The 113,526-nt window shown below is 70.6% G+C and carries 96 protein-coding genes, 2 tRNA genes and 1 pseudogene (1 of these 99 running past the window's edge); 56 read left to right on the forward strand and 43 right to left on the reverse strand.

Annotated features, from left to right (window positions below; all coding sequences use genetic code 11):
- From helR to ACFV9M_RS09955, 8 genes are all read right to left on the reverse strand, one after another.
- A protein-coding gene (gene helR / locus ACFV9M_RS09920; RefSeq protein ID WP_385065537.1) for an RNA polymerase recycling motor ATPase HelR crosses the window boundary here: on the reverse strand, nt 1-1,306 show its 5' portion. It extends 878 nt beyond the left edge of the window; only the first 1,306 of its 2,184 coding nucleotides appear in the window; its start codon is at nt 1,304-1,306; its stop codon lies beyond the left edge, outside the window.
- 645 nt (nt 1,307-1,951) lie between these two features.
- Complete coding sequence (locus ACFV9M_RS09925; protein WP_385065534.1) at nt 1,952-3,388, reverse strand: hypothetical protein; 1,437 nt, start codon at nt 3,386-3,388, stop codon at nt 1,952-1,954.
- The gene (locus ACFV9M_RS09930) at nt 3,385-4,443 is read right to left on the reverse strand and encodes an SIS domain-containing protein (protein ID WP_385065532.1); all 1,059 of its coding nucleotides are present in this window, start codon (nt 4,441-4,443) and stop codon (nt 3,385-3,387) included. The genes ACFV9M_RS09925 and ACFV9M_RS09930 overlap by 4 nt, the downstream gene beginning before the upstream one ends.
- Complete coding sequence (locus tag ACFV9M_RS09935; protein ID WP_385065529.1) at nt 4,440-5,015, reverse strand: GNAT family N-acetyltransferase; 576 nt, start codon at nt 5,013-5,015, stop codon at nt 4,440-4,442. The genes ACFV9M_RS09930 and ACFV9M_RS09935 overlap by 4 nt, the downstream gene beginning before the upstream one ends.
- Entirely contained in the window at nt 5,012-5,980 is a 969-nt protein-coding gene (locus ACFV9M_RS09940) for an O-methyltransferase (RefSeq protein ID WP_385065526.1), read from the reverse strand. Before ACFV9M_RS09940 ends, ACFV9M_RS09935 begins: the two co-directional genes overlap by 4 nt.
- A gap of 65 nt (nt 5,981-6,045) precedes the next feature.
- Nucleotides 6,046-7,143 (reverse strand): GNAT family N-acetyltransferase, encoded by a 1,098-nt coding sequence (locus ACFV9M_RS09945; protein WP_385065524.1) that lies wholly within the window; start codon nt 7,141-7,143, stop codon nt 6,046-6,048.
- Complete coding sequence (locus ACFV9M_RS09950) at nt 7,140-8,534, reverse strand: MFS transporter (RefSeq protein ID WP_385102371.1); 1,395 nt, start codon at nt 8,532-8,534, stop codon at nt 7,140-7,142. The genes ACFV9M_RS09945 and ACFV9M_RS09950 overlap by 4 nt, the downstream gene beginning before the upstream one ends.
- Nucleotides 8,531-9,652 (reverse strand): GNAT family N-acetyltransferase, encoded by a 1,122-nt coding sequence (locus ACFV9M_RS09955; RefSeq protein WP_385065518.1) that lies wholly within the window; start codon nt 9,650-9,652, stop codon nt 8,531-8,533. Before ACFV9M_RS09955 ends, ACFV9M_RS09950 begins: the two co-directional genes overlap by 4 nt.
- 173 nt (nt 9,653-9,825) lie before the next feature.
- On the opposite strand from ACFV9M_RS09955, the gene ACFV9M_RS09960 reads away from it, so the two are divergent.
- On the forward strand, nt 9,826-10,329 hold the full coding sequence (locus ACFV9M_RS09960; protein WP_385102373.1) for a gamma-glutamylcyclotransferase family protein: 504 nt from the start codon (nt 9,826-9,828) through the stop codon (nt 10,327-10,329).
- Nucleotides 10,330-10,358: 29 nt separating this feature from the next.
- On the opposite strand, the pseudogene ACFV9M_RS09965 reads toward ACFV9M_RS09960, so the two are convergent.
- Together ACFV9M_RS09965 and ACFV9M_RS09970 are read right to left on the reverse strand one after the other, a co-directional pair.
- Nucleotides 10,359-11,543: pseudogene (locus tag ACFV9M_RS09965) on the reverse strand (ATP-grasp domain-containing protein); the annotation flags it as partial.
- A 2-nt stretch (nt 11,544-11,545) separates the two neighbouring features.
- On the reverse strand, nt 11,546-12,625 hold the full coding sequence (locus ACFV9M_RS09970; protein WP_385065513.1) for a diiron oxygenase: 1,080 nt from the start codon (nt 12,623-12,625) through the stop codon (nt 11,546-11,548).
- A 465-nt stretch (nt 12,626-13,090) separates the two neighbouring features.
- On the opposite strand from ACFV9M_RS09970, the gene ACFV9M_RS09975 reads away from it, so the two are divergent.
- Nucleotides 13,091-14,785 (forward strand): DUF885 domain-containing protein, encoded by a 1,695-nt coding sequence (locus ACFV9M_RS09975; RefSeq protein WP_385065511.1) that lies wholly within the window; start codon nt 13,091-13,093, stop codon nt 14,783-14,785.
- A 246-nt stretch (nt 14,786-15,031) separates the two neighbouring features.
- Here ACFV9M_RS09975 and ACFV9M_RS09980 read toward each other — a convergent pair.
- The 3 genes from ACFV9M_RS09980 to ACFV9M_RS09990 all read right to left on the reverse strand — a co-directional run bounded on the left by ACFV9M_RS09980 (nt 15,032) and on the right by ACFV9M_RS09990 (nt 16,965).
- Nucleotides 15,032-15,105: transfer RNA gene (locus ACFV9M_RS09980), tRNA-Pro, on the reverse strand.
- 51 nt (nt 15,106-15,156) lie between these two features.
- Complete coding sequence (locus ACFV9M_RS09985) at nt 15,157-15,942, reverse strand: Pr6Pr family membrane protein (RefSeq protein WP_385065508.1); 786 nt, start codon at nt 15,940-15,942, stop codon at nt 15,157-15,159.
- 96 nt (nt 15,943-16,038) lie between these two features.
- A complete protein-coding gene (locus ACFV9M_RS09990) occupies nt 16,039-16,965 on the reverse strand; it encodes a metallophosphoesterase (RefSeq protein ID WP_385065505.1) in 927 nt (308 codons plus the stop codon).
- 75 nt (nt 16,966-17,040) lie between these two features.
- Between ACFV9M_RS09990 and ACFV9M_RS09995 the strand changes: the two genes are divergently transcribed.
- Complete coding sequence (locus ACFV9M_RS09995) at nt 17,041-17,505, forward strand: GatB/YqeY domain-containing protein (RefSeq protein WP_385065502.1); 465 nt, start codon at nt 17,041-17,043, stop codon at nt 17,503-17,505.
- A 126-nt stretch (nt 17,506-17,631) separates the two neighbouring features.
- Here the strand turns inward: ACFV9M_RS09995 and ACFV9M_RS10000 are convergent, their stop codons facing one another.
- Nucleotides 17,632-19,914, reverse strand: a complete 2,283-nt coding sequence (locus ACFV9M_RS10000; RefSeq protein ID WP_385065500.1) for a transglycosylase domain-containing protein — start codon at nt 19,912-19,914, stop codon at nt 17,632-17,634.
- Between the two features lie 409 nt (nt 19,915-20,323).
- Between ACFV9M_RS10000 and wblA the strand changes: the two genes are divergently transcribed.
- On the forward strand, nt 20,324-20,662 hold the full coding sequence (wblA, locus tag ACFV9M_RS10005) for a transcriptional regulator WblA (protein WP_385065592.1): 339 nt from the start codon (nt 20,324-20,326) through the stop codon (nt 20,660-20,662).
- A gap of 223 nt (nt 20,663-20,885) precedes the next feature.
- On the opposite strand, the gene ACFV9M_RS10010 is transcribed toward wblA, so the two are convergent.
- Both ACFV9M_RS10010 and ACFV9M_RS10015 read right to left on the reverse strand, forming a co-directional pair.
- A complete protein-coding gene (locus ACFV9M_RS10010; protein ID WP_385065497.1) occupies nt 20,886-22,316 on the reverse strand; it encodes an ArsA-related P-loop ATPase in 1,431 nt (476 codons plus the stop codon).
- A complete protein-coding gene (locus tag ACFV9M_RS10015; RefSeq protein WP_385065494.1) occupies nt 22,313-23,290 on the reverse strand; it encodes an ArsA family ATPase in 978 nt (325 codons plus the stop codon). The genes ACFV9M_RS10010 and ACFV9M_RS10015 overlap by 4 nt, the downstream gene beginning before the upstream one ends.
- Before the next feature lie 139 nt (nt 23,291-23,429).
- On the opposite strand from ACFV9M_RS10015, the gene ACFV9M_RS10020 reads away from it, so the two are divergent.
- From ACFV9M_RS10020 to ACFV9M_RS10035, 4 genes are all read left to right on the forward strand, one after another.
- Entirely contained in the window at nt 23,430-23,588 is a 159-nt protein-coding gene (locus ACFV9M_RS10020; RefSeq protein ID WP_003967454.1) for a DUF4177 domain-containing protein, read from the forward strand.
- A complete protein-coding gene (locus tag ACFV9M_RS10025) occupies nt 23,585-24,046 on the forward strand; it encodes a RidA family protein (protein ID WP_385065490.1) in 462 nt (153 codons plus the stop codon). Before ACFV9M_RS10020 ends, ACFV9M_RS10025 begins: the two co-directional genes overlap by 4 nt.
- Before the next feature lie 464 nt (nt 24,047-24,510).
- Nucleotides 24,511-25,380, forward strand: a complete 870-nt coding sequence (locus ACFV9M_RS10030) for an NUDIX hydrolase (protein ID WP_385065487.1) — start codon at nt 24,511-24,513, stop codon at nt 25,378-25,380.
- Nucleotides 25,377-26,207: an MBL fold metallo-hydrolase gene (locus ACFV9M_RS10035; protein WP_385065484.1), complete on the forward strand. Its 831-nt coding sequence runs from the start codon at nt 25,377-25,379 to the stop codon at nt 26,205-26,207. Before ACFV9M_RS10030 ends, ACFV9M_RS10035 begins: the two co-directional genes overlap by 4 nt.
- 141 nt (nt 26,208-26,348) lie before the next feature.
- Here ACFV9M_RS10035 and ACFV9M_RS10040 read toward each other — a convergent pair whose 3' ends face one another.
- Nucleotides 26,349-27,023, reverse strand: a complete 675-nt coding sequence (locus ACFV9M_RS10040; protein WP_133928442.1) for a Crp/Fnr family transcriptional regulator — start codon at nt 27,021-27,023, stop codon at nt 26,349-26,351.
- A gap of 335 nt (nt 27,024-27,358) precedes the next feature.
- Here ACFV9M_RS10040 and nth point away from each other — a divergent pair, with 335 nt between their 5' ends.
- The 3 genes from nth (at nt 27,359) to ACFV9M_RS10055 (ending at nt 30,467) form a co-directional block, all read left to right on the forward strand.
- Complete coding sequence (nth, locus tag ACFV9M_RS10045; protein ID WP_385065481.1) at nt 27,359-28,384, forward strand: endonuclease III; 1,026 nt, start codon at nt 27,359-27,361, stop codon at nt 28,382-28,384.
- A gap of 174 nt (nt 28,385-28,558) precedes the next feature.
- Nucleotides 28,559-29,254 carry an NUDIX hydrolase gene (locus tag ACFV9M_RS10050; protein ID WP_385065478.1) on the forward strand — a complete coding sequence of 232 codons (696 nt, stop codon included), beginning with the start codon at nt 28,559-28,561 and terminating at the stop codon, nt 29,252-29,254.
- A gap of 13 nt (nt 29,255-29,267) precedes the next feature.
- The gene (locus tag ACFV9M_RS10055) at nt 29,268-30,467 is read left to right on the forward strand and encodes a MarP family serine protease (RefSeq protein ID WP_385065475.1); all 1,200 of its coding nucleotides are present in this window, start codon (nt 29,268-29,270) and stop codon (nt 30,465-30,467) included.
- A gap of 594 nt (nt 30,468-31,061) precedes the next feature.
- Here ACFV9M_RS10055 and ACFV9M_RS10060 read toward each other — a convergent pair.
- The 6 genes from ACFV9M_RS10060 to ACFV9M_RS10085 form a co-directional block, all read right to left on the reverse strand.
- Complete coding sequence (locus ACFV9M_RS10060; RefSeq protein ID WP_385065472.1) at nt 31,062-31,241, reverse strand: hypothetical protein; 180 nt, start codon at nt 31,239-31,241, stop codon at nt 31,062-31,064.
- A gap of 140 nt (nt 31,242-31,381) precedes the next feature.
- On the reverse strand, nt 31,382-32,347 hold the full coding sequence (locus ACFV9M_RS10065; protein ID WP_385065470.1) for an alpha/beta fold hydrolase: 966 nt from the start codon (nt 32,345-32,347) through the stop codon (nt 31,382-31,384).
- Nucleotides 32,344-32,832 carry a phage holin family protein gene (locus ACFV9M_RS10070; protein ID WP_385065467.1) on the reverse strand — a complete coding sequence of 163 codons (489 nt, stop codon included), beginning with the start codon at nt 32,830-32,832 and terminating at the stop codon, nt 32,344-32,346. The genes ACFV9M_RS10065 and ACFV9M_RS10070 overlap by 4 nt, the downstream gene beginning before the upstream one ends.
- A gap of 400 nt (nt 32,833-33,232) precedes the next feature.
- Nucleotides 33,233-34,669 carry a Na+/H+ antiporter NhaA gene (nhaA, locus tag ACFV9M_RS10075; RefSeq protein WP_385065464.1) on the reverse strand — a complete coding sequence of 479 codons (1,437 nt, stop codon included), beginning with the start codon at nt 34,667-34,669 and terminating at the stop codon, nt 33,233-33,235.
- Between the two features lie 371 nt (nt 34,670-35,040).
- Entirely contained in the window at nt 35,041-36,999 is a 1,959-nt protein-coding gene (gene acs / locus ACFV9M_RS10080; protein WP_385065461.1) for an acetate--CoA ligase, read from the reverse strand.
- A 545-nt stretch (nt 37,000-37,544) separates the two neighbouring features.
- Complete coding sequence (locus ACFV9M_RS10085) at nt 37,545-40,292, reverse strand: SulP family inorganic anion transporter (RefSeq protein ID WP_385065459.1); 2,748 nt, start codon at nt 40,290-40,292, stop codon at nt 37,545-37,547.
- A gap of 337 nt (nt 40,293-40,629) precedes the next feature.
- Between ACFV9M_RS10085 and ACFV9M_RS10090 the strand changes: the two genes are divergently transcribed.
- Nucleotides 40,630-41,937 (forward strand): hypothetical protein, encoded by a 1,308-nt coding sequence (locus ACFV9M_RS10090; protein WP_385065457.1) that lies wholly within the window; start codon nt 40,630-40,632, stop codon nt 41,935-41,937.
- A gap of 82 nt (nt 41,938-42,019) precedes the next feature.
- On the opposite strand, the gene ACFV9M_RS10095 is transcribed toward ACFV9M_RS10090, so the two are convergent.
- Nucleotides 42,020-43,000 carry an ATP-binding protein gene (locus ACFV9M_RS10095; protein WP_385065455.1) on the reverse strand — a complete coding sequence of 327 codons (981 nt, stop codon included), beginning with the start codon at nt 42,998-43,000 and terminating at the stop codon, nt 42,020-42,022.
- Nucleotides 43,001-43,101: 101 nt separating this feature from the next.
- Here ACFV9M_RS10095 and ACFV9M_RS10100 point away from each other — a divergent pair, with 101 nt between their 5' ends.
- Nucleotides 43,102-43,926 carry an oxidoreductase gene (locus tag ACFV9M_RS10100; protein ID WP_385065453.1) on the forward strand — a complete coding sequence of 275 codons (825 nt, stop codon included), beginning with the start codon at nt 43,102-43,104 and terminating at the stop codon, nt 43,924-43,926.
- 585 nt (nt 43,927-44,511) lie between these two features.
- On the opposite strand, the gene ACFV9M_RS10105 is transcribed toward ACFV9M_RS10100, so the two are convergent.
- Nucleotides 44,512-45,348: an HAD family hydrolase gene (locus tag ACFV9M_RS10105; protein WP_385065451.1), complete on the reverse strand. Its 837-nt coding sequence runs from the start codon at nt 45,346-45,348 to the stop codon at nt 44,512-44,514.
- Between the two features lie 569 nt (nt 45,349-45,917).
- Between ACFV9M_RS10105 and ssd the strand changes: the two genes are divergently transcribed.
- The 7 genes from ssd (at nt 45,918) to ACFV9M_RS10140 (ending at nt 51,204) form a co-directional block, all read left to right on the forward strand.
- Nucleotides 45,918-47,030, forward strand: coding sequence for a septum site-determining protein Ssd (gene ssd / locus ACFV9M_RS10110; RefSeq protein WP_385065448.1), 1,113 nt, complete (start codon nt 45,918-45,920; stop codon nt 47,028-47,030).
- Entirely contained in the window at nt 47,027-48,235 is a 1,209-nt protein-coding gene (locus ACFV9M_RS10115; RefSeq protein ID WP_385065446.1) for a TadA family conjugal transfer-associated ATPase, read from the forward strand. The genes ssd and ACFV9M_RS10115 overlap by 4 nt, the downstream gene beginning before the upstream one ends.
- On the forward strand, nt 48,219-49,088 hold the full coding sequence (locus ACFV9M_RS10120; RefSeq protein WP_385065444.1) for a type II secretion system F family protein: 870 nt from the start codon (nt 48,219-48,221) through the stop codon (nt 49,086-49,088). Before ACFV9M_RS10115 ends, ACFV9M_RS10120 begins: the two co-directional genes overlap by 17 nt.
- 161 nt (nt 49,089-49,249) lie before the next feature.
- Nucleotides 49,250-50,035 carry a type II secretion system F family protein gene (locus tag ACFV9M_RS10125; RefSeq protein WP_385065440.1) on the forward strand — a complete coding sequence of 262 codons (786 nt, stop codon included), beginning with the start codon at nt 49,250-49,252 and terminating at the stop codon, nt 50,033-50,035.
- A gap of 128 nt (nt 50,036-50,163) precedes the next feature.
- Complete coding sequence (locus tag ACFV9M_RS10130; protein ID WP_385065438.1) at nt 50,164-50,373, forward strand: DUF4244 domain-containing protein; 210 nt, start codon at nt 50,164-50,166, stop codon at nt 50,371-50,373.
- Between the two features lie 10 nt (nt 50,374-50,383).
- Nucleotides 50,384-50,764 carry a TadE family type IV pilus minor pilin gene (locus tag ACFV9M_RS10135; protein ID WP_385065589.1) on the forward strand — a complete coding sequence of 127 codons (381 nt, stop codon included), beginning with the start codon at nt 50,384-50,386 and terminating at the stop codon, nt 50,762-50,764.
- Nucleotides 50,761-51,204 (forward strand): Rv3654c family TadE-like protein, encoded by a 444-nt coding sequence (locus tag ACFV9M_RS10140; protein ID WP_385065435.1) that lies wholly within the window; start codon nt 50,761-50,763, stop codon nt 51,202-51,204. Before ACFV9M_RS10135 ends, ACFV9M_RS10140 begins: the two co-directional genes overlap by 4 nt.
- On the opposite strand, the gene ACFV9M_RS10145 is transcribed toward ACFV9M_RS10140, so the two are convergent.
- Complete coding sequence (locus ACFV9M_RS10145; protein WP_385065434.1) at nt 51,158-53,623, reverse strand: DEAD/DEAH box helicase; 2,466 nt, start codon at nt 53,621-53,623, stop codon at nt 51,158-51,160. The two genes, ACFV9M_RS10140 and ACFV9M_RS10145, sit on opposite strands and share 47 nt — an antisense overlap.
- An 81-nt stretch (nt 53,624-53,704) precedes the next feature.
- Here ACFV9M_RS10145 and bldG point away from each other — a divergent pair, with 81 nt between their 5' ends.
- The 11 genes from bldG to ACFV9M_RS10200 all read left to right on the forward strand — a co-directional run bounded on the left by bldG (nt 53,705) and on the right by ACFV9M_RS10200 (nt 70,606).
- Entirely contained in the window at nt 53,705-54,046 is a 342-nt protein-coding gene (gene bldG, locus ACFV9M_RS10150; protein WP_121787637.1) for an anti-sigma factor antagonist BldG, read from the forward strand.
- 120 nt (nt 54,047-54,166) lie between these two features.
- Complete coding sequence (locus ACFV9M_RS10155) at nt 54,167-54,601, forward strand: ATP-binding protein (protein ID WP_385065431.1); 435 nt, start codon at nt 54,167-54,169, stop codon at nt 54,599-54,601.
- A 465-nt stretch (nt 54,602-55,066) separates the two neighbouring features.
- A complete protein-coding gene (locus ACFV9M_RS10160; protein WP_385065429.1) occupies nt 55,067-57,472 on the forward strand; it encodes a sodium-translocating pyrophosphatase in 2,406 nt (801 codons plus the stop codon).
- Between the two features lie 195 nt (nt 57,473-57,667).
- Nucleotides 57,668-58,270 (forward strand): small secreted protein, encoded by a 603-nt coding sequence (locus ACFV9M_RS10165; protein WP_385065426.1) that lies wholly within the window; start codon nt 57,668-57,670, stop codon nt 58,268-58,270.
- A gap of 143 nt (nt 58,271-58,413) precedes the next feature.
- Nucleotides 58,414-59,940, forward strand: a complete 1,527-nt coding sequence (locus ACFV9M_RS10170) for a methyltransferase (RefSeq protein ID WP_385065424.1) — start codon at nt 58,414-58,416, stop codon at nt 59,938-59,940.
- Nucleotides 59,941-60,423: 483 nt separating this feature from the next.
- Nucleotides 60,424-60,621, forward strand: a complete 198-nt coding sequence (locus ACFV9M_RS10175; protein ID WP_385065421.1) for a hypothetical protein — start codon at nt 60,424-60,426, stop codon at nt 60,619-60,621.
- A gap of 300 nt (nt 60,622-60,921) precedes the next feature.
- Nucleotides 60,922-63,777, forward strand: coding sequence for a type I DNA topoisomerase (gene topA / locus ACFV9M_RS10180; RefSeq protein WP_385065420.1), 2,856 nt, complete (start codon nt 60,922-60,924; stop codon nt 63,775-63,777).
- 198 nt (nt 63,778-63,975) lie between these two features.
- Entirely contained in the window at nt 63,976-67,251 is a 3,276-nt protein-coding gene (gene tmk / locus ACFV9M_RS10185; RefSeq protein WP_385065417.1) for a dTMP kinase, read from the forward strand.
- Between the two features lie 280 nt (nt 67,252-67,531).
- Nucleotides 67,532-68,737: a DNA polymerase III subunit delta' gene (locus ACFV9M_RS10190; RefSeq protein WP_385065414.1), complete on the forward strand. Its 1,206-nt coding sequence runs from the start codon at nt 67,532-67,534 to the stop codon at nt 68,735-68,737.
- Nucleotides 68,738-68,849: 112 nt separating this feature from the next.
- On the forward strand, nt 68,850-70,421 hold the full coding sequence (locus ACFV9M_RS10195; protein ID WP_385065411.1) for an alpha/beta hydrolase: 1,572 nt from the start codon (nt 68,850-68,852) through the stop codon (nt 70,419-70,421).
- A gap of 108 nt (nt 70,422-70,529) precedes the next feature.
- Nucleotides 70,530-70,606, forward strand: a tRNA-Thr gene (locus ACFV9M_RS10200).
- A 220-nt stretch (nt 70,607-70,826) separates the two neighbouring features.
- Here the strand turns inward: ACFV9M_RS10200 and ACFV9M_RS10205 are convergent.
- Entirely contained in the window at nt 70,827-71,852 is a 1,026-nt protein-coding gene (locus ACFV9M_RS10205) for a helix-turn-helix domain-containing protein (RefSeq protein ID WP_385065408.1), read from the reverse strand.
- A 215-nt stretch (nt 71,853-72,067) separates the two neighbouring features.
- Here ACFV9M_RS10205 and ACFV9M_RS10210 point away from each other — a divergent pair, with 215 nt between their 5' ends.
- From ACFV9M_RS10210 to ACFV9M_RS10220, 3 genes are read left to right on the forward strand one after another with little or no spacing between them, the layout of a single operon-like run.
- Nucleotides 72,068-73,015: a CBASS cGAMP-activated phospholipase gene (locus ACFV9M_RS10210; RefSeq protein ID WP_385102376.1), complete on the forward strand. Its 948-nt coding sequence runs from the start codon at nt 72,068-72,070 to the stop codon at nt 73,013-73,015.
- Between the two features lies 1 nt (nt 73,016).
- A complete protein-coding gene (locus ACFV9M_RS10215) occupies nt 73,017-74,153 on the forward strand; it encodes a cyclic GMP-AMP synthase DncV-like nucleotidyltransferase (protein ID WP_385065405.1) in 1,137 nt (378 codons plus the stop codon).
- Nucleotides 74,125-74,547, forward strand: coding sequence for a hypothetical protein (locus ACFV9M_RS10220; RefSeq protein WP_385065404.1), 423 nt, complete (start codon nt 74,125-74,127; stop codon nt 74,545-74,547). The genes ACFV9M_RS10215 and ACFV9M_RS10220 overlap by 29 nt, the downstream gene beginning before the upstream one ends.
- A gap of 355 nt (nt 74,548-74,902) precedes the next feature.
- Here the strand turns inward: ACFV9M_RS10220 and ACFV9M_RS10225 are convergent, their stop codons facing one another.
- Both ACFV9M_RS10225 and ACFV9M_RS10230 read right to left on the reverse strand, forming a co-directional pair.
- Nucleotides 74,903-76,516, reverse strand: coding sequence for a tyrosine-type recombinase/integrase (locus ACFV9M_RS10225; RefSeq protein WP_385065401.1), 1,614 nt, complete (start codon nt 76,514-76,516; stop codon nt 74,903-74,905).
- Nucleotides 76,517-76,524: 8 nt separating this feature from the next.
- Nucleotides 76,525-77,172 carry a helix-turn-helix domain-containing protein gene (locus ACFV9M_RS10230; protein WP_385065399.1) on the reverse strand — a complete coding sequence of 216 codons (648 nt, stop codon included), beginning with the start codon at nt 77,170-77,172 and terminating at the stop codon, nt 76,525-76,527.
- A 92-nt stretch (nt 77,173-77,264) separates the two neighbouring features.
- Between ACFV9M_RS10230 and ACFV9M_RS10235 the strand changes: the two genes are divergently transcribed.
- From ACFV9M_RS10235 to ACFV9M_RS10245, 3 genes are all read left to right on the forward strand, one after another.
- Nucleotides 77,265-77,549 (forward strand): hypothetical protein, encoded by a 285-nt coding sequence (locus ACFV9M_RS10235; protein ID WP_385065397.1) that lies wholly within the window; start codon nt 77,265-77,267, stop codon nt 77,547-77,549.
- 319 nt (nt 77,550-77,868) lie between these two features.
- On the forward strand, nt 77,869-78,435 hold the full coding sequence (locus ACFV9M_RS10240) for an ATP-binding protein (RefSeq protein ID WP_385065394.1): 567 nt from the start codon (nt 77,869-77,871) through the stop codon (nt 78,433-78,435).
- A 309-nt stretch (nt 78,436-78,744) separates the two neighbouring features.
- Nucleotides 78,745-79,575, forward strand: coding sequence for an RNA methyltransferase (locus ACFV9M_RS10245; protein ID WP_385065392.1), 831 nt, complete (start codon nt 78,745-78,747; stop codon nt 79,573-79,575).
- Between the two features lie 10 nt (nt 79,576-79,585).
- Here ACFV9M_RS10245 and ACFV9M_RS10250 read toward each other — a convergent pair whose 3' ends face one another.
- The 12 genes from ACFV9M_RS10250 to ACFV9M_RS10305 all read right to left on the reverse strand — a co-directional run bounded on the left by ACFV9M_RS10250 (nt 79,586) and on the right by ACFV9M_RS10305 (nt 91,400).
- Complete coding sequence (locus tag ACFV9M_RS10250; RefSeq protein ID WP_385065389.1) at nt 79,586-80,587, reverse strand: glycosyltransferase; 1,002 nt, start codon at nt 80,585-80,587, stop codon at nt 79,586-79,588.
- A complete protein-coding gene (locus tag ACFV9M_RS10255; protein ID WP_385065387.1) occupies nt 80,584-81,483 on the reverse strand; it encodes a glycosyltransferase in 900 nt (299 codons plus the stop codon). The genes ACFV9M_RS10250 and ACFV9M_RS10255 overlap by 4 nt, the downstream gene beginning before the upstream one ends.
- Nucleotides 81,480-82,235 carry an HAD family hydrolase gene (locus ACFV9M_RS10260; protein ID WP_385065384.1) on the reverse strand — a complete coding sequence of 252 codons (756 nt, stop codon included), beginning with the start codon at nt 82,233-82,235 and terminating at the stop codon, nt 81,480-81,482. Before ACFV9M_RS10260 ends, ACFV9M_RS10255 begins: the two co-directional genes overlap by 4 nt.
- The gene (locus ACFV9M_RS10265) at nt 82,232-83,254 is read right to left on the reverse strand and encodes an NAD-dependent epimerase/dehydratase family protein (RefSeq protein ID WP_385065382.1); all 1,023 of its coding nucleotides are present in this window, start codon (nt 83,252-83,254) and stop codon (nt 82,232-82,234) included. Before ACFV9M_RS10265 ends, ACFV9M_RS10260 begins: the two co-directional genes overlap by 4 nt.
- Nucleotides 83,255-83,362: 108 nt before the next feature.
- A complete protein-coding gene (locus tag ACFV9M_RS10270) occupies nt 83,363-84,574 on the reverse strand; it encodes a polysaccharide pyruvyl transferase family protein (protein ID WP_385065380.1) in 1,212 nt (403 codons plus the stop codon).
- 17 nt (nt 84,575-84,591) lie between these two features.
- Nucleotides 84,592-85,647, reverse strand: a complete 1,056-nt coding sequence (locus tag ACFV9M_RS10275; RefSeq protein WP_385065377.1) for a hypothetical protein — start codon at nt 85,645-85,647, stop codon at nt 84,592-84,594.
- Nucleotides 85,644-86,687, reverse strand: coding sequence for a glycosyltransferase family 2 protein (locus ACFV9M_RS10280; RefSeq protein WP_385065375.1), 1,044 nt, complete (start codon nt 86,685-86,687; stop codon nt 85,644-85,646). The genes ACFV9M_RS10275 and ACFV9M_RS10280 overlap by 4 nt, the downstream gene beginning before the upstream one ends.
- On the reverse strand, nt 86,684-87,376 hold the full coding sequence (locus tag ACFV9M_RS10285) for a phytanoyl-CoA dioxygenase family protein (RefSeq protein WP_181007513.1): 693 nt from the start codon (nt 87,374-87,376) through the stop codon (nt 86,684-86,686). The genes ACFV9M_RS10280 and ACFV9M_RS10285 overlap by 4 nt, the downstream gene beginning before the upstream one ends.
- Nucleotides 87,377-87,393: 17 nt before the next feature.
- Nucleotides 87,394-88,398 carry a UDP-glucuronic acid decarboxylase family protein gene (locus ACFV9M_RS10290; protein ID WP_385065372.1) on the reverse strand — a complete coding sequence of 335 codons (1,005 nt, stop codon included), beginning with the start codon at nt 88,396-88,398 and terminating at the stop codon, nt 87,394-87,396.
- 599 nt (nt 88,399-88,997) lie between these two features.
- A complete protein-coding gene (locus ACFV9M_RS10295; protein ID WP_385065369.1) occupies nt 88,998-89,504 on the reverse strand; it encodes a GNAT family N-acetyltransferase in 507 nt (168 codons plus the stop codon).
- Nucleotides 89,505-89,518: 14 nt separating this feature from the next.
- Nucleotides 89,519-90,370, reverse strand: a complete 852-nt coding sequence (locus ACFV9M_RS10300) for a hypothetical protein (protein ID WP_385065367.1) — start codon at nt 90,368-90,370, stop codon at nt 89,519-89,521.
- Nucleotides 90,371-90,983: 613 nt separating this feature from the next.
- Nucleotides 90,984-91,400, reverse strand: a complete 417-nt coding sequence (locus tag ACFV9M_RS10305) for a hypothetical protein (RefSeq protein ID WP_103544221.1) — start codon at nt 91,398-91,400, stop codon at nt 90,984-90,986.
- Nucleotides 91,401-92,010: 610 nt separating this feature from the next.
- Between ACFV9M_RS10305 and ACFV9M_RS10310 the strand changes: the two genes are divergently transcribed.
- The 14 genes from ACFV9M_RS10310 (at nt 92,011) to ACFV9M_RS10375 (ending at nt 106,708) form a co-directional block, all read left to right on the forward strand.
- Nucleotides 92,011-93,414 (forward strand): helix-turn-helix domain-containing protein, encoded by a 1,404-nt coding sequence (locus tag ACFV9M_RS10310; RefSeq protein ID WP_385065365.1) that lies wholly within the window; start codon nt 92,011-92,013, stop codon nt 93,412-93,414.
- A gap of 63 nt (nt 93,415-93,477) precedes the next feature.
- The gene (locus ACFV9M_RS10315; protein ID WP_385065363.1) at nt 93,478-94,476 is read left to right on the forward strand and encodes an asparaginase; all 999 of its coding nucleotides are present in this window, start codon (nt 93,478-93,480) and stop codon (nt 94,474-94,476) included.
- A gap of 33 nt (nt 94,477-94,509) precedes the next feature.
- A complete protein-coding gene (locus tag ACFV9M_RS10320) occupies nt 94,510-94,977 on the forward strand; it encodes a PPC domain-containing DNA-binding protein (protein ID WP_103544218.1) in 468 nt (155 codons plus the stop codon).
- A gap of 545 nt (nt 94,978-95,522) precedes the next feature.
- The gene (locus ACFV9M_RS10325) at nt 95,523-96,761 is read left to right on the forward strand and encodes a helix-turn-helix domain-containing protein (protein WP_385065361.1); all 1,239 of its coding nucleotides are present in this window, start codon (nt 95,523-95,525) and stop codon (nt 96,759-96,761) included.
- Nucleotides 96,762-96,870: 109 nt separating this feature from the next.
- Nucleotides 96,871-97,311 (forward strand): hypothetical protein, encoded by a 441-nt coding sequence (locus tag ACFV9M_RS10330; RefSeq protein WP_239757825.1) that lies wholly within the window; start codon nt 96,871-96,873, stop codon nt 97,309-97,311.
- Nucleotides 97,311-97,505: a hypothetical protein gene (locus ACFV9M_RS10335; RefSeq protein WP_385065357.1), complete on the forward strand. Its 195-nt coding sequence runs from the start codon at nt 97,311-97,313 to the stop codon at nt 97,503-97,505. Before ACFV9M_RS10330 ends, ACFV9M_RS10335 begins: the two co-directional genes overlap by 1 nt.
- A gap of 217 nt (nt 97,506-97,722) precedes the next feature.
- The gene (locus tag ACFV9M_RS10340) at nt 97,723-98,727 is read left to right on the forward strand and encodes a hypothetical protein (protein WP_385065354.1); all 1,005 of its coding nucleotides are present in this window, start codon (nt 97,723-97,725) and stop codon (nt 98,725-98,727) included.
- Between the two features lie 76 nt (nt 98,728-98,803).
- Nucleotides 98,804-100,333: an amino acid permease gene (locus ACFV9M_RS10345; protein ID WP_385065351.1), complete on the forward strand. Its 1,530-nt coding sequence runs from the start codon at nt 98,804-98,806 to the stop codon at nt 100,331-100,333.
- Complete coding sequence (locus ACFV9M_RS10350; RefSeq protein ID WP_385065348.1) at nt 100,333-101,763, forward strand: glutamine synthetase family protein; 1,431 nt, start codon at nt 100,333-100,335, stop codon at nt 101,761-101,763. Before ACFV9M_RS10345 ends, ACFV9M_RS10350 begins: the two co-directional genes overlap by 1 nt.
- Before the next feature lie 32 nt (nt 101,764-101,795).
- Nucleotides 101,796-102,293 (forward strand): helix-turn-helix transcriptional regulator, encoded by a 498-nt coding sequence (locus tag ACFV9M_RS10355; protein WP_385065346.1) that lies wholly within the window; start codon nt 101,796-101,798, stop codon nt 102,291-102,293.
- A 133-nt stretch (nt 102,294-102,426) separates the two neighbouring features.
- Nucleotides 102,427-103,311 (forward strand): phosphotransferase enzyme family protein, encoded by an 885-nt coding sequence (locus tag ACFV9M_RS10360; protein WP_385065344.1) that lies wholly within the window; start codon nt 102,427-102,429, stop codon nt 103,309-103,311.
- On the forward strand, nt 103,308-103,484 hold the full coding sequence (locus ACFV9M_RS10365) for a hypothetical protein (protein ID WP_385065341.1): 177 nt from the start codon (nt 103,308-103,310) through the stop codon (nt 103,482-103,484). The genes ACFV9M_RS10360 and ACFV9M_RS10365 overlap by 4 nt, the downstream gene beginning before the upstream one ends.
- Before the next feature lie 5 nt (nt 103,485-103,489).
- The gene (locus ACFV9M_RS10370; protein ID WP_385065339.1) at nt 103,490-104,536 is read left to right on the forward strand and encodes a phosphotransferase enzyme family protein; all 1,047 of its coding nucleotides are present in this window, start codon (nt 103,490-103,492) and stop codon (nt 104,534-104,536) included.
- Between the two features lie 201 nt (nt 104,537-104,737).
- Nucleotides 104,738-106,708, forward strand: coding sequence for an ABC transporter ATP-binding protein (locus ACFV9M_RS10375; protein ID WP_385065338.1), 1,971 nt, complete (start codon nt 104,738-104,740; stop codon nt 106,706-106,708).
- 83 nt (nt 106,709-106,791) lie between these two features.
- On the opposite strand, the gene ACFV9M_RS10380 is transcribed toward ACFV9M_RS10375, so the two are convergent.
- Nucleotides 106,792-107,232 carry a pyridoxamine 5'-phosphate oxidase family protein gene (locus tag ACFV9M_RS10380; protein WP_385065335.1) on the reverse strand — a complete coding sequence of 147 codons (441 nt, stop codon included), beginning with the start codon at nt 107,230-107,232 and terminating at the stop codon, nt 106,792-106,794.
- 696 nt (nt 107,233-107,928) lie between these two features.
- Here ACFV9M_RS10380 and ACFV9M_RS10385 point away from each other — a divergent pair.
- The 3 genes from ACFV9M_RS10385 to ACFV9M_RS10395 are packed head-to-tail and all read left to right on the forward strand — an operon-like array spanning nt 107,929 to nt 110,805.
- Complete coding sequence (locus tag ACFV9M_RS10385) at nt 107,929-108,462, forward strand: hypothetical protein (RefSeq protein ID WP_385065332.1); 534 nt, start codon at nt 107,929-107,931, stop codon at nt 108,460-108,462.
- 3 nt (nt 108,463-108,465) lie between these two features.
- Nucleotides 108,466-109,581 (forward strand): MAB_1171c family putative transporter, encoded by a 1,116-nt coding sequence (locus tag ACFV9M_RS10390; protein ID WP_385065329.1) that lies wholly within the window; start codon nt 108,466-108,468, stop codon nt 109,579-109,581.
- 27 nt (nt 109,582-109,608) lie between these two features.
- Complete coding sequence (locus ACFV9M_RS10395) at nt 109,609-110,805, forward strand: amidohydrolase family protein (RefSeq protein WP_385065326.1); 1,197 nt, start codon at nt 109,609-109,611, stop codon at nt 110,803-110,805.
- A gap of 42 nt (nt 110,806-110,847) precedes the next feature.
- On the opposite strand, the gene ACFV9M_RS10400 is transcribed toward ACFV9M_RS10395, so the two are convergent.
- Nucleotides 110,848-111,747: a helix-turn-helix transcriptional regulator gene (locus ACFV9M_RS10400; RefSeq protein ID WP_385065323.1), complete on the reverse strand. Its 900-nt coding sequence runs from the start codon at nt 111,745-111,747 to the stop codon at nt 110,848-110,850.
- 413 nt (nt 111,748-112,160) lie between these two features.
- Here ACFV9M_RS10400 and ACFV9M_RS10405 point away from each other — a divergent pair, with 413 nt between their 5' ends.
- Nucleotides 112,161-112,481 carry a transcriptional regulator gene (locus ACFV9M_RS10405; protein WP_385065320.1) on the forward strand — a complete coding sequence of 107 codons (321 nt, stop codon included), beginning with the start codon at nt 112,161-112,163 and terminating at the stop codon, nt 112,479-112,481.
- A gap of 1 nt (nt 112,482) precedes the next feature.
- Complete coding sequence (locus ACFV9M_RS10410) at nt 112,483-113,454, forward strand: hypothetical protein (RefSeq protein WP_385065317.1); 972 nt, start codon at nt 112,483-112,485, stop codon at nt 113,452-113,454.
- Nucleotides 113,455-113,526: the final 72 nt, after the last annotated feature.

Consider the following 113,526-nt stretch of genomic DNA (forward strand, 5'->3'; position numbering starts at 1 on the left):
GTCGTACGTCGTCGGGGCCGAGCCAGGGGGCGCACATCCGCAGGTACGCGGGCACCGACCACAGGTCCGAGACGAGGTCGGCCGCTTCGAGCAGCGGCCACGCGCGGTGGAACGCGGTGAGGAGTTCCCTGTTCCGCGACAGGGACCTGCGCAGCAGGGCGGGAGGGACGTCGTCGCCGTCGTGCTCGTCGGCGTGCTTGTCCTCCAGGATCGTGAGCAGCTCCTCCCAGACCTGGTCGCGCGCCTCGTTGTGCGGAGTACCGGGTTCCGCCGCCTCGAACGCCACGGCCCAGTCCGCGGCGCTCAGCCGGACGTCGGACCAGTGGGTCGTGACCGTCATCCCCTCGGTGGGCGGCTCCTCGTAGAACCGGACGGCCTTCTCGATCGCCCCCACCAGCTTCGCGTCCGACTTCAGGCGGGCCACCTCGGGATCGGCCTCGACCGCCGCCGCGGCTCCCTCGGCGACGAGGTCCCGCAGGACGCAGGTCTGGACGCCCTCCTCCCCGAGGCTGGGGAGGACGTCGGCGACGTAGGCCAGGTACGGCCGGTGCGGGCCGACGAACAGCACGCCGCCCCGCCGGTGACCGAGGCGGGGGTCGGAGTGGAGGAGGTAGGCGGAGCGGTGCAGGGCGACGACGGTCTTGCCCGTGCCCGGACCGCCGTCGACGACGAGGGCACCACGCGAACTCGCGCGGATGATGGCGTCCTGGTCGGCCTGGATGGTGCCGAGCACGTCCCGCATCCGGGGCGAGCGGTTGCCGCCCAGGCTGGCGATGAAGGCGGACTGGTCGTCGAGCGCGGCGTGCCCGGCGAAACCGTCCGCGGTGAACACCTCGTCCCAGTAGTCGCTGATCCGGCCGCGCGTCCAGCGATACCTGCGGCGGCTCGCCAGCCCCATCGGGTGGGCGTGGGTGGCTCCGAAGAACGGCTCGGCCGCGGGGGAGCGCCAGTCGACCAGCAGCCGGCGGCCCGTGCTGTCCGTGAGGCCGAGCCGTCCGATGTACACGGGCTCGGGGTCGTCCGCGCCCACCATGTGGCCGAGGCACAGGTCCAGACCGAAGCGCCGCAGCGTGCGCAGGCGGGCGGTCAGCCGGTGGATCTCCGCGTCCCGGTCCATCGCGTGCCGGCCGATGCCGCCGGGCGCCCGGCGTTCGGCGTCGAGGCGGCCGGACACGTCGGCGATCGACTCCTCCAGACACTCCGCGACGGCCGCGAAGTGCCGCTCGTCGCCGGCGATCAGCGCCGGGTCGGCCTTGGGCGCGAGACGGTCGGGAAGGTCGAACGCGCTGGTGGTCAGGGGTGTCACGGTGTCAACTCCGAGAGGGGTCGCTGGTGGGATGGTCGGTTCGGTCGCTTGCGACCCGTTCGGTGTCACGACAGGGCGGGGCATACGCGGCCGCCGCGTGCCGGGGTGGACGGCTCACCCGGACCCGGACGGCCGCCCCGCGCCCGCAACCGCGCCCCGAGCGCCCGCGACGCCACCCCGAGCGCCACCGTCGGTTCCACACCCCCACGCGACCCGCAGGGGGACAGCACTACACGCATTCCGCGCCCTCGTTTCCGCAGTTCCCGACCCTCGGCGGGCGATTCTGCGGCACAGAGGGGGCCTTGCCGCAAGCCCCCCGGTGCGCTATACGTTGAGAGTGGAAAGGAGCCAGTATCTCCTTTCCCTCTCTTTTTCCGGCACACCGGCTCTTTTTCCGGCACACCGGCCGTCCCCTAAGACCGCCGCCCGAGCAGCCGGGCCTGCTCCCTCTTCGACCGGGCGAACCCCTGCCGCGCGTACCCACCGGTCTCACCGGTCTCCTCACGTGGAACGGCACCCCCGCGTGACCGCGGCCGCCGCAGGACGCGGACGACACAGGTCCCCAGACTGCTCATGCGAGCAGCCTGGGGACCTGGCGTTTCTCCGTCGGTGACCTGCGACACCCGGGTCCGTCCGGTGATCGGCTCACCCCGCGGGACCGACGGTGAAGACGCCGGTGGTGCGGGTCAGGGGGTTGGAGCCGTAGTTGACGACGGCGGAGGCGGAGGCGGGGGCGGCCCGGACGTCGGTGCCGGCGTAGCCCTGGGGAGTGAGGAAGAGGCCCCAGGCCGCGACCCAGGGGGTACGGGCGCCGGTGGCGGGGTCGAGCACGGGTTCGGTGCGGGGCAGGACGCGGCGCTGGACGATCCAGCGGTTGCCCAGACCGGTGAGGGGGCCGGCGGCGTCCGCCATGCGGTCCTGGAGGAGGCGGGCCCAGTCGTCCGGGTCGCGTTCCCAGCCGGGGATCACGCCCGTGCCCCCGAAGTCACGGAGGGGCTTGAGGAGGAGCTGGGTGCGGTGTTCCCGGCAGAAGGACAGCAGGTCGGTGACGGTCTCTTTGGGGGTGGGTCCGGGGGTGGGCGGTCCGTCGGCGAGGAGACGGGTCCACGGGAGGAGACGGTCGGTGAGGGCGCGTTCGGCGGGAGTGAAGGCGGTGGCGGGGTCGGAGAGGAGTGCGAGGGCGCCCTTGTTGGAGTAGAGGGAGCTGTCCATCGGGGTCCACAGGACGGCGCGCCCCTCCTCGTGGGCCCGGAAGGCGAGTTCGGCGCGGGCGGCGGAGGAGGGGTCGGCGCAGAGGTCGTCGACGGTGAAGAAGCGCAGGACGACATCGAGGGGGTCGCCGTCGAGGCGGAGGCGGCCGTTCTGTTCGGTGAGGGTGTCCAGTTCGCCGAGGGTGAGGGGGAGGCCGAGGCCCCGCATCATCTCGGCGAAGGCGAGCAGCAGATGGCCGAAGGCGGCCAGGCCGCCCGGAGCGCAGACCAGGCCGACGCGGGGCTCTCGGACCCCGCGGGTGAGGTGACGGGCGGCCTCGCGCAGGGCGACGGCGACGCGTTCACCGGTGTGGACGTGCTCCAGGCCGTGTTCGGCGGCGAAGTCCGCGAACGCGGGGTGGGTGAGCAGGGCCCGCTGCATCTGGGAGCGGTCGGTGCCGCCCAGGTCGCTGGCGATGTTGAACTCCAGCAGCTTGAAGGCGCTGCCGTCGTGGTAGAGGTCGGCACGGCCGTAGCGGGTGGCCGCACCGGGGCCGGCGGCGAAGCGGGAGATCACCGCGGCCCGGTCGGGGGCGATACCGAGGGCGTCGCAGTAACGGGCCGTGTCCCCGTCGAAGAGGCGCTGCGGGAGGGAGGCGAGCAGGGCGAACAGGTCCTGCACGTCGGCCGCGGCACGGCGCAGCTCGGGACCGTCGGTGAAGAGGGGGCGGGAGAGCATGCGGGCCCCCCAGCACTCCTGGAAGGCCGGGGGGTAGACGGTCTCGCGGACGGCGTCGGCCAGGCGGGGGTCGGAGAGATAGGCCTCGGTGACGGCGGCGGCGGTGGGGCCGGCCGAGGCGGTCTCCGGCGCGATGCCCGGGCTGACGGTCACAGCTTCACCGACCGGATGGCCGAGGCCCAGGGCTCGGCCTCCAGGTGGGTGAGGTCGGGGCTGGCGCCGGTGCGGGCGGCGGCCAGGGAGACCAGGCGCTGGAAGGGGACGACCGACACCAGCGGACGTACGAGAGCGGGGACGGAGGCGAAGGGGAGGGCGGAATCGGGATCGTCGGCGCTGTGGTGGACGGGAGCGCCCAGGGCGCGCAGGACCCGTTCCAGGTCGGCGGTGCGGCCGGCGTCGGGCCCGGCGGGGCGCAGGAGGAAGCCGGCGGTGGTCGCGGAGAAGACGGCGGGAGTGCCGTGCAGGGCGAACTCGGTGTGCAGGGCCTCGGCCCAGCGGTACGTGCCCTCCTTGATCTTGAGCGCGGCTTCGGCGGCGGTGATCGCGTCCAGTCCGGTGCCGGTGACCAGGACCGGTCCGGCGGCGTCGGCCAGGGCGTCCACGGCCTCCGGGGCGACGGTGAGCTCCAGCGTGCGGGACAGGGCCTCGGGGACCTCCCGGAGCGCGGCGGCCAGCGGGGCGCCCTGTTCGCCGAGGGCGGTGGCGACCAGGCGGGCGAGCAGGGTCAGGGCGGTGGTGTAGGAGACGGTGTGGGTGCTGGCGGCTTCCTGGGGGCAGGTGCGCAGGACCGTGTCGGCGGCGGGCTCGGCCGGGCCCTCGCCGGTGATGGCGACCGTGGTGGCACCGGCTTCGGCGGCGCGGCGGAGGACGTCGTTGGGGCAGGCCTTGGTGCCCCGGTGGCTGACCACCACGACCTGGTCGGCGGAGGTGACGTGCTCGGTGAGGGCCAGGTCGTGGGCGTCGATGGCGGCGGCCCGTATCCGTCCGCCGGTCAGCAGCCGGACCCAGCCCGCGGCGACGCGGCAGGCGTGGAGGGAGGTGCCGATGCCGGTGAAGACGAGAGGCCGGGCGGGGTCGAGGACAGGGACGGGGGTCTGGAGGAGGGCGGCCAGGGCCTGGGGCTGGGAGGCGACATGGCCGTCGTAGGCGGCGGAACCGCCCGGGGCGGTGGAGGTCGCGGGCGCGGCGGTGGGGGGCAGGGCGGTCATCGGACGGGCTCCTTCACAGGGGTGGGGGCGGCGAGCAGGTCGTCGAGGGGGGTGCCGTCGTAGCGGGCGCAGTTGGCGGGGAAGGTGCGCTGGAAGATGTCCAGGTCGGTCAGGCGGCCGAGTTTGTAGCCGACCTGGCGCAGGACGCCCTCGTGGCGGTACCCGGCGCGCAGGACCATGCGGCGGGAGGGCTCGTTGCCGGAGGAGATGAACGCGATCACCGTGGACATGCCGGCCTGCTCGGCCAGTTCGGTGAGACGGGCGCACAGGGCCGAGCCGACGCCCCGGCCCCGCGCGTCGGGCGCGAGGTAGATGGAGATCTCGGCGCTGGCCAGGTAGCCCCTGCGGGACGAGAACGGGCTGAGGGTGCCGTACCCGGCGAGCCGCCCCTCCTGCTCGGCGGCCAGGGCGGGGTAGCGGCCGTGGTGGGCGGCCAGCCAGACGCGCAGGTCGTCCAGCGTCTTCTCGTCGTGGTCCAGGGTGGCGTCGGTGTGCCGGATGGCGTGGTTGAGGGTAGACAGCACCTCGGGGAGATCGGCCTCGGTCAGCGGGCGCAGGACGAGGGCGCTCATCGGGAGGCCTCCCGCAGGACGGCGTCGGTGCGGCGGCGGTAGATTCCGACGCCCTCGGAGCTGGGGATCAGGCGCTGGAGGTCGTAGTGGGCGTCCAGGTGGCCGTGGAAGCGGGCGTACTGGGCCCGGTTGTTGGCGATGCGCCCGGTGAAGTAGCGGTTCTCGGTGAGGTTGCCGAGCAGCATGTTGTGGGCGATCAGCAGGCAACCGGGGCGCAGGGCGGGGGTGGTGGCCTCCATGATCGGGAAGTAGATGGCCTTGTCGATCAGGTCGGGGTCCATGCCCTCGGGGGCGCGGTGGGGGGAGGGACCCTCGGCGTCCAGGACGCACAGGTCGACGGGCTCGAGGGTCAGACCGTGGGCGATGGCGTCGGTGGTGGCGAACTCGACGCCGTCGGCGAGACCGAGGGCGGTGAGGTTGCGTTCGGCCAGCGCCATCGTGCCGGGGTCGATGTCGATCAGGGTGGCGGTACCGCCGGCCGCGCGGATGCCGGGCAGCGCCCAGACCGCCCAGTACCCGTAGTACGAGCCGGGGAAGACGGTGCGGCGGGGAGCCAGCAGATGGCAGAGGGCGAAGAGCAGACGGGCCTCTTCCGGGAAGATGTAGGTGGTGCGGCCCTCGTGCGCGAACTGCTGGGCGACGCGCTCACGCAGCGCCTCGAACTCGCCCTCCGGGTAGTCGGTGGAGGCGATCACGCCGTCCCGCTCCAGCCCCTCCAGGACCTGTGCGACGAAGGCGCGCTCGTCCACGGGGAAACGGGTCGAGAGGTTGAGCTGGTCCTCGTTCAGCCCGACGTCCTCGGGGCGCAGGCCACCGGTGTTCAGCCAGGAACAGTAGTCGGTGCGGCTGAGCAGACCGCCGCGGAAGTCCCGGTACTCGGGGACGGCGCACAGGGCGCGGTCGATGATGTCGTAGGCGACTCCGCCGGCGGTGCGGGTGGTGTCGAGAGTGGCGGCGGTGGTCACGCCGGGCTCCTTCTGGTGGTGTGGTGTGAGGCGGGAACGTGGGGTGGGAACGGGGAGGTGGGAGGTCACAGCGGCAGGACGTAGCTGTGCTGGGTGGTCGCGGTGCAGCCGCGGGAGCTCTTGGCGTCCTCGCTGCCGAGCCCGTAGTGGACGGTGCGGATGCCGCTCGCGGCAGCGTGCTCGACGATGCGGTAGTAGAGCGTCTCGTAGTAGAGGGGCAGCTTGGCCGGCTCCTGGAAGGCGTAGTCGAAGCCGGCCCGCAGGGCGTACCAGCAGCTGCCGCGGGCGATGAACAGGCCGAATCCGCGGACCTCGCCGTCGGCGACGGTGGCGGAGACGAAGGCGTCCTCGCCGAACACGGACAGGGTCCGCTCCAGAACCTCCTGGGACTGGGACGCCTTCCAGTGGCCGAGGCCGTACTTGGCGAAGAGTTCGGCCTCCAGAGCGGCGAGGCGGGGCAACGGGAAATCGGCGAGGGGACCCATGCGGTGCTCCACGCCCGCGCCCTCCAGGGCGCGGCGCTCGGCGCGCATCCTGCGGCGGCGGTGGCTGCTGAACCGTTCGAGGTACGCCTCGAAGCCGCCCTCGGGGACATCGAGCCGGCTGTAGCGGCCGGCCTCGGCGGACCGGTAGCCGCGGTCGCGGAGGGCGTCGACGAGGAAGGTGTCGGTCTCGTCGGTGTAGAGGAACGAGACCGAGCGGGCGCCGCGGGCGCGGGCCCATTCCTCCGTACGGTCCAGGAGCGCCGCCACCTCGGCGGGGCCGGCTCCGGGAGCGAGCAGCAGACGGGTTCCGCCCACGTGGCGACCGCCCGCGACCACGCCGGGCAGCAGGGTCTCGGCGGGATCACCGGGCAGGGAGGCCAGGAGTTCGGCGGCGCCGGGGAGTCCCTGTTCGGCGCCGGAGGCGAGGACGGTGTCGGGACGGACCAGGGTCCAGGGGACGCTCGCGTCGGCCAGGGCCATGGAGACGGCGGCCACGGGGCGGCCCTCGTCGTCCGGGAGGACGACGTAGTGCGTGTCCACCTTGCCGGTGGCCTCCACCACGCTGGTCCAGCGGTGGCTGAGGAAGAAGTCGTGGTCGCCGGCGAGCGCGTCCCAGAGGGCAGCGGGGATCTCCGCGATGCGGTCCGCCTCGGCCGGGGCGGTGAGAACGGTGGTCATGAGGTGGGGCTCTCTGTACGGGTGACGAGGCCGGCCGCCGCTGTCAGGGCGGCGAGCAGCCAGAACAGGACGGCAGGGCTCAGGGCGAGCATCGAGGTGACGAGGAGGGGGGACAGTGCGGTGGCGATGCCCACCGGGAGCTGGTTGGCGGCCAGGTAGGTGCCGCGCCTGGATTCGGGCGGGAGGGCGGTCAGGACCACCGCCACCGTCTGGAAGACGATCAGTTCGCTGACCGTCCAGCCGATCATGGCCACGACCAGGAGAGCGACAGCGGGGCCGGGGCCGACCCCGGTGGCCAGGGAGAACAGCAGGATGGAGGCCGTGGCGAGAAGCGTGCCCGCGCCCAGCAGACGGCTCGGCGGGTGACCGTTGAGACGGCGGTCCAGGGGGAGCTGGCCGAACATGAGCAGGGTGGTGTTCAGACCGAACATCGCGCCGACGGTCCAGCCGGGGAGCCGGAGGCTGTCGAGGAGGTAGACCGGGAGGGCGTTCTCCAGGGCGGTGGCGGCCAGGAAGAGGGCCGCGCCGGCCAGCGACACGCGCACGAAACGGGGGTCCCGCCAGGGGGAGGGACCGTTCGGCCGCGCAGCTTGTGGAGGCCGGGTGGCGGGGGCGACGGCGGCGGGCGTGTCGGTGGCGGCGGGCGCGTCCGGGGCGGCGGGAGTGTCGGTGGCGGCGGGCGCGTCCGGGGCGGCGGGAGTGTCGGTGGCGGCGGGCGCGTCCGGGGAAGCGGGCGTGTCGGTGGAGGCCGACGTGGCTGTGGCGGACGGCGTGTCAGTGGGGACCGGCGCGTCGGAGGCACGCCCCGTCGGATAGAGGGCAGCGGCGAGGGCGAATCCGACAGCGGTGCACAGGCCGAGCGCGGGGTAGCCCACTCCCCCGGTGACGAGCAGACCGCCGAGCAGGGCCCCGCCGCCGATCCCCGCGTTGAAGATCGTCCGGTACAACGCGAGCCAGCGGCTGCGGGCGGCGCTGTCCTGGCCGGCCAGGGCGGCGGCCAGCAGCGGGCTGCCGATCTGTTCGGCCCGGGTGCCCAGCGAGGACAGCATGGCCAGGACCAGGAAGGCGGCCAGGCCGTCCAGGAGCAGGAAGCCGGCGAACGCGGCGGCGCGGGCCAGCGAGGCAGCCACCAGCAGCCGGTGGGGGCCGATCCGGTCCGCGAGTCGGCCGAGGGCGGGCAGCAGCGGAAGAACCGCCAGCGAGGCGGCCGTCAGACCGGGGCCGACGGTGGACAGCGGGAGGGCCGCCACGTCCTTGAAGAAGAGCAGGGCGAAGGAGATGAAGAAGCCGCTGCCGACCGCGTTGAGGAGTCCGGCCGCGGCGAAACGGCGGACCCCGGAGCCCTCCGGCAGCAACCGCTCCTTCCCGGCTGCCCGGACGGGGGCGCTCACCGGGCCGTCTCCAGCTTCAGGACGTACGCGTACTGGGTCTCGGCCGTGCACCCCCGGGAACGCTTGGCCTCCTCGCTGCCGAGACCGTAATGGATGCCGGTGACGCCATGGGCGGGGGCCTCGGTGACGGGCCGGTAGTAGAGGGCTTCGAAGTAGAGGGGGAGACGGCCCTGGTAGGCGTAGTCGAAGCCGGTCTGGCGTGAGTACCACTGGTCGCGGAAGCGGAGCAGGACGGCGTAGCCCCGGATCTCCCCGTCGCCCGTGACGCGGGAGACGAGGGCGTCCTCGCCCATCACCTCGGCGATGCCGTGCAGGGCGGCCTCGGTGTGTGCGGGGGTCCAGTCCAGGCCGTACTTGGCGAGGAGCGAGGTCTCCAGGACGGCGAGCCGGGGGATGTCGCGGACGTCGAGCGGGGCCAAGGAGGAGGAGATGCCGGCCTCGGCGAGTTGCCGGCGGTCGGCCTGGGCACGGCGGCGGCGCTTGCCGGGCAGAGCGGCGAGGTAGCCGTCGAAGCCGCCGGGCGGGAGGGCGAGAGCGGAGTAGCGGCCGGAGGCGTGCCGCAGATAGCCGCGCTGCTCCAGGACCTCGCGAAGGCCGGTGTCGTGCTCGCCGACGAAGGGGAAGGCGACGGAGGCCGCGCCGACGGCGCGGGCATGGGCTTCGGCGCGATCGAGGAGACCGCGGGTGGTGGCGTCGTCGTGCGGGTCGGCGCGGAGCAGCCGGCTGCGGCCCATGTGGCGGCCGCCGCAGACCAGGCTGGGCAGCAGGGAGGACGGGGTGCCGACGGCGTCCAGGGCGGCGGCCGCGCCCTCGGCCCCTTCGGCGGCGCAGGCGGTGAGCAGGGTGTCGGGGCGGGCCAGCACCCAGGGCGCGTCCGCGTCGGCGAGGACGGTGGGAAGGGCGCCTGCCAGGGAGCCGGCGCGCTCGTGCAGGAAGTACCGGAAGGGGGCGGCGGTGGTGCGCTCGGCGATGTTCAGCCAGCGGCGGGAGAGGTGGAAGTCGTCGCTGTGCAGCAGGGCCTCCCAGGGGGCGCCGCCGGCGGCCTCTGCGGCCGTGGCCACCTGTGGCCAGGTGCTCCCGGTGGGCGGGCTCGGTGCTGTCGACTCGGTCCGCGTCATACCTGGTTCTCCGTCATGCCTGGTTCTCCGTCATGCCTGCTGCTCCGCCTTTCCTGGGATGGGGTGCTGCCCGGCGGGTTCGGGCACGCGTCGTAGGCTCCGGCAGGAAGCACCGGCTGCTTGTCCGTAGGGGAGTGGGATCTTTGTCGACGGCCGATCACCTGACGTCCGAAATGCCCTTGTTCGTCTACGGCAGCCTGTCCTTCGACGAAGTGCAGCGGGCACTGCTGGGCCGGCTCCCGGTGTCCCGTCCGGCGGCCGTGACCGGCTGGCGCAACGCGGCCCTGCGGGACCGCGCCTTCCCCGGTCTGGTGCCCCGGGCGGGCAGCCGGGTCGCCGGATGCCTGCTGACCGGTCTGGATCCCGCCGAGCGTGCTCTGCTGCATGCGTACGAGGGGCCGATGTACGAGGACCGCGCCCTGTCCCTGGAGGGCGGCGGCCTCGGTCGGGCCTACGTGTGCACCGATGCCTCGCTGGTCCTGGACACCGACTGGGACCGGGAGCACTTCGGCCGGGAGCTGCTGCCGGGCTATCTGGCGGGGGTGGTCCGCTGGCTGGCGTCCCGGCCGGATGTCCCGTGTGCGGCCCCGGCCGGTAGCGGTGCTTCGGGTGCGGCCCCGGCCGGTAGCGGTGCTTCGGGTGGGGCCACGCTCACCCGTACCGAATTCAGCAACTGATCCGCCAACGTCCCCGCCTCGCCGGGCCGTTCGGTGCCGATCATGAGCAGTCCGTAGCGATCGCTGTTGGAGCCGCCGGAGCGGATCTCCGTGCCCGGCGCGAGGGTGGTGGTCGCGGCGAGTACGGCGGGGTGGGCGGCGGCCTCCTCCCAGCCCGAGACCTCCCGGACCGTGCCGGCCGGCGGAACGAGGAACCGTACGGCGGCACCGCGTGCGGGGTTCGCGCCGGCGGGGAGGCTCACCGGGCGGCCGAGCAGGTCGTCCAGCCAGCTTCCGTACAGCTCCAGGCCGGGGTGGCACCACTCCAGCAGGGCGTGGATGCCGTCACCTCCCTGCCGGACGTGCACCTCACCGAGGACGACGCCCCGCGGGGTGGTCCAGCACTCCACGTGGAAGGGTCCGGTGCGCAGGCCGAGCGTGGTCAGGGCCGCCTCGACCTGCGTGGTGATGTCCTCGCGCAGGGCGTCCGGGAGCGGGGCGGGCATGGTGTGCCCGGACTCGACGAAGGAGCCGGCGGACAGCTTCTTGGCGGTCACCGCGAGCGCCCTGGGCACCCCGTCGGCGAACAGGCCCTCGACGCTGTACTCCGCGCCCTCCACGAAGGTCTCCACCAGCACCAGGCCGTCCGCGTCCCGTGCCTGATCGAAGGCGGCGGGCAGCGCCGCCGGATCGTGCACCAGCCGGACGCCTTCGCTGTTGCAGCGGTCGCGTGGCTTGACGATCACCGGTGCGCCGGCCTGCGCGGCGAGGAACGCGGCGGCCTCGGCGGGCTCGGAGCAGAGCCGCAGTTCGGGCTGGGCGAAGCCGGCCGCCCGCAGGAACTCCCGGCAGGCGTCCTTGGAACGGACCCGGCGGACCGCCACCGGATCGTTGCCGCGCAGGCCGAGCGCGGCCGCCGTCTCCGCGACGGCGATCACCGCGTACTCGCGGAAGCCCACCACCGCGTGCACCGGGTGCCGCTCGGCGTAGGACACGGCCCAGGCGGCGCAGGCGGCCGGATCGGTGAAGTCCAGTGGGTACGCCTCGTCGGCGGCGGCCACCAGATCGGGACAGGCCGCCAGGGCGGCGGCGGTGTCGGTGAGGACCACCCGGCACCCGCGGTCGCGGAACTGGCGTACCGAGCGCTCGCTGATGTCCCTGCCGTCGGTGGCCCACAGCGGGGCCGTGCCGCCCAGGACGAGGACGGTGGGTCGTTCGTTCTCGACAGCGTTCATCGTCACACCAGTTCGTAGGTCTCGAAGGCGGCCCGTATCGCGGGGTCGTCCAGCGCCCCGAGCCGTGTGAAGTGCTGGACCGTCTGCTGAGACGCGTCACGGGTGGTCTTGCGGACCAGACTCCCGGGGAACACCTCGGCCACTACCTGCTCGACGGCGTCCCGGCCCAGCCCGTACCCGGTCAGCTCTTTCCGGAGGGCCGGCAGGTCGGGTTGGAGGAAGGCGTCCACCATCACCGGCGCGAGGGTGCCGATCACCCGCCGCTCGGTCCGGTCCGACTGTGCCCACAGCTCCTTGAGGAAGAGAGCGAAATAGGTGTGATGGCGGCCCTCGTCCAGTGCGTGGTCGCGCACCACCTCGCGAACGGTGGGTACCACCCGGGGATCGTCCGGGACCTCGCCGAGCGAGCCCGAGATCAGCGTCTCGGAGACGATCACGAATATCAGCTCGGCCAGCGCCCGCCACTCGGGGTGCTTCTGCTGCACCAGCGCCAGTCGGGTCAGGAAATACGGTTCGGCGGGCAGCCGCGGGGTGATCCCCGTACGGCGCTCTGCCTGCCGCATCAAGTCGGCGGAGAACAGAGCGTGGTACGCCTCGTCGCAGTAGACCCGGTAGGCGTCGAACCGCATGTCCGGGTGGAGGTTCAGGCCCACCGTTCCCTGAGCAATACCGAGGGCAGTGCGGTTGACGACGACCTGTTCCAGCTTCGCGGTGAAATCCAGGTAACGGTAGAGGTGTTGGACCAGCACTTGGTCGAAGAGTTCGGGGCGAAGATCCCGCACCAGCTCGTGGCGGGCCAGCGGAACGAGCTCGGGCGAGAAGAAGTACTTCCCGTCGGTGTCGTCCGGCAGTTCCCGTCGGGGAGCCGCGCGTACCGAGGCGCGCTTGTCCCACCTGCGGAACGGGCTGCGATATCCATCCCCTGCTTCCGGGCCGGTGGAACGGTGTGTTTCCGCCCCGTCCGCGGTACTGGGAACGGGTGTGTCGACGCCCGCAGGTGCCTCAGAACCTCCGGTCAGCAGACGCTTGGGGCAGTAGCTGACCCCGCTACAGCCGGTGAAGAGACCGACGATGCCACACATGAATCCCCCGTTTTCAATATTCTCCGGCAGCGCCGCGATACCGAAATGAATTCGCGAGTGAACCGCTTTCCCGCCTTTTAGGCGGAGTAGCGCCCCGTCCGATGATCTTGCAAGCGGTACTGCTGGAGGTCAAGTTTCGCCTAACGGAATCTCGGAAGGTGAGATGAGTGGGGAAATGCCCGAACCGGGCATAGCGGTCTTTCATCCCGATCCGGCAACTGCCTGCCCTCATCGGGACAGTGTCGGCACGTCAGATGGCGTCCGGAAGTGCGACAACTGCCCCCAGTAATGCCTGGGCCCATGGGCTGGTCCATTCGATCCGTCCGGTGGACGGTGCATTGTGAAGGCGCCGATTGGAATACCGGAGCGGCTATCTGAGCCACCTCTGTATCCACCTCTGTAGCCACCTCCGTAGCCGCCGCAAGGAGGACAAGAACCGCTCGCTCGTGCAGTTACTATGCGCGAATGTCCCACGCCACTCCCCGGCAAATAGCCGACGCCCACACCCGCGCCTACGTAGAACTGGACCCGATCACGGGCACCGAGTACGGTCTGGCCTCCGGCGACGACCGGATTCCCGACTACTCCCCCGAGTGGCACGAGGCACGCGCTGCTCTCCTGCGCGAGACCCTCGCTGGACTCACCCGCGCTTCGGTCGCCTCGGCCTCTTCGTTCTCTTCGGTCGAAGACGAGGCGGAGCGCCGATGTGCCCGTCTCCTCGACGAGCGCCTGAAGGCCGAGCTCGCCGTGATCGAGGGAGGCGAGGGGCTGCGCCAGATCAGCAATCTCTACTCCCCGGTACACGCGGTACGCGAGGCCCTCACCCTGATGCCCACCGGTACCGAGGACGAATGGGCGGTGATCGCCCGACGCCTCGCCCGTGTCCCGGAGGCCCTGGCCGGTTACCGGGCGTCGCTGGCCGAGGGCTTGCGGCGAGGTCTCCCGGCAGGCCCGCGCCAGGTCCGTGCCGTCATCGAGCAACTGGGCGGCTGGCTCGGCGGCAGCTCGGGCCGGAGCTGGTTCGCCGACTTCGTCACACCGGGTCCGGACGTCCTTCGCAGGGACCTGGACACCGGGGCGGACGCTGCCGCTGACGCGGTGGCGGGGCTGCGGACATGGCTGCGCACCGTCTACGAACCCGGTGTCGCCGACGCCGCGGACCCGGTGGGACGGGAGCGCTACCTGCGCTGGGCCCGGTTCTGGAACGGCGTCGACCTGGACCCGGAGGAAGCGTACGCGTACGGCTGGTCCGAAATGCACCGGATCAACGCCGAGATGCGCGAGGCCGCCGGCGCGATCCTGCCGGGTGCCACCCCGTTGGAGGCCATGGCACACCTGGAGAAGCGCGGTGAGGCGGTCGAGGGTACCGAGGGCATCCTGTCCTGGCTGCAGAAGCTGATGGACGAGGCCGTCGAGCGGCTCGACGGCAGCCACTTCGACCTCGACCCCAGGATCAGAACGGCGGAAGCGGTCCTCGCTCCCCCCGGGACGGCTCCCGTCCCCTACTACACACCTCCGGCGATGGACTTCTCCCGCCCGGGCCGCACCTGGCTGCCCGCGCAGCCGGGCCAGAGCCGCTTCCCGACGTGGGATCTGGTCAGCGTCTGGTACCACGAGGGCGTACCCGGCCACCACCTGCAACTGGCGCAGTGGGTGCTCAAAGCCGACCAGCTGTCCACCTACCAAGCCACCCTCGGCCGCGTGAGCGCCAACTGCGAGGGCTGGGCACTCTACGCGGAACGGCTGATGGACGAGCTGGGACACCTGACCGACCCCGGCCACCGGCTGGGCTACCTCAACGGGCAGATGCTGAGAGCCGTCCGGGTCATCATCGACCTCGGCATGCACCTGTCCCTGAAGATCCCGCACGACTCCGGGTTCCACCCCGGCGAGCGGTGGACGCCGGAACTGGGCCGAGAGTTCCTCGCCGCCCGCACGGGTCTGCCGGCGGCCACGCTGGACAGCGAGCACATCCGCTACCTGGGCATGCCGGGTCAGGCCATCGGCTACAAGCTCGGTGAGCGAGCCTGGCTGGCGGGTCGCGAGGCGGCGAGGCAGGCCCACGGCACCGCCTTCGACCTGAGGACCTGGCACATGGCCGCGCTCTCCCAAGGCTCCCTGGGCTTGGACGACCTCGCCGCTGAGCTGGCCGCCCTCTAGCCCCAGTAGGCAGGAGGCTTTCAGGGCGGGTGTGGTGCTGCCCGGGGCGCTGCCCTTGGCCTTGCCGCGCCGGCTGCTGGAGGCTGCGGTGGGCACCTCCGGTGCGGTCACGCGGACGCCATGATCAGTGGCAGGGGCGGTGCGTGCGGTTCCGGCACGCACCGCACGGTCACGCAGTCAGACACGCAGCAACGCCAGAGGGCCCTTACCGATCCGGTAAGGGCCCTCTGATCTGCTATTCAGCTGTCGGGGTGGCGGGATTTGAACCCACGACCTCTTCGTCCCGAACGAAGCGCGCTGCCAAGCTGCGCTACACCCCGATGTCGCTGCGGGTCCTGCTCGTCCTGCTTGTCGCGGCGACGTCGTTTACTTTAGCCCACCGGTGGCTGTAGGCGAAATCCGGTTCTGGCGCGGAGGCGCATCGGGTTCGGGCGGGCGTGGTCGAGGGCTACCAGGAGGAGGGCGAGGGCGTAGAAGGACAGGCCCAGCAGGAGTGCGTTGGCGAGCGTGTGCCGGTAGCTGTGGGCGGCTGTGTCGAGGAACGGGTAGAGGTGGCGGCCGGGCGCACCCGGGATGATCAGTTCCGCGCGGATCAGGGAGAAGGCCAGGTAGGCCACGGGGTACAGCAGCCACGGTGCCGCCTGGCGCAGGCGGAGGCGGCCGGAGGGGGTCAGCAGGAGCCAGTCCAGGACGGCGGCCGCGGGGATCACGGTGTGCAGGAGGTGGCCGGCGAGCGCGTGCCAGCGCGTGGGGGTGCCGGTGGTGGCCGTCACGGAGAACGGGGTCGCCGCGTCCGCGAGGAGCAGGTGGTACACCAGGGCGGTGATCGTCGCGTAGAGCAGGGCCGCGCCGGTCCAGGCGGGGGAGAGGGGGCGGCGGGCGGTCCAGGCGCGGCGGGCCGACAGGGCCGTGACCAGCGCCAGGAGGATGCCGCTCTGGACGGCGAAGTGGCTGAGCACCCGCAGCGGGCTGCCGAGCAGCAGGGCCAGGGCGACGCCCGCCGCCGCGGTCGCGGCGATCAGCAGGCGGAGCATCGCGGCCAGGGGGCGTCGGACGGGGGCCACCACCGCCGAGGCGGGGACGGAGGAGGGCAGGAGCGCGTGCGTCCGCGGGATCGCCGGCAGGTCCGGGAGGTCCCTGGGTATCGGGGCGGTCATGCCCTCACGCTAGGGAGGGGTGACGAAAGGGGCTATTCGGGCGGGTCTGGACGGGTGGCAGCCCGGCCCACCGCCCCGCCACCCGCCGTCGGCTTCCTACTCCCGCCCCACCAACGTCAGCAACGTCGCCTCCGGCGGGCAGGCGAAGCGTACGGGTGTGTACCTGTTCGTTCCGCAGCCCGCCGACACGTGCAGGTAGGCCGTACGGTTCTCCGCCGTGTGCGTGGACAGGCCCTTCACCCGGTCCGTGTCCAGGTCGCAGTTGGTCACCAGGGCGCCGTAGAAGGGGATGCACAGCTGGCCGCCGTGGGTGTGGCCGGCCAGGACCAGGGGGTAGCCGTCCGCGGTGAACGCGTCCAGTGTGCGCAGGTAGGGGGCGTGGACCACGCCCATCGCGAAGTCCGCCGTGCTCGACGGGCCGCCGGCCACCTCGGCGTACCGGTCCCGCTTGATGTGCGGGTCGTCCAGGCCCGTGAGCTCCACGGACACACCCTCGACCTTGAGCGTGCCGCGCGTGTTCGTCAGGTTGAGCCAGCCCGCGCCGTCGAAGCCGTCGCGCAGCTCCTTCCACGGGTTGTGGACGACGCCGACCGCGGGCGGGTTGCCGTTCAGGCCGTGGCGGCCCTGGGTCTTCTCCAGCAGGTAACGGGCGGGGTTGCGCAGTTTCGGGCCGTAGTAGTCGTTGGAGCCGAAGACGTACGCGCCCGGGAACTCCATGAGCGGGCCCAGCGCGTCGAGGACCTCCGGGACGCCCTCCGGGTCGGACAGGTTGTCGCCCGTGTTGATCACGAAGTCGGGTCGCAGGCCGGCCAGCGAGCGCAGCCAGCGCTGCTTCTTGCGCTGGCCGCCGACCATGTGGATGTCGGAGACCTGCAACACGCGCAGGGGACGCATTCCGGCGGGCAGGACGGGGACCGTCACCCGCCGCAGGCGGAAGGAGCGGGCTTCGAATCCCGCCGAGTAGAGCAGTCCGGCGGCGCCGACCGCCGCGATTCCTAGGGGCACTCCGTATCGCGCGCGCATGTGTCCATCGTGTCAGACCCACCGCCCGCTAAATGAACGGGCGTCGGACTGGCAGCACCTGCGACAATCGCAGTCATGACCACGCTCAAGTCGAAGCTTCAGGAAGACCTCAACGCCGCGATCAGGGAGCGCGATGAGCTCCGCTCCTCGACGCTCCGGCTGACGCTCACCGCGATCACCAAGGAGGAGGTCGCGGGCAAGGAGAAGCGCGAGCTCTCCGACGACGAGGTGCAGAAGGTGATCACCCGTGAGGCGAAGAAGCGGCGGGAGGCCGCCGACGCCTTCGCGCAGGGTGGTCGCGCCGAGTCCGCCGAGCGGGAGAAGGCGGAGGGCGAGGTGCTTGCCGCGTACCTGCCCAAGCAGCTCAGCGACGACGAGCTGAACGACATCGTCGCCCAGGCCGTCGAGGAGGCGAAGGCGGCCGGTGCGGAGGGCCCGCGGGCCATGGGTGCCGTCATGAAGATCGTGAACCCGAAGGTGGCCGGCCAGGCCGAGGGCGGCCGGGTCGCCGCCGCGGTGAAGAAGCTCCTCGCGGGCTGACCCGGCCGACGCCTCGCCCCGGCGGCGACCGGCTCACCACGGCGAACGGCCCCCGTCCCTCCGTACGAGGGGCGGGGGCCGTTCCACGTCAGGGGCGGGCGGGGCGTGCGGGGCGTGCGGGGCTGCTCAGCCGCGCCCCCCGTTCCCGTTGTTCCCGTTTCCCCCGTTGCTCTGTCCCTGGAACAGGCCCTCGGGGAAAGAGTACGACGGGGTCGGCACCGTGCCGCCGTTCGTCGTGCCGCCGTTGATCAGGCCGGCGATGACGCCCTGGTCGCCGTTGCCGTCGTCGTTGCCGCCGTTGTCCTCGCCGTCGTCCTCGTCGCCGCCGTCCTTGTCGCCGCCGGGGATGTCGACGAGGTTGAAGCTCGGGGCCTCCTTGCCCTGGAGCGCGCCGGACATGGCGTCCCGCCAGATCGGGCCGGGCGTGTCACCGCCGTAGACCTCGGCGTGGTAGACGCCGCCGATGCTGATGTTGGTCATCTTGACCTTCTGGGTGGCGCTGCCTACCCAGACGGCGCCGGAGAGGTTCGGCGTGTAGCCGACGAACCAGGCGTTCTTCCGCTCGTCCGTCGTACCCGTCTTGCCGGCGCTCTCGCGGCCCGACAGGCCGGCCTGCTGGCCCGTGCCGGAGTCGACCACGCCGCGCAGCAGGGTGTTGATGCTGTCCGCGGTCTTCTCGCTCATCGCGCGCGAGCACGTCGACTTCGGGACCTCCAGCGACTTCTTCGTGCCGCCGACGGTCTGGGTGATCGACTCGATGGCGATCGGCGTGCAGTACATGCCCCGGCTGGCGAAGGCGGCGTACGCGGTCGCCATCGTCAGCGGCGACAGGCCGGTCGAACCGAGCGTCATCGAGGACGGCACCTCGGGGACCTTGTCGCCGTTGCCCTGGACCACGCCGAGGGCGTCGGTCATCTTCACCACCGGGCACATGCCGATGTCGGCGAGCATCTGCACGAAGTAGGTGTTGACCGACTTGGCCATGGCCTCCTTCAGCGAGTACGGGCCGACCTCGGACTCCGCCTCGTTCTCCAGCTTGTAGTTGCCGTCGTTGACCCAGGACTTCCCGCTGCACGTCTGGACCGAGGCCGGGTAGGGCATCTCGTACGGCGCGGCGTACGACTGGTTGATCGGCCGGCCCTCCTCCAGGGCGGCCGCGGCCACGAACGGCTTGAACGTCGAACCGGTCGGGAAGCCGAAGTTGGAGCCGCCCATCGCCGCGTCGACCGAGTAGTTGTACTCGGTCTCGTTCTTGCCGTAGCCGTACGGCTTCGACTGGCCCATCGCGAGGATCTTTCCGGTGCCGGGCTCGACGAGCGTGGCGGCCGCGGCGACCTTGTCCGACTTGTACACGTGGTCCTTGAGCGAGTCCTGGACGGACTGCTGGGACTGCGGGTCGAGCGTCGTCTGGATGGTGAGGCCGCCCTGGTTCCAGACCTTGGCGCGCTCCTCCTTGGTCTTGCCGAAGACCGGGTCGCTGAGGAAGACCCGCTCGACGTACTTGCAGAAGAAGCTGGCGCCCTGCACGGCCGTGATGCAGCCGTTCTTCGGCTGGGTGACCTTCAGGCCCAGCGGGACCTTCGTCGCCTCGTCGGCCTCGGCCTGCGAGATGTCGCCGACCTCGGCCATGCGCTCCAGCACGACGTTGCGCCGCTTGGTGGCCTCCGCCGCGTCGTTGACCGGGTCGTAGCGGCTGGGCGACTGCACGATGCCGGCGAGCAGGGCCGCCTCGGGCAGGGTGAGGTCCTTGGCGCTCTTGGAGAAGTACCGCTGGGAGGCGGCCTCCACGCCGTACGCCTGCTGGCCGAAGAACGTGATGTTCAGGTAGTTCTCGAGGATCTTCTTCTTGCCCAGCTCCTCCTCGACCTGGATCGCGTACTTCAGTTCGCGGATCTTGCGGCCGATGGTCTGCTGGGTGGCCTGCGCGACCTTCGTCGGGTCGTCGCCCGCCTCCTCGACGAAGACGTTCTTCACATACTGCTGGGTGAGCGTCGAGGCGCCCTGGGCGACCCCTCCGCTCTGCGCGTTCTGGTTCAGCGCGCGCAGGACGCCCTTGAGGTCCACGGCGCCGTGCTCGTAGAAGCGCGAGTCCTCGATCGCGACGATCGCCTTCTGCACGTAGGGCGAGATGTCGTCGAGGCCGACGACCGTGCGGTCACGGGAGTAGACCGTGGCGATCTGGTCGCCCTTGGCGTCGAGGATCGTGGTGCGCTGGCTCAGCGGTGGCGTCTTGAGATTGGCCGGGAGTTCGTCGAACGACTCCACCGACCCCTTGGCGGCCAGGCCCAGGGCACCGAACGCGGGCAGGGCGATACCGGCCAGCACGGCTCCCGCAAGGACACTGACACCGAGGAACTGGGCGGCCTGCTGCGTCGCCGTCAGACCACCGCCCGAGCGCTTCTTTGGCATGGGGGGAAGCCTACGTTCTCATTCGCCGGACACGCGTCAATGCCTTGGCCTAAGCTGCTCTCAACTGTCACAGCAGCAGGGCTACGTATCAATACGTCCGGTGACCCCGAATCGTTCCGGAGGTTTCTCACTTTCTTGGTGAGAGCGTGTCCGAATCCGCCTCGTGTGTCATCCGGCGCCCGTTGTGACTCAACAGGACTGTCCCGTTTTGCAGCGGATAGTCGCGCATGTCGCAGGCTCACTCCCCCGGGTGATCTGCCGCTTGCGCATAGTCCGTTCGGGCCATTCAAGATTGGGCCCGAAGGGGGTGTTGCGCTGTGCCCACCTTCCGTAACGTCCTCAACTGGCGGCGGTGAATATGCCGCTGCCGCCGTGGGGGAGCCTCGATTCGGGAGAGGACGGCGCCGGTATGGGCTGGGTAACCGACTGGAGTGCGCAGGCTGCCTGCCGCACTACTGATCCGGATGAACTGTTCGTTCAGGGAGCAGCGCAGAACAGGGCCAAGGCAGTGTGCACCGGATGTCCGGTACGCACCGAATGCCTGGCTGACGCGCTCGACAATCGCGTCGAGTTCGGTGTGTGGGGAGGCATGACGGAGCGCGAGCGCCGCGCCCTCCTGCGCAGGCGGCCGACCGTCACCTCGTGGCGGCGGCTGCTGGAGACGGCGCGCTTGGAGTACGAGCGCGGTGCGGGCATCGTGCCCCTCGACGACGACCAGGTGTACGAGAACTATGCGGCGGTGAGCTGAGGCGACCCCTCGGCTCGACCGCCGGAGGCCGGCTCAGTAGCCGGCAGTCGGCTCGGCTGTGAGCAGTCGGCTCATCCGTCGGTAGTCGGCTCGTCCGTCGGTAGTCGGCTCGTCCGTCGGTAGTCGGCTCAGTTGTGGGCAGTTGGCTCAGCTGTGGTCAGTTGACTCGTCCGTCGGTCGTCGGCTCAGCTGTGGTCAGTTGACTCGTCCGTCGGCAGTCGACTCATCCGTCGGCCGCCTCGGGCAGCTCCGGCCGGTTGGCCGCGAGCCGGTCACCGATGTTCCGCAACCCCACGAGGTCGTGGACGTCGCCGGGCAGTGCGGCCACTTCGGTGACCGCGACCTCGGGGTGGAGTGCGGCGAAGCGGTCCCGGGTGCGCTGCTCGCGGGAGAGCAGGTGCATGCGCTCGGCGTGCAGCCTCAACAGGCCCGCGGTGAGATCGTCGACGGCCCGATCCGCGTCCGCGGGGGAGTCGGACGTGGAGGCCGGCGACCGGGGCGCGGGGGAGCGCGGTGCCGTGGGCTGGGCTGTCGAGGCCTCGGGCGCAGGCGACCCGTCCACCGGGGAGTCGGGGGAGCCGGCCGGGCCGGGGGAGTCGGGGGTCTCTGATGCCGAACTGCCGTACGTGTCGGGAGAGTTACGAAATCCAGCCTTCCCGCCGTCCTGATCCACAATGCGGGGCTCTTCAAGATTTTCGGCGGCGGCGAGCGCCCGCTCGGCGGACAGCTGGGCGGCGCCGCTGCCATGGACCCGGTTGAGGACCAGGCCCGCCAGCGGCATGTCCTCGGCGGCCAGCCGCTCCACGAAGTACGCCGCCTCCCGCAGGGCGTCCCGCTCGGGAGCCGCCACCACCAGGAACGCCGTCCCGGGCGCCTGGAGCAGCCTGTACGTCGCGTCCGCGCGCGTACGGAAGCCACCGAACATCGAGTCCATCGCCGCCACGAAGGTCTGCACGTCCTTCAGCAGCTGACCGCCGAGCAGCTTGCCGAGGACGCCGGTCATCATCGACATGCCGACGTTCAGGAACTTCATCCCCGCGCGGCCGCCGACCTTGGCGGGCGCGAGCAGGACGCGGATCAGCTTGCCGTCCAGGAAGGACCCGAGCCGCTTGGGCGCGTCCAGGAAGTCCAGCGCCGAACGGGACGGCGGCGTGTCGACGACGATCAGCTCCCACTCGTCCCTGGCGCGCAGCTGCCCGAGCTTCTCCATCGCCATGTACTCCTGCGTGCCCGCGAAGCCCGCCGAGAGCGACTGGTAGAAGGGGTTGCTCAGGATCGCGGCCGCCCGCTCCGGGTCCGCGTGCGCCTCGACGATCTCGTCGAAGGTGCGCTTCATGTCGAGCATCATCGCGTGCAGCTCGCCGTCGCCCTCGACGCCCTTCACCCGGCGCGGGGTGTTGTCGAGCGAGTCGATGCCCATGGACTGCGCGAGCCGGCGCGCCGGGTCGATGGTGAGGACGACCACCTTGCGGCCCCGCTCGGCGGCCCTGAGGCCCAGCGCGGCCGCCGTCGTCGTCTTGCCGACGCCGCCCGAGCCGCAGCACACCACGATGCGCGTGCCCGGATCGTCGAGCAGCAGGTCGACGTCCAGCACGCGCGCGGGGGAGAGGCCGTGCCGGGTGCTCCCCTGGTCGTGAGTCTGGTCCGGACTCATGACATCCCCTGCTTCCGCAGCTCGGTGGCGAGTTCGTACAGGCCCGCGAGGTCCATGCCCTCGGCGAGCAGCGGCAGTTCGTGCAGCGGCAGGTCCAGGTCGGCCAGGACGGACCGCTGCTCGTGCTCCAGCGCGTACCGCTCGGCGTACTCCTCGGCCTGCGTCAGGAGCGGGTCGACCAGCCGCTCGGCGTGCCCGCCGCGCCGCGCCCCGCCGAGTCCCGCGGCCGACAGCGACCGTGCGACAGAGGAACGGCCCACCGTCCGCAGGAGTTCCAGCCCGTCCGCGTCGAGCAGCTCCGGCCGCACCATGTTGACGACGACCCGCCCCACCGGCAGCCCCGCCCCGCGCAGTTCGGCGATGCCGTCCGCGGTCTCCTGGACGGGCATCTCCTCCAGCAGCGTCACCAGGTGCACCGCCGTCTCCGACGACTTCAGCACCCTCATCACCGCCTGGGCCTGATTGTGTATGGGGCCGATCTTCGCGAGTCCGGCGACCTCGTCGTTGACGTTCAGGAAGCGGGTCACCCGGCCCGTGGGCGGGGCGTCCATGACGACGTAGTCGTACACGAACCGCCCGCTGCGGTCCCTGCGGCGCACCGCCTCGCACGCCTTGCCGGTGAGGAGGACGTCCCGCACACCGGGCGCGATGGTCGTGGCGAAGTCGATCGCGCCGAGCTTCTTCAGGGCCCGTCCGGCACCGCCCAGCTTGTAGAACATCTGGAGGTAGTCCAGAAGTGCCAGTTCGGGGTCTATGGCGAGGGCGTACACCTCCCCGCCCCCGGGAGCGACGGCGATCTTCCGCTCCTCATAAGGCAGCGCTTCCGTCTCGAAGAGCTGCGCGATGCCCTGCCGGCCCTCGACCTCGACGAGAAGCGTCCGCTTCCCCTCGGTCGCGAGGGCCAGCGCGAGTGCGGCGGCGACCGTCGTCTTTCCGGTCCCGCCCTTGCCGCTGACGACCTGGAGCCTGCTCACGTCTTCGAGCGTAACCAGTCGGCGCCCGGGCCAATCGGGAGGCTGTGGACAACGGGGTGCGCCCGCCCCTGCGTATGGGCGGCAATCGGCCACGTGGCCTGCGACGGGTCACCCCGTCCACAGCGGATACAGTCGGCCCATGACCAAGTGGGAATACGCAACCGTGCCGCTGCTCGTCCACGCCACGAAGCAGATTCTGGACACCTGGGGCGAGGACGGCTGGGAGCTCGTCCAGGTCGTGCCCGGACCGAACAACCCCGAGCAGCTCGTGGCCTACCTGAAGCGGGAGAAGGCGTGAGCGCCGTCGAGGCGAGGCTCGCCGAGCTGGGCCTGACCCTGCCGGCGGTCGTCCCGCCGCTGGCGGCCTACCAGCCCGCCGTGCAGTCCGGGCCGTACGTGTACACGGCCGGCCAGCTGCCGATGGTGGACGGCAAGCTGCCGGTGACCGGCAAGGTCGGCGCGGAGGTCACCCCCGAGGAGGCCAAGAACCTCGCCCGCACCTGCGCCCTGAACGCCCTGGCCGCCGTCAAGTCGGTCGCGGGCGACCTGGACCGCATCGCGCGCGTGGTGAAGGTCGTCGGCTTCGTCGCCTCGGCCTCCGACTTCACCGGCCAGCCCGCCGTCCTCAACGGCGCGAGCGAGCTGCTAAGCGAGGTCCTCGGCGACAAGGGCGTGCACGCGCGTAGCGCGGTGGGCGTCGCGGTGCTGCCGCTGGACGCGCCGGTCGAGGTGGAGATCCAGGTCGAGCTGGCGTAGCAGGGGCGGCGGCCGCTCCTACTACGGGCGGCGGCCGCTCCTACTGCAGGCGGCGGCCGCTCCTACTGCAGGCGGCGGCGGCCGTCTGCCGGTGGTCTTGCCGTCTGCCTGTGGTCTCGTCGGCCGCCGGTGGTCTTGCCGTCTGCCGGTGGTTCGTCGGCCGCTGGTGGTCGGACGGCTGCCGCCCGTGGTTCGTCGGCCGCCGGTGATGGGAGGGCGGGCGGTTGTCGGCCTCAGCGCATCGGCCTCCACGGCGCTCGGGGTGGCGTTCCCGCCCCTCAGGGCCTGATCGGGGGCGGCCGGCTCCCGCGGGCGCCGCCAGGCCCCCGGCGCCCGCCCAACCCCCCACTCCCCCAGCGGTGTGCTCTGCGCCCGCCCAGTGCCCGCTCAGCGCGTCCTGGGCGCCTTGGGAGTTCCCTCAGGCACCTCTCGAACATTCACGCACCACGGGATAGCCTCCGGCCATGGCGAATGGGCAGTGGTTTCCCGCGGACTGGCCGGACCGCATCCGCGCGCTGGCGGACGGGAGCCTCGAGCCGGTCGTGCCGAGGCGCGCGGCCACCGTCATGCTGCTGAAGGACACCGACGGCGGTCCCGTCGTCCACATGCTGCGCAGACGCGCCTCCATGGCCTTCGCCGGCGGGGCGTACGCCTATCCGGGCGGGGGAGTCGACCCGCGCGACGACGACCGTCACGTGCGCTGGGCGGGACCCACGCGCGCGTGGTGGGCCGAGCGGCTCGGAGTGGACGAGGCGGGGGCCCAGGCGATCGTCTGCGCGGCCGTACGGGAGACGTACGAGGAGGCGGGGGTCCTGCTCGCCGGGCCGGCCGCCGACTCCGTCGTCGGGGACACCACCGGCGCCGACTGGGAGGCCGACCGGGCCGCCCTGGTCGCCCGGGAGACGTCCTTCGCGGAGTTCCTCGGCCGCCGCGGACTGGTGCTGCGCTCCGACCTCCTGGGCGCCTGGACGCGCTGGATCACCCCGGAGTTCGAGCCCCGCCGCTACGACACCTGGTTCTTCGTCGCCGCGCTCCCGAAGGGGCAGCGCACCCGCAACGTCTCCACGGAGGCCGACCGCACGGTCTGGATCCGGCCGGCGGACGCGGCCGCCGCGTACGACGACGGCGAGCTGCTGATGATGCCGCCCACCATCGCGACCCTGCGCCAGCTGGCGTCCTGTGCCACGGCCGCCGAGGCCGTGTCGGGCGCCGCCGCGCGCGATCTCACGCCCGTACTGGCGCGGGCGCGCCTCGACGACGGCGAGGTCGTGCTGACCTGGCCGGGCCACGTCGAGTTCACCACACACATCCCCACAGGTGGAGCCCCTGCATGACGGACGCAGCAGCCCTTCCCGGCCGGCCTCGCGGCGGGGTCCTCTCCGGTCCCGTGACCGCCCGCGCGGTCAACGTCCTGGCGCCCAACGCCTCCGCGATGACGCTGGACGGCACGAACACCTGGCTCGTCGCCGAGCCGGACTCCGACCTGGCCGTCGTGATCGACCCGGGGCCGCTCCACGAGGGCCATCTGCGCGCGGTCGTCGACACCGCCGAGAAGGCCGGCCGGCGCGTCGCCCTGACCCTGCTCACGCACGGCCACCCCGACCATGCCGAGGGCGCCGCCCGCTTCGCCGAGCTGACCGGCACCAAGGTGCGGGCCCTGGACCCGGCGCTGAGGCTCGGCGACGAGGGGCTGGGCGCCGGTGACGTGATCACCGTCGGCGGGCTGGAGCTGCGGGTCGTCCCGACGCCCGGCCACACCTCCGACTCCCTGTCCTTCCACCTCCCGGCCGACGGCGCGGTCCTGACCGGTGACACCGTCCTCGGCCGCGGGACGACGGTCGTGGCCCACCCCGACGGCCGTCTGGGCGACTATCTGGACTCCCTGCGGCGGCTGAGGTCCCTCACGGTCGACGACGGCGTCCACACGGTCCTCCCGGGCCACGGTCCCGTCCTGGAGGACGCCCAGGGCGCCGTCGAGTTCTACCTCGCGCACCGCGCCCACCGTCTCGCCCAGGTCGAGACAGCCGTCGAGAACGGCCACCGCACCGCCGAGGAGGTCGTGGCCCACGTCTACGCCGACGTGGACCGCTCCCTGTGGCCGGCCGCCGAGCTGTCCGTACGGGCGCAGATGGAGTACCTGGAGGAGCACGGGCTCATCTAGCTAGGGCACGTGCCGAGGCCGGCGGCGCGCCGCCCGCCCACGGTCGGGGGCGGGCGGTGTCGCGTCGGTGTCGGTCGGTGCGGTGTCGCGTCGGTGTCGGTCGGTGCGGTGTCGCGTCCGTGTCGGTCGGTGTCGCGTCGGTCAGCGCGACCGCTTGGCGAGCCGCTCCACGTCCAGCAGGATCACCGCGCGTGCCTCCAGGCGCAGCCATCCGCGCTGGGCGAAGTCGGCGAGTGCCTTGTTGACCGTCTCGCGGGAGGCGCCGACCAGCTGGGCCAGCTCCTCCTGCGTGAGGTCGTGGACGACGTGGATGCCTTCCTCGGACTGCACGCCGAAGCGGCGGGAGAGGTCCAGCAGGGCGCGGGCGACGCGACCGGGAACGTCCGAGAAGACCAGGTCCGACATGGCGTCGTTGGTCTTGCGCAGGCGCCGGGCGACGGCGCGCAGCAGCGCGGACGCCACCTCGGGGCGGGCGTTGAGCCAGGGCTGGAGGTCGCCGTGGCCGAGGCCCAGCAGCTTCACCTCGGTCAGCGCGGTGGCGGTCGCCGTGCGCGGGCCGGGGTCGAAGAGCGACAGCTCGCCGATCAGCTCGCTGGGGCCGACCACCGCCAGCATGTTCTCCCGGCCGTCCGGGGATGTGCGGTGGAGCTTGACCTTGCCCTCGGTGACGACGTAGAGCCGGTCGCCCGGGTCGCCCTCGTGGAACAGGGAGTCGCCACGGGCGAGGGTCACCTCACTCATGGAGGCGCGCAGCTCCGCGGCCTGCTCGTCGTCGAGAGCCGCGAAGAGCGGGTTGCGCCGCAGAACGTCGTCCACGAGTTCTCTCCTTGTCGACCTGCTCAGGGGATCTTGCTCCCCTGTCTGCCAGGGGACCGTGTTCCCCATTTTGCCGGACGGTCCAAACAGTGTGATCTGTCACAAGGATGCCGTACAGGTGTCCCGAGGTAAGCGGCAGGGGTCCAATCGGGGGCTGATCCTCCGAGGCCAAGGCGGATGTCGGCGGTGGGCTTTAGGCTGGCCGGGTGTCCAGAACGCCGGTGAGAGCGCAGGCCGAGGGGGCTGGAGCGGTGGTTGTACGACGGGATTCCGCTGTGGGCGAACAGGTGTCCGGTGAGGGTGAGAAAGCGGCGAAGGTGACGAAGAAGGCGCCTATGAAGAAAGCGCCCGTGGAGAAAGAGCCTGTGGAGAAAACGCCTGCCGGGCCGTCGGCCGGGAAGCCCCCGCGCGCCGGGACCGCCTCCGCCGTGACCGCCTCGGACAAGAGCCCCGCCGCCAGGACCGCCTCCGCCAAGAACCCCTCTGCCAAGAACCCCTCTGCCAAGAACCCCTCCGCCCGCAGCCCCTCCGCCGAGACCGCCGCCGCCAAGGCTCCGCGGGGAAAGGCGGCGTCCGCGGCGCGGAAGCCCGAGTCCCGTACGGCTCTCGTCCGCCGCGCACGTCGGATCAACCGCGAGCTCGCCGAGGTCTACCCCTACGCCCACCCCGAACTGGACTTCGAGAACCCCTTCCAGCTGCTGGTCGCCACGGTCCTGTCCGCGCAGACCACCGACCTGCGGGTCAACCAGACCACCCCCGCCCTCTTCGCCAAGTACCCCACCCCCGAGGACCTGGCCGCCGCCGACCCGCAGGAGGTCGAGGAGATCCTCCGGCCGTGCGGCTTCTTCCGGGCCAAGACCAGGTCGGTGATTGGGCTGTCCAAGGCCCTGGTGGAGGAGTTCGACGGCGAGGTCCCCGGGAAGCTGGAGGACCTGGTCAAGCTGCCCGGCGTCGGCCGCAAGACCGCCTTCGTGGTGCTGGGCAACGCGTTCGGCCGGCCCGGCATCACCGTGGACACGCATTTCCAGCGGCTGGTGCGGCGCTGGAAGTGGACCGAGGCGACCGACCCCGACAAGATCGAGGCGGAGATCGGCGCGCTCTTCCCCAAGAGCGACTGGACCGACCTCTCCCACCACGTCATCTGGCACGGCCGCCGCATCTGCCACGCCCGCAAGCCCGCCTGCGGCGCCTGCCCCATCGCCCCGCTCTGCCCGGCGTACGGCGAGGGCGAGACGGACCCGGAGAAGGCGACGAAGCTCCTGAAGTACGAGAAGGGCGGCTTCCCCGGCCAGCGTCTGAACCCGCCCCAGGCCTACCTGGACGCGGGCGGCCGGCCGGCGCCCCCGCTGGGGGCCGGATGACGGGAGGGGCGGGCCACGGGACCGCGCCCCGGCCCGCGGCCGCCCACGCGCCCCTTCCACGGCCCCGGCGACGGCTCCCTGCCCCGCCCCCGGACGCCCTGGCAGCGGCACGCGCCGCGGAACGATCTACGGGGGCTCGGGCGTTGGACTCGGCAGGACGGGGGTGGTGTCTCGGTGACGAGGGCGAGTGACACGCACGGCGGGCAGGTGACGGTCAGCAAGGCGGGGCTGCCGGGCTGGCTGGAGCCGGTGGTGAGGGCCGTGGAGACGGTGGAGCCGCGCCAGTTGAGCCGGTTCCTGCCGCCGGAGGACGGCGCGGGACGGCAGTCGGCCGTGCTGATCCTCTTCGGGGAGGGCGAGCGCGGCCCGGAGCTGCTGCTCATGGAGCGGGCCAGCTCCCTGCGCTCGCACGCGGGGCAGCCTTCCTTCCCCGGCGGTGCTCTCGACCCGGAGGACGGCGATCCGCACGGCGACGGGCCGCTGCGGGCGGCGCTGCGGGAAGCCGAGGAGGAGACCGGCCTCGACCCGGCCGGTGTGCAGCTCTTCGGCGTGCTGCCCAAGCTGTACATCCCGGTCAGCGGCTTCGTCGTGACGCCGTGCCTCGGCTGGTGGCGGGAGCCCAGCCCGGTCGGCGTGGTCGATCCCGCCGAGACGGCCCGCGTCTTCACGGTCCCCGTGGCCGATCTCACGGACCCCGCGAACCGCGCCATGGCCCTGCACCCCTCGGGCCACAGCGGTCCGGCGTTCACGGTCGCCTCCGCCCTCGTATGGGGGTTCACCGCCGGACTCATCGACCGCCTGCTGCACTACGCGGGATGGGAGCTGCCCTGGGACCACGAGAAGCAGGTCCCGCTCGACTGGCGGTCATGACAGGGTGTCCCTCGTGAACGTGCTGGACATCCTGTTGCTGGTCGCGGCCGTGTGGTTCGCGGTGGTGGGCTACCGCCAGGGCTTCGTCGTCGGCATCCTGTCGGTGATCGGGTTCCTGGGCGGCGGCCTCGTCGCCGTGTACCTGCTGCCCGTCATCTGGGACGCGTTGACCGACAACGCCGAGGTCAGTACGACGGCCGCCGTCGTCGCGGTCGTCGTGGTGATCGTCTGCGCCTCCGTCGGTCAGGCCCTGACCACCCACCTCGGCAACAAGCTGCGCCGGTACATCACCTGGTCCCCGGCCCGCGCGCTGGACGCCACCGGCGGCGCCCTCGTCAACGTCGTCGCCATGCTGCTCGTGGCGTGGCTGATCGGCTCCGCGCTCGCCGGCACCACCCTGCCCACGCTGGGCAAGGAGGTCCGCAACTCCACGGTCCTGCACGGGGTCTCCCGGGCACTGCCCGACCAGGCCGACAACTGGTTCGCCGACTTCTCCTCCGTCCTCGCCCAGAACGGCTTCCCGCAGGTCTTCAGCCCGTTCTCCAACGAGCCGATCACCGACGTCCAGCCGCCCGACCCGGCGCTCGCGGGCAGCGCGGTGGCCACGCGCGCGCAGCGCTCCATCGTCAAGGTCATGGGCACCGCGGAGAGCTGCGGCAAGGTCCTGGAAGGCACCGGCTTCGTCTTCGACGAGCGCCGCGTCATGACCAACGCGCACGTCGTCGGCGGCGTCGACGAGCCCACCGTCCAGATAGGCGGCGAGGGCCGCAAGTACGACGCCATCGTCGTGCTGTACGACTGGAAGCGCGACATCGCCGTCCTGGACGTACCGGACCTCGACGCGCCCGCCCTGGAGTTCACCACCGAGGACGCGGCGAGCGGCGACAGCGCGATCGTCGCCGGCTTCCCCGAGAACGGGTCGTACGACGTCCGTGCCGCGCGCGTACGCGGGCGCATCACGGCCAACGGCCCCGACATCTACCACCGCGGCACCGTCGGCCGCGAGGTCTACTCGTTGTACGCGACCGTCCGCCAGGGCAACTCCGGCGGCCCGCTGCTCACCCCGGAGGGCAAGGTGTACGGCGTGGTCTTCGCGAAGTCCCTCGACGACGCCGACACCGGTTATGCGCTCACCGCGGGCGAGATCCAGCAGGACATCGAACAGGGGCGCACCGCCGGCCAGGAAGTCGACAGCGACAACTGCGCGTTGTAGTCCCCGCCGCAGGGAGCGTGCCCGAAGGCCGGGCCCGCCCTCCCTGCGGGCGTACCCGGGGGAGACCCCGGCCTCTCACCCGCGCCGCGGTGCCGCACCCTCGCGGGACGTGTCCGCGGGCGGCCGGCGCTGCGGCGCACTGCCCCGCATGGGGCGCGCCCGGCGTGCCGCCCCGCGAGAGGCGTGCCGTACTCCCCGAGACACGCCCCACGGGTGCCGTGTCCGCGCCGGATGCCCTGGGCGGGGTGCGGGGTGCGGGGTGCGGGGTGCGGGGTGTGGGGTGCAGGGTCCGGGGTGCGGGTGCCCTGTGCGCATGACCCGTACGGGTGGTGCCTGCCCGGCGTCGGCGCGCCTGCGTCCCGTGCGGGTGGTGCCTGCCTGGCGTCGCGCACGACTGGTGCAGATGGTGCCTGCCTGGCGTCGCGCATGACCGGTGCGGGTGGTGCCCGCCCGGTGTGGGCGCGCCTGCGGCAGGTGCGACCGGTGGGGAGCAGCCGTGCCCGGCCAGGGGGCGTCAGGACGGCGCCGCACGGGGCCGGACGGGATGGACCCGCAGGAGGCGTGTCGCGGGGTGTGTCGTGGTGGGGCGGTCGGTCAGCCGCGCGGGTGACGCAGGCGTACCGAGACCCAACGGGCCCGGCGGCGCAGGATGCGCGGAATGCCCACGCGGAGGTCGCCGCCGCCTTGCGGCGCGTAACCTCGCTCGTGGGGGCTCAGGCCCGTGGCCGAGCGGCGGGTGCGTGCTGCGTCACTGTAGTCGTGCGTCCAGCCCATACACCGACGTCTGCCCTCGCCCCAAGGTCGATAACCGCCCGGAGGGCAGCCAATTGGCCTATGCGCCGGGCAATTGGCTGTTCGTAGAACAGGTGTTCATCCTCCGGATACCGGACGCGGCGACCGGGTCACCGACCGGGTCACCGATCGGGCTCGGGATCCTTCAGCCAGTTGACCAGTTCGGTGGAGAAGGCGACCGGGTCCTCCTCGTGCGGGTAGTGGCCGAGCCCGTCGAACAGCCGCCAGCGGTAGGGCGCTTCGACGTACTCCCCGGAGCCGGCCGCGCTGCGGGTGCGCAGCACCGGGTCGAGGGAGCCGTGCAGGTGCAGCGTCGGCACGCGCACGGGCCGTTTCATGCGCCGGTAGAACTGGACGCCGTCCGGCCGGGCCAGCGACCGCACCAGCCACCGGTACGGCTCCACCGAGCAGTGCGCCGTGGACGGGATGCACATCGCGCGCCGGTACGTCTCCAGCGCCTCCTCCTCCGGCGGCCGCGGCCCGGACCACTCCCGGATCAGCCGGCCCACCAGTTCCCCGTCGTCCGCGGTCAGCTGCCGCTCCGGGATCCAGGGCCGCTGGAACCCCCAGATGTGCGAGCCTGCGGCGGTCTGCCGGACGTCGGTGAGCATCGCCGAGCGCCAGCGGCGGGGGTGCGGCATCGAGGCGACCGCGAGGCGCCGTACCAGCTTGGGGCGCATGACGGCCGCCGTCCACGCCAGGTAGCCGCCCAGATCGTGGCCGACCAGCGCGGCGTCCGGCTCACCGAGGGAGCGGATCACGCCGGTGATGTCGAGGGCGAGGTTGGCGGGGTCGTAGCCGCGGGGGGTGCGGTCGCTGCCGCCGACGCCGCGCAGGTCCATGGCGACGGCCCGGAAGCCCGCGTCGGCGAGCGCGGTCAGCTGGTGCCGCCAGGTCCACCAGAACTGGGGGAAGCCGTGCACCAGCATCACGAGGGGGCCGTCGCCCAGCTCGGCGATGTGGAAGCGCGCGCCGTTCGCGGCGACCTCCCGGTGGGTCACCTTTCTGCCGTCGACCAGGTCGGGTCGTACGACTGCGGTGGGGGGCACCGGGGCGGGCTGCGCCGAAGGCGTCGCGGGGTCCGTCATGACGACGAGCGTGCCACAGCCTCGATGGCCTGCGGGGCCCGGTCCTGCGCGAGCTCGGGCCGCGGGTGCGGCTTCGCCTTCTGCAGCACGCCCGCGGACTCCTTCACGGAGGCGGCGACCTTCTGCGGACCCTTGCCCTTCTTGGCCTTCTTCGCGAAGACGACGCCGATCAGCACGAGGACCAGGGCCACGAGGACGTTGGCCGCGAACGACAGCAGGAAGCAGACGGCGAGATTCCAGCCGCTCCAGGTCCGGATGCCGTAGGCGAGGGCGAAGTTCAGCATCGGCAGCGAGAAGAGGAGGATCGCGCCGGCCAGCGAGAACGCGCCGCCGCTCGTCGCGCCCCGCTTGACGTCCTGCCTGAGCTGCGCCTTCGCCAGCGCGATCTCGTCGTGCACCAGCGCCGACAACTCGGTCGTCGCGGACGCGAACAGCTGGCCGATGCTTCGTTCGGCGCCGACCGGGCTGCCGTCGGGTGCGCTCATCGCGGTCTCCCTCGTCTTGTACGGTTCCGCCGTCTTCTGCCTGACTGCGTACGGTCCCGTCTTTTGTACCGTCCCGTCAGATCATGCCGGACGGCCGCCCTCCTCGCCCGCCCCGCCCGGGACTTCGGCCGGCCCGTGGCGTGTGCCGGACGCACGGAGGGCGGGCTTCCGCCGCCCGGACGCCCGGCCGCCGTCCTGCGCGGGCCCGTGGGCCGACTGCGGGGGCGGTCCCTGAGCCGCCGGACCGCGAGACCGGCTTCCGGGTCCCAGGGTCGGTTTCAGGGGCCCAGGAGCCGGTTTCCGGGGGGCCAGGGTCGGTTTCAGGGGCTGGCTTCGGGGGTCCCGGGGTCGGTTTCAGGGGCTGGCTTCGGGGGTCTCAGGGGCCCGGGTGTCCCGGGTATCAGGGGCTGGCTTCGGGGGTCTCATGGGTGGTTCCAGGGGCCGGCGCTCCGGACGTCGCCCGAACCTGCTCCTCGGCGATCCGGCGGTGTTCGGCGGCCTTGCGGTCGTAGATTGCGGCCATGCGCAGGTGGTACGCCGGATCGTCCTCTTCGTAGACGTCAGGGATGCCGTCGAGGTCGTCGTCGCGCTCCTCCTCCTCGCTCATCCGGCGGTACCTGGCGTTGCGCACCTTCAGCAGGACGGTCGCCAGGCACGCCGCGATCAGCGAGCCCGTCAGGACGGCGGCCTTGACCTCTCCGGTGAGGGCCGCGTCGCCCTCGAACGCCAGTTCCCCGATGAGCAGGGAGACGGTGAAGCCGATGCCGGCGAGCGACGCGACGGCGAAGACGTCCGCCCAGGCGAGGTCCTCGCTGAGGGAGGCCCGGGTGAACCGGACCGTGAGCCAGGACCCGCCGAAGATGCCGACCGTCTTGCCGACGACGAGCCCCAGGACGATACCGAGGGTCTCCGGCTGGGAGAACACGTCGGCGAGCGCGTTGCCCGAGATCGCCACACCGGCGCTGAACAGGGCGAACAGTGGAACGGCGAGGCCCGCGGAGAGGGGGCGTACGAGATGCTCGATGCGCTCACCCGGGGAGTGCTCCTCGCCCTCCCGGCGGGTGCAGCGCAGCATCAGGCCCATGGCGACGCCGGCGATGGTGGCATGGATGCCGCTGTTGTACATCAGGGCCCAGACGACGACCGCGAGCGGAACGTACACGTACCAGCCGCGCACGCCCGCCCGCAGCAGCAGCCAGAACAGTGCCAGGCCGGCGACCGCACCGCCGAGTGCGGCGAAGTCGAGGGACTCCGTGAAGAAGACGGCGATGATCAGGATCGCGAACAGGTCGTCGACGACGGCGAGGGTGAGCAGGAAGGCGCGCAGGGCGCTCGGCAGCGAGGTGCCGATGACGGCGAGTACGGCCAGCGCGAAGGCGATGTCGGTGGCGGTCGGCACGGCCCAGCCGTCGGTCGATCCGCCGCCGGTGAGATTGGTCAGGGTGTAGACGAGCGCCGGTACGGCCATACCGCACAGAGCCGCCACCACGGGCAGCACGGCGGCCTTGGGGTCCCTCAGGTCACCGGCGACCAGCTCACGCTTGAGCTCGATGCCGGCGACGAAGAAGAAGACGGCGAGCAGGCCGTCGGCGGCCCAGTGCGCGATCGACAGGTTCAGGCCGAGGGCCTCGGGGCCGAGGTGGAGGTGACTGACGCTCTCGTAGCTGTCGTGCAGGGCGGGGACGTTCGCCCAGACCAGTGCGGCGACGGCGGCGACGAGCAGGAGCACACCGCCGACGGTCTCGGTGCGGAGCGCGTCCGCGACGAAGGTCCGCTCGGGGAGGGACAGCCGTCCGAGGACCTTGCGGGGGGCGGGAGTGCGGGGCGGCGCGGTCACGGGGCGAGACCTCCGGTCGGTGGGCAGGACGGAACACCTGCCGACCAGACTTCCCGGCGCACCTATTTGCTTATTTTACGCAATGGGCATGGAGAGGGGCTCTGCGGCCACCGTGGCGGGCGCGAAGGGGGGCACCCGGTGGTGCACCGGCCCCCGGGGCCGGGGCCCGGGTGCGACGTTCTCAGTCGTACCCGGGCACCCGTCGCGGTTCTCAGCCGCCGCTCTCCGTCGACGATCTCAGCCGCCGTTCGCGCTCGTCACGCTCGGCCGCCGTGCTCAGCCGTCACGCTCAGCTGTCACGCTCGGCCCTCGTGCTCAGCCGTCGCGCTCGGTCGACGTTCGCGCTCGTCACGCTCGGCCGTCATGGCCGCTCAGTCCTCGCTCGGTGCGGCCGGCAGCTTGGCCTGGATGAGATCCATGACCGTGGAGTCGGTGAGCGTGGTGACGTCACCGAGCTGACGGTTCTCGGCGACGTCCCGCAGCAGGCGGCGCATGATCTTGCCGGAGCGGGTCTTCGGCAGTTCGGCCACCGGGAGGATGCGCTTCGGCTTGGCGATGGGGCCGAGGGTGGCGCCGACGTGGTTGCGCAGGTCGTTGACGAGGCTCTCGTCCTCCGACGCAGTACCGCGCAGGATCACGAAGGCGACGATCGCCTGCCCCGTCGTCTCGTCCGCCGCGCCGACGACGGCCGCCTCGGCCACCGCCGGGTGGGAGACCAGCGCCGACTCCACCTCGGTGGTGGAGATGTTGTGCCCCGACACGAGCATCACGTCGTCCACCCGGCCCAGCAGCCAGATGTCGCCGTCGTCGTCCCTCTTCGCGCCGTCACCGGCGAAGTACTTGCCTTCGAAGCGCGACCAGTACGTGTCGAGGAAGCGCTGGTCGTCGCCCCAGATGGTGCGCAGCATCGACGGCCACGGCTCGGTGAGGACCAGGTAGCCGCCCCCGCCGTCGGGCACCTCGTTCGCCTCGTCGTCGACGACGGTCGCCGCGATGCCGGGCAGCGGGCGCTGGGCCGATCCGGGCTTGGCCTCGGTGACGCCCGGCAGTGGCGAGATCATCATCGCGCCGGTCTCGGTCTGCCACCAGGTGTCGACGACGGGGGTGCGGTCCGCGCCGATGTGCTTGCGGTACCAGATCCAGGCCTCGGGGTTGATCGGCTCCCCGACGGACCCCAGGACGCGCAGGCTGGAGAGGTCGAACTTCGCGGGGATGTCGTCGCCCCACTTCATGAACGTACGGATCGCGGTAGGCGCCGTGTACAGGATCGTCACGCCGTACTTCTGGACGATCTCCCAGAAGCGGCCCTGGTGGGGGGTGTCCGGTGTGCCCTCGTACATGACCTGCGTCGCGCCGTTCGCCAGCGGCCCGTACACGATGTACGAGTGCCCGGTGACCCAGCCGACGTCGGCGGTGCACCAGTACACGTCCGTCTCCGGCTTCAGGTCGAAGACGGCGTGGTGGGTGTAGGCGGTCTGGGTGAGGTAGCCGCCGGAGGTGTGCAGGATGCCCTTCGGCTTCCCGGTGGTGCCGGAGGTGTAGAGGATGAACAGCGGGTGCTCGGCCTCGAACGCCTCCGGCGTGTGCTCCGCCGACTGCCGCCCGACGATCTCGTGCCACCACTGGTCGCGGCCGCCGTCCCACGCGACGTCCTGGCCGGTGCGGCGGACCACGAGCACGTGCTCGACATTGTCGACCTTGGCGACCGCCTCGTCGACGGCCGGCTTGAGCGCGGACGGCTTGCCGCGCCGGTAGCCGCCGTCCGCCGTGATGACCACCTTGGCGTCGGCGTCCTGGATACGGGTCGCCAGCGCGTCCGCCGAGAAACCGCCGAAGACGACCGAGTGCGCGGCGCCGATACGGGCGCACGCCAGCATCGCGACCGCCGTCTCGGGGATCATCGGCATGTAGACGGCGACCCGGTCGCCCTTGCGGACCCCCAGCTCCAGCAGGGCGTTGGCGGCCCGGGAGACCTCGTCCTTGAGCTCGGCGTAGGTGATCGCGCGACTGTCGCCGGGCTCGCCCTCGAAGTGGATCGCGACCCGGTCGCCGTGCCCCGCCTCCACGTGCCGGTCCACGCAGTTGTACGCGACGTTGAGCTCGCCGTCCTTGAACCACTTGGCGAACGGCGGGTTCGACCAGTCCAGCGTCTCCGTCGGCTCCTTGGCCCAGGTCAGCCGGCGGGCCTGCGCGGCCCAGAAGCCGAGCCTGTCAGCCTTGGCCTGTTCGTACGCCTCCGCCGTCACATTGGCGTGGGCCGCCAGGTCGGCGGGGGGCGCGAACCTGCGCTCCTCCTTGAGCAGGTTGGAAAGGGAGGACGAATCGCTCACTGTTCCCTCTCCTTCCCGGGCAGGTTGGCCAGGCTCTTCTTGCTCACGACATCTCCCTCTCGCAGGGTGTCCGTTGTGTCCCAGGCCACACCTCATCAGACCCGGGGGCCCGGTGACAAGGGGCGACGGACAATTGGTTTAGACCTGTGGACTGTGTTCTCGGCTCGTTTCCCGTGGCCGGCCCCGCCCGTCGGCCGGGGGTCATCCGTAGCCACGGACGCCGACCGGGCCGAGTTCAGCCTCAGTGACGCCTTTCACATCCCCACCCGAGGGCGAGTGAAGCACCGGCCAGGCGAGGGGAGCCCGAGTGAGCAGCGGACAGGGCGGGAGTGGCGGTCTGAGGGGTGCCACCAGTCGCTGGGATCTAGGACACCTACGGAACCCGACATGCCGGGAATCCGGCATGGCCGGAACCGGAACCGTTCACGCGGTCAAGGGCAGGCTGTCGCCCCTGCGTCCCGGTGAAGCTGTGACCGCTGCACCGGGCCGGTGACGGAGCCGGCGTGCGACCCCGCCCCGACGGGGGCCGCACACCGGCACCGGGTTCATGCCGACACGTCCATCACCCCCACGTGGTCGAACACCTCGCCGTCGTTCTTGTCTCTCTCGGTGAGCAGATACGCCTGTGCCTCGCCCACGTGGAAGTACATCCCGTGGAGCTCCAGCGCCCCGGCCCGCAGCGCGCGGGCCACCGACTCATGGGCGCGCAGATGGTCCAGCTGCTGGACCACATTGATCAGGCAGAGCTGCTCGACCGCGTCGGCGGGCGCCCGCCCGGCCAGCCGGACCCAGGGGCGGCCGGCGTCGGCCATCCGCTCCAGGCTCGGCAGCCCGAGCCGCAGCCATCGCTTCAACGGCGTCTGCTCAACACCCGGTTCGGAGGCGATGAGCGCCTGCATGGCCCCGCACCCGGAGTGCCCACACACCGTGATGGACCGCACCTTGAGCACGTCCACCGCGTACTCGATGGCGGCCGCCACCGAGTCGTCCCCGCTCTCCTCACCGGGCGGCGGAACCAGGTTGCCCACGTTCCGCACGACGAACAGGTCGCCGGGACCACTGGAGGTGATCATCGACGTGACCAGTCGTGAGTCGGCGCAGGTGAGGAACAGCTGGGACGGCTGCTGCCCCTCGCGGGCCAGTCGCGCGAGTTCACCTCGCACCAGCGGCGCGGTGTTCCGGTGGAACGCGTTGATTCCACGGACGAGTTGGTGTGCGCTCGGTTCGGTATCGGCGGATCTGGCTGCGGTGGTCGGTTCGGTTTCGACAGATCTGGCCGGGGTGGTCGGTTCGGAGTCGGCGGACCTGGCCGGGGTGGTCGGTTGGGAGCCGGTGGACCTGGTGGGGGTGGCCGGTTGGGAGTCGGCCGATCTGCCCGGAGCGGTCGGTTCGGGGCCGGTGGCTCTGCCCGGGGTGGCCGGTTCGGAGCCGGTGTCTCTGCCCGGGGCGGGCGGCTCCTCGGACATCGGTGTGGTGGCCTCCGAACCGCCTGCCTCCTCGCGCGCGTCGGATGTGGTGGGTCCGTCCGGACGGATGCCCGCTTTCCCGATCGACGGCCGCCCCTCCGGCTTCCCTTCGGTCCCGTCGACGGGTGAGGACGAGGGTGTGGACGAGGGCGCGGACGGCGGAACCTCGCACTGGTGGTTGCGCCAAGGCGTCCAGGGGCGGCATCGGCAGCCGGCTCTGGGGTCGCCGGTCACCGGGTCGGAGTCTGGAGCCTCGGCGGCGGTGGGCTCGGCGACCTTCACCCCGCTGCCGGGGCTGCGGCCGGTCAGTTCGACGGTACCTCCCTGCGCGGTGTGCGTCTTCTGCCAGTCCTGCAGGGTCTCGTACGCCGCGTGGTCCATGAAGGATCCGTCCAACTCGACCACGACCGGGGTGCCGTGGGGCACCAGGTGCAGGGCCCGGCTGAGCCGGGGCACCGCGAGAAACGTCAACTGTCCTCGTACGTGCAAGTGATGGACTCCTTCCTTCTCGTCGTGGGTGATGCGAGTACGGGCGAGGCGGTGCAGGGAGACGGCGACAGCCACGGCGATCCCCAACGCCACGCCCTCGAGGACGCCGAGGACCACCACGCCGAGGGTGGTGACGGCGTACACCGGAACCTCTCGGTGGCGGGTCACCGTGCGGATGTGGTGCAGGGACACCATCTGGATGCCGACGGCCATCACCAGGGCGGCGAGCGAGGCGAGCGGGATGAACTCCAGGACCGGGACCATCAGCAGCGCGGCGACTACTACGAGAACGCCGTGCAGCATCGTGGAGTTCCGGCTCACCGCACCGGCGTGGACATTCGCGGTAGTGCGCACGGCCACGCCGGCGACGGGCAGTCCGCCGAGTGCGCCGGAGGCGATGTTGGCGGCGCCCTGCCCGAGCAGTTCACGGTCGAGGTCGGAGCGGCCGACCCGGGCGGACAGCCCGGGGCGGGAGGCGATCAGCTTGTCCACGGCGACCGCGCCGAGCAGTGACTGCACACTGCACACCAGCGTGATGGTGAGCACGGCCGTGATGAGACCGAGCACCGGTCCCTCGGGCAGTCCGGCCAGGGCGTGACTTCTCCACGACGGCAGCTCGACCCTGGGCTGGGTCAGGTCGGCGAGTGCGGCGGTCGCGGTGGCCCCGGCGACGGCGACGAGCGCCGCGGGCAGCGTGCGCAGCAGCCGGCCCACCCGGCCGGGCAGGCGCGGCCAGAGCAGCAGCAGGACCAGGGTGAGGGCGCTGACGGCGACAGCGGCGGGGTGGAGGTCCGCCAACTGGGCCGGCAGTGCCCGGAGGTTGTCGAGGACGGAGCTCTGCGGGCTGCCGCCGAGGACGATGTGGAGCTGGGCCACGGCGATGGTGACGCCGATGCCGGCGAGCATGCCGTGCACGATCGCGGGGCTGACGGCGAGTGCGCCGCGTGCCACACGCAGGCAGCCGAGGCCGAGCTGGGCGAGGCCGGCGAGGACGGTGATGGCGCACGTCGTCCGCCAGCCGTAGCGGTGGATGAGGTCGGCGGTGACGACGGTCAGTCCGGCGGCGGGGCCGCTGACCTGGAGCGGTGAACCGCCGAGCCGCCCGGCGACGATCCCGCCGACGGCGGCCGCGACGAGACCGGCTTGCAGGGGCGCGCCGGTGGCGAGTGCGATGCCGAGGGACAGGGGCAGGGCGATCAGGAAGACCGCGATCGAGGCGGACACGTCGGCGCCGTCGATATGGAAGCGGCGCCGCCGGGGCGGTGGGGGGCTGTGTGGGGGGTGGACGCGCCGGGTGTGCGTCGAGTCGGACGTGCGGGTGGGGACGCAGGCTGACATGTTCCCGTCTCCTCCGGGCAGCGCGGTCGCGGAACAGGTGGTCCCCCGCGGGTGGCGGGGGTGGTCGCGGCCGTGGGTCACGGCGTGCAGTGGCGGGATGATGAATCAACGTTCAGTAAACAGATCGTAATGCAGAGTAAAGGCGAAGCATGGACTTCCCAGGCAAATAGGTCAATAGATCACCCAGAGGGGTGAAGCAGGTCTTTTATCGGCTTGTCGTACTAATTCCTTCTCGGTCCCGTGCGACCTTGGCGGCGCTGTCGGCTCCTCCCGACATGCCACCCGCCGAACGCCCCTGTCGGCGTCGGCCTGAGAGAAGGAAGAAGGTGGGCGGAAGATGGCCGCCACCCAGAGGATCGCTGCGAACGCCGTGGTTGCCGCGGCCGTCGCCGCATCGCTTGCGGGCTGCACGACAGCAACCGGCGGGACCGACGGTCTCCGGGAAGGAGCGCCCGGCCCGCCAAACGGAGAGCAGGCCCCGGCTCCGCGTAACGGCGAGCAGGCCACGGCCCCCGGGAGTGCAGACCGCCTGATCGGCGACGGCTCCACCGCCTTCACCGGTGCCCAGCCGTACCAGCCCAGACCCGAGCGTCTGAAGCCGGGCCGGAAGCCGCCGCAGTTCGTCGTCTTCTCCTGGGACGGTGCCGGCGAGGACAGTCAGCGGCTGTTCTCCCACTTCCGCAAGGTGGCCAAGGCGAACAACGCCTCGATGACGTACTTCCTCAGCGGCGTGTACCTGCTGCCGGACGACAAGCGCGACCTCTACAAGCCGCCCCAGCACTCGCCGGGCCGCTCGGACATCGGCTTCAACGACCGTCAGGGCATCGCCGCCACCGTGCAGCAACTGCGTCTGGCCTGGCTGGAGGGCAACGAGATCGGCACCCACTTCAACGGCCACTTCTGCGGCAAGGGCGGCGGGGTCGGAGAGTGGTCGGTCGAGGAGTGGAAGGACGAGATCGCCCAGGCCAAGCAGTTCGTGAAGACCTGGAAGAGCAACACCGGCATGAAGACGGCGGCGCCGCTGCCCTTCGACTACGACAAGGAGCTCGTCGGAGCCCGCACCCCCTGCCTGGAAGGCCGGGAGAACTTCATGAAGGCGGCCCGTGAACTCGGCTTCCGCTACGACACCAGCGGCGTCAACAACCAGGTCTGGCCCGGGAGGCAACAGGGCCTGTGGGACCTGTCGATGCAGCTCGTGCCCTTCCCCGGCCACTCCTACGAGCAGCTCACCATGGACTACAACTTCATGGTCAACCAGTCCGGCACCACCACCCAGGGAGACCCCGACAAGCATGCCTACTGGGGGGACCAGATGCGCGACGGCCTGCTCGGCGGCTTCCGGCGCGCCTACGACGGCAACCGCGCGCCCCTGATCATCGGCAACCACTTCGAGTCCTGGAACGGCGGTGCCTACATGCGCGCCGTCGAGGAGGTCGTGGAGGCCGTCTGCACCAAGGAGGACGTGCGCTGTGTCTCCTTCCGGCAGTTGGCCGACTGGCTGGACGCCCAGGACCCGCGCGTCCTGGCCAAGCTGCGCACCCTGGAGGTCGGCGAGTCCCCGAGGCAGGGCTGGGAGACCTTCCTCTCCGGCGACCCCGCCCCGGCCCCGAAGGGCGTGCCCGGGGCGCCGCCGGCCCGCCAGTAGGTGTTGGGGCGGGCGGTGGACGCCGGCGGGCGGTAGGTGCCGGGTGGGCGCTCGGCACCGGGCGGGCCGGGGTGCGCGGCCGTCAGGCGGTGGCGGTGACGCTCTCGCGCAGGATGAACCCGGGGTCGACCTGGGCGGCCAGGTCGGCCCCGGTCCGCTCGTTGCCCCAGGACTGGGCGTTCTTGAGATGGAAGTGCACCATCTGGCGGGTGTAACGCTCCCAGTCGCGCCGCTCGTACGCCGCGTCGACGGTCGAGCGCAGCAGGTCCAGGGCGTGGCGGTTGGTGTCCTCCAAGGCGTCGAACCGGGGCGGCCTGCCCTTCTCCATGGCGCGGACCCAGTGCGACTGTCCGACCGTCACGAGCAGGTCGTCCCCGACCTCGGCGCGGAGGTAGTCGAGGTCGTCCTGGCCCTGCACCTTGTTGCCGACGACCTTCAGCTGCACGCCGAAGTCCCGGGCGTACTCCTTGTACTGGCGGTAGACGGAGACTCCTTTCCGGGTCGGCTCGGCGACGAGGAACGTGATGTCGAAGCGGGTGAACATGCCGGAGGCGAAGGAGTCCGAGCCCGCCGTCATGTCGACCACGACGTACTCGTCACGGCCGTCCACCAGGTGGTTCAGGCACAGCTCCACCGCTCCCGTCTTGGAGTGGTAGCAGGCGACCCCCAGGTCGGCGTCCGTGAAGGGGCCCGTGACCATCAAACGGACGGCGCCGCCGTCGAGTTCCACGGTGCGTGCGCAGGCGTCGTACACCGGGTTTTCCTCGCGCACCCGCAGCAGCCGCGAGCCCTCGCCGGGCGGTGTCGTCTTGATCATCGTCTCGGTGGAGGCGATGCGGGGGTTGGAGCCGCGCAGGTACTCCTTGATCAGCGGCAGCCGGTCGCCCATCGCGGGCAGCTCGGCGGCGTCCGCGTCGTCGAGGCCGAGCGCGGCGCCCAGGTGCTGGTTGATGTCCGCGTCGATCGCGATCACGGGTGCGCCGATGGCGGCGAGGCGGCGGATGAACAGGGAGGACAGGGTGGTCTTGCCGCTGCCGCCCTTCCCAACGAAAGCAATTTTCATGTTCACCAAGAGTAGTGTGGTGATAGCTGTACGTGGCAGGGGTGCGTGAAGAAGACCACTCCTTCGAGGGGTGCGGGCGCCTGTTGCGTAGGGTCGCACTCATGAGTACGACAGGCTCTGCCACCGATCCGCTCGCCACCTTGGGATCGCTGCCCGGGGTGGCCGAGTCCGTGGAGACCGTCCGCAAGGCCGTGGACCGGGTCTACGGTCACCGTGTGATGCGCCGCCGCAGCACTGCGGTCACCTCCGAGGCGGCCCTGCGCGGGGCCCGTGGTTCGTCGGCGCTGTCCGGCGCGGACTGGGCTCTGGAGGAGGTGCGCCGCCGCAGCGACTTCGGGGTCGACGACGAGGCGCTCGTCGTAGGTGCCGCGCTGCGGCTGACCGCGGAGGCCGGTCAGCTGCTGTCGATCTGGCGCCAGTCACCCCTGCGGGTGCTGGCGCGGCTGCACCTGGTGGCCGCTGCGGGCAAGGGGGACGACGTCGGGCGCCCGCGACTGGCCGGTGAGCCCGTCGACGAACCGCTGATCGAGCTGCCGCTGCCCGGCGCCGACGAGGTCTCCGGCCGGCTGGAGGGCCTTTCCGCTCTGATCGTGGCGGGCAGTTCCGCGCCCGCCCTGGTGACGGCGGCCGTCGTCCATGGCGAACTGCTCGCGCTGCGCCCCTTCGCCTCGCACAACGGTCTGGTCGCGCGCGCGGCCGAGCGCATCGTGCTGATCGGCAGCGGACTGGACCCCAAATCGGTCTGCCCGGCCGAGGTGGGCCACGCGGAACTGGGCCGGGCGGCCTACCTGGCCGCCCTGGAGGGCTACGTCTCCGGGACCCCGGAGGGCATGGCGGCCTGGATCGCCCACTGCGGCCGCGCTGTCGAGTTGGGCGCCCGCGAGTCCACGGCGGTGTGCGAGGCGCTGCAACGCGGGGCTGCTTAGCGCCGAGCGGGTCAACGCGGGCGGCCCGCTGGCGGGCGCCCGGACAAAAGATGCGGCGGTACGAGTCCTCGTACCGCCGCTGGCATGCTCACCGGGTTACCAAGCGTCCTCGATATGTCGCCCATCAGGTCGGGGTCTTTGCCCGTTACCTGGTGCGGCTGGCCCGTAATCGACGGGTCGACGTCGCGTGGGTGCTCGGTGTCCATGCAACCGGTCCGTGGGGCCATCTGCGTTTTTAAGGTGATCCTTTCGGATGTCCTAGGTCTCGCGGGCCGTTGAGTCCTTTGTACTCCAGGAGCCCCATAAGCGGAAGCCCTGCCATCAGTTCTTTACTTTTACCCTTAAACAGGTATTAAACGGACTTGTGGACGAGCGTAGGCCGGGGGGCTGGTGGGGCTGGGGCGCCGCCAGGGGCGGGTGAGGCTGCGCCTTGGGCTCGGCCGACCCGCAACCTGGGCTCAGCCGACCTGCGAGCTGGGGTCGGCCACGCAGCGGCCTGGGGTCGGCCATACCGCGACTTGGAGCACGGGGCCGCGACCCGGGTTCGGCGGGCCCGCGATCCGGGTTTCGGCGGGTCCGCGCCGTTCAGACGGCTGCCGCCGACCTGCGCCGACTGGCGTACCAGACGAGGCCGGCCGTGGCGGCCGCGGCACCTATGGCGGCCGCGGCGACCAGGGCAGGGCGGGGCGGCACGCTGAACGACGGAATGCGCTGCTTCAGGCGCACCGGACGGTGGAAGTCGAGAATCGGCCACCCCCGCGCGACGGCCTCGCGGCGCAGCGCGCGGTCCGGGTTCACGGCGTGCGGATGGCCCACTGCCTCCAGCATCGGCAGGTCCGTCGCCGAGTCGCTGTAGGCGTGGCAGCGCGACAGGTCGTACCCCTCCGACTCCGCCAGCTCCTTGATCGCCTCCGCCTTCGTCGGCCCGTACGCGTAGTACTCCACCTCGCCGGTGAAGCAGCCGTCCTCGCCCACGACCATGCGGGTGGCCACCACCCGGTCCGCGCCGAGCAGCTCACCGATCGGCTCGACCACCTCCGCGCCCGACGTCGACACGATCACCACGTCGCGGCCCGCGGTGTGATGCTCCTCGATCAGGGAGGCCGCCTCGTCGTAGATGAGTGGGTCGATCAGGTCGTGGAGGGTCTCGGCGACGATCTCCTTCACGTGCTGGACATTCCAGCCGCGCACCATCGCGGACAGGTATTCGCGCGTCCGTTCCATCTGGTCGTGGTCCATACCACCGACGAGGAAGACGAACTGGGCGTACGCGGTGCGCAGGGCCGCCCTGCGGTTGATGAGCCCGCCTTGGTAGAAGGACTTGCTGAAGGTGAGCGTGCTCGACTTCGCAATGACCGTCTTGTCCAGGTCAAAGAAGGCCGCTGTGCGGGGCAAGGAGTGGTTTTCCACAACCGAGAGCATAGGGGCAGCCCATTCGGCGTAAGGTTGGCGCGTGGGTTTGCCTGAGAGGGCTCTCGGGTACACCATGGAAGTCACGGATCGTTCGCGACCGTGCTAACCCGGTCCGGCTCCTCCCCCCCCGAGTCGGCCGTGGAGACGACCCCCGCTCTCCCCCCCGGCGGGGGTCGTCGCATGTCCGGGTGGGTTTTCTCCTTGAGCAGGCGGCGGTGGCGCCGCGTTCGGTCGGTCACGGCCGTCCCTGCACCCTGCCCATCGGCCATCACTGTGGGTAGTCGTCGGACTGCTCTGCGGAAGTCGCACAGGGAGTGGTGCCGCGGTCACCGGTATGGGTGACGGCGATATTCACAACCACCCACTCGTCCACAGTTATCCACCAAGATCCACACGTTTTCCGGGTTCGCTGCACCGTGATTCCAACGCGTCCGCTCGCGCCGAGTTCATGACCGGTTCCGTTCGCGGACGTCGAGGCCGGTTTCCGCCGGCCGCTCACAGGGGGACCGCTCGCCGGTCCTTCGCACGCACGGGAATCGCGGGGCCGCACAGAGGCGCGTGCCACGCAGCGAAGGGGGATGGACACCGTGACCGGAGCCGTCACACACGACCCGCCGCCCACCGCCGGAGGACGGCAGGGCAGGCCGCTGATCGTCACCGAGGACGCCGAACTCCTGGACGACCTGCTGCGGCTGTGCGCCGCGGCGGGCGCCACACCCGAGGTGCACCCCTCGGTGCCCGCGCAGCGGGGCGGATGGGAGGCCGCCCCACTCGTCCTCGTCGGGGACGACGCAGCGCGCCGGGTGCGCGGAGCCACCCGCAGACGAGGAGTGGTCCTCGTGGGACGCGACCAGGACGACTCCGGGGTGTGGCGCAGGGCTGTCGAGATCGGCGCCGACCACGTCCTGGTGCTGCCCGACGGCGAACAGTGGCTGGTCGACCGCATCGCCGACGTCGCGGAGGGTGTCGGCCGGCCCGCCCTCACCGTCGGAGTCGTCGGCGGGCGCGGCGGGGCCGGAGCGTCCACACTCGCGTGCGCCCTCGCCGTCACCTCCGCGCGTGAGGGGCTGCGTACGCTCCTCGTGGACGCCGACCCGCTGGGCGGCGGGCTCGACGTACTCCTCGGCGGTGAGGCCGAGGACGGACTGCGCTGGCCCGCGTTCGCCGCCTCGCGCGGACGGGTCGGTGGCAGCGCGCTGGAGGAGTCGCTGCCCGAACTGCACCAGCTGAGGGTCCTCAGCTGGGACCGCGGCGACTGCGTCGCCATCCCGCCGCAGGCGGTGCGCGCGGTGCTCGCCGCCGCCCGGCGACGGGGCGGCACGGTCGTCGTCGACCTGCCGCGCCGCATCGACGACGGCGTCGCCGAGGCTCTCGCCCAGATCGACGTCGGGCTCCTCGTCGTCCCCGCCGAACTGCGTGCCGTCGCGGCGGCCGGCCGGGTCGCCTCCGCCGTCGGCATGGTCCTGCGGGACCTGAGGGTCGCGGTCCGCGGACCGTACGCGCCTGGACTCCACGACCGCGAAGTGGCCCGACTGCTCGGACTGCCGCTGGCCGGGGAGGTGCCCGTCGAGTCGGGTCTGCTGCGGGTCGACGGCGGCAAGGCTCCGCCCGGAGCCGCCCCGCGCGGGCCCCTCGCCCGCTTCTGCAAGCAGTTCTGGGAGCGGGCGCTGGTCGAGGCGGGTGCCGCATGAGCGCGCTGCCCGGACTCGAACGGCCGAAGGTGACGGGAACACTGCTCGACGGCGTACGGCAGTGGCTCGCCGAGAGCGGCGCGGAGCCGACCCCCGCCCGCGTCGCGCAGGCGTTGCGGGAGCAGGGGCGAGTCCTCGGTGACGCGGAGGTCCTCGGCGCGGCCGAGCAACTGCGCTCGGAACTGGTCGGCAGCGGGCCGCTGGAACCGCTGCTCGCCGACCCGTCGGTGACCGACGTGCTCGTGTCCGCCCCCGACCGGGTCTGGGTCGACCGCGGCGGCGGACTGGAACTGACCAACGTCTCCTTCCCGGACGCGGCAGCCGTACGGCGCCTCGCGCAGCGCCTCGCCGCGGTGGCCGGCCGTCGCCTGGACGACGCCCGGCCATGGGCCGACGCGCGGCTGCCAGACGGTACCCGGCTGCACGCGGTGCTGCCTCCGGTCGCCGTCGGCTGCACCTGTCTGTCGCTGCGGGTGGTACGGCCACGGGCGTTCACACTCGACGAACTGGTGGCCGCGGGCACGGTGCCGCCGGGCGGAGACCAGGTGCTGCGCGACCTGCTGCGGGCCCGGCTGTCGTTCCTGGTCAGCGGGGGCACCGGCAGCGGCAAGACGACCCTGCTCAGCGCCCTGCTGGGGCTGGGCGGGCCGGGGGAGCGGATCGTGCTCGCGGAGGACTCGGCTGAGCTGCGGCCCGACCACCCGCACGTCGTCCGGTTGGAGAGCCGACCCGCCAACCAGGAGGGAGCGGGGCTCGTCACGCTGGAGGACCTGGTGCGACAGGCGCTGCGCATGCGACCGGACCGGCTGGTCGTGGGCGAGGTGCGCGGGCCGGAGGTCGTCCATCTGCTGGCCGCGCTGAACACAGGGCACGAGGGCGGCTGCGGGACGGTCCACGCCAACGCCGCCGCGGACGTGCCCGCCCGGCTGGAGGCGCTCGGCACGGCGGCCGGGCTCGATCGGGCCGCGCTGCACAGCCAGATGGCGGCCGCCCTGTCGGTGGTGCTGCACCTCGTGCGCGATCCGGCCGGGCGGCGGCGGATTGCCGAGGTGCACGTGCTGGAGCGGGACCCGTCCGGACTGGTGCGGACGGTGCCCGCGCTGCGGTGGCAGGCGCGGGCGTTCAGCCGGGAGCGCGGGTGGGAGCGGCTGCGGGAACTGCTGCGGGGCCAGGGGAGCGGAGAGGGAGATGAACGTGACGCCTGAGGTGCCGATGGTCGCGGCCGCGGCCTGCGCCGGCGCGGCGATCTGGCTGCTCGGCGGGCCGTACTCCGGAGCCCGGCGGGCGCAGCTGCTGCTGGCGGGAGGCGGGGTGGTCGACAGCGGTCCCCCGTCCTGGCCGGATCTCGCCGACGAGCTGCGCAGGATCCGCGGGCGGTGGCGCCCCGAGTGGTGGGCGCCGGTCGTCGGGCTGGTCCTTGCGGTGCTGGGTGCCTCGGTGCTGCCGGTCGTCGCGGGGGCGGCCGGAGTGCCCCTGCTGCGCCGGGCGCGGCGCGCTCGTGAGGCTCGGCGGGGCAGGGAGCGCCGGGGTGACGCCGTGATCGCGCTGTGCGGGGCTCTCGCCGGGGAGGTGCGCGCGGGACAGCAGCCCGGTGAGGCCCTGCGGCGGGCCGCCAGGGATTCCGCAGGACTGGGTGCGGCACAGCCCGCCGTGCTGGCGGCGGCACGGTTCGGTGGGGACGTGCCCGGTGCGCTCGCGGTCGCGGCACGGCAACCGGGGGCCGACGGGCTCCTGGGGCTCGCCGCGTGCTGGCGGGTGGCCGTGGACCAGGGAGCGGGCCTCGCCGCCGGCCTCGACCGCCTCGAGGGGGCACTGCGAGCGGAGCGGGACCAGCGAGCCGACCTCAGAGCGCAGTTGGCGGGCACGCGCTCCACGGCGGTGATGCTCGCCGGGCTGCCGGTCCTGGGACTCGCCCTGGGGACCGCGCTGGGCGCCGACCCCCTGCACGTCCTGCTGCACACCGGCGCGGGGTGGGGGTGCCTGCTGGTCGGCGGGGTGCTGGAGGCCCTCGGGATGTGGTGGGCGGTGCGCATCGTGCGGGGCGCGGAGGAGACGTGAGGCGGGAGCGGGCGGGAGGCGAGGAGAGCTCTGCGGTCCGCTCGACGGGTCGCCGTGACGGGTCGGGTGGTGCCGAATGACAGGTCGTGTGGTGCCGAATGGCGGATCGGGTGTGCCGGATGACGGGTGGGGTGGTGCCGGATGAGGGAGACGGAGGCGGAATGAGTACGGAAGTTGTCCACAGGCTGGGGGCGGTCGTGGGGATCGCCCTGGCCCTGGTGTGGCTCGCGCGGTGGTTGACGGGCGTGCGGCGTGGGCGCCGGACACGGCAGCGGCTGGCCGCATTGCCGGCTGCGGCACGGGAGCCGGACACCTCACGTCCTGCCCTGCCGGAGGCTGTGCGGCGGTGGCTGCCCGAGGTGGCCGTCCTGGGCACCGGGTGGGTGATGGGCGGTGGCGCGGTCGGTCTCGCCGTGGGGGTGACCGGCGCTGTGGGGCTGGGGTGGTGGCGTCGCCGACAGCGGGCGGCCGCTCCCGTGAACGCGGTCGACGCACAGGTTGCCGCACGGCAGCTCCCTCTCGCCGCCGACCTGTTGGCCGCGTGCATCGCCGCCGGTGCCGGTCCGGTGATGGCGGCCCAGGCGGTGGGTGAGGCCTTGGGCGGCCCCGTGGGGGACGGCCTGGCGCGCGGTGCCGCCGAGGTGCGGCTGGGCGGCGAACCGGCCACCGCCTGGCGGAGGCTGGCCGCCGCGCCGGGCGCCGCAGCCCTGGCCCGACTGCTGGAACGGGCCGACGTCACCGGACTTCCGGCGGCCGCGCCGGTCGCCCGGCTCGCCGCCGACGCCCGGGCCGAGTGGGCACGCACGGGAACGGCTCGTGCCCGGCGCGCCGCGGTCATGGTCACCGCGCCGGTGGGGCTCTGCTTCCTGCCCGCCTTCATCGCGGTGGGCATCGCACCCGTCGTGATCGGGCTGGCCGGCGGGGCTCTGGGAGGGGGTGGACCGTGACGGCGCGGTGAGCGTGCGAGCACCGGCAGGACGAGGAGGCACTGGCAGGAGCAGTGCGCGGGTTCAGCGCACCGGCAGGACCGGTGGACGCGACGGAATCAACGGAAACGGACCTCACGGGGGTTGAGATGAGCAAGACGGTACGGGCGCGGATGCGTGCCCTGGTGTGCGGGGGGCGCGGGGCGCGCAGGGACGCGGGGATGGTGACGTCCGAGTACGCGATGGGCATCGTCGCGGCGGTCGGCTTCGCCGTGATCCTCTACCAGGTGGTGACGAGCGGGGCGGTCACCGAGGCGCTGCAGGACATCGTGAAGCGGGCGCTCAGTGCGAGTACGTGAGTGGGGACCGATGCGGGGCGGGGACCGGGGCTTCGTGACGGCGGAGTCGGCCGTCGTGCTACCGGTGCTGGTGGCGTTCGCGATGGCGCTGGTGTGGGGCCTGCTCGTCATGGCGGCTCAGATCCAGTGCGTGGACGCCGCCAGGACCGGTGCCCGGGCCGCCGCCCGGCAGGACCCGGTCGACGCGGTGGTCGAGGTGACCCGGGCGACGGCACCCCGCGGGGCGCAAGTGACGGTTCACCGGGGAGGCGGCCTGGTCCGGGTGGTGGTCGTGGCGCGGCCGCCGGTGCTGCGGGGGCTGCCGTTCGAGGTGCGGGAGGAGGCCGTGGCGGCGGCGGAGGACGTGGCGGCAGGGGCCGTGGCGGCGGAGGACGGGGAGGTGGGCTGGTGAGAGGGCGTTTCCGCCGCGGATGGCTGTTCCACGGCTCGGGATCCGATCGGGGTTCGGCCACTGTCTGGACGCTCGGGGCGATCGTCGTGCTGTGTGTGGTGTTCGGCGTGGTGCTCGCCCTGGGCCAGGCCGTCCTGTCCCGGCATCGCGCGGCCGGCGGTGCGGACCTCGCCGCGCTCGCGGCCGCCGACCACTGGACGGACGGCGCCGCGGCGGCCTGCGCTCGCGCGGAGCGCGTGGCTCGGGCGCAGGGGGCGCGGTTGGTCCGGTGCGTGGTCGTGGGGGAGGTCTCGGACGTGACGGCGGCGGCCGGGCGGGGGCCGTTCGCCGCGGAGGCCAGGGCGAGAGCGGGGCCTCCCGGGCCGGCGGACACCGAGCCCCCCGCCGCCCCGGTCAGCTCACCGGCTTCTCCTCCGGCGCCCCCCGCAGCAGTTCCGTGAGCAGCCGTACGGCTCCCTTCTTGTGCAGCGGGTCGTTGCCGTTGCCGCATTTGGGGGACTGGATGCAGGAGGGGCAGCCGGCCTCGCACTCGCAGGAGGCGATGGCCTCGCGGGTGGCGGTCAGCCAGGAGCGGGCCGTGTGAAAGGCCCGCTCCGCGAAGCCCGCGCCGCCGGGGTGGCCGTCGTAGACGAAGACCGTGGGGAGGAGCGTGTCGGGGTGCAGGGGGATCGACACGCCGCCGATGTCCCAGCGGTCGCAGGTCGCGAAGAGGGGCAGCATGCCGATGGAGGCGTGCTCGGCGGCGTGCAGGGCGCCGCCGAGGATCTCCGGGTTGATCCGGGCGGCGTCCAGCTGGTCCTCGGTGACCGTCCACCACACGGCGCGTGTGCGCAGGGTGCGGGGAGGCAGGTCGAGCTTCGACTCGCCGAGCACCTCACCGGTGATGAGCCGTCGGCGCAGGAAGGAGACCACCTGGTTGGTGACCTCGACGGAGCCGAAGCACAACCGCCCCTCGCCCCATGGGACTTCGACGTCCGTCTCCAGCACGGAGATCGCCGTGGTGTCGCGGGCGACCGTCGAGTACGGCGGTTCGGCCTCCTCGACCAGGGCGACCGAGTCGTCCAGGTCCAGTGACCGCACCAGGTAGGTGCGGCCCTGGTGGAGGTGGACGGCGCCCTCGTGGACGGTCGTGTGGGCGGCGCCCTCGTCGACCGTGCCGAGCAGACGGCCCGTCCCCTGCTCGACGATCTGGACCGGCCGGCCGCCCCCGCCGCGGATGTCGGTCAGGTCGGCGGCCCGTTCCCGGCGTGTCCAGTGCCAGGCCCTCGTCCGGCGGCGCAGCAGCTTCGCGGCCTCCAGCTGCGGCAGCAGTCCCTCCGTCCCGGGGCCGAACAACGCCAGGTCCTCGTCCATCAGGGGCAGCTCGGCGGCGGCCGCGCACAGGTGCGGGGCCAGGACGTAGGGGTTGTCGGGGTCGAGGACCGTCGACTCCACGGGCCGGTCGAACAGGGCCTCGGGGTGGTGGACGAGGAAGGTGTCCAGGGGGTCGTCGCGGGCGATCAGGACGGCGAGGGCGCCCTGTCCTGCCCGGCCCGCGCGGCCGGCCTGCTGCCACAGGGACGCGCGGGTGCCCGGGTAGCCGGCGATCAGGACGGCGTCCAGTCCCGAGACGTCGATGCCGAGTTCCAGGGCGGTCGTGGCGGCCAGGCCGAGGAGGTCGCCGGAGTGCAGGGCCTGCTCCAGGGCGCGGCGTTCCTCGGGCAGGTAGCCGCCGCGGTACGCCGCGACACGCCGGGCCAGGGACCGGTCCACCTCGGCGAGGCGTTCCTGGGCGATCACCGAGATCAGCTCGGCGCCGCGCCGGGAGCGGACGAAGGCGACCGTCCGCACCCCCTGGACGGTGAGATCGGTGAGCAGGTCGGCGGTCTCCGCGGTGGCGGTACGGCGGACGGGGGCGCCCTTCTCGCCCTGCATCTCGGTGAGCGGGGGCTCCCAGAGGGCGAACACCAGTTCACCTCGCGGGGAGGCGTCGTCGGCGACCTCGACCACGCGCAGGCCGGTCAGCCGGCCGGCGGCCACCGCGGGCTCGGCCGCCGTCGCGGAGGCCAGCAGGAAGACGGGGGAGGCGCCGTAGCGGGCGCACAGCCGGCGCAGTCGGCGCAGCACCTGGGCGACGTGGGAGCCGAACACGCCGCGGTAGGTGTGGCACTCGTCGATGACGACGTACCGGAGCGACTTGAGGAAGGAGGACCAGCGGGGGTGGGACGGCAGGATGCCGCGGTGCAGCATGTCCGGGTTGGTGAGGACGTAGTTCGCGTACTGGCGGATCCACTCGCGTTCCTCGAACGGGGTGTCGCCGTCGTACACGGCAGGGCGTACCGCCGTGCCCAGTGGTTGTGAAAGTTTCTTCACGGATCGGCACTGGTCCGCCGCGAGCGCCTTCGTGGGGGACAGGTAGAGGGCGGTGGTGCCGCGGCCGTTCGGGGCCTCTGAGCCTTCCAGCAGCGCGGACAGGACCGGGACGAGGTACGCCAGGGACTTCCCGGACGCCGTGCCCGTCGCGACGACCACCGAGTCGCCGTCCAGGGCGTGCTCGGCGGCTCGGGCCTGGTGCACCCAGGGGTGCTCGATGCCGCAGGCCTGCACGGCTGCGATCACCTCCGGGCGAATCCGGTCAGGCCAGACGGCATGGCGGCCCTCGCGCGGGGGCAAGTGCTCCGTATGAGTGATGCGCGACGCCCGGTTCGGACCGGGGGCGAGCCGGTCCAGGACCGCGCCCGGCGACAGGCGGGAGGTGTGCTGTGCCGGGGATCGATCGGATCGGTGATTCTTGGCCATCGGCACCGAGTGTGTCACTGGCGTGACGGACAATGGAGCCAAGGCGTCGTGCACGCCTGCCGGTAAGTGATTGAATGCCATCGCGGCTGGCGAACCGTCCCGGGGGCTCCTGCCGAGGTGTCCCGAGGGGCGACCGCTCGATAGCAAGGTGCTGGAGGATCCGTGGACCTGTCCCTGTCGACCCGTACCGTCGGCGATCGTACGGTCGTCGAGGTCGGTGGCGAAATCGACGTATATACCGCGCCCAAGCTGCGCGAGCAGCTGGTCGAGCTGGTGAACGACGGGAATTTCCACCTCGTCGTCGACATGGAGGGCGTGGACTTCCTCGACTCCACCGGGCTCGGCGTGCTGGTCGGCGGTCTGAAGCGAGTGCGTGCCCACGAGGGCTCGCTGCGCCTGGTCTGCAACCAGGAGCGCATTTTGAAGATCTTCCGCATCACCGGTCTCACCAAGGTGTTTCCCATTCACACCTCGGTCGACGAAGCGGTGTCGGCCACCGACTGACCGCCGTTCCCGGGCACGAGAACAGCCGCGCCCGGGGCGGCAGCACAGTTGAACACCGGGGGGACCGGGCTTCGGCGGCCCGGCCCCCCTACAGCACGCCCGTAGTTCCGAGGGGGATGCATGGCCACCGTTGAACTCCGTTTCAGCGCGCTGCCCGAGCACGTCAGGACCGCCCGACTGGTGGCGGCAGCGGTGGCGCGCAGGGCCGGAGTGGACGAGGCCGTCCTCGACGAGGTCCGGCTCGCCGTCGGTGAGGCCTGCACCCGCGCTGTCGGACTGCACCAGACCGGCGGCATCACCGCGCCGGTGAAGGTGCTGCTCATCGAGGAGGAGAAACAGTTCTCCATCGAGGTGGGCGACGAGGCGCCACGCTCCTCACCCGGTGACCGGGCGCCCGGCACCGGCGGGGACGCCGACGCCGAGGCGGAGGAGGACGAGATGGGCCTCGCCGTCATCAGCGGCCTCGTGGACGACGTGGAGGTCACCGCCGGCGAGCACGGCGGGGCCATCCGCATGACCTGGCCGAGCATCCTGGCGTCCACGCCACCGGCCTGAAGCATCGGCCTGGCACCACCGGCCTGAAGCATCGGCCTGGCACCACCGGCCTGAACCCTCGGCCCGACACCACCGGCGTGGCTTCGTCGGCTCGATGCCGACGGCCGTTCAGGTGAACCGGTGACACAGACAGCGAAGGGCCCCACTCGTGGGGCCCTTCGTCATGTGCGGAGATCGCTGACCGCGCTTACAGTGGTCCCAGGCGGTGAATCTTGAAGAAATGAATCTTGCCGGTGAATTCGTGAATCAATTCACGAAACGCAATGCCTCGAAGGCGTTACCGGCCCTACTCGATCAGTCATTGATCGGCGATTGATCAGCCATCGATCGGCCATTTGATCACGCGCTTGATCGCCCTCCTTGCGTGCGAAGGCGAATTGCATGCGCCGCGCACTGTTTTGATCAGGTTCCGGTACCTACAATCCGTCCACATCTTGAGCTCAGCCCAAGCGTCAAGGAGGACGAATGGCGGGGCATTCTACCCCTCATCGGTTGGACCACCCCACAACCTTCGCAGCCGCAGTGCTGACCGACGGCAACCGCCTGCTCGTGGTGGTCATCGGGGTCGTCGCACTGGCTGCGCTAGTGGTCGCGGGCGTGCTGCTGCGCCAAGTGCTCGCGGCCGGCGAGGGCACCGACAGCATGAAGAAGATCGCGGCAGCGGTTCAGGAAGGCGCCAACGCCTATCTCGCCCGGCAACTGCGCACGCTCGGTGTATTCGCCGTCGTGGTGTTCTTCCTGCTCATGCTGCTGCCCGCGGACGACTGGAATCAGCGCGCCGGACGATCCGTCTTCTTCTTGATCGGTGCGGCGTTCTCGGCGGCTACCGGCTATATCGGCATGTGGCTCGCCGTACGCAGTAATGTGCGCGTTGCCGCGGCGGCACGGGAAGCGACTCCGGCGGAGGGTGAACCGGAAAAGGACCTCACCGCCGTCTCGCACAGAGCCATGAAGATCGCTTTTCGTACGGGCGGCGTCGTCGGCATGTTCACGGTGGGGCTCGGTCTGCTCGGCGCCTCCTGCGTGGTGCTGGTGTACGCGGCCGACGCGCCGAAGGTGCTGGAGGGCTTCGGCCTGGGCGCGGCGCTCATCGCGATGTTCATGAGGGTCGGCGGCGGGATCTTCACCAAGGCCGCCGACGTCGGCGCCGACCTCGTCGGCAAGGTCGAGCAGGGCATCCCGGAGGACGATCCGCGCAACGCCGCGACCATCGCCGACAACGTGGGCGACAACGTGGGCGACTGCGCGGGCATGGCGGCCGACCTCTTCGAGTCGTACGCCGTGACGCTGGTCGCCGCGCTGATCCTCGGCAAGGTGGCCTTCGGTGACGCCGGACTCGCCTTCCCGCTGCTCGTGCCCGCGATCGGCGTGGTCACCGCGATGATCGGCATCTTCGCGGTCGCCCCGCGCCGCACCGACCGCAGCGGCATGTCCGCGATCAACCGGGGCTTCTTCATCTCCGCGGTGATCTCCCTCGCGCTGGTCGCCGTGGCCGTGTTCGTCTACCTCCCCGGAACGTACGCGGACCTCGACGGCGTCACCGACGCGGCGATCCAGGGCAAGAGCGGCGACCCGCGGATCCTCGCCCTCGTCGCGGTGGCGATCGGCATCCTCCTGGCGGCCGTCATCCAGCAGTTGACCGGCTACTTCACCGAGACCACCCGGCGCCCGGTCCGCGACATCGGCAAGACGTCGCTCACGGGCCCCGCCACCGTCGTCCTCGCCGGAATCTCCGTCGGACTCGAATCGGCTGTCTACACCGCCCTGCTGATCGGCCTGAGCGTGTACGGGGCGTTCCTGCTCGGCGGTACGTCGATCATGCTGGCGCTGTTCGCGGTGGCCCTGGCCGGCACCGGACTGCTCACCACCGTCGGCGTGATCGTCGCGATGGACACCTTCGGCCCGGTCGCCGACAACGCCCAGGGCATCGCCGAGATGTCCGGCGACGTCAAGGGCGCGGGCGCGCAGGTGCTCACCAACCTCGACGCCGTCGGCAACACCACCAAGGCCATCACCAAGGGCATCGCCATCGCCACCGCCGTCCTCGCGGCCTCGGCGCTCTTCGGGTCGTACCGTGACGCGATCACGACCGGCGCGCGGGAGGTCGGCGAGAAGCTCAGCGGGGACGGGGCGCCGATGAGCCTGATGATGGACATCTCGCAGCCCAACAACCTCGTCGGCCTGATCGCGGGCGCGGCAGTCGTCTTCCTCTTCTCCGGGCTGGCGATCAACGCGGTGTCGCGGTCGGCGGGATCCGTGGTGTTCGAGGTGCGGCGGCAGTTCCGGGAGAAGCCCGGGATCATGGACTACAGCGAGACACCGGAGTACGGCAAGGTCGTCGACATCTGTACGAAGGACGCGCTCAGGGAACTGGCGACCCCGGGGCTGCTCGCCGTCATGGCGCCGATCTTCATCGGGTTCACGCTCGGCGTCGGCGCGCTCGGCGCCTACCTCGCGGGCGCGATCGGCTCGGGCACGCTGATGGCGGTCTTCCTCGCCAACTCCGGTGGAGCCTGGGACAACGCCAAGAAGCTCGTCGAGGACGGCCACCACGGCGGCAAGGGCAGCGAGGCCCACGCGGCCACGGTGATCGGCGACACGGTCGGTGACCCCTTCAAGGACACGGCCGGCCCCGCGATCAACCCGCTGCTGAAGGTCATGAACCTGGTGGCACTGCTCATCGCGCCCGCCGTGATCAAGTTCAGCTACGGCGACGACGCGAACATCGGCGTGCGGATCGTGATCGCGGTCCTCGCGCTCCTGGTGATCGTCGGCGCGGTGTACGTCTCCAAGCGGCGGGGGATCGCCGTGGGTGACCAGGACAACGCCGACTCGTCCTCCAAGTCGGCCGATCCGGCGGTGGTTTCGTAGGGCACGTACAGGATCCGCAGATCAAGGAGCGGGCGGACGGCGCGGGTTGACGCGCCGTTCGCCCGCTCCGCTGTGTGCGAGCCCGGCCCGTGAGCCTTCTCTCCCTTGGTGTAAAAGACTCTATTCATGTATAGAGCAGACATTCATCCTGGGGGTGTCGACCGGTTGGCGTGTATGTTTCCGGGGCCGAGAGCCATGGAAGGGACCGATCCGGTGAACAAGAAGCTCGCGGCCGCACTGTCCGGCGGTGCGGTACTGGTACTGGCGCTGGCGGGATGCAGCAGCGACGACGACGGCAACAAGGAGCTCGACGCCTGGGCGAAGAAGGTCTGCGACGCCCTGCCCGCCCAGGACGCCAAGGTCGACGCGGCCAACGACGCCATCAAGCAGGCCGCCACGGACGACAACGCCCCGGCGAACGTCCAGAAGACCGACTCCCAGGCCTTCCAGGACATGTCCGACGCCTACAAGGCGCTCGCGCAGGCCGTCCAGAAGGCGGGCGCGCCCCCCGGCGTCGAGGACGGCAAGAAGAAGCAGCAGGCGGCCGTCACGGCCCTCAACGACCTCTCCGCCTCGTACGCCGACCTGAAGACGCAGGTCGACGCGCTCGACACGAAGGACCAGGCGAAGTTCGCCGACGGCCTTCAGGACATCGCCACCGATCTGGGCGAACTCAGCAAGAGCGGCAACACCGCGCTGAAGAACCTGGAGCAGGGCGACGTCAAGAGCGCCATGGCCCAGCAGGCCAGCTGCAAGAAGGTGGCGGCCTCCGCCTCGGCCCGCGCCACGACCAGCTGACGCCGGTCACGTCCGGCTGACCCCGGTCACGTCCGGCTGCCCCCGGTCACGTCCGGCTGCCCCCGCCCCCCCGGCTCATGCCCGGCCGTCGCCGGGCCCGTCGGCCGATCCGGGCGGGGCGGGCGGCAGGCGCGCGGGACACAATGGGTGGCGTGAGTAACGCCACCCTGTCCTCCCTTCCCTCCGCCGACCGCCCCGACGTCGCCGCCCGGCTGCGCGAGGCCCTGCTCGCGGCCTCCTTCACCGCCGACGGACTGCTCGACCTGCTCGGCGCCCCCGCGTACGCGGCCCTGGCCCGCAGCGAGGTCGTGCCCGCACTGCGCGCGACCCGCGGGGACACGCCGCTGGAGACGCTCGTCCGCCTCTTCCTGCTCCAGCAGCCCGTCCCGCACACGCGCGTGGAAGGCGTTCTGCCCGTCCACGCGTGCGTGGAGAGCGGCTGGCTGAGGCGGGCCGGCGAGGACGACGTCGCCGCGACCGTGGACGTACGGCCGTACGGCGGGCCGGACGGCGAGGACTGGTTCATCGTGTCCGACCTGGGGTGCGCGGTCGGCGGGGCCGGAGGCATCGGCAGCCGGGACGAGAACGTCGTCCTCGGCGTCGGCGGTGCGTCGACGACCCTCGCCGGGATCACCGTGCGCACGCCCGTCGACTCCGCCCTCGACCTCGGCACCGGCTCCGGGATCCAGGCGCTGCACGCCGCCCAGCACGCCACGCGCGTGACGGCGACCGACCTCAACCCGCGCGCGTTGCACATCACCGCGCTCACGCTGGCCCTGTCCGGCGCTCCGGCGGCAGACCTGCGCGCCGGGTCGCTCTTCGAGCCCGTGCGGGACGACGAGACGTTCGACCTGATCGTGTCGAACCCGCCGTTCGTGATCTCGCCGGGGGCGCGGCTGACGTACCGGGACGGCGGGATGGGCGGGGACGATCTGTGCCGGTCGCTCGTTCAACAGGCCGGGGAGCGCCTGAACGAGGGCGGGTTCGCGCACTTCCTCGCCAACTGGCAGCACGTGGAGGGGGAGGACTGGCAGGACAGGATCAGGTCATGGGTGCCGCGCGGGTGCGACGCCTGGGTCGTGCAGCGCGAGGTGCAGGACATCACGCAGTACGCGGAGCTGTGGCTCAGGGACGCCGGTGACCACCGTGCCGACCCGCGGGAGTACCAGGCGCGGTACGACGCGTGGCTGGACGAGTTCGAGGCGCGCAAGGTGAAGGCCGTCGGCTTCGGCTGGATCACGCTGCGCAAGACGGCGTCCGCGGAGCCCACCCTCACCCTCGAGGAGTGGCCGCACCCGGTCGAGCAGCCGCTCGGGGACACGGTCCGGGCGCACTTCGAGCGCCTCGACCACCTGCGGGCGCACGACGACGCGGCCCTGCTCGCCGGGCACTTCAGGCTCGCCGCGGAGGTCGTGCAGGAGCAGGTCGGACTCCCGGGCGCCGAGGACCCGGAGCACGTCGTGCTGCGCCAGCACCGCGGTATGCGCCGGGCCACCAGGGTGGACACGGTCGGCGCGGGCTTCGCGGGCGTGTGCGACGGTTCGCTGAGCGCGGGCCGCATCCTGGACGCCATCGCGCAGCTCGTCGGCGAGGACCCCGTGCTGCTGCGCGACCGCACGCCGGCGCAGATCCGGCTGCTGGTGGAACAGGGCTTCCTAGAGCCGGCCTGAGGGCCGCCTCGCCCCGGCGGCTGCGACGTCCCGGGGCGCCCCCGCGCCGAGCCGCCCCTCACGGATCGCGCTGCCTCACACACCCACCCGGTGATCGGAACCGTTCAGAAGCCCGACAAAAAATGAGCTGCAAGAAGGGCATCGACAACGCGGTCCGGTCTGTACCGACACATTCGAGTCGGTCCGGACACCCGGTTCCTGGCCGTCGCGGCCCGAAGAGCGACCGATGAGGATCACGGAAACACCGGATTCGCCAAGATCGTGAGCGCGATGAGCGGGTCCGGCGACGAGAACACCGCACCGAACGGCACCCGCGCGCCGTTCGGTGTGAGACCCGTCGCACTCCGGCGCGCGGCTCCCGGCGGCACGCCGCTCCCGACCGTCGACCCGGCGTTCACCCCGGGTTCGCCCGGGCGCCGCCCGCGCGTGCCAGCCTCGTGGGACAGGGCACGCGCGGGCGGCGGAAGAGGAGCGCGGACGATCATGGAAAGTGGACCGGCGATCTTCGCTGGAGCGGTATTCGCCCTGTTCGGAGGCGGTCTGCTGCTGTGGACAGCGGTTCGGGTGCGGCAGCGCCGGCCCGTCGCCCACGGTGTGAGCCCCATCGCATCGGCGACGCTCGCGGCGTTCGCCGCCGTGGTCGCACTGGCCCTCGGAACGTGGTGCTTCACCCGCCTCTGAAAGCCTTCCGGGGCGGCGGGGAAGCGGTGCCGAAGATCTTGCGGGAGGCCGTGTGAGAACCGCTTCGGTGCGGCAGCGGGACAATTGAGAGGTCGCGCTCCGGTCCGGCGGAAAAGTGCGGGTCGACACTCCGGGCGGCAGGAATGGCGGTAGTCGGGTTACCGTTCGAGTGGCCGTTGCGGGCTTTTCCCGTTTGACACGGGGGCGGGCTGTACCGTCACACTCCGCAGCGTCACCATGACCCAACCCCGGGAACAAGGCCTGGGGAGGCCCCAGCGTCGACCGGAGAGAAGAGCGAAGTTGTCCCCGACCAGCGAGACCGCGAAGGGCGGCCGCCGACTCGTCATCGTCGAGTCGCCTGCCAAGGCGAAGACGATCAAGGGCTATCTCGGCCCCGGATACGTTGTCGAGGCGAGCGTCGGGCACATCCGCGACCTCCCCAACGGCGCCGCGGAGGTGCCGGAGAAGTACACCGGCGAGGTCCGCCGCCTCGGTGTGGACGTCGAACACGACTTCCAGCCGATCTATGTGATCAACGCGGACAAGAAGGCACAGGTCAAGAAGCTCAAGGACCTGTTGAAGGACTCCGACGAACTCTTCCTCGCCACCGATGAGGACCGGGAGGGCGAGGCGATCGCCTGGCACCTCCAGGAAGTCCTCAAGCCGAAGATCCCGGTCAAGCGGATGGTCTTCCACGAGATCACCAAGGACGCGATCCGAGCGGCCGTCGCCAACCCGCGCCAGCTCAACCAGAAGCTGGTCGACGCCCAGGAGACCCGCCGCATCCTCGACCGCCTCTACGGCTACGAGGTGTCGCCGGTCCTGTGGAAGAAGGTCATGCCGCGCCTGTCGGCGGGCCGCGTCCAGTCGGTCGCCACGCGGCTCGTCGTCGAGCGGGAACGCGAGCGCATCGCCTTTCGTTCGGCTGAGTACTGGGACCTGACGGGCACCTTCGCGACCGGCCGCGCGGGAGACCCGTCGGACCCGTCGTCGCTGGTCGCCCGCCTCCAGTCCGTCGACGGCAGGCGGGTCGCGCAGGGCCGCGACTTCGACTCCCTGGGACAACTGAAGAGCGCGAACACCCTCCACCTCGACGAGACCAACGCCCGCGCCCTCGCCGCCGCCCTGGAGAACACGCGGTTCTCCGTGCGGTCCGTCGAGTCCAAGCCGTACCGCCGCTCGCCGTACGCCCCGTTCCGTACGACGACGCTGCAGCAGGAGGCCAGCCGCAAGCTCGGCTTCGGCGCGAAGGCCACGATGCAGATCGCGCAGAAGCTGTACGAGAACGGCTTCATCACGTACATGCGTACGGACTCCACCACGCTGAGCGACACCGCGATCACCGCGGCCCGCGCGCAGGTCACGCAGCTGTACGGCGCCGACTACCTGCCGGCTCAGCCGCGCACGTACGCCGGCAAGGTCAAGAACGCGCAGGAGGCGCACGAGGCGATCCGCCCCTCGGGTGATCGTTTCCGCACGCCTGCCGAGACGGGCCTGACCGGCGACCAGTTCCGGCTCTACGAGCTGATCTGGAAGCGGACCGTCGCCTCCCAGATGAAGGACGCGACCGGCAACAGCGTGACCGTGAAGATCGGTGGCACCGCCGCCGACGGCCGGGACGTCGAGTTCAGCGCCTCCGGCAAGACGATCACCTTCCACGGCTTCCTCAAGGCGTACGTCGAGGGCGCGGACGACCCGAACGCCGAGCTGGACGACCGCGAGCGCCGCCTGCCGCAGGTCAGCGAGGGCGACGCCCTCACCGCCGAGGAGATCACGGTCGACGGGCACGCCACCAAGCCCCCGGCCCGCTACACCGAGGCCAGCCTCGTCAAGGAGCTCGAGGAGCGGGAGATCGGCCGCCCGTCGACGTACGCGTCGATCATCGGGACGATCCTCGACCGCGGCTATGTGTTCAAGAAGGGCACGGCCCTCGTGCCGTCCTTCCTGTCCTTCGCCGTGGTCAACCTCCTGGAGAAGCACTTCGGGCGGCTCGTCGACTACGACTTCACCGCCAAGATGGAGGACGACCTCGACCGCATCGCCCGCGGTGAGGCGCAGTCCGTGCCGTGGCTGAAGCGGTTCTACTTCGGCGAGGGCGAAGGCGCGGGCATCGGCGGCGCGGCCGAGGCGGGCAACGGCGACGGCGACCACCTCGGCGGCCTCAAGGAGCTGGTGACCGACCTGGGCGCGATCGACGCGCGTGAGGTGTCGTCGTTCCCGGTGGGCAACGGCATCGTGCTGCGGGTCGGGCGCTTCGGGCCGTACATCGAGCGCGGAGAGAAGGACGCCGAGGGCCACCAGCGGGCCGACATCCCCGACGACCTGGCGCCCGACGAGCTGACCCTCGAACTGGCCGAGGAACTGCTCGCCGCGCCGAGCGGCGACTTCGAGCTGGGCACCGACCCGGCGACGGGCCACGAGATCGTCGCCAGGAAGGGCCGCTACGGGCCGTACGTCACCGAGGTGCTCCCCGAGGGCACCCCGAAGACCGGCAAGAACGCGGTCAAGCCGCGCACGGCCTCGCTGTTCAAGACGATGTCGCTGGACACGGTCACCCTGGACGACGCCCTCCGGCTGATGTCGCTGCCGCGGGTCGTCGGAACCGACGCCGAGGGCGTGGAGATCACCGCGCAGAACGGCCGCTACGGCCCGTACCTGAAGAAGGGCACGGACTCGCGGTCGCTGCAGTCCGAGGACCAGCTCTTCACGATCACACTCGAAGAGGCGCTGGAGATCTACTCCCAGCCCAAGCAGCGCGGCCGCGCCGCCGCCAAGCCGCCGCTGAAGGAACTGGGCGCGGACCCGGTCAGCGGCAAGCCGGTCGTCGTCAAGGACGGCCGCTTCGGGCCGTACGTCACCGACGGGGAGACCAACGCGACCCTGCGCTCCGGCGACAGCGTCGAGACGATCACCCCGGAGCGCGGCTTCGAGCTGCTCGCCGAGAAGCGGGCCAAGACGCCCGCCAAGAAGACGGCGAAGAAGGCGCCCGCCAAGAAGACGGTCGCGAAGAAGGCGGCACCGGCGAAGAAGACGGCCGCCAAGAAGACGGCGGCGAAGAAGACGACGACCGCGGCCAAGAAGACGACCACGACGGCCAAGAAGGCGACGACGTCGAAGGCGGCGGCCTCGACCTCGAAGGCGGCCGGCGAGGACTGATCCGTCCGGGGCGTCCCCGGCGTCCGGGCTCCGTCGCTGCCGGGGCCGGTGAGGCGTGTGGGGATTCCCCACGCCCGTCCCTCGAAACGCACGCTCCGGCATCACTTTGGTGTCGGGGCGTGCGCGTGTTGGTGTCGGCGTGTGCGGGTGCGTGGACGGGCGCCTCGGTGTGTCAGTCGCTGCCGATAGGCTGAACGCATGACGCGAGCCGAGCATCCAACGGCCCATCACCCGGCCCCCGACGACGCCCTGGTAGCGGACTCCCGCGAGCGCGCCGTCCGCGCCCTGCTGCGCCGGCCGCAGCTCAGGCGGTTGTGGAGTGCGCAGTTGGTGAGCGGGGTCGGTGACGCCCTCGCCCTCCTGGTGCTCGTCCTCCTCGCCCTCCAGGCGGCCATCGCCGAGGGTTCCTTCGGAGGCGGCTACCGGGGCGTGGCGTTCGCCGTGGCGATCGTCTTCGGGGTGCGGATCCTCGCCACCCTGCTCTTCGGCGCGGTCCTCCTCGGGCCGCTGACCTCCCTGACGTCGCCGGACGGACCGCTCGACCGCCGCTGGACCATGGTCGGCGCGGACGGCCTGCGTGCCGTTCTGCTGATCATCGCGCCGCTGTGGATCGACTGGATCCCCGACGACGCCCTGGCCCTGCTGCTGGTCACCGTGTTCGTGACCGGCGTCGCCGAGCGGTTCTGGACGGTCGCCCGGGAGGGCGCGGCGCCCGCGCTGCTGCCCGCTCCGCCCCTGGAGGGCGCCACGGTACGGCCGCTGCCGGACCATCTCGACGCGCTGCGCCGCCTGTCGCTGCGCACGGGCTTCGTGGCGATCCCGCTGGGCGCGGCAGCGCTGCTCGTGGCGGCGCTGCTCAACAACCTGCTGGGAGCCGGCATCGACTGGTTCGACCAGCACCAGGCGGCCCTCCCCTCGTACGTGGCGGCGGGCCTGTTCGCCGCTTCACTGTCCGTCGTGGTGTTCCTGGAACTGCCCGGCACGCGCACCCCGCGCGCGCGGTCCCCGCTCGAAGGGCTGCGCCGGCCCCGCACCGCCATCGGCGTCGACACGGGCCGTACGGGCGCGATCCCGCTGCTGGTGCTCGCCTGCGCGGCCGTCGCCGGCGCGATCGCGGCCGCGGTCGCCGTGGCCGTGCTGCACGCCAAGGACCTGGGCGGCGGCCCGGTGACATACGGCCTGCTCGTGCTCGGGCTGACCGGCGGGGTCGTCGTCGGCGTCCGGACGGCGCCGAAGGTGCTGGTCACGCTGTCGCGGCGGCGGCTGCTCGCGCTCGCCATCGCCTTCACCGGCGTGGCGCTGCTCGCGGCGGGCCTGGTTCCCGACGTCACCAGCGTGCTGCTGATCGTCACCCTGGCCGGCGTCGGCTCCGGCGTGGCCGCCAACACCGGGCACGCCCTGCTCGACCAGGAGACCGAGGACCACCGCCGCACACGCGTGACGGAGCACCTGCACGCGGTCGTCCGGGTCGTCGTCGCGCTGGCCGCGCTGATCGCCCCTCTGGTGGCCGCGCTGATCGGGCCCCACCGGCTGGAGAACGGCAAGTTCGTCTTCGCACACGGCGGGGCCGCGTTCACGCTGATGCTGGTGGGCGCCCTGCTGCTGCCGGTGGCGGCGCTGGTGCTGGCCAAGGTCGACGACCGCTCCGGAGTGCCGCTGCGCCACGACCTGCGGGACGCGCTGCTCGGTGGCGACGACCCCGTGCAGGCCTCCGCGTCGAACGGCTTCTTCATCGCCCTGGAGGGCGGCGACGGCGCCGGCAAGTCCACCCAGGCCGAGGCGCTCGCCGAGTGGATCAGGGCCAAGGGCCACGAGGTCGTCCTCACCCGCGAGCCGGGGGCCACGCCCGTCGGCAAGCGGCTGCGGTCGATCCTGCTCGACGTGTCGAGCGCGGGCCTGTCGCACCGCGCGGAGGCGCTGCTGTACGCGGCGGACCGCGCGGAACACGTCGACACCGTCGTACGGCCCGCCCTGGAGCGCGGCGCGGTGGTGATCACCGACCGGTACATCGACTCCTCGGTGGCCTACCAGGGCGCCGGCCGCGACCTGTCGCCGACGGAGATCGCCCGCATCTCCCGGTGGGCGACGAACGGGCTGGTGCCGCAGCTGACGGTCCTGCTGGACGTCTCCCCGGAGACCGCCCGCGAACGCTTCACGGAGGCGCCGGACCGGCTGGAGTCCGAGCCGGCCGAGTTCCACGCGCGCGTGCGCTCCGGCTTCCTCACCCTTGCCGCCGCCGACCCCGGCCGCTACCTCGTCGTGGACGCCGGTCAGGAACCGGAGGGCGTCACCTCGGTCGTCCGGGCCCGGCTCGACCGGATGCTGCCGCTGTCCGAGGCCGAGATCAGGGCCCAGGAGGAGGCGCGCCGCAAGGCCGAGGAAGAGGCGCGGAAGAAGGCCGAGGAGGAGGCCCGCCGCAAGGCCGAGGAGGAACGCCTGGAGCGTGAGCGCCAGGAGCAGCTCGCCAAGCTGCGCGCCGAGGAGGAGGAGCGCAAGCGGCGCGAACTGGAGGAGGCGCAGCGGCGCGAGGCCGAACGGCAGGCCGAGGAGGCCCGTCGGCGGGCCGAGGAAGCGGCCCGGCGCGCGGAGGAGGAGCGGGCCCGACTCCTTGCCGAGGAGAAGGCCCGGGCCGAGGAGGAGGCCCGCCGCAGGGCGGAGGAGGAACGGCGCCGCAAGCAGGCCGAGGAGGAGGCCCGGCTGCGTGCCGAGGCCGAGGCGCGGCGCCTGGAGAAGCAGCGCAAGGCCGAGGAGGCGCTGCTGCGGGCCGAGCAGGCGCGGCGCGCTGCCGAGCAGGCCGCTGCCGCGGCGCAGGCCGGCCCCCGGCCGAAGTCTCCCGCGGCGGCCGCGGCTCCGGCTGTCGCGCCGGACGCGGCGACCGTCCCGACACCCGTGGTGACGCCGACGAACGCGTCGGGCGGACCGGTCGAGGACACGGCCGTACTGCCCCGCGTACGGATGGACAAGGATCCCGTGGCGGACCGTTCCGCAGGATCCGGCCCCGGCCCCGACTCCGAGGTGACGGCCGAGCTGCCGCAGCCTCCGGCACCGGCCGACGCGGCCGACGAGACGGCCGTCCTGCCGCCCGTGGCACCGCGGGGGGCCGCCGACGAGACGGCCGTCCTGCCCCCGGTGCGCGAGGAGCGACCCACGGAGGAGACGGCCGTACGGCCCCCCGTCCCCGGGGAGAGCCCCACCGACCGGGTGCCGCAGGGGTACTTCCGCGACCAGCGGGCCGGAGCGGGGCCGGACGGCTCCGCTGACCGTACGCGTGAGCTGCCGCAGGTCGACGAGTCGGGCACGCCCCGGCAGCGGCCGCGGTCGGACTGGGCGGAGGAGACCCCGCTGGACGACCTGCCGACGCTGGCGGACGAACTGCTGGGCCCGCATCGCGACCAGGACGGACCCGACGACGGCTTCGACGACGGGCGCGGCGGCGGCCGGGGCGACGGCCGCGGGCGGGGCCGACGTCGGTGAGGCGGGAACGCCGGCGGTAGGACGCGGCCGGGCTCGGGCGTCGGGGCAGCCCGATGCCCGAGCCCGACGGTCGCCTGCTCCCCGTGATGCCCGACGCCCGGGCCCGACCGAGTCCCGCCGGCCGGGGGCCGGGTCCGATGCCCGACACCCGGGTGTCGTCCGCGCGGTCCTGACCTCCGGACCGCTCCTCACCGCCCGCCCGCCGGGGGCACTGTCAGTGGCAGCCCGCACAATGGAATCCGCACCGTGCAGCATCGTGACGAAAGGGGCGGCGTAACCCATGACCGTGTGGGACGACCTCGTCGGGCAGGAGAAGGTGAGCGAACAGCTCGCCGCCGCCGCCCGGGACGCCGACGCGCTCGTCACCGCGGCCGCCTCCGACGCGCCGCCGCCCGAGGCGTCCAAGATGACGCACGCCTGGCTGTTCACCGGCCCGCCCGGCGCGGGCCGGACACAGGCCGCCCGCGCCTTCGCCGCCGCCCTGCAGTGCGTGAGCCCCGACCGGGCGCTCGGCGGCGCCCCCGGGTGCGGGTTCTGCGACGGCTGTCACACGGCGCTGATCGGCACGCACGCCGACGTCACCACCGTCGCCGCCGTGGGCACGCAGATCCTCGCCGAGGACATGCGCGACACGGTGCGGAAGTCGTTCACCTCGCCCGCCAACGGCCGCTGGCAGGTCATCCTCGTCGAGGACGCCGAGCGGCTCAACGAGAAGTCCGCCAACGCCGTCCTCAAGGCGGTGGAGGAGCCCGCCCCGCGCACCGTCTGGCTCCTGTGCGCGCCCTCCATCGAGGACGTCCTGCCCACGATCCGCTCCCGCTGCCGCCACCTGAACCTGCGGACGCCGTCCGTCGACGCCGTCGCCGACATGCTCGTACGGCGCGAGGGCGTCGAGCCCACCGTCGCGGTGGCCGCCGCCCGCGCCACCCAGGGGCACGTCGACCGGGCCCGGCGCCTGGCCACCGACCCCGCCGCGCGGGAACGCCGCGCCGCCGTGCTCAAGCTGCCGCTGCGCGTCGAGGACGTCGGCGGGTGCCTCCGGGCCGCCCAGGAACTCGTCGATGCCGCCACCGACGACGCGAAACAGCTCGCGGAGGAGCGGGACGCCAAGGAGACCGAGGAGCTGAAGGCGGCGCTGGGCGCCGTCCAGGGCGGCCGGATGCCGCGCGGCACGGCCGGCGTGATGAAGGACCTGGAGGACAAGCAGAAACGGCGCAGGACGCGGACCCAGCGCGACAGCCTCGACCTCGCGCTCACCGACCTCACCGCCTTCTACCGGGACGTCCTCGCCCTCCAGCTCGGCTCCCGCGTCGCGCTGGCCAACACGGACGCCGAGGACGCCCTGGAGCGGCTCGCCCGCAGCGGCACCCCCGAGTCCACCCTGCGCCGCATCGAGGCCATCGGCGCGTGCAGAGAGGCCCTCGACCGGAACGTGGCGCCGCTGCTGGCGGTGGAGGCGATGACGATGGCGCTGAGAGCGGGCTGAGCCCCGCGCGGGCCGGTACGGCGGTCGCCCCACCCGGTCGACCGTGTCACTCGTCCGTGGCGGTTTGCGCACACACGGCGTCGGCCTCGTCGCGCAGAGTTACGCTCGCTGGATGCACATCAGGCGCTCCCCCCACAGCTCCCGAACCGGCGTCACCGTCTTCTCCCTGGCCGCCCTGCTCCTCTCCGCCTGCTCCACCGGAGGCGCGACGAGCACCGCCACGCGTGCGGGGGCCGAAGTGACACTGGCCGCGCTGCCCCGGGCCACACCGTCCGCGCTCGCTCCGTACTACGGGCAGAAACTGACCTGGCGCAGCTGCGGCGTCCCCGGTTTCGAGTGCGCCACCCTGAAGGCGCCGCTCGACTACGACCGGCCCGGCGACGGCGACATCCGGCTCGCCGTCTCCCGCAAGAAGGCGACGGGCCCCGGGAAGCGGATCGGCTCGCTGCTGGTGAACCCCGGAGGACCCGGCGGCTCCGCGGTCGGCTACCTCCAGCAGTACGCCGGCGTCGGCTACCCGGCCGCGGTCCGCGCCCGCTACGACATGGTCGCCGTCGACCCCCGGGGCGTGGCCCGCAGCGAGCCCGTGAAGTGTCTCGACGGGCGCGGGATGGACGCGTACACGCAGACCGATGTCACGCCCGACGACCAGCGGGAGACGGACCGGCTCGTCGAGGCGTACAAGGGGTTCGCCGAAGGGTGCGGAGCCCGGTCGTCCCGGCTGCTGCGGCACGTCTCCACCGTCGAGACCGCCCGCGACATGGACGTCCTGCGCGCGGCCCTGGGGGACCGCAGGCTGACGTACGTGGGGGCGTCGTACGGGACGTTCCTCGGAGCGACGTACGCGGGGCTGTATCCGGACCGCGTCGGCCGGCTGGTGCTGGACGGGGCGATGGACCCGTCGCTGCCCGCCCGGCGGATGAACCTGGACCAGACGGCGGGCTTCGAGACGGCGTTCCGGTCGTTCGCGAAGGACTGCGTACGGCAGCCGGACTGCCCGCTGGGCACCCAGGCGGACAAGGTCGGCGACAACCTCAGGGCGTTCTTCGAGACGACCGACGCGCGGCCCCTGCCGACCGGCGACGCGGACGGCCGCAGGCTCACCGAGTCCCTCGCCGCCACCGGAGTGATCGCGGCGATGTACGACGAGAGCGGCTGGGGGCAACTGCGCGACGCGCTCACCGCGGCGATCAAGGACAAGGACGGGGCGGGCCTGCTCCGCCTCTCCGACAGCTACTACGAACGGGACGCCGAGGGCCGCTACGCGAACCTGATGTACGCCAACGCGGCCGTGAACTGCCTGGACTCGCCGGCCGCCTTCGACAGCCCCGACCAGGTACGCCAGGCCCTGCCGATGTTCGAGAAGGCGTCCCCCGTCTTCGGCGAGGGCCTCGCCTGGTCCTCCCTGAACTGCGCGTACTGGCCCGTCGCGCCCACCGGCGAACCGCGCCGCATCGAGGCGAGGGGCGCGGCCCCGATCGTCGTCGTCGGCACCACCCGCGACCCGGCGACCCCCTACCGCTGGGCGCGCTCCCTCTCCCGCCAGCTCTCCTCGGCCCGCCTCCTCACCTACGAGGGCGACGGCCACACCGCCTACGGCCGCGGCAGCACGTGCATCGACTCCGCGATCAACGCGTACCTGCTCCGCGGGACGCCCCCGGCGGACGGAAAACGCTGCACGTGACCCCGGCCCCCACCCCCGGAACCGCCACCTCCGGGGGTGGTACGGAGCACTCCCGGAAACTGTGTAGACTTACCGACGTTGCTGATCGCACCATGGTGCGGACGGCGCGCCGCCTTAGCTCAGATGGCCAGAGCAACGCACTCGTAATGCGTAGGTCTCGGGTTCGAATCCCGAAGGCGGCTCCATCAAGACCCAGGTTAGATAGCCCCTGACCTGGGTCTTTTGTTATTTCGTTACCTTGCTTCTGCTGGAGTTCCAGGCTGGAAGCACGGTCAGGCGCCTCTTGGTGGCCGACCGGTGGCCAAACGTGCAAGGGGCGTGCAGGGGCGGTGGCCAAGGGTGTTGCTGGGAGCATGCCGACGACCGCTTGGCCGTTGTTCCATCCCTACAAGCCGTTGCCGCCGGTCATGCTGCTGACGCCGTCTCGATGCTTTCGACGATCTGCGGCGGTAGGACCGTTCGGGCAGGGCCGCTGTCGGGGGACGCGAGGTATCTGAGGAGCCTCGTCGGTTGTTCCGGCCGGCCGAGAGGAACCGGTTCGACGCGGCGCCACCCTCTTGCGGACGCCGTCTTGATCGCCGTCAGATACGCGCCGTCGCTGATGCGGCCCAACGTCCGGGCGCGCATGAGTAGGGCGGCGAGGGAAACCTGCCAGTGCCGTTTGAGCTCAAACAAGATCGACCAGTCGACCGAGGTCGGTAGTTGATCGTAGATGTCGTCGGCGGGCATGAGGAAGGCTGCCGCGAATTGGTGGGCCTGGGTCTCGACCTCTTTGACGCCCCAGATCTGCTCGCCATGCATTACGAGGTGTGCGAGTTCGTGCGCACCGTCGAACCGGGAACGAGCGCGGTCGTTCTTGTCGGCCCCCAGGACCACAACCGGGTGGTCGGGGAAGGGCAGGGAGAACGCATCGACGTCCGCGCTTTCGAGCGGGAGTCGGATCACGGCGACTCCGTGCGCCTCCAGCAGGTCGACGACGTTCGGGGCTGGACCGGACGGCACTCCCCACAGGGACCGGACTTGCGCTGCGGCCCGCTCGATCTCGGCGGCGTTGGCCTCCAGTCCGCTCACAGGGAGTGCTGGCACGTCGCTCAGGTGGAACCGCTGTGCGGCTGACGCGCGGACCGCGAGGTCATGGGCGACGTGAGCGATCGCTCGGGCCCGGCGCCTGTCGATCACGGACGTTCGACGCAGTGACCGAAAGAAGCCCTCATGGCTCTCGGTCATCGCTTCGTTGAAGAACCCCGAGGGCACTGTGAGGATCTCCGCCAGGATCCCGACTGTCTCCGAGCTCGGCCGTGCCGCACCGCCTTCGAACTGGCTGATTGCGGCAGGTGTGAGCCCAGCCTCACGAGCCAGCTGTGCCCGACTCATGCCGGCCAGCTCGCGGGCGGTACGTAGTCGCGTCCGTTCGAACGCTGGCGTGCCCATCTCTCCCCTTGCCCGACCTTGACTGATCTTGGCTCTCCATCTTGACGGATCACGGATGCCGCCCACGCCTCAGGGGGCGTCACTCGCGTAAGCGTTGGGATTTCAATGTAGAAGACCACACGGAAAATCGTGCTGTGATATTAAGTACCATCGATAGTGGAGATCCGGCCCGACGGGCCGGATCTTCTCCGAGCTGTGGTGCGGGGGCGGTTGAAGTGACAGGGCGTTTCCAGATCCTGGCCTTGGACGGCGGGGGGTTTCGCGGCATGTTCTCGGCAGCGGTACTGGCCCGTCTGGAGGAGGACCTCGGCACCCGGATCGTCGATCACTTCGATCTGATCGCGGGGACGTCGACGGGCGGGATCATCGCGCTTGGCTTGGGGCTTGGGCTGTCGCCTCGGGAGATCCTTACGTTCTACACCGAGCACGGCCCGCGGATCTTCCGTGACCGCAGCCGGCTGCGCGGCGTCCGGCACCTGTGGCGTGCCAAGTACAGCAACGGGCCGCTGCGGGCGGCTCTGACCGAGGTGTTCGGCGACCGGACCTTCGGGGAGAGCACCAAGAGGCTGGTGATCACCTCGTACAACGTGGCCGCCGACGACGTCTACCTCTTTCGGACCCCGCACCTGCCCACCCTCAAGCGCGACTGGCGGGAGAAGGCCGTGAACGTCGCGCTGGCCACCTCCGCCGCGCCGACCTACCTGCCCGGGATGCCCCTGGACGGGGCGCGGCTCATCGACGGCGGGGTGTGGGCGAACAACCCGACCATGGTCGCCCTGACGGAGGCGGTGGGACCGCTCTCCATCCCTCTCGAAGCGATCCGGGTGTTCAGCCTCGGGACCACGATCGACGTCCGCAACCGCCATCGCCGTCTGGACCACGGCGGCCTGCTGCCGTGGGCCGGCGACGCCGTGGAAGTCCTCATGAGAGCACAGAGCGAGAGCGCCGCCAAACAGGTGCGGCACTTCGTCGGCAAGGAGAACGTCTTCCGCCTCAATCCCACGGTGCCCACCGGCGCCGTCGCACTGGACAAGATCAACACCGAAACCCTCAACGGGCTCGCCGGCCATGTCAGTCGCGATGTCTCCCCGACCGTCGACCGCCTCTTCTGTGATCACCGTGCCCCGGTGTTCGCTCCGCTCCATCCCGCACGTGAGGAATAACGTGGACTCGCTTGATGACATGCTGTCGATGCTCCTCGACGGCGCTGTGGAGGTGCTCGACATCTCCCCCGACCTGCACGACAACGCCGTTGAACGCTATGAGGAGGTCGGCACCTGGCTCGCCGAGAACGGCAGCTCCGGGTGGCGGATCTACCCCCAGGGCTCGTTCCTCCTGGGCACCGTGGTCCGCCCCGGCACTCCCACCGGCGAGTACGACATCGACCTGGTCTGCCAGTTGCCGTTGCGCCCGGAGAGTACGACGCAGAAGCTGCTGAAGAAGCGGGTCGGCGATCAGCTGACCGCTTACCTTCAGTGGAAGGAGGACCAGGGCCACGCCGACGGCCCCGACAGGCTCGAACCCCGCCGCCGCTGCTGGACCCTGGAGTACCCGGGATTCCACCTCGACGTCCTGCCGGCCATCCCGGACGAGAAGCACCCGCCCACCGGCATCCGCCTGACAGACAAGGAGCTGTGGGAGTGGCAGCGCGGCAACCCCCGCGGATACGCGGCTTGGTTTCACAAGCGCTCAGAGTTGTCCCGCAAGATTCTCGACAAGCGACACGCCAACGTCGCCGACGTCCCTACCTGGCGGGTCCGCAGCCCGCTGCAGCGTGTTGTCCAGATCCTCAAGTGGCACTGCATGATCATGTTCGCCGAGGACACAGACAACCGGCCGCCGTCCATCCTCATCACAACGCTCGCCGGACGTGCCTACAACGGTGAGGAGGATCTGTTCACCGCCGTACGCGCCGTGCTGGACGGCATGCCGCGCTTCATCCAGAAAGACGGTGACGAGTGGTGGGTACCCAACCCGGCACACGAAGAGGAGAACTTCACCGACAAGTGGAACGAGTACCCCGAGCGCCGTGAGGCTTTCTTCGCCTGGTTCAAAGAGATCAACACGACCGTGAATGAACTCGCCGGTATGAAGGGTAAGGGCTTGGACGAGGTCTTCGAGCGCCTCGTTAAGTCCTTCGACCGCGACCCTGTCCTGCGCTCCTACGAAAGGTATGCGGAGCGCACGGGCGCTGCTACCAACCAGCGGATGGGCGCCACCGGGCTGCTCTCCCCGTACGCGAGCGGCCCTCGCAAGCCGGACCACACTTTCCATGGTCAGCACCCCTCCCCGCGCCGTTAACCTCGGTCTGCAGCTGGCGTCGATCAAGGCGGTCATTCCCGAGGCGCAGGGAACCGTGCGCGGCGGCGAGCTCGTCTGCATGGTTCCCCTGCAGCCCACCCCGGCCAGCAGGCGCTACGTGGTGCGCATCGCCTACCGGCACCGGCACCGACCGCGGGTGACAGTCACCGGACCGCCCCTGCCCCTGCATCCGCGTGCGACGGCTCTGCCGCACATCTATCCCGGCGGCGACTTGTGCCTGCATCTGCCGGGAGAGTGGAAAGAGAACATGTTCCTTTCCCGCACGATCCTGCCGTGGGCCTCAGAATGGCTCCTGCACTACGAGCTGTGGCGGGTCACCGGACGCTGGGCCGGTAGCGGCCACGACTACGCTGTGGCCCCAGCAGCCCAGTAACCCGAGCGGCAGGATTCGGGCAACTGACTGTTGGGGCCAGGTGTGTTGTCGGCTAATGCTGGCGGGGCCTACGCTCATCCTCCTCCACCAGCCATGCGTTAACTGGCCGTCACAAGGACGTCCGAGGAGTAGCTCAGGACGGCGCCGGTGACGGTGGGGTGCCTCCATCGCGTCCGCTGGGAGGGGTTTACTTTGCCTTGGCCGTTCACGGCGCGCAACGACAGGAAGTGATTCTCGGCGTGCGGTAGCCGTCCGAGAGGCGAACGCCTGCCGGGAATTCCAGGTCAGTGGGCTCCGTCAGAGCGACCGGAGCCCCGGTCGGATTCCCGCTGACCGGGGCTCCTTCTCGCTGTGATCACGCGGAGCGCTCTCCTTTTGCCTCGTCGCTCTTGCGGGGCGGCGTCATCCTCGGGCGGCGGGATGCAGCTGTGCGGTTCGCGTCCTTGACGGTCGTCAGGGGCCTGCGGGTGTGCGGGACGAGTTGTGTGACCTTCTCGGCTGCGTCACGGGCGAGATCGTCCAGGACCGACTGGTAGATGTCCCGGGTGATCCGGGTGTCCGAGTGGCCGAGGGTCTCGGAGACCACCTTGATGTCGACCCCGGCCGAGAGCATCAGTGTCGCTGCGACGTGGCGAAGATCGTGGAGCCGGATCGGAGGAAGGCCGGCGGCCTCCGCCAGGCGCTCGAAGAGGTCGCTGACCTTGCCGGGGTGGAGGAGGGAGCCATCCTCCTGCGTGAAGATTCGGCCGGTGTCCTGCCAGCCCTCGCCCCACGCCTCCCGCTCCTGCTGCTGGCGGGCCTTGTGGGCGAGGAGGTCCTGGTTGGTCTCCTCGTCGAGGGCGATCAGGCGGATGCCGCTGTCGGTCTTGGGAGCGCCCTCGTGGACCTCCCAGCCGTCCTGGACGAGCTGGGTGGCGATGGCCAGGGAGCGCGCCTTGGCCGAGTGGTCTTCCCACCGGACCCCGCAGCCCTCGCCGCGCCGGGTGCCCCGGAAAGCGATGAGCCGCCAGAGCACGTACAAGCGGTCATCCGCGACGAAGTCGAGGAATGTCGCGGTCTGGTCGGGGGTCCAGACCATGACTGGCGAGGGCTTCTCGCCGGTCTCCTTCCAGCGCGCGATGCGCTCGTCGCTCCAGATGAGCGCCTTCGGCTTCGTGCCCGGCAGCAGCTCGACGTGCGCGGCCGGGTTGAAGGCGGGCATCACCTGCTGGGCGATGGCGACGTTCAGCGCGGCGCGCAGGGTGTCACGGATGTGCGGCTGGGTGTTGAGGCCGGTGGTCCGCCGAAAGGGGGGCATCGCGTCGAGTTGGGCCTGTAGCCAGCGGCGTCGGGCGCGGTTCTCGGCACCCTTGTTCGGCGTGGCCTTGAGGTCGTCGCGCACCACGCGCCGCTGGGCGTTCTGCTCCTGGATCTCGATGTTGCGCTCGTTGATCGCGTCGAACATGGAATCGATGTGGTGTACGCGCAGCTTGTCGAGGCGCAGGTGGCCGAGGTGCGGTTTCAGGTGGACGCGGATGTCGCACTCGTAGCGCGCTGCCCCGCCCCGCCGCAGGCGCTTGCGTCCGGCCAGCCAGGTGTCGAGCCACTCCGCCACGGTGACCTTGGAGTTCAGGGACTGCCCCGTCTTGAAGCGCCGGCGGGTCTCGTCGTAGTCCGGGACGGGGTCCTTGTCCTTGACGCAGTTCTCCAGGAGGTCGCTGATCTGGGTCTTGCCCCAGGCGTCGTCCTCCTCGGGAATGGCCATGAGGGCGCGAACCTTGTCCAGTTCCTCCTGGGCCTTGGCGGAGGTCTCGAAGCCACCGCGACGGAACCGCCTGCGTCGGCCGTCCTGTGCGGGGTCGAGTTCCTGGGAGGCGGTCCAGGTGCCGTGCCGTCGGGACGACTTGAGCTTGGGGCAGGAGGCGCCGTACTCCTTCCCGGTCTTCGGGTCGGTGCAGCGGCACCGCCGTATGAGGTTTCCGCTCTTCACTTGCCGTCCTATGGGTGGGTCGGTATGTCGGGCTGGTCGACGAAGGCCAGTTCGTCGGGCAGGGCCGGAGGTACGAGGCCGCGCTCGCGCATCCGGCCTCGGAACGCGCGCAGCTCCTGGCAGTCCTCGAAGGCGTGCTCCTCGTAGCCCTCGGCGCGCTCCAAGAGCGTGGCTCTGCGAGCCCGGTCCAAGGTGGTGCTCGCCGCGCGCCGCCTCTCCTTGGCCAGGGCGGTGGAGGCTGTCGCGGCGGACACCAGATCGCCGTGGTTGCGGAAGACGTCGAGGACATCGCGGGCGGTGCCCTCGGGAGCGGGCTGGTCCATGGGGGTCTCGCCGGTGAACCACGCGAGCGCGTCCCAGGTGGAGACCTCCCTTCCCGGGAGGACCTCCACCGTGGCGGAGGTACCGAGTGGAAAGAGGAGGGTCACGGGCGGGACGCCGAGGACGTCAGCCAGCACGACGAAGTCGGCGATGGTCATGCTCGCCTTGCGGCCGGACTCCAGGTTCTTCACGGACTGCTCGGTGATCTCCGTCAGTCCGCGGTCGGCACACCCCTGGGCGACCTCGCCCATGGTGAGGCCGGCGGCCTTGCGCGCCTCGCGCATCTCTTGGGCGATCCGGGCGGTGAACGCCGCTGGCCAGTGATCGGGTTTCATGGATGCACTTTAAGACGCTGGAAAGTGCTGCCGCAACTACGTGATACACCTGGGGCCGACATTGCGGCACCTGAAGGCATCAGGAGGGCATCATGACGGCACCCGCTTCTTCCCGTGAGGTGCGAGGGCTTACGAGTGACGAGCTGCTCGCTCTTCCGGCGGTCATCGACCTCGACACCGCGAACCGGGCGTTGATGATCGGCCGCTCCACCGGATACGGGCTCGCCAAGCAAGGGGCGTACCCCGTCAAGGTGCTGCGGCTCGGCAATGCCTACCGAGTAGTGACTGCCGACCTGCTGAGGCTGCTCGGGCTGGAGCGCCAGCAGCCGGACGGCGGTCCCGAAGCCGTCGGCGGGCAGCACAGCCTGTGTGCGTAGTAGCGCTCGCATCCCAAAGCGCCGCTTGCCGGCGTAGGGCGACGCCTATGATCACCCTGGCTTGGTCCTGCAGCTGCGAGGCGTACTCGACGACCCGGCTTCCAAGAGTGGTGGTCTGAGGTGAGGTGCGGAGGGGTACGGTCTACGCGACGTGCGTTTCCGGTGTTCGCGGCCTCAACAGAAGCCGGCCCGTACCACAACACGTCGAAGCGTCAAGGCGTCTTGCCGGGCGTGCCTACGGACAGACTGTCCTCCCACAGCCCTTGTCGGGTGGAAGGCTTCTTTGTCACTGAGGCCACTACCAGGTGAGGTTGTCGTCATGGCGCGTCGCAGTCCCGAACGTCCGACGTACGGATTCACGGTTGCGGCTGCTGTCGACGCTGTCCCGGCCGCACGCCGCCAAGTTGTTTCGCTAGCCCGGGATCTGGGGCTTCCCCTGTCGGACCAGACACTGGAGACCGTCGAGTTGCTGGCCGGCGAGGTGATCGCCAACGCTGTCCTGTACACAGACGCTCCGTGCGACGTCTCCGTGACGCGGGCCGACGAGCGGCTTCGCGTAGAAGTCACGGACACGGATGCATCGTTGCCAAGAAGTGTTGAGGCAGGGCCGAACGACGAGCACGGTCGGGGCCTCCTGCTCGTGAGCGCCTTGGCGGACACCTGGGGTATGCAACCGGAACCCTCGGGCAAGACGACCTGGTTCGAGATCACGTCGGAGCCTTGGGCCGAGGGCACGGGCGACTACCGTGCGGATGAACCGCCTTCACCCGACGCGGGTGACGCTGCCGTCCGACGAACCGAGTGTGACGCTCGTAGGGCCTTGCCGGCCGACTCGCGGTCGTCGTTCGGCGCAGCAACTGCTGGGAAGCGACATCAGGCTGCCTGAGGCTGTGATCCAAAGCGGGCCCGTCCCCGGCGGCCTTGAGACGGAACGGCTTATGGCCGAACTGCACGCGGGTTGAGGGATGATCCGGTCGTAGAGGAGTCGTTGGAAGTCAGCTGGTCGTTCCCGGCGAGGTCGTAGCCGTCGCCAACAGGGCGACCTCGTGTGCGGTGCCGCCCGAAGCCGAGACTCCTGCACAACGGATGGACACGTACAGTCACGATCCAGTCCGTGTAACCTGCTGGGTGCCCGGTGCCGTGTTCCGCCTGGGACAACCGGGTTCGCAACGATCATCTTCGGCTTGGAGGACGGGTGGCAGTGCAGCGGATCACGACCCGCAATGCCCGTTTCCAGCAGCTGCAGACGCTGCTCAACAACCGCACCAAGCGAGGGCGTGCCAAGGAGTTCCTCGTTCAGGGCGTGCGGCCGATCACGATGGCCGTGGAGCACGGCTGGACCGTTCGGTCCCTGCTCTACGACGCCAGCCGCCCGCTCTCCCGATGGGCCGAGGATCTACTGCGCCGTGTCGGCGCCGAGCGCGTCGCGATGGCGCCGCAGTTGCTCGCCGAGCTCAGCGAGAAGGCCGACGGGGCCGCGGAGGTCTTGGCGGTGGTCGAGATGGCGCCGGACAGCCTGTCGCGGATCAAGGTTCGCGACGACTTCCTCGGTCTGGTCTTCGACCGGCCGACGCAGCCCGGCAACATCGGAAGCATCGTGCGGTCGGCCGATGCCTTCGGCGCGAGCGGGCTCATCGTGACGGGGCACGCCGCGGACCCGTACGACCCCAAGTCGGTCCGTGCCTCCACGGGATCGTTCTTCGCCGTGCCCGTGGTGCGGAGCCAGTCGCACCACGAGGTCATGGAGTGGCTGGAGAAGGAGCGCGCTCAGGGGCGGCCGGTCGCCGTCGTCGGCACGGACGAGGACGGCGATGCCGAGGTCTCGGAATTCGATCTGACCCAACCGGTCCTGCTGCTCATCGGCAACGAGACCGCGGGCCTCAGCGCGGCCTGGCGAGAGAGCTGCGACCACGTGATCAGCATTCCGATGACAGGCTCGGCCAGCTCCCTGAACGCGTCGAACGCCGCCTCCGTCGTTCTCTACGAAGCGCGCCGTCAGCGTCTGGCGAAGCAGCGCACGGCGTGACCTTCCGAGGTCACGTCCAGACCTCGCCGTTGACCGCTCTCTTGTAGACCGCCAGGTACTGGCGGGCGATGGTGTGGTGGCCCCATCGGTCTACCGCTGTTTCGCGCACGACCTGGGCCGTGGGCAGCGACGCCAGCACCCCTTTTGCGTCGCTGGGTGTGATCTCCTGCCCGATCGGCAGCACCGTTCCGACGCCGGGGACGATCTCCGGCAGGCATCCGTTGTCGGTGGCGATCACCGGGGTGCCGCTGGCGGCGGCCTCCGAGACCACGGTGGCGCCGGGCTCGATCCATCGCCCGCCGAACGGCCCTCCCCACGGCTGGGACAGCACGAGCTGCGCTCGGGCGCGTGCGATCAGTCGGGTGCGGGCGCTGCCGCCGACCTCGCCCACGTAGCGGACGGTATGCGGGAAGTCGGCCAGCAGCGCGTCCAGGTAGTCCTTCTCCCAGGCCGGTCCGGCGACCGTCAGCGGCACGCCGGCGGCGTGCGCGAACGCCGCTGCCTCGCGCACTCCCTTGTGCGCGGAGACCCGGCCGAGGAAGAGGAGATAGTCGTCCTTCGCCTCCTGGAACTGACAGCGTGCAGGGTTGATCGGTAGCCGGATCACCGGGGCGGAGACGGACCCTGCGGCAGTGCGTTGTGCGCGGGAGAGGTAGATGCCGTTGGTCTGGAGCTCCGGCACGCCGTTGAGGTGATGTGTGCTCACCGTTGGCCTGGGGGTGTCGGCCGGCAGTGCGGCGGTGTTCGAGTGGTCGTGGACGATGTCCGGGCCGAAGGCTTCGACGGCGGCGTGGATCTCGGCCGTCTCCACTGCGTCGGAGACCGTGATGCCGTCCTGGACCGGGCTTCCTGGAGCTCCGAGGAGGAGGATCTCGCACCCGGCCTCCAGCAGTCCGTCCATGAGCGTGGCGACGACCCACTGGACGCCGCCGTAGCCCTGGGGCGGCACGGTGATCCACTGGCTGGGGTCGGCACCGTACCGGTACGGCGGGATGACCATGGCTACCTTCATCGGTCGCTCCTGGTTTCGGCGTCTGCGGCGCTGGTCCGGCTCCGTGTGATGGCCTCCCGGCACACTCCGAGAAGCACGCTGGAGGTGTAGAGCAGGGCGAGGGCGGCCCGCACCGGACGGGTGCCGTTCCCCGAGCGGTTGCGGTTCCATTCCTTGGTGATGCCTCGCCGCGCGTCGTTACGCCGTGCTTCGCTGCGGCCCTGCCAGAAGGCGCGGCGCAGCAGGTAGGACAGGGTCAGCCGGTGAGCGGGGATCAGGTGTTGCACCTCGGCGTCGTGCAGGATCGTCGCGGTGGCACCTCGCGCGGTCATCTCCCGTACGAAGGTGGTGTCCTCGGCGGAGATGAGGGAGCCGCCGATCCGGCCGAGGCGCTCGTCGAAGGCGACTCCCAGCAAGCGGGCGTGCTCGACGTCGATGGCGAAACTGCCGCCCCAGATCGACGCCGGCTGGTCCGGCGCGTGGGAGCCGAGGTAGTGCAGCTGTCCCGAGGTGAGGAACCACGGGCGGCGGCGCCCTTGAAGGTGGGCGGTGATCCTCGTCCCGGTGACGTGTGCGCCGGCGGTCAGGGCCTCGCGTATCCGGGTCAGTGCCTCGGCGGTGGGGACGATGTCGTCGTCGAGGAAGACGGCGTGCTGCGTCGTGGCCTCCTTCATGGCCTTGTTGCGGCTGTGGGCGAGCCCCTGGTTCCCCTCGTTGCAGATGACGCGTATGCGGGACGGAGGCGACGAGGCGCCTGTGGGCAGCGTGGGCAGGTGCTGGGCGGGCATGTCCGCGATGACCAGGAGGCGGTCCCTGGGGCCCATGGTCGGAGCCGTGCGGGTGACAGCTGCCGGCAGGCTGTCGGGGCGGTTGCTACAGATGACGATGGTGAGAGGTAAGTCGGCGCCGAGGGTCATGGGCGCATTTCCTGGCGGGGGCGTGGGCTGCGCTCTTGGTGGCTGATGGTCCGCAGCACATCGGCCAGGTCTCCAAGGGCGGCGATGGCCCAGTGCCTCGTGCTTCCCTCGGTTGTGTGGACGCGTTGGATCTTCAGCTCCCGGTATGCGGTCACGATCTCGGGAGCGACCCCAGCAGGCGCGCTCCAGCCGCTGTCGACGTGGACGATCGCTGCCGAGCAGCCGAGAGCGAGTGCCGGAGCGGCGTCGTGGTCGGGCCGGTCGCCGACGACCACGGTGTGTTCCGACTTCCAGCTCAGCCGGTCCATGGCCCACTTGAAGAGGCGGGGGTCGGGTTTGGCGTAGCCGACGAGGGAGTCGAGCGCGACGAGTTGGACTTGCTGCTCGATTCCGAGGGCGTGCAGGGCGGCGAGGCATTCCGGGGGCTGGTTGGCGACGATGCACACCTCGTACTCCTCGGCGAGGTGGCTGAGGGCGTCGACGGCTCCGGGAACGGGCTGGACCAACGAGGTCCAGCGCTCGCGGACACCCTGCCAACTCTTCGTGCCGTTGGGCGGGAACAGGCTGGGCGGGGGTGATCCGGGCGCGCGGCCCTGGTAGAAGTCGCGCACGGTCTGGAGGAAGGCGTCCATGGTGAAGGCGGGATCGTCTGCGCGCGTGAGCTCCCAGACGCCCTGGAGCCAGGCGAGGTCGAAGGGCTCGTCGTAGTAGAGGACGCCGCCGACGTCGACGGCCAGGGTGCGGCGCGTCATGACGTCGCCGCCCGTCCGGCGGCCCAGGTGAACCACTCGGGCTTGTCCGCGGTGTCGTTCTCGATGCTGAGGGAGGTCGCGGGTTCCACGGGGCCGTGTTCACGAGCCCAGGCCGCGGTGCGCCGCAGACCTTCGGAGAGTGGGGTGTCGGCCCAGTCGCCGAGCGTTTTGCGGGCAAGGCCGTTGTCGGTGTACGCGGCGTGGACCTCGTCGCGGGCCGCCAGGTGCTTGATCGGGTGGTCGGGTACGCCCATGGAGGTGCGCACGGCGTGCGCCATCTCCAGCACGGTGCTGGTGTGCGACGAGCCGATGTTGAAGACCTGGCCCCAGGCGGCCGGCTGGTTGGCCGCGGCGAGGAAGGTGCCGACGATGTCCGGGGCGTAGGTGAAGGCGCGGATCTGGCTGCCGTCTCCGTACACGCTGATCGGCTCGTCGCGCATGATCTGGTTGAGGAAGATGGCGACGGCGTTGCGGTACGGGTCGCCCATGTTCTGCCGCTCGCCGTAGACGTTGTGCATGCGCAGGGCGAAGTACGGCAGGCCCTGCATCTGCATGGTGACGGCGAGTTCGCGCTCCACGGCGAGTTTCGCGTTGCCGTAGCTGTCGGCGGGGACGGGCCGCTCGTCCTCGCGCATGGGGACGTGTCCGTGGCCGTACACGGCGACCGACGAGGCGAAGCCGAAGAACCTGACCTTGGCGGCCAGCGAGGCGTTGATCAGGTTGATGCTGCCGAGCAGGTTGACGGAGTAGTTGTGGTGCTTGACGGCGTGGCTGATGCCTTCGGCGGCGAAGGCCGCCAGGTGGTAGACACCGTCGAAGCGGTACGAGGCGAAGAGTTCGGCGACCGTGGCCTGGTCGGCGACCGAGCCGACGACGAGGGGCGCGCCGTCGGGCACGTTCTCGGTCTTGCCGCCGTCGAGGTTGTCCAGGACGACGACGTCGTCGCCGCGCTCGATCAAGGACGCGGCAAGGTGGGACCCGATGAAGCCGGCGCCGCCGGTCACCAGATGTGTGGACATGGCGTGTCTCCCTTGGCGTGAGTGGGTCCCGCCGCGGCCCTGGACTGGGCCGCAGCGGGTCGTGCACGATGCGGTGCGGGCAGGCGGACCACCTGTGCGACTGGTGGTTCAGGCTCCGAGGAGCTTGTTGATCTGAGCGAAGTCGCTGCGGGCGCGGTCCGTGATCAGCGGGAGCCGCTGACGCAGGGTGGTGCGCAGCGCGGTCGCGTCGGTGTCGTTGACGAGCCGGTCGATGACCGTGGTGTCCTGGGTGAAAGCGCGGACGTCCGCGTGGATGCCGGCAACGCCGACCGTGCGGCCGTAGGTTTCGGCGAGCACCCCGTTGAACTTGTGCGAGTGGCCGATCGCGATCGCCGGGGCGCCGCCGGACAGTGCGCCGATCGCGGCGTGCAGGCGCTCGGAGATGACGAGTTCGGCCTGTGACAGCACGCCCTTGTAGTCGGATGCCGTCAGCGCGCCCGGCAGCGCCATGACCTCGGGCAGGCCGACGGCTTCGGCGATACGGGCGGCGAGGATCCGGTCGTCGTTGTGCGGGCGGGAGTCGTGGCAGTGCGGGACGAGGACGACCGGCATCTTCCGGGTGCGGACGAGGGAGGTGGCGAGTCGCGTCAGTGCTGCCGCGTGCTGGGACGCCTCCAGGGTGCTGAAGCGGGTGATGCCCTGGCTGGGGGCGAGGCAGAGGTAGGGGTCTTCGGGGGCGAGTCCCAGAGGTCTGAGCACGGCCGCTGTTCGCTCGCCGGTAGCGGCCGGCAGCAGGAAGGCGGGGTCGGAAGACAGTCGCACACGGTGTTCGGGAAGGCCGAGCTTGCCCACGACGTAGTCGAGGGAGACGCTCTCCCGGACGGTGAGGAGAGCGCACCGGGCGGCGACCGCGAGCCACGCCTCGGCATCGGCCGGGTCGTCGAAGGGGCCGACGGACTGGCCGATCATGACCGTCGGAATGTCCCGCTGTTGCGCGGCGGTGAGGGCGCGGAGGTACGGCGTGGAGACCCCGTAGTCCGAGGTGTGCAGGTCGCCCCCGGTGGCGATGACCAGATCGGTTTCGGCGAGGAGCTGTTCGCGGCGTTCGGCCAGTTCGGCGGGGCTCTCCTGGGGGCGCATCTGCTGCCAGGACCGGGAGACGACGAACGGGTCGGCCACGCAACGGGCGCCGGTGGGGGCGAGGGATTCCGCGTCGAGCACCGGGGTCTGGGTGAGGACGGTGACGTTGTCGCCTCCCCCGGGGCCTTCGGTGTTCAGCTGCTCGATGATGGAGCGGGCCAGGGCCTCGACGCCGCGACTCTCACAGCTGGTGATGCCGGTGATCAGGACGTTGGACACAGCAGACCTCTCGGGGATCATCGGGTGAACCGGATGAGTTCGGCCAGAACCGTGCGGTAGTTGAAGCGTTCGTGTACTCGGCGCTGGATGGTCGCCAACCGCTCGCGGTACCGGATCGGCTCACGGATCATCCGGGCGAGGCTGTCGGCCGGATCGTCGCCGAGCAGGAACAGCTCCACGTCGTCGCCGTAGAGCGCGGACAGGTAGCCCAGGTCCGGCCAGAGCGCGGGGATGCTGCCCGAGGCAAGGGTTTCGAACATGCGGGGGGTCAGCAGCTCCATCCGTGCGAGCAGCGGACGAGCCAGCACCGGCGTGATCGCGGCCTGGGACATGGTGGAGACCACGTGCCCGAACGGAACGGGTGGCGCCACCTCTACACCGTGATCCCGCATCCAGCCGGACACGTTGGCGGTGGCCGTCTGGTGGTCGGGGTGCGGGTCGCCGGTCCACCAGCGTCCGCACACGCGGATGCGTCGGATCGGCGGCTGGGCGTCGGCTGCGGCCCGGATGAGGCTGGTCATCTCGCTCCAGCGCCACCAGTTCGCGCCGACGTACTGCAGTTCGTACGGCAGTGCCCGCGGGTGCGGGAGGTCGCTGGCGAGCCGGTGGATGTCCGGCATTCCGAAGTAGCTGAAGAACTCGGCCCCGTCAGGGAGGCGTTCGTTCAAGCGCGGCTGCAGGATCAGATCGCTGAGGTCGGCATACAGCTTGTGCCAGGACTCGATGGTGTCCGCACCCGCGTTGTCGTCCACGCCGGCGGTGACGTACGGGCCCCAGTGACCGTCGGGATCCACGATGATGCGCCGCTGCCGCGGCACGGCCTCGCAGAGTTCACGCTGCCGGGTCGAGAGGAACTGCCTGCCCTCGAAGACGAGGACCAGGTGGGTGGCCCAGCCGATGTCGTCCACGAGCGGCAGGTGGGCGTTCACCGTGCCGTCCAGGCGCGACAGTTGGCTTGAGACGCCGACCTCGCATCCGGATGCCGAGGCAGCCCTGGCGTACTCGGCGATCATGTGGCTGGAGCCCGCGTTCCAGTGGAAGACGCCGGCGAACAGAATCCGGGGTCTGGTCATCGCTCGCTCCTTGCCCGCAGTCGCGCACGACTGTCCGTCTGCAGAGCGAGCTGGCGGTGGGCACGTCGCCGGGCCCGGATCAGAGGTGCGCGGCGCACGAGCCAGCACACGGCTTTCGCGGTTTCCCAGGTCCCGCGCCACCAGGTGGTCAGTCCGCCCACGCCACGTCCGCGCAGATCGTCCCTCAGCCACCGGGACGCCAGGCTCAGCATGGGCAGCGGGCGCCAGTCGATGTCGGTGAGGAGGTAGTAGTAGCGGTTGCGGCGCATCTGGACGCGCCGATAGCTGCTGCCAGCCGTTCCCCCACCGCCGAAGTGCTGTATGCCGACGTCGAGCAGGAGCGCGACGCGCCATCCGGCCCAGCGGGAGCGGCGGCACAGGTCGGTCTCCTCGTAGTACGTGTGGAAGACCTCGTCGAGGAGTCCGACGGTGCGCAGCAGCGCGGCACGTACGAAGAAGGCGGAGCCTTGGACGTACGCGTGCTCCATGGTGTTCGGGGCTCGGCCTTCGGGTGGGCTGGCCGGCGAGGGGTGGTTCGGCCAGTCGCCGGCGAAGGCGTGCTGCTCGCCCCAGCGCAGAGCGGACTTCGACCAGTCGTTGTACGCGCCCAGAGCGGTGCTGCCCGACTCGTCGTACTCGTACTGCATGGGGCCGACCACGCCGTAGTCGGTCCAGGTCTCCATGAACTCGGCCAGGTCGCGCACCAGCGACTTCGGGGTCTGGGTGTCCGGGTTGACGAGGAAGACGTAGTCGGCGCCGTCGGCGAGGGCCGCGCGCATACCGATGTTGTTGGCGCGGGCGAAGCCGACGTTGCTCTCGTTCCGGATGACCCGCACCTCGGGAAAACGGTCCTTGACGAAGGCCGTGCTGCCGTCGTAGGAGTCGTTGTCCACGTACCAGACCGTCAGGTCGATCCCGGGGACGTCGCTGTCCAGGAGCGTGGCGAAGCAAGGCTCCAGCCAACGGGACTCGTTGGTGCCCACCGTGATGGTGGCCACCCGCACCCTGGCACTCTCGCCAGTAGGGTTCGGGATGGTCACGGCAGCTCCCGGTCGGCGGGGGCGAACTCGATGACGATGCTGCGGCGGATCCTCGGGGAGGTGTTGCGGCGCGAGGCGTGGGCGATACGTACGTCGTGTACGGCGATGTCACCGGCCGAGAGCGGGAGGGCGCGGACCGGACCCCGCACCTGGAGCGCCTCGGCCTCTTCCGCGTCGGGCGTCAGGTGGGAGCCCGGCACGAACTCAAGGCATCCGTTGCCCACGTCGGAGTCGTCGAGGAAGACGCTGAGGTTGCACACGGTGTGCGGAGGAACATTGGTCCGGTCACGATGCCAGGGCACTGGAGCGGCCACTCCCGGCAGCTTGACGATCATGGCGCAGGCGGTGGCGCGTACGGGCCCGCCGAGGATGGCGACGGCCATCGGGTGCAGAGGGCTGTCGTCGGCGTAGAGGCGTGTCGCCGCCGGGGAGCCCTGGTTCTCCAGGTTGTGGATGCGGTAGAGAACGGGCGCGTCCGTGCCCGCGGGGGTGAAGTGCCAGTAGTCGTCCGAGCGGAACCCGTCCTGGGTGAAGCGCCGGATCAGGGCATCAGCCTCCGTGCGGAGGGCTTCGAGGGACTCTCCCGCGATCTTCTGGGATAAGAACGCGTAGCCGTCCGCACGGAAGTCCTGGAGGAACCCGTCGCCAAGCTGCTGCCTGTGCGACAGGGCCTCGGCGGACTCCGTCATTCGTGGTGCGTGTCGCGTCATCGTTCCCTCACTGCGGTGTCGTTGAGCTGCACGGCGAACCAGTCGATGGTGGTGCTCAGGCCCTTGCGGGGATCGGTCTCCGGCTTCCAGCTGAACTGCTCCCAGGCGAGGGCGATGTCGGGTCTGCGGCGCTCCGGGTCGTCGACCGGGCGGTCGACGAACTCGACGGGCGCGGCGGAGCCAGTCAGTTCACGCACCAGGTGTGCGAGTTCCAAGACCGTGGTCTCGGTGGGATTGCCCAGGTTGACGGGGCCGGGGTGGCTGCCCGCGGCGACGGCGAGGATGCCCCGGACCGTGTCGCCGACGTAGCACAGGGACCGCGTCTGCGAGCCGTCGCCGGTGACGGTCAGTGGCTCGCCCGCCAGCGCCTGGCGGATGAAGTTCGGTACCGCTCGCCCGTCCTCCGCGCGCATCCGCGGCCCGAACGTGTTGAAGATCCGTACGATCGCGGTGTCGACACCGTGCTCGGTGCGGTAGGCGGTGGTCGCCGCCTCCGCGAACCTCTTGGCCTCGTCGTACACGCTGCGTGGCCCCACCGGGTTGACGTTGCCCCAGTAGGACTCCCGCTGAGGGTGCTCCAGAGGGTCGCCGTACACCTCGGAGGTGGAGGCGAGCACGAAGCGGGCCTTCTTCTCTCTGGCCAACTCCAGGGCGCTGAAGGTTCCCAGGGAACCGGCCTGAAGCGTCTGGACCGGCAGACGCAGGTAGTCCTGCGGAGAGGCCGGCGAGGCGAGGTGGAGTACGAGATCGACTTCCCCGGGTATCGGGATCGGGTCGGTGACGTCGTGGACCATCAACTCGAACCGGTCGTCCAGCTGACGGTGCGCGACGTTGTCCTTCGTGCCCGTAAGGAAGTTGTCCACGCACACCACCTCGACACCGCTGTCGAGCAGCAGATCGCACAGGTGTGAACCGACGAATCCACAGCCGCCGGTGACGACCACGCGGCGGAAGGGGGCCCGGTTCGAGTCCGGGCCGTGCCTCCGTAAAGAGATACTCATAGCGCCTCATTCCTCACAATATGAACGAAAGTTGGCATGGCTGTGCCACACAGCAGGTGTGGCGAGAAGTGCGACGAGCTCAGCGGCGTTCGGCAGGGCCGGCGTGCAGCCGCAGTGCCCGGTGAGCGCGACCAGGAGCAGGCTTCGGTCGGCCTCGGAGATTTCGCCGGTGTCCCTCAGCGGGGGTCGGCGACAGCCTGGTCAGTCACTTCGACGACGACATCGTCATCGGCCTACCAGGCTTCACCCCGTCGCGCCGGAGTCCCCTGTGGTTCTATCGGCGTCGGCGACGAGTTCGGCCTGTGACCAGGCCGTCGTCCTTGACGGCGTCCGGGCCCGGCCAGCCGCTGAAGCAGCGGTGGACGGTGCGGCGTGCCACGCCGGCAGCGACCGGTTCGGCCGCCAGAGAGCACCGGAGCCGAGGCGTCCTTGTGGACTGCCTGGTGTTGAGCGTCAAGGTCATCATCCGGCCCTTGCCAGACGTGGTCCCTTGCCTACGCACGGCTTCACCTCCATGGGGAGCCACCGGGAGATGCGGAGCACGCGCGGTCGGCCCGCACTCCACAATGACGGTGAACAGCCCTCCTGCTTATGAGTGTTTATGAGCGTGCTGTCGTCGCCCCGTCCGACAACCGTTCGCGCGTGCGGACCGTGCTCCTGGCCCCCGGGGCGAGGTTCCTCATGTACGTGATGGCCTCTGCGGAGCGGCCGGTGCGGGTGAATCCGGACTTGATCAGCACCCGCCCGGAAGCGTGGTTGTCGGGGTGGTGCTTGGCGTCAACGGAGGACAGGCCGAGCGTGGTGGAGGCGAAGTCGAGCACGAGCGCCACCGCCGTGGTGGCGTACCCGTGACCCCATGCGTCGTCTCGAAGGATGTAGCTGAGTGCCGCCGAGGTACGGGCGGGGCGTAGCTTGATCACGCCGACCAGGTCGTCAGCGTGATCGATGCCGAAGCAGTACAGCATCCGCGGCGTCGCACGACGTTCGGCGATGCGATCGGTCACCCAAGCGGCAGCGCTCTCAGCGGTCAGGGGCGCTCGCGGCAGGTACCTCACGGAAGCGGCGCTGTAGATGCGGCGGACCGCTGGTGCGTCGGTCAGGGTCACCTCGCGGAGCGAGATCACGGCTCGACCTTGAGCAGGAGCTCCGCCAGCTCACCGGCCGTGGGCCTGTCCTCGGGTACGGCAGCCAGCGCGGGGCGGAGGGCGTCCTGGAGCTCGGGCCACACTGCCGGTGCGAACGGCGGACGGCCAGTGGCGATCGCGTCTCGAACCCCGTCCGGGCCCGCGGCCTTCCGGTCGATACCCGCGGCCTTGTAGTCGAGCGGCCAGCCTCCCGAGGCGCACGTCCACAGGACACCAGCGAGGGCGTACGTGTCGCTGGCGCGCGTCGGTGTCACCGGACCGTCTCCGCGTGCGACGGCGGCAGCGAGTTCCGGCGCCATGAGATGCACGATGCCACCGCTGAAGCCGCTGACCGGCTCCTCGCCCTCGCGCCAGGACCAGGCGAAGTCGATCAGGCGGACGCCCGCCGGGGTGTGGATGCCGTGGGAAGGCTGGAGGTCGGCGTGGATCCATCCGGAGGCGTGCAGGTCGGCGACTGACCGGCACAGGTCAGCGCCACCTCGGAGAGCGGCCTCACGTCCGCCAGTTCCCTCGCGAGCGGGGGTGAAGACCGCCCAGGTGGAGGGGCCGGTGAACCAGGGCGTGACGAGCCACGAGCCGCCGTCGTACGAACCGGAGACCGCCTCGTATCCGGCAACGCCCATGGCCACCAGGGTGGCTGCCTCTCGCAGCGTGGCGGCCACACCGTCGTCGTAACCGATTTTCACCGCGACCGTGCCCTCGGGGCCGGCGGCCTTCCAGACCGCGGAGCCACGCCGGTTGGTCAGCTCCTTCAGGTCGACAGTGCCGCCGCAGGCGGCTTCCGCGGCTGCGAGGGCTTCGGGGGGACAAGGAGGGAACGCGACCATGCCTTTACCGCCTGCCAATCGTGTGGGATTCGCTCAAGGACATCGCTCCCATCGTCTACCGCGACCGAGAGAGCATCCGCGAGATCAGGGGTGTCCTTCAGGAACTGCGGGTCGCGGGCTCTCACGGCGGGGCGAACAGGGAGGAACGAACACGGGGGAGGCGGGATCGGGCGGCTTGCTCTGTCGAGCCGCTGCTCGCCTCCCTGGAACTTCCCGAACATGACACCGACAGGGCCGTACAGGTTCTTCAGCGCCCAGTGCGGCCACGCCATCAACTCACGGTGTTCGACTCCTTGGATGTCCCCCAGGATGACGACGTTCTCACAAACGAGAGCGCCTCTCGGGCGAGTCGTGAGTGGACGAACCCACTCCGCGGCCTGCACTCCCGCATGGAACAGACCAGCTTCCACGGACTCGGGATCGCTGCTTGCGATCTCGTACACCGTCCAGGCCGTCAGACCGTGTCGAAGGGAAGGTACGAGGTAGGGGCAGTGCGCGGACACACGGTCGAGGTAGCCCGTGATGTCCACGGTCCGCGGAGCCGTGGTACGTGCCTCGACCAGGCGGAGCGCCCTGGCACGGGACCAGGACGCTCCGGTCAGAGGGCCGGTCGTCATCCGGCCGCGAGTGCCGAGATCTTCGGTGCGACGTCGCCGCCGTCGCCCGGGATGGGGCTGCAGTCCCACTCCGCCCACACCTCGCCGGTCTCGCGGTAGCGCGCCATGGCCCGCTCGTCGAGCACCCCGTCCGCGCCGGTGAACCACACCTCGGGCAGCGGGCCGAACATCTCCACGTAGGCGTCGACCCAGGAGATCCGGCCGTAGCCGGTGTTCTCCACGTGGTTGATCAGCCGGCCGGCGCTCTGCGCGCAGAACTCCGCGTACTCGGGCTTGCCCAGGAGCTGGTGCCACTCGGCGTCGATGGCGGCCGAGAACATCTCGGGCGCGACCTGGCCGGCGTCGAACTGCCGGACCGAGACCTGGAAGAACTTGCCCAGCTCGGTCCTCTCGGGGGTCTGGACAGCGGTCACGCTGAACTCCTCTCGTCTGGCGGAAGTGGTCTTGGAACGTGTGCCGGGAATCTTTCGGGACTGACTCCCAAGGCCGGTTGGCACCCGCCGTGCAGTTGATCGCGGTGACTCGGCGGGCCCCGCGCGGCTGCGCCGACCGATCTGGTCGGGGCGCTCGGATGACCGGCATCTCGTGGTGAAGACCCTTCCAGTTCGCACACATCGTGAGCGGACAGGTTGTCCGCAGGTTTCCGGAGCGATGAGAGTTGACGGATCAGCATGTTGTGCTAGGGGCGGCGAACCAACTGCGCGCATTCGGCGTGCAGTTGAGGGCCCGTTCAGGAACCCGAAGAAGGGTTTTCAAGGGATCGGCCACCTTGCTACCGAGCTTCCGCTGCCGTGTTTGGGTGATCGGCCGACGCGGCAAAGTAGTCCTGTGAAAAGTTCGGCAGCTGGGGGATACACCTGATCACCTAGGGGTGAGACCGGGATGGCTCGCGGGGTGGAGCGGCACTGTTCGATGTGCCGTGCGACGCTCAGCCGATTCAACGTAGGACCGCGGTGTGGGCCCTGCCAGAGGGGCGGTGCAGTACCCCGAGTCGGACGTGAGTTCTGGGTGGAACCCGCAGTCGTGGCAGCGATCCGTGCCTGGGATCTCGGGGTGGTCGTGCGGCTCTTCCGGCAACACACCGGCCTCTCACAGGCAGCGGTCGCCCGGCTCGTCAACATCGACCAAGCCGAAGTGAGCCGGCTGGAGCGCGGCCGGAAGAAGATCCGCGACCGTCGCCAGCTCGCACAGTGGAGCGAGGCCCTTGGGGTGCCTGACGGCCTCCTGGGACCGTTACCCGACGTCGACCGGCCGTCGCCGATGGCGGACAGCCTGGGCAACCACCTGACGCTTCCTGACGGACACGGGCAACTCCTGCTGCCCGCCGGGCGGAACCTGCCGCCTACGGCGCTTCCCACGCTGACAGGGCCAGTCGCCTCCTTACAGGGCGACGCTCTGCTTCTCGCGTCGAGCGGGGAGGCCGAGGCATGGAGTCGGATGCCGCTCAGGGCCCTGCTCGTCGTGCACCACAGCGGAGACGGGACACAGCGGTACTTCGTCACGGACGCGCGCGGGGGCGTCCGTGACGAAGCCGGAAGCCCCTTCGCCATTCCCATGGCCTACGAGTTCGACGACTTCACCTTGGGGATCCTCTGGGCTGCGGCAGGGTTCGACTCCGCCATCCTTGGCGATGACGCTGTGCTTTACGGAGAACTGGACCTTCCGTTACAGGACTTGTCGGGAGTAGGCCGTCAGTCGGTCACTCTCGACGGCCTCACCGACGGTTCCCAGATGCTCGTTGGCTCGCGAGCATGCGCCCGGTTCATCCTCGACCAGCGCGACCAGCTGGCCGGTGATCCGGTCTTCTGGACCCGCGAACAGCGAGGGGAGGAAGCCGCGACCTGGCTGCTCTTCGAGCACAAGCATCGCTACCTTGAGCTGATGGCTCCCGCGCGAGCACACGACGGTGTCGGGCGAGCTTTCTGCGTTCCCCACCAAGAGGTCGCCGCCTCGCCCATGTACGAGCGCGTGTTGCTGTTCCTCGCGATCGCGCTGATGGAGTCGTACGGCATCACGACCTGGGTGACCGACGAGGCGGACCTCCAGCAGACAGAGGGCTTCGCGCTCGTTCCTGGTCACCGGGCCGCCATAGCGACCTGGGTACGCGCTGAATCCGCGCCCCAGACCGCTCTGACTTCCGGGGCCCGTTCCCTGCGGGCCTTCGCGGGCATCACGGGCCACGCGCGAGCACATAGCGTCACGATGGGATCGACCTCCGGGGAGCGCTTGGCGGCGACTTCGGACTATCTCGGCCTTGACCGAGAGTGGTTGACTCACCGCTGCGGGCAGCTTGCCGCTGTGGGAACCACCGGCCTCGCCCGGCCACGAAGCCGCCATCTCAGCCTTGATGCCTTGGACCGGGCCTGCGCGTACGTGGCGGCCGAGTTGCGGTCCGAGGCCGGTGACCCTGTGGGAGCGACCCGATAGCCTGCACGGGAAGATCTCCGAGGACGAGATCCAACCAGGCTGCGTGGATCGGAAGTTGGGGCGATGGCAGGCGTGACACGAACGGTGGCTGTCTACTCTCTCGGCGGCACCATCGCCATGACCACAGACCCGGCGACCGGGGGAGTCGTGCCAGCTCTCTCCGCCCATGACCTTCTGGCGGCTGTCCCTGGCCTGGATGGTCACGGCATCGACCTGCGCGTGCACGACTTCCGCCGGGTGCCCGGCGCCTCGCTCACCTTCGACGACCTGACGGAGCTCGGCACCGAGATTGACAAGGTCCTCGACGGTGGTGACATCGACGGGATCGTGATCACACAGGGCACCGACACCATCGAGGAGACGGCGTTCTTCCTCGACCTCCGCCACGGTCGCGACCAGCCGGTCGTCGTTACCGGTGCCATGCGCAACCCCACCATGGCCGGCCCTGACGGACCGGCCAACCTGTACGCGGCCGTCGTCGCGGCAGCCGATCCGCAATTGCGTGGAGCCGGGGTGCTGGTCGTCCTGAATGACGAGATCCACGCGGCACGGCATGTCCGTAAGGCGCACACCACCAGCCCTGCCGCCTTCGCGTCACCCGGCGCCGGGCCCATCGGCCGGATCGCGGAGGACCGGGTACGGCTGGCTTCCCCGTTGCCCGATCGATTCGTTCCCCTGGCACCGGCCGTCCGTGACCCACGCGTGGGCCTTTACACGGTCAGCCTCGGCGACGACGGCACGCTGCTCGAAGCCTGGTCCGGCCAGTGCGACGGGCTCGTCGTCGCTGCCTTCGGCGTGGGACACGTCCCACAGCGACTCGTCGAGAGCCTCGAACGGCTCGCCGTACGTGTTCCCGTCGTCCTCGCCTCGCGCATCGGCAACGGCCCGATCCTGACCGGAACATACGGATTCCCCGGATCGGAGAAGGACTTGATCAGCCGGGGGCTCATCCCGGCCGGCGACCTCGGCCCGTACCAGGCCCGCCTCCTGCTCCAGGCCTTGCTCGCCCAGGACGTGGCCCGCGAGAGCATCGCTGAGAAGTTCGCCGTTTTCGCGCGCTGATCCCGCACGTCAGCCACGCCCGAGAGGACCCGCATGCGTGCCCATGAACTGACCACCGGCCGGACGTTCGGCGTCACCTTCGACCACGGCGAGGACTTCTTCGACGCGCTCTCCGCGTTCTGCCGTGACCAAGGAGTGCGGCAGGGCTACATTCCCTCGTTCATCGGTGCGTTCGCCGAAGCCGAGATCGTCGGCGCCTGCGAGAAACTCGAAGACCCGGACGCCCCGGTCTGGGCCAAGACGTATGTCACCAACGTCGAAGCCTTCGGTGCTGGGACAATCGCCCACGATCCGGAGACGGGAGGCATCCTGCCGCACATCCACGTCTCCGCCGGGCTGAAGGCACAGTCGGCCGACGGCCGAACCAGTCACCTCCTGAGCGCCAAGGTCCAGTTCCTCAGCGAGCTCTTCGTTGTGGAAGTGATCTCACCGTCCATGACCCGGCCTCGAAACCCAGAACTGTACGACGTGCCACTGCTCACTTTCGGCCCTCCGGAGTGATGCCCTTGTGTGACTACAAGGTCGTGATCGTGGACGGCGACGAGCACGCGCGCGGATTCGCCGAGGCAGCGCTCAGTGCGGAGTCGGCTGCTGTGGAGACGCGTGGCGTACCGGCATCCAGTCTCAGCCACTCTCGCCGCCTTCCCCCACGAGATGGCACGGGTGCCGTACTTCACGAGAGAATGAGGCAACACGCTCAGATAGTCCCGTCGCGCGAAATGAGTGAACACTGTCCGTAACGGGATACGGCTTATTGATCGCGGCAGTCGAAGAGAGGCGCGGACAATCTGTCCGTAAGCAATTGCCCCACAGCCCTTGACGGCCGAGTCGCAATGGCACTCAAATCTGGACCATTTTCTTCCTCCTTGCCCGCGTTTATGTAAGTTCCTCAAATTGTGCTGGGGGTCTCGGGCTCGATACCAAGGGGCTTCACCCCGTGGGCGCCCCGCTGCCAGCTCCGTTAACACTTGGTGACCAGGGGCGCGAGTTGGGGCGTCTTCCGTACCCTGAGACGAGTGCTCCATCGCGAAGGGACAGATCCACCGATGAGTGAAAACCTGACGCTGGGAGATCGTCTCCGTACAGCACGCAGGACACGGAAGCTGTCTGCTGCTCAACTGGCACAGAAGGTCGCAGTCTCCCCGAGCTACGTGCAGAAGTTGGAGTCCGGCGCGCGGAAGGCTTCACCGTCGCTGGTGCTGGCACTCGCGAAGGCGCTGCGCTTCGGCCCCGAGGTCCTGACCGGCCAGCCCTACTACGGTGAGCCGGAAGCCGAAGACGGTGTCCACGCCGTCATCCCTGAACTTCGCCGCCTCCTGCTCTGCTACGACAGCCCCGACGACCTGGAGATCGCGCCCCGTGCGCTTCCCGTGCTCGCCTCGGAAGTCGACCAGGTGGCGGCCCTGCGCCGTGACGCCCGCTACGCGCCGATGGGCCCCCTGCTGCCTCCGATCATCACCGAGTTGACGCACGTAGCCCTTGGCGGCGGCAACGGCGACCAGAGCAAGGCGTTCTGGCACCTGGCGCGCGCCTATCGTGCCGTGAACTCCCTGGCCCACAAGATGGGTCACCACGACCTGTCGAACACGGCGCTGGAACGCGTCCGTTGGGCGGCAGACCGCTCCGGCGACCCCCTGATGCAGTTCACGGCTGGTTACCTCGTCGCGGGAGCGATGCTCCGCCAGGGCGCGTACTCGCCGGCACGTCGCAAGCTCCTCGCGCTGCGGACCGAGCTGGAGCGGTTCCAGCCGGAACGCTCCTTCACGCAGGACGCGCTTGCCGTCGACGGCGCGCTGCTGCTGAAGCTGGCCGTACTCGAAGCCCGTGAGAACAACTCCGATCGCGCCGACGACTACCTCCGGGAGGCGGAGCAGGTCGCGGGCATGGCAGGCAACCGCGACTCCTTGGCCTACGAGATGTCGTTCGGCCCGACGAACATCCGCATCCACGAGGTGCACGCGATGATCGACATGGGTGACACCGAGCAGGCTCTCGCCCGCCTCACCGAATGGTCTCCGGTTTCCGGCGGCGAGTGGGCGCCGCCCAGTACGACCGTCGGCGAGCGGTCGAGCCACCACTTCATCGACGTGGCCTCCGCGAAGCTCGCTGTGGGCGATCGGCCCGGTGCCTTCGCGGATCTCAAGCGCGCGCGGAAGGTCGCGCCGAACCACACGCGGTTCCACCCGTCCGTCCGCGAGACGACTGCGGCGCTGCTCAGGATGGACGCCCATCCTTCCAACGAGCTGTCTGCGTTCGGCAGTTGGTCGGGACTTAGCACAACCTGAGCTTGTGTCAAGGGCTTTGGTGAGCGAACCCCACGGACAGTCTGTCCGCGCACAATAGCTTGCTGAATGGAATGGTCTCCTCACACCCAGTGGCGAGGAGGCCTTTTCCATGTCCGACGACAATCCCGCAGCTCGCGCGGTCCCGCCGCGCTGGATGCCCATCGGCGAGGAGCCGGAGCTGTGCTCGGCCGGCGAGTGGTGGGATGCCGTACGCGCCGTGGAGGCCGTGGGCCGGCGCGCGATCGAGATCCTCGGCGAGGGTGACGAACCGGTCGGCCCGGTGATCCTGGACCACGAGGGTCCGGAGCCCCGGCTGTACTTCCTGGTTCCGGTGGGCACCGCGGCCCGCTGGGAGGAACCGGGGACCGTTGCCCTGGGGCAGAAGTGCCACGTCGTCGTGCCGTCCGCCGAGAGCACGACGCCTCCGGGGATGCACTGGCACGTCTTCCCTCAAGCCCCACGATCGCTGACCCGGGCCGATGCTCTGCGCCGCGCGCTGAGCCAGGCTCGCAGGGAGCGACGGGGGTCCGCGGAGGAAACGGCCTCCTGATGGCTCTGAGCATCTCGTTCGTGCTGTTGCTCGGCATCGTCGTGGTCGTTCTGGTCCGCAGCAAGGCCGTGAAACCCGGGCCCGCGATCGTCTGCGCGCTCTTCGGGTTCTTCCTGTCGAGCACGTCGATGGCCCCGAGCATCAACCGGTTCATGACCAGCATCGCGGACATGATCGGCCAGATCCGCTTCTAGGCAGCCCGACCCGGTGCCCGACTCGGGCACCGCTTCGCCTCCCAGCGGCGGTGCACCACCAACTTCGCGGCCCCACCCCCCCAACTCGCCTGAGGCCCCCGATGACACTGACGTTCAACCCAGAGCGCACGACGCCACCTCGCACAGTTCGAACACGCCGGACGAGCGGCCTCGAACTCGCGTTCCGCCACCGTCCCGTTCACGGCGGGGGACTCTGATGCGCCTCGTGTATCACCCCGCCGGCCACGACGACGACCTGGGCGTGGCCCTGGTTGAGCTGCAGGCCGGCCGCTGGAGAACGGCACGGCAACTGCTGCTGGCCACGGCCACGCATTGGGCACTGCGAACGTCACGCACCCAGCTGCTGGCGGTGGCAGCCGCCCGGTCCGATGTGGTGGGCGTGTGGCTCGACGAAGAGTCCGGCAGCTACGACGCGCAGTTGATGGGTGCCCGCGTGGCCGTCGAGCGGGCGCTGCGCGCGCACAGGCAACAGCATCCGCAGACGCTGGAGTTCGAGTTCAGGGCTCGGCGTGACGCGCTGCTGGCGGCGCGTCGCGCGCCGCATGATCCCGTGCCCTGGGTGTGCCTCCTGGCTCTGGCGCAGATCGACACCCGGCAGCTGCGCCAGGAACACCGCGTGGATGCCGACGAGCCGATGTTGCCCAGCGGTCCGTGGGGGCTGTTGTACGAGGTCAACCGGCGTGACCCGTACAACCGGGAGGCCTACCACCGGGTGCTGCAGTTCATGCTCTCCCTGGAGGGCCCGCCGGGTGCCTCCCTGGCCGCGGTCGTCGACTTCGGTCGGGCCGTCGCCTCGCAGCGGCCCGTCGGATCGGCACTGCTGCTTCTGCCCGCGTACGCGCAGGTCGAGCTCCGACGGCGATCGCGCGTCGATCCGCTGTGGCGGCGACAGTGGGCACAGGAGTCGACGCTCGACTACACGCTGACCGCGTTCCACGACTGGTTCCACAAGACGCACGGCGAGCGGCGCTCAGTGGCTGACCTGAGCCTTCTTGCCTACGCGTTGTGGGCAGGCCACAAGTACCTGGAAGCCGCCGAGGTGTTCGAGGCGATGGGCCCGTACGCGGCCCGCGAGCCGTGGGCGTCGGTGCATGAAGGGGCCGTAGGGCCAGACCCGGGTGAGGCGCTGCTCCTTCGAGCGCGCGCCGAGTCCCTTTCCTACGCCCGTACCCGTAGGCCGCGCGCCGGGCCGCACCCATAACCGGAATCCGTTTCCCACGAAGCCGCATTGGCATGAACCTGCCCATTTGTTTCTCTCTGAACTTGGAGGCTGACCTGTGTCTCGCTTGAGTCCGAACCACCGCGCGTCGTCCCGGAAGCCCGATGACGCATACCTGCGGGAGCTCGGCTACGAGCCCGTGCTGACCCGGCGCATGGGGCCGTTCGGAAACTTCGCGATCTCCTTCAGCGTCATCAGCGTCCTGTCCGGCTGTATGACCCTGTACGGCTTCGGCCTGAACACCGGCGGCCCGTCGGTGATGCTGTGGGGCTGGCTCGTCGTCGGCGCCATGGTGATGTTCATCGGCGCCGCCCTCGCCGAGGTGACCTCCGCCTATCCGACCTCCGGGGCCCTGTACTACCAGGCGGAGCAGCTCGGTGGCCGGAAGTGGGGCTGGTACACGGGCTGGCTGAACCTGCTGGGCCTGCTCGGGGCGATCGCCGGCATCGACTACGGGGCCGCGCTGTTCACGGGTGCCCTGTTCAACCTGCAGTGGGGGTTCGAGCCGACGCCGGGCAAGATCATGGTGATCTTCCTGTGCATCCTCGCCCTGCACCTCGCCCTGAACCTGTTCGGGGTCCGGCTGGTCAGCATCCTCAACAGCATCAGCGTCTGGTGGCACCTCGGCGGCGTCACGGTGATCGTCGGCGCTCTGGCGATCGTCCCCTCCCACCACCAGTCCTCGGACTTCGTGTTCGGCGAGTTCGTCAACAACACCGGCTGGAGCCCCCTCTACGCGGCGGTGCTCGGTCTGCTGCTGGCCCAGTACACGTTCTGCGGATACGACGCCTCCGCGCACCTGTCGGAGGAGACGACCGACGCCCAGGTGTCCGCGTCCCGCGGGATCATCCACGCGATCGGCTGGTCGTGGCTGGCCGGGTTCGTCCTGCTGGCCGGGCTCACGTTCGCGATCCAGGACTACGCGGGCACCGTGGGCACGGCGACGGGGGTGCCGCCGGCGCAGATCTTCCTGGATGCCCTGGGTGTGGCGGGGGCGAAGGCACTGCTCCTGGTAGTGATCATCGCGCAGTTGTGCTGTGGCAATGCCGAGACCGCCGCGGCCAGTCGGATGGTGTTCGCGTTCTCGCGTGACGGGGCGCTGCCGGGCTCGCACCTGTGGCGGCAGGTCGACCGTCGTACCGGCACTCCGCGGATGGCCGTGCTGCTGGCCGTCGTGTGCGCCGCAGTCCTGGCCCTGCCGAGCCTGTACAGCCCGGTCGCGTACGCGGCGATCACCAGCATCAACGTGGTCGGCATCACCCCGGCGTACGCGATCCCGATCTACCTGCGCATCAAGAACCGGGACCGCTTCCGCCCCGGCCCCTGGAACCTCGGCAACTGGGGCGTGGCCGTCGGCACGATCGCCGTTGTCTGGGTGGTGTTCGTGACGGTGCTGTTCTGCCTGCCGCAGACACGCCCCGCCGGCGGCGTCCTGGTGTCCGTGGAGACCTTCAACTACGCGCCGATCGCTCTGCTCGTCGTCCTCGCGCTGGCCTGGGCGTGGTGGCGGAAGCAGGGCAGCTCGTACGAAGTGCCGGCCCAGAACTTCGACCGCTCAGCGGCCACGTACGAAGACGAGGTCGTCTGATGACGAGAACCACGAGCGGCAACGGCACCGTGGCACGCCTGACTGCCGCGTCCGTCACCGAACAGGGCGGGCGATCCGAGAAGGCATTCTCCCTGTCCGACCTGCGGAACCTCGTCAAGGCGGGCGCCATCGACACGGTGCTGCTCGCCGTCCCCGATCTGCAGGGGAGGCTGAAGGGGAAGCGCTACGACGCGGACCACTTCCTCAAGCGCGTCGCGCATCACGGTGCCGAGGTGTGCGCCTACGTCCTGGCCACCGACATCGACATGAGCCCGGCGGACGGCTTCGCTCTCACCTCGTGGGAGACCGGTTACCAGGACCTGTCCGTACAACCGGCCCTGTCGACCCTGAGCCTGGTGCCGTGGCTGCCGCGCACCGTTGTCGTACTCGGCGATGCCGTCCACCACGACGGAACGCCGATCGACATCGCGCCCCGCCAGATCCTCCACCAGCAGCTGACCCGGCTGTCGCGGCACGGCCTGCACCCCAAGGCGGGGATCGAGACCGAGTTCGTCCTCTACAAGGGCACGTACGAGGACGCGGAACAGGCCAACTACCAGGGCCTGCGGCCGTTGACGACGGGGAACCTGGACTACGACCTCGATCACGACCCCGTATCCGACCGGTTCCTGCGGCGTCTTCAGCGGGCGCTCGCCGGCGCGGGGATGCCCGTGGAAGCGATCAAGACCGAGGCCGGTCCTGGCCAGGTCGAGGTGACCTTCCCGTATGGTGGTGCGCTCACCGCCTGCGACCGGCACCCCCTCTTCAAGCACGCCGTGCGCACCCTGGGTCTGCGCGCCGGTCTGGCACCCACGTTCATGGCAGCCCCGGAAACCGACCGAGCCAACGGCCTGCACCTGCACGTCTCGCTGTGGTCGAAGGCCATCAGCCAACTCAACGAGCCCGGCAGCGAGTACGGGCTGTCCCAGATCGGTGAGCACGCCATCGCGGGTCTGCTCGCCGGCCTGCCCGAGTTGGGCCCGTTCTACGCGCCCAACGTCAACTCCTACAAGCGGTTCACGACCGGCTCGTTCGCGCCGACCACGTTCACCTGGGGCCGTGACAACCGCACCTGCGCGGTCCGCGTCGTCGGCCGCGGTGAAGGACTGCACCTGGAGATCCGTGTGCCGGGCGCGGACGCCAACCCGTACCTGGCGCTGTCGGCGGTACTGGCGGCCATCGACCACGGTCTCGAGCGGAAGCTCACCCTCGGTCCCGAAGCGACCGGCAATGCCTATCGCGCAGGTGGGATCCCCGTGCCCTCCACCCTCGGACCGGCTCTGACCGCCTTCGAGAACAGCGTCTTCGCGCAGGAAGCCTTCGGCGCCGGTGTGGTCGAGCACTATGCCCGTCTCGCCCGCCTGGAACTCGCCCACGACGAACACCTTGTCACCGACACCGAGCGGCAGCGATGGCTGGCTCGCGCCTGACACGCCCCGCCCCACAGAAAGGCCGCACAACCGTGAGTGCCCGCCCGACCCGCCCGCCCGCGACGCTTCCGCTGACACCCGCACAGCTTCGGATCGCCCAGAAGGTCGCGGAGGGCGAGAACACCCACGCGATCGCCTCCGAGCTGTCCATCACCGTCGGCACGATCAACGTGCAGCTGAAGCACGCCGGACAGAAGCTCGGCGTGAGAGGCCGGGTCGCCGTCGTCCACGCCTGCTTCGTCACCGGGCAACTCCAGCGTCCCGAGACGGCCGCCTCCCCGGAGGCCTTCTCGGATACGGAGATCGAGACATGGCGGATGGTCGCGATCGGTGCGACGTCACAGGAGTTCGCGGACCGGGCCCGCATCAGCCGTGACAGCGCGCTGGCCTGGGTCAGGGCCCTGCGGAAGCGCGTGAAAGCCGAGAACGACCCGCACCTCGTGACGCTCGGCTGGGGCCGGGAGGTGCTCGACGAGTCCCTGACCGAGATGGCCTCCGGGACCGTCCTCCACGTTCCCACCCCCAGATGACCAGCCCAGACCGCACTGTCAGTGCCCCCTGGCAAGCTACCCACCCACAACAGGACACTGAGCGCATCCGACCCGTCACCCATCGTGGCGCGGTCGGAGCGCTCGGCGAGCGGAAGGGCGCACCGTGACCGACATGCCCAGCGCACTCCACCACCTGGTGGAGTCGGTGACCGACACATACACGGTGGTCGCCGAGCACCCCAGGCCCGGCGACATCCGGCCTTCTGTCTGGGAACTCAACGGGCCTGATGGCGAGAGGTGGTTCGGGAAGGTCCACGCGGGCCCGAAGCTCCACCACCGAGAGGTGACCGCGTACCAGAAGTGGACCGTGGCCATGGGCGTCGGCCGTGCACCCGAGTTGGTCGCCGCGGACACGCAGACACGCACCGCTCTGATCACCGCCGTTCCCGGACGAAGCCTCGACACGCTGCGTCTGCCGGCCGAGCAGGAACGGGCGGCCTACGAGCAGGCCGGCGAACTGCTCGCCCGGTTCCACACCGCGGCAGCCGACGAGCCGACGCAGGAAGCAACGGAGGAGGCGTGGGACGAGGCGGTCGCCCAACTGCTGGACGGGACGGCGGCGTACGCACCGGAGCCGGACCTCGCGTTGGTGCGCACGCTCGCCGAGGAAGCTCCTCCGAGCCTGCCCCAGGTATCCCAGCACGGCGACTACATGCCCAAGAACTGGATGTGGGACGAGACCGAGCAGCGTCTGCGGGTCATCGACTTCGAAAGGGCCGAGTTTCGGTCCGCCGCCTACCGGGACCTGAGCCGACTGCGCTACCGGATCCTGAGCCACCGCCCCGACCTCAACGCCGCCTTTCACCACGGATACGGCCGGCCCCTCACTGCGGAGGAACTCGTCGCATGCCGGGCGTACGGGGCACTGGACGCCCTGGACTCGCTGAACTGGGGGATCAGGCACCGCGACGTCGGCCTGGTCGACGAGGCGCACATCATGCTGGAGAACCTGCGCCTGGAGACCCGCAAGAGGGTGTGGGGCGGGTGGCGTACGTGAACGACTTCGCTCGAACCTCAGCGGCTTCGCGCCTGTTCGGCGTTCGTCGCGATGACTTCGAACAGACCGTCACCAACACCCTCACCCGCTTCGTCGACAGGCAAGTGCTCACGGAGGACAGCGCCTTCACCCTCCTCACGGCATGCCGTCCCTCCGCACACGAAGGTCGGTGATCTGTATGGACGAAACAGGCTGGGGCGAGACGTTGACCGCTGACGTGCTGGAAGACCGGTACGGGCTGGTCGCCGACATAGTCGAACCGGTGCACATGGGCACGGACACCATCAACCGGCGGGTCCTGACGGACGACGGGCTGCGGCTGTATGTCAAGCAGTACCCGTCGATGGCCGACCTGGACGAGGCGCGCAACGCGTGGGACATGTCGGAATACTGCCGGGCCGCGAAGCTCCCCGTTCCGCGGGTGTGGCCCGACGCCAACGACAATCTGGTCACCATCGCGGGAGGCAGCGCGTGGGCCGTGGTCGACGAGGCTCCCGGACGGGTGAACCCCTCGGCGATGACGGTCCCCCTCGCCGAGCACATCGGCGTCGTCATGGGACGCATGCACCGTGCGCTCGCCGCGTACCCGCTGCCGAAGCGCGTGCAGCAGACCCGCTGGCGGACCGAGCCCGTCGAGGACGCCGCAGCGAAATGCGACGCCGTGCTGGCCAGAGCCACGAGCCAAGGCCACGACCGTCTCGACCAACTGCGCGTCGACCTCGACCAGCGGCGTGAGGACCTGCGGGCCCACGTCCACCAGTTGCGGGAACATCTGCCCGAGGCCCTGGCGGAACAGGCGCTGCATGCGGATCTCAGCCGCACCAACCTGATCACCCTCGCCGATGCCGTCACCGGCGTCATCGACTTCCGCTGTGCCAGCGCGATGCCGGCCTGGGAGTTGGGGCGGGCGGCGTTCGACCCGCGCACCGTCGCCACCAGCACCGAGTGGGGCGCTTGCGTCCTGGCCATGGTCGGGGCCTACCGCTCGGAGCACCCCAGCCTTCCGATGTCGGAGGTGCGGGCATGCGCCCGGATCGCGCTGCTGTACATGCTGTTCAGCTTCTACGGCGCCACCACCTCCGAGTACGACCTGCCGGGGGAGGCGGAGGCGGACCTGAAACGGCACTGGCGCGAGCGCCAGATCGCCATCCGCCGCCTGCTCAGTGACCTTGAGGGCCTCGAAGACGAGCTCAACGGCCTTGAGGCGAGCGGAGGCACGTCGTGACCATCCAGCACCTTCCGACCGCGCTGAACGAAACGGCTGGCAAGCGACAGCCTCAACCACCAACGGCACACAGGGGGACGTCTTGGCGTATCAAACCGTGATCGGTCCGCACCTGGTACTCATCCGCGAACAGCGTGATCCGCTGGGACTCCGTACGCACTCCCTGGCCGGGCACCGCGTGTCGGCGGAGGGCTGGAGCCGATGACAACCATCCCGAAGCCCACCGCGACACCCGCGCCGACCGGCGAGGCGGAGGTCTCGGATGAGGAACTGAAGTTCGTCATCCCCGGCGACCGCCGTATCGAGGCCGCCAACGCGATCACGACCCGTGCGATGGCCCGACGACTGCCCCAACTGATCCGCCGGTCCCTCGCACTGGGCTGGCAGGTCGACCGCGCCGCGGTCATCGCCCTGCTGGGCGTGCAACTCCTCTCGGGGGTGCTGGAAGCGTTCGGGCTGATGGCCACCACCGGGGTGATCAAGCCGCTGATCGCCTCGCAGCACATCAGCGGCGACCAGCTCCGCTCCGCCGTGCCCTCCCTCGCCGTCCTGTCGGGGGCCATCGGTCTGCGCGCCCTGCTGGGCATCGCCTCCACCGCGCTGTCGGCCCGGCTGGCCCCGCGTATCGCCCGGGAGGCCGAACTCGAGCTCCTCGACGCGGCGACCAAGGCGGAACTCGCCGCGTACGACAACCCCGGATACAACGACCGCTGGGACGCGGCCGACCGCGGAGTGGAGGTCTCCAGGGACCTCCTCACCGAAGCCCAGTACATCCTCGCCGCCTCGGCGTCGCTGGTCGCCTCGGCGTTTGTCCTGACCGCCGTGCACCCGATCCTTCTGCCTCTGCTCCTCCTGGCGGCCCTGCCGAAGGGCGTGGCCAGCGTGCGTGCGGCGCGCATCAGCTACGTCGCCTCGCTCGCCACGACGAAGGACCGGCGGCTGCTGGGCATGCTGCGCTGGTACATGGTCGACAAGCAGACCGCCGACCAGGTCCGCTCCGGCACCATGGCGCCGTTCCTGCTCGACAAGTACCGCACGGCCGGGGCGCGGATCGACAGGACCACCGACCAGGCCACCTGGCGCTCGGCCAGGATCTCCCTGCTGGGCGGGGTCGCGGGAGGACTCGCCCACGCGGTGGTGTGGGTGGCCCTGGCGCTACTGGTGTTCACCGGGCAGATCTCGGTCGCCGCCGTCGGCACCGCGTTCCTCGCACTGGGCCGCGTCAGCGCGGGACTGGACGGGATCGTCGGCTACGGGGCCCAACTCTTCCGCACCGGAATGTACTTGGACGACTGGGCGGACTTCATCGACGAAGCCGGCGGGCATCGCATCGACCGCGGCTCCCAGACGCCGGCCGCCCCCACCGTCGTACGCGCCGAGAACATCACCTTCCAATACCCCAGCGCCGACCGCCCCGCCCTCGACGACGTCTCCTTGGAGGTCCGGCGCGGCGAAGTCGTCGCGCTGGTGGGCGAGAACGGCTCCGGCAAGACCACCCTCAGCAAGATCCTGTCGGCTCTGTACCTGCCCGATCAGGGAGCCGTCTCCTGGGACGGAACCGACACCCGGGAGCTGGACGCGCATGCCACCTGGAAGCGTGTCGCCGTCGTACCGCAGTCCTACGCGTGCTGGCCTCTGTCGGCGCGAGAGAACATCACCCTCGGCCAGGCCACCGAGCAAGGGGACGCCGCAGTGCTCGCCGCGGCGCAAGCCGCAGGCGCCGACGAGGTCATCGACGGGTTGCGCAGCGGGCTGAACACCCTGCTGGCCAAGGAGTGGTGGGGTGGGCAGGAACTGTCCGGCGGACAGTGGCAGAGGATCGCGCTCGCCCGCGCCTTCCATCGGCCGGCCGGACTGCTCGTCCTGGACGAACCGACCGCGGCCCTCGACCCAAGGGCCGAGCACCGCATCTTCACCGGGCTGCGCCGGCTTGCCGCAGACCGCGCCGTCGTCCTGGTCACGCACAGGCTCACCAACGTGACCATCGCCGACCGCATCGTCGTTCTGGACAAAGGCCGGGTCATCCAGCACGGCACCCCCGAGGAGCTGCTCGCTCAACAGGACGGCTTGTTCCGTGAACTGTGGGATCTGCAGAACGAGCGCACAGGGCGCGTACCAGCCCCGACCAACTCCGACGAGAACGCCTCACCGAACCAGGCCGCCCTATTCTGAACGGTTCGTTGGTCACGACCTGGACGGGTCTCTGCCCAACCTCCGAGGAGGCCAGATCGTTCTACCGCTGGTCCATGGCGCCGTCAGGCCGCAACGTTTGTCGTCGTGGGCTTCGCCGCACCGACCTGGCCCATGGCCCGGTCGATCGTGATCTCGATGACCACGCGCTCCGGATCCGGAGTCGGCGTCCGTCCGTACCGCTCCCCGTAGCGCGCCACAGCGTCCTCCACGGCGACTGGGTGGGTGCGAACTTCGGCTGTGCCTTCCAGCGTCGCCCAGCGCCCTCCGTCCACTTGGCAGACGGCTACGCGTGCCTGGCCGGGAGGCGCCGCCTGAACGTTGGCGACTTTCCTGCTCGATTTGCGGGTGATAACCCGAGCGATACCGGCGTCGGCGTCCACGGTGACCCCAACCGGCACGACATGCGGGCGGCCGTCCGGACGGAGTGTCGTCAGAGTGCACAGATGGTACTCACTCCAGAACTCCAGGTAGTCGTCGCCTTGGCTGTGTATCTCGCTGCGCATGGCCTGAAGCGTAATGGCGAATCACGCGTCGACTGGCTGAAAGTGGTCATGGCCACAGCTCTGGTCCGTCGCGCGAGCTGGGGATTTCTGTGCTTTATGAGGCTAGTTGCACGATTTATGAACTGTGAAAAAATCTCGGATTGATAACGAAGCGGACGCCCCCTGGCCTGTTTGGCGTGGACGCGTCGCTTACGTGAATTGCCAGCTCAAAAGCATGATCTACAGTCACGTGCGTTAATTTGGTGTGATTTGTTGGGTCGTTGTTGGTGCGGCTTCATGGGTCGCTTTCGGCCAGGTCCTCGTGTGGGCTTCGCGTAGCCTCCGATGCAGTTCCCAAAGCCCGCCGCAGGTGCTTTGCGATCTGTCACCGATCGTTCACGCCAGCGACGTTCGGTAGCAGGTGGGTCTGGGGGGCGCGCACCCGTGTGGACCACGGACCGGGGCGTTCGCGGCACGACGAACTGCTCTCGATGCCCGTGATCACTTCGGTTGCGTCGGTGTGGCGGGGACTGGACATCGTCGAAACGGGCGCGGCCGTCGCTCGGCTCTGTCTCGGAGCCATCCACGGCTGGTACGGAGGGATCACCGATGTGGCCTGGAAGAAGAGACCGCGATGCGGCTCAGCCCAAGTTGCCCGCGCTGGGCGGAGCGAGCCGCCGGCGGTTGGGGCGGTGGCGCACGGCTCAGAAGCGTACGGTGGAGCGAGACCTGCACCGCCGACTACGGCGCGAGCTCCAGAGCCTCGGTATCCAGCCGCCGCTGGACGTGAAGGAACTCTGTCGGGCACTCGGCGAGAGGCGTGGGCGCCCGATCGTCCTGCGACCCTTCCCGCTGGAGAAGCCCGGACCGTCGGGGCTGTGGGTCGACACACCACAGATGGACGTGGTCCTCTACCAGCAGGAAACAACTCCTCTGCATCAGGACCACATCATCCTGCACGAGGTGTTCCACATCATCGTGGCCGAGGACGAGCCGGTCGAGGAGGAGCAGGAAGCTCCGGACGACTTCGTCGAAGGCTGGGCCACGATGATCCCGGTGCTTGATCCCGCCCTGATCCGGCGTGTGGCCCGCCGGTGCTCGTACGACGACGGGGAAGAGTGCGCCGTCGAACTCGCGGCCACGATCATCCTGGAGTGGTCGTCGGTGCTCGACCACGTCACCCCGCTCTCCGAGGATCCCTCGGTCCGACGGGTTCAGGCGGCGCTGGGCGACCGGCGAGGGTGGCTCTGACCCATGACCGAAGTGATCCTCCTGGGCCTCGCGGTCGCGGTCGTCTGGAAGCTGTACCAGTGGTCCCGAGCGCCTCATGACGCGCCGCTTCGTTCCGTCACGTTGTGCCTGCTGAGCGCCGCGCTGTCGTATCCGCTGGCCATGCCTGGCGGCGCCTCGGGAGTCGACACCGTGGCCGGGCACGGCACCGCGAAGCTGGTGCAGAACGTGCTGCTCCTGCTGACGGTCTACTTCCTGATGTGCTTCTACCTGTACTCGGCCGACGGGCAGGCCGGTCGGCTCCGTGCCAGGCGGGAAGCACTCCTCGTGGCGGCCGTGGCAGTAGCGATCACGGTCGCCGCGCTGTCGGTCCCGCACGACGTGTTCGCCGGTTCCTTCAGCACGGCGGACATGACGATTCCCCAGATCGCCTTCTTCTACGGCGGCGCCGGCCTGTACCTCATGTACGCCCTCGGTGCCGCCGGCCGCTGGACCCGACGCTATGCCCGAATGTCACGGCGACCGCACGCCACGGGCCTGTGGATGGCCGCCGTCGGCCTCAGCGCGATGGCGGTGGCCTGCGCGGTCCGAGCGGTCTTCGTCGCCATCCGGTGGAGTGGCGGAACCGTGCCACAGCCCCTCATGGCAGGTGTCGCGTTCCTGCTCGTGGTGTCCATCCTGCTCTTCTTCGTGGGCGTCACCTACCCGGGGGCCCGCGCGAGGGTCACGTCGGCGCGGCTCTGGCTGCGGCGTCGCCGTGACCACCGTCGGCTGGCTCCGCTGTGGCAGCTGCTCGCCGAGGCGTACCCCGAGAACGTGCTGCGGCCCGCTTCGTCCGGGCTGTGGGACCGGTGGCGGGCGCGCGGTGTGCACCGTCGCTACCACCGGCGGATAGTGGAGTGCCGTGACGGACTGGTCGATGTCAGCCCGCACCTGGTCGACGGGTCGGAGGACATCGAAGTGCTCGCTCTCCCTCCGGCCGTGTTGGCGGACCGCCTCCGGCGCGCTGTGGACACGATGGGGGAGGGCACGCTCGTCCCGCGTCCGGCGGTACGGCTGGCAGTGCCCGAGGATGACAACCGAGAAGCGGACGTTCGTCAGCTGATAGCCGTGTCGGACGCGCTGCGCCTGTCTGCCTGACCGCACCGTAGATCAAGGAGGGACCAGATGCTGATCACCGCAGGACGGGTTCTTGTCAGCTCCGGGAAGTACCTGGACGACGGCGCCATCCTCGTCGAGGGAGACTCGATCACGGCGGTGGGGCCACGCGCGCAGCTCGGGGAGCGGGTCGGCACGGACGTGGAGCGGCTCGCGTTCCCCACGGGAACGATCGTGCCCGGTCTCATCGACGCCCACGTCCACCTCGCGTTCGACGGAGGCGCGGACCCCGTGGCCGTGCTCCAGGCGTCCAGCGACGAGACCCTGCTGAGTGACATGCGGCTTCGCGCGGAGCAGCTCCTGCGCAGCGGTGTGACGACGGTCCGTGACCTGGGAGACCGTGACGGCCTTGCCCTGCGCTTGGACGAGGAGATCGCCCGTGGCGGCAGGCCGGGCCCGCGGATCGTGTCCGCGGGTACGCCCGCGACGCCTCCCGGCGGGCACTGCCACTTCCTCGGAGGTGAGGTTTCCGGTGTGGCCGAGGTCCGTGACCTCGTGCGGTACAACATCTCGGCGGGCGCCGGGGTGATCAAGGCGATGGTTACGGGAGGTGGCCTGACCAAGGACGGGCCGAAGAGCTGGCAGAGCCAGTTCACCCTGGAGGAACTCCAGGCCCTGGTGGACGAGGCCCATCAGGCCGGAGTGCCGGTGGCAGCCCACGCTCACGGTACGGACGGCATCGTCGCCGCCGTGGCAGCAGGCGTCGACACGATCGAGCACTGCACGTGGATGACGAACGACGGCTTCGACCTTCGCCAGGACGTCCTGAAGCAGATCATCGACCGGGGCATCGCCGTCTGCCCTGCCGTCAGCCCTCACTGGCAGATGCTCCCCCGCTTCTTCGGCGAGGAACGGGCGGCTGCCATGTTCGACCTCGTACGGCAGATGGCGGAGGCCGGCGCCAAGCTCATCGCCGGAACCGACGCCGGAGTCCAGCGCACGGGGTTCGACGGACTGGTGCCCGCCCTGTCGTTCTACGCGCACCTGGGCCTGCCGAACAGCAAGATCCTCGATATGGCGACCGCCGAAGCGGCTGGCGCACTGGGGCTGGGCGATACGACGGGGCGAATCGCTCCCGGGTTCCGGGCGGACCTGCTGGTGGTCGACGGAGACCCCCTTGAGGATCTCGCCGCGTTGAAGGCGGTCCGGACGGTGGTGGCCGCAGGGCACCGGCACGAGCCGCGCGAGACGACCGCACAGCCGTAGGTGACAGCACGTCCGGGGCTCTTCGGAGTCCCGGACAGGGTGCTACTCGTTCGCCTCCGGTTCTCTCTGCTCCAGCTCCGTGACCAGGTCGTTGACGAATTCCATGACGTTCGCCGGCAATCCCTGGGAGCCCGTCCCCCGACCCCTGACCCGGCCCACGGCCCCGCTCCTCGACGCTGACAGGAGCCGGAGGCCCTCGTAGACCTGACGGGCCACGGCATCGTCCGGCTGGAAGTACATCGGGGACACACCGAAGAAGGCGGCCAGGCCCTCAAGAACGACGGGCGAAGCCGTTTCCGCGACACCGGTCCGGAGAGCCCGGACGCCCTCCCCGGTGATGACCTTCGACCCGGCATGAGCATTGACGGCATCGGCGATCTCCGGGTCCGTCGGCGGCCCCTGCTGCCCGGGGTACGAGCGCTCCAGGATCAGAGTGATCTTCTCGCCCAGCGTGCCGGGTGGCCCCGAGGAGACCGGGACGGTGCCGCCACCCTCGGCGGACTGGCCGGCTTGTGTCTCCTGGGCCTTGGCGATCGAACGGTCCTCCGCCCGCCGCAGCTCCTCCTCGCTCACCCGGTACGCCGCCGCCAGGGCCGGGACGTACTTGTCCTTGAGTCGCCGCTCCCCGCGTTCGGCTCCCGCCACCGGACCGGCGCTCTTGGTTCCGATCAGAGATGCCGTTTCGTACTGGTAGTAGCCGGCATCGCACCGCAGGTCCGTCAGATCAGGCAGTCCGGTACGCGGAAAGAGGCCGTCCAGCCCTCGGTTGAGGACGCGGGCCAGCGCGGGCAGCTTCTCCGCGTCGGGGACCGCGTCCCCGGATTCCCAGCCGGCGACCGTCGAGTCGGCCACGCCGAGGGCCGCAGCCACCTCGGCCTGCGAGATCTCGGCAGCTCGCCGCACCGTGCGCACACGATGTCGGTCGAAGTGACGAGCAGACATCTCAACCTCGTTTTTCGTCAAACCGAAGGAATGTCGGTGCGTTGACTTTTTCATTGAGTCGGAATAGCTTCAGCCTAGCGAAAGACGGGGTGCTCCGCACACCTGCTCGATCTTCGCCTTCGGCCTCTCTGCGGCGCCTCTGAATAGGGCTGGATCTTGGCGCGACCTGCGCATATGTTCGTCGTCGCTCGCCGGGCAGCCCGCCTGGGGAGCGACGGCAAGAAGGAGGCACGTATTCGAGACGGGCAGATCGACCGGGCCGAGTAAAGCCCGGGAAACTGCACCGGCGCCCGGGAGCTACCAACTCCTGGACGCCGGGCCGGCACCCCGAAGGCGCCGATTCACATCCGCGGGCAGCGGGGCTTTTGCACGAGAACCGCCGCACCGCACTCCTACGAACAACGGAGTATCACATGCTCGCCATGCCGAGCGAAACCCCGGCATGCCCGGACACGGCCCGCCAGCACCGCCTCGCGGCCCAGCTCGCCGACATGATCCCCGGGGCGGCCACCATCCGCGTCAGCCTCACCGACCCCGCGCAGACGTGGCCCCACCCGCACACCGTCGCCAAGGACGCGGGCGGGGCAACGGTCGAGCTGAGCCGGACGACCGCCAGGGTCGCGGCACGCTGGATCATGCGGGTCTGGCCGGACGTGAACTGGACCCGCCCGCACACCTTCGACCTCACCACCGCGACCCTCACCCGCAGCGACCTCGTCGGTCGGGGCCGCTGACATGGCTCGGATCCGGACCATCAAGCCGGAGGCGTTCTTCTCCGAGTCGCTCGCCGAGGTGAGCGTCGAGGCGGAGCGGACGTTCTTCGGCCTCCTCACCCAGGCCGACGACCACGGCCGCCATCGCGACAACGCCGCGATCATCGCGGGGCTGCTCTGGCCCCTGCGGGCCGAGCACACGTCGGTACACGTCGAGGACGACCTCCAGCAGCTTGCCAACGCCGGCCTGCTCTGCCGGTACACCGGCTGCGACGGCCGCCGCTACCTCCATGTCGTGACCTGGTCCGAGCACCAGAAGATCGACAAGGCCAGCCAGTCCCGACTGCCCTCCTGCCCGCAGCACCAAGCGGCGGGCCGGTGCGGTCCTTGCAAGGGGACCTGCACCCGGCACCCCGAAGCATCGCCCACCCCTACCCGAGGACTCGCCGAGACTTCGCCGAACACTCCCCGAACCCTCGATCCGCCCTCGCAGCCTGCTCCGACGCCTCCCGTCCCCCGGAGCTGGGCCCCGGCCGCCCGGCAGGACCCCTTGGCCGGCCTCGCCGGCACCCCTGATCGCAGTGACAAGAAAGCCGCAGGTCAGGAGGCATTCGCCGAGGGCTCCCCAAAGCCTCCCCGAAGCCTCGGAGAGGGCTCGGCGCCTGGATCTAGGATCTTGGATCCTGGATCTTCATTCCCTACGGGGCGCACAGCGCCCGCCACCACCGTCTCGGTCAACGACCTGATCGGCGAGTACGTCGCCGCGTGCGACGAGCGTCCGCCCAGCGACGTGATCGGACACCTCGGCCGCATCGCCAAGAAACTCCTCGGCGAGGGGATCGCCCCGGAGCACGTCCGCGCCGGACTGAAGCGCTTCGCGGAGATCCAGGGCCACCCCAGCCGCCTGCCGAGCCTGGTCAACGACGCCATGAACGCACGAGCGGCCGGTTTGGCGCGGCCGGGAAACCGGCCTAGGGCCTGTATTGAGTCGTGATCGATCTGCCGGATCTGCCCTCGCCGAGTCGGTGGATCCGGTAGTCCAGTACGTATGACGCGTGCGCAATTG

Source organism: Streptomyces sp. NPDC059895 (assembly GCF_042731035.1).
GTDB lineage: Bacteria > Actinomycetota > Actinomycetes > Streptomycetales > Streptomycetaceae > Streptomyces.

Excerpts from the sequence above, each read along its gene's own strand:
- ACFV9M_RS10300 (WP_385065367.1), bottom strand. The coding sequence starts at position 90,370 with ATGGTCGCGTTCCCTCCTTGTCCCCCCGAAGCCCTCGCAGCCGCGGAA.
- ACFV9M_RS09985 (WP_385065508.1), bottom strand. The coding sequence starts at position 15,942 with ATGACCGCCCCGATACCCAGGGACCTCCCGGACCTGCCGGCGATCCCG.
- ACFV9M_RS10405 (WP_385065320.1), top strand. The coding sequence starts at position 112,161 with ATGCTCGCCATGCCGAGCGAAACCCCGGCATGCCCGGACACGGCCCGC.
- ACFV9M_RS10085 (WP_385065459.1), bottom strand. The coding sequence starts at position 40,292 with ATGTCAGCCTGCGTCCCCACCCGCACGTCCGACTCGACGCACACCCGG.
- ACFV9M_RS10205 (WP_385065408.1), bottom strand. The coding sequence starts at position 71,852 with ATGGGCACGCCAGCGTTCGAACGGACGCGACTACGTACCGCCCGCGAG.
- ACFV9M_RS10395 (WP_385065326.1), top strand. The coding sequence starts at position 109,609 with ATGCTGATCACCGCAGGACGGGTTCTTGTCAGCTCCGGGAAGTACCTG.
- ACFV9M_RS09945 (WP_385065524.1), bottom strand. The coding sequence starts at position 7,143 with ATGACCACCGTTCTCACCGCCCCGGCCGAGGCGGACCGCATCGCGGAG.
- ACFV9M_RS09935 (WP_385065529.1), bottom strand. The coding sequence starts at position 5,015 with ATGAGCGCCCTCGTCCTGCGCCCGCTGACCGAGGCCGATCTCCCCGAG.
- ACFV9M_RS10260 (WP_385065384.1), bottom strand. The coding sequence starts at position 82,235 with ATGACGCGCCGCACCCTGGCCGTCGACGTCGGCGGCGTCCTCTACTAC.
- ACFV9M_RS10030 (WP_385065487.1), top strand. The coding sequence starts at position 24,511 with ATGGCGAATGGGCAGTGGTTTCCCGCGGACTGGCCGGACCGCATCCGC.
- ACFV9M_RS09995 (WP_385065502.1), top strand. The coding sequence starts at position 17,041 with ATGACCACGCTCAAGTCGAAGCTTCAGGAAGACCTCAACGCCGCGATC.
- ACFV9M_RS10360 (WP_385065344.1), top strand. The coding sequence starts at position 102,427 with ATGCCCAGCGCACTCCACCACCTGGTGGAGTCGGTGACCGACACATAC.
- ACFV9M_RS10135 (WP_385065589.1), top strand. The coding sequence starts at position 50,384 with ATGCGGGGCGGGGACCGGGGCTTCGTGACGGCGGAGTCGGCCGTCGTG.
- ACFV9M_RS10095 (WP_385065455.1), bottom strand. The coding sequence starts at position 43,000 with ATGAAAATTGCTTTCGTTGGGAAGGGCGGCAGCGGCAAGACCACCCTG.
- ACFV9M_RS10000 (WP_385065500.1), bottom strand. The coding sequence starts at position 19,914 with ATGCCAAAGAAGCGCTCGGGCGGTGGTCTGACGGCGACGCAGCAGGCC.
- ACFV9M_RS10265 (WP_385065382.1), bottom strand. The coding sequence starts at position 83,254 with ATGTCCACACATCTGGTGACCGGCGGCGCCGGCTTCATCGGGTCCCAC.
- ACFV9M_RS10035 (WP_385065484.1), top strand. The coding sequence starts at position 25,377 with ATGACGGACGCAGCAGCCCTTCCCGGCCGGCCTCGCGGCGGGGTCCTC.
- ACFV9M_RS10070 (WP_385065467.1), bottom strand. The coding sequence starts at position 32,832 with ATGAGCGCACCCGACGGCAGCCCGGTCGGCGCCGAACGAAGCATCGGC.
- ACFV9M_RS09975 (WP_385065511.1), top strand. The coding sequence starts at position 13,091 with ATGTCCCACGCCACTCCCCGGCAAATAGCCGACGCCCACACCCGCGCC.
- ACFV9M_RS10195 (WP_385065411.1), top strand. The coding sequence starts at position 68,850 with ATGCACATCAGGCGCTCCCCCCACAGCTCCCGAACCGGCGTCACCGTC.
- ACFV9M_RS10010 (WP_385065497.1), bottom strand. The coding sequence starts at position 22,316 with ATGAGTCCGGACCAGACTCACGACCAGGGGAGCACCCGGCACGGCCTC.
- ACFV9M_RS10100 (WP_385065453.1), top strand. The coding sequence starts at position 43,102 with ATGAGTACGACAGGCTCTGCCACCGATCCGCTCGCCACCTTGGGATCG.
- ACFV9M_RS09930 (WP_385065532.1), bottom strand. The coding sequence starts at position 4,443 with ATGACCGCCCTGCCCCCCACCGCCGCGCCCGCGACCTCCACCGCCCCG.
- ACFV9M_RS10240 (WP_385065394.1), top strand. The coding sequence starts at position 77,869 with ATGGCGCGTCGCAGTCCCGAACGTCCGACGTACGGATTCACGGTTGCG.
- ACFV9M_RS10400 (WP_385065323.1), bottom strand. The coding sequence starts at position 111,747 with ATGTCTGCTCGTCACTTCGACCGACATCGTGTGCGCACGGTGCGGCGA.
- ACFV9M_RS10230 (WP_385065399.1), bottom strand. The coding sequence starts at position 77,172 with ATGAAACCCGATCACTGGCCAGCGGCGTTCACCGCCCGGATCGCCCAA.
- ACFV9M_RS10390 (WP_385065329.1), top strand. The coding sequence starts at position 108,466 with ATGACCGAAGTGATCCTCCTGGGCCTCGCGGTCGCGGTCGTCTGGAAG.
- tmk (WP_385065417.1), top strand. The coding sequence starts at position 63,976 with ATGACGCGAGCCGAGCATCCAACGGCCCATCACCCGGCCCCCGACGAC.
- ACFV9M_RS10320 (WP_103544218.1), top strand. The coding sequence starts at position 94,510 with ATGCGTGCCCATGAACTGACCACCGGCCGGACGTTCGGCGTCACCTTC.
- ACFV9M_RS10285 (WP_181007513.1), bottom strand. The coding sequence starts at position 87,376 with ATGACGGAGTCCGCCGAGGCCCTGTCGCACAGGCAGCAGCTTGGCGAC.
- ACFV9M_RS10340 (WP_385065354.1), top strand. The coding sequence starts at position 97,723 with ATGCGCCTCGTGTATCACCCCGCCGGCCACGACGACGACCTGGGCGTG.
- ACFV9M_RS10315 (WP_385065363.1), top strand. The coding sequence starts at position 93,478 with ATGGCAGGCGTGACACGAACGGTGGCTGTCTACTCTCTCGGCGGCACC.
- ACFV9M_RS10220 (WP_385065404.1), top strand. The coding sequence starts at position 74,125 with ATGGTCAGCACCCCTCCCCGCGCCGTTAACCTCGGTCTGCAGCTGGCG.
- ACFV9M_RS10250 (WP_385065389.1), bottom strand. The coding sequence starts at position 80,587 with ATGAAGGTAGCCATGGTCATCCCGCCGTACCGGTACGGTGCCGACCCC.
- ACFV9M_RS10125 (WP_385065440.1), top strand. The coding sequence starts at position 49,250 with ATGAGTACGGAAGTTGTCCACAGGCTGGGGGCGGTCGTGGGGATCGCC.
- ACFV9M_RS10330 (WP_239757825.1), top strand. The coding sequence starts at position 96,871 with ATGTCCGACGACAATCCCGCAGCTCGCGCGGTCCCGCCGCGCTGGATG.
- ssd (WP_385065448.1), top strand. The coding sequence starts at position 45,918 with ATGGACACCGTGACCGGAGCCGTCACACACGACCCGCCGCCCACCGCC.
- ACFV9M_RS10160 (WP_385065429.1), top strand. The coding sequence starts at position 55,067 with ATGGCGGGGCATTCTACCCCTCATCGGTTGGACCACCCCACAACCTTC.
- ACFV9M_RS10130 (WP_385065438.1), top strand. The coding sequence starts at position 50,164 with ATGAGCAAGACGGTACGGGCGCGGATGCGTGCCCTGGTGTGCGGGGGG.
- ACFV9M_RS09990 (WP_385065505.1), bottom strand. The coding sequence starts at position 16,965 with ATGCGCGCGCGATACGGAGTGCCCCTAGGAATCGCGGCGGTCGGCGCC.
- ACFV9M_RS10065 (WP_385065470.1), bottom strand. The coding sequence starts at position 32,347 with ATGACGGACCCCGCGACGCCTTCGGCGCAGCCCGCCCCGGTGCCCCCC.
- ACFV9M_RS10370 (WP_385065339.1), top strand. The coding sequence starts at position 103,490 with ATGGACGAAACAGGCTGGGGCGAGACGTTGACCGCTGACGTGCTGGAA.
- ACFV9M_RS10145 (WP_385065434.1), bottom strand. The coding sequence starts at position 53,623 with ATGGCATTCAATCACTTACCGGCAGGCGTGCACGACGCCTTGGCTCCA.
- ACFV9M_RS10375 (WP_385065338.1), top strand. The coding sequence starts at position 104,738 with ATGACAACCATCCCGAAGCCCACCGCGACACCCGCGCCGACCGGCGAG.
- ACFV9M_RS10335 (WP_385065357.1), top strand. The coding sequence starts at position 97,311 with ATGGCTCTGAGCATCTCGTTCGTGCTGTTGCTCGGCATCGTCGTGGTC.
- ACFV9M_RS10175 (WP_385065421.1), top strand. The coding sequence starts at position 60,424 with ATGGAAAGTGGACCGGCGATCTTCGCTGGAGCGGTATTCGCCCTGTTC.
- ACFV9M_RS10290 (WP_385065372.1), bottom strand. The coding sequence starts at position 88,398 with ATGAGTATCTCTTTACGGAGGCACGGCCCGGACTCGAACCGGGCCCCC.
- ACFV9M_RS10115 (WP_385065446.1), top strand. The coding sequence starts at position 47,027 with ATGAGCGCGCTGCCCGGACTCGAACGGCCGAAGGTGACGGGAACACTG.
- ACFV9M_RS10020 (WP_003967454.1), top strand. The coding sequence starts at position 23,430 with ATGACCAAGTGGGAATACGCAACCGTGCCGCTGCTCGTCCACGCCACG.
- ACFV9M_RS10325 (WP_385065361.1), top strand. The coding sequence starts at position 95,523 with ATGAGTGAAAACCTGACGCTGGGAGATCGTCTCCGTACAGCACGCAGG.
- ACFV9M_RS10275 (WP_385065377.1), bottom strand. The coding sequence starts at position 85,647 with ATGACCAGACCCCGGATTCTGTTCGCCGGCGTCTTCCACTGGAACGCG.
- ACFV9M_RS10255 (WP_385065387.1), bottom strand. The coding sequence starts at position 81,483 with ATGACCCTCGGCGCCGACTTACCTCTCACCATCGTCATCTGTAGCAAC.
- ACFV9M_RS10410 (WP_385065317.1), top strand. The coding sequence starts at position 112,483 with ATGGCTCGGATCCGGACCATCAAGCCGGAGGCGTTCTTCTCCGAGTCG.
- wblA (WP_385065592.1), top strand. The coding sequence starts at position 20,324 with ATGGGCTGGGTAACCGACTGGAGTGCGCAGGCTGCCTGCCGCACTACT.
- ACFV9M_RS10350 (WP_385065348.1), top strand. The coding sequence starts at position 100,333 with ATGACGAGAACCACGAGCGGCAACGGCACCGTGGCACGCCTGACTGCC.
- ACFV9M_RS10120 (WP_385065444.1), top strand. The coding sequence starts at position 48,219 with ATGAACGTGACGCCTGAGGTGCCGATGGTCGCGGCCGCGGCCTGCGCC.
- ACFV9M_RS10170 (WP_385065424.1), top strand. The coding sequence starts at position 58,414 with ATGGGTGGCGTGAGTAACGCCACCCTGTCCTCCCTTCCCTCCGCCGAC.
- ACFV9M_RS10105 (WP_385065451.1), bottom strand. The coding sequence starts at position 45,348 with ATGCTCTCGGTTGTGGAAAACCACTCCTTGCCCCGCACAGCGGCCTTC.
- ACFV9M_RS10165 (WP_385065426.1), top strand. The coding sequence starts at position 57,668 with ATGGAAGGGACCGATCCGGTGAACAAGAAGCTCGCGGCCGCACTGTCC.
- ACFV9M_RS10380 (WP_385065335.1), bottom strand. The coding sequence starts at position 107,232 with ATGCGCAGCGAGATACACAGCCAAGGCGACGACTACCTGGAGTTCTGG.
- ACFV9M_RS10155 (WP_385065431.1), top strand. The coding sequence starts at position 54,167 with ATGGCCACCGTTGAACTCCGTTTCAGCGCGCTGCCCGAGCACGTCAGG.
- ACFV9M_RS09955 (WP_385065518.1), bottom strand. The coding sequence starts at position 9,652 with ATGACGCGGACCGAGTCGACAGCACCGAGCCCGCCCACCGGGAGCACC.
- ACFV9M_RS09970 (WP_385065513.1), bottom strand. The coding sequence starts at position 12,625 with ATGTGTGGCATCGTCGGTCTCTTCACCGGCTGTAGCGGGGTCAGCTAC.
- ACFV9M_RS10190 (WP_385065414.1), top strand. The coding sequence starts at position 67,532 with ATGACCGTGTGGGACGACCTCGTCGGGCAGGAGAAGGTGAGCGAACAG.
- ACFV9M_RS10235 (WP_385065397.1), top strand. The coding sequence starts at position 77,265 with ATGACGGCACCCGCTTCTTCCCGTGAGGTGCGAGGGCTTACGAGTGAC.
- nth (WP_385065481.1), top strand. The coding sequence starts at position 27,359 with ATGAAGAAAGCGCCCGTGGAGAAAGAGCCTGTGGAGAAAACGCCTGCC.
- ACFV9M_RS09960 (WP_385102373.1), top strand. The coding sequence starts at position 9,826 with ATGCCCTTGTTCGTCTACGGCAGCCTGTCCTTCGACGAAGTGCAGCGG.
- ACFV9M_RS10060 (WP_385065472.1), bottom strand. The coding sequence starts at position 31,241 with ATGGGCTGGACGCACGACTACAGTGACGCAGCACGCACCCGCCGCTCG.
- ACFV9M_RS10090 (WP_385065457.1), top strand. The coding sequence starts at position 40,630 with ATGGCCGCCACCCAGAGGATCGCTGCGAACGCCGTGGTTGCCGCGGCC.